Genomic DNA, 113,231 nt, shown 5'->3' on the forward strand with positions numbered 1-113,231 from the left:
CATCGGCATCGCGCTGCTGATCTCGGGCGTGGTCATCACGGAGACGGTGTTCAACATCCCGGGGCTCGGCCGGCTCACCGTCGACGCCGTCCTGAAGCGCGACTATCCGGTGGTGCAGGGGCTGATCCTGGTGTTCGCCGGCGCCAAGGTGCTGGTGAACCTGTTCATCGACATCTCCTACGCCTTCCTCGATCCGCGGATCCGGTACTGACATGGCCATCGTTGCAGACGACCTCGCCTTGCCGCCGGCCCGCCGCTTCTCGCTATGGACGGCGATCCGGCGCAATCCGACGATCGCCATCGGCTCCGTCCTTCTGACGGCACTGGTCGTGATCGCGATCTTCGCGCCCCTCATCGCCACCAACGATCCCTTCAAGATCGCGCCGGTCAACCGCCTGCGGCCGCCCTCCGAACGCTGGTGGTTCGGCACGGATCAATTCGGCCGCGACATCTTCTCGCGCACCGTCTATGGCGCACGCGTGTCGCTGGTCGTCGGCCTGTCGGTCGCGGCCTTCTCGAGCATCCTCGGGCTCGCGCTCGGCCTGGCCTGCGGCTACTTCCGCCGCGTCGACGGCTTCGTCATGCGCATCATGGACGGGTTGATGGCGATCCCGTCGATCCTGCTCGCCATCGCGCTGATCACCCTGTCGCGGCCGGGCCTCGGCATCGTCATCGTGGCCATCGTGATCCCCGAAGTGCCGCGCATCGTGCGCGTGGTGCGGGCGGTCGTGCTGTCGATCCGCGCCCAGCCCTATATCGAGAGCGCCATCGCGGGCGGCACGAAGAACTGGAAGCTGCTGTCGCGCCACATTCTGCCCAACACGCTGGCGCCGCTGATCGTGCAGTCGACCTATGTCTGCGCCTCGGCGATGTTGATCGAGGCGAGCCTCAGCTTCCTGGGCGCCGGCGTGCCGCCGGAGGTGCCGAGCTGGGGCAACATCATCGCCCAGGGCCGCACGTTCTTCCAGATCGCGCCGTGGACCATCATGATCCCCGGTGCCTTCCTCGCCGTCACCGTGCTGGCGGTGAACCTGCTGGGCGACGGGCTGCGCGACCGGCTCGACCCGCGGCTGGCGAGGCGCCTGTGAGCGGCACCCCGGGCGCGATCCTCGAAGTCCGCGACCTGCACACGCAGTTCAGCACCCTGGACGGTGTCGTGCGCGCCGTCGACGGCGTGTCGTTCGATGTGGCGCGCGGCGAGACCTTGGGCATCGTGGGCGAATCGGGCTGCGGCAAGTCCGTGACGGCGATGTCGATCCTTCGCCTGATCCCGCCCGAGACCGGCCGCATTGCCGCCGGTTCGATCAAGTTCGAGGGCGAGGAACTCACGACGCTTTCCGAGGAGGAGATGAAGCGCCTGCGCGGTCATCGCATCTCGATGATCTTCCAGGAGCCGATGACCAGCCTCAACCCGGTCCTGACCGTCGGCACCCAGATCGCCGAGAACGTGGTGCGTCACCTCGGTGTTTCATGGAAGCAGGGGCGGGAGCGGGCCTTCGAGATGCTCGACCTGGTGCGCATCGCCGATGCGCGTCGCCGGCTCGACGAATATCCCCACCAGCTCTCCGGCGGCATGCGCCAGAGGGTCATGATCGCGATGGCGCTGTCCTGCGACCCGCAGGTGCTGATCGCCGACGAGCCGACGACGGCGCTCGACGTCACCATCCAGGCGCAGATCCTCGATCTGATGATCGAGCTCAAGGAGAAGACCGGCACCGCCATCGTCCTGATCACCCACGATCTCGGCGTGGTGGCCGAGACGACCGAGCGGGTGGTGGTCATGTATGCCGGCCGCAAGGTCGAGCAGGCGACCGTCGAGCAGCTGTTCGAGGAACCGCTGCATCCCTACACGCGCGGCCTCATGCGGGCGATCCCGCGGCTCGACGTCGAAGCCGATGCCGCCGGCACGCGCCCGCGCCTGCAGGAAATTCCCGGCCTCGTGCCGATCCTGACGCAGCCGATCGTGGGCTGCGCCTTCGCGCCACGCTGCGGCTTCGCGACCGATCGCTGCCGCAGCGAGAGGCCGCCGCTTGTCGATGCCGGCGCCGGCCATCTCGTAGCCTGCTGGGAGCTCGACCGCGTCAGGAGGACGGCATGAGCGACGCGCCGGTCCTGCAGGTCGAAGGACTCGTAAAGCACTTCCCGATCCATGGCGGCCTGTTGCAGCGTCAGGTCGGCGCGGTGAGGGCCGTCGACGGTGTCACCTTCTCGATCCGCCGCGGCGAGACGCTGGGCCTGGTGGGCGAATCGGGCTGCGGCAAGTCGACGATCGGCAAGGTCGTGCTGAAGCTGATCGAGCCGACCGCGGGCAAGATCGTGCTGGCGGGCGAGGACGTGACGGCGCTCAAGCCCGGCACCATGTGGACCCATCGCCGGCGCATCCAGACGATCTTCCAGGACCCGTACTCCTCGATGAACCCGCGCCTGCCCTCGGGCACGATCGTGGGCGAGCCGCTGGAGAATTTCGGCATCGCCAAGGGGGCGGCGCGCGACGACCGGGTGGCGCAGCTCTTCCGCCGCGTCGGCCTGCGCCCCGAGGCGATGCGCAAGTACGCCCATGAGTTCTCCGGAGGCCAGCGCCAGCGGCTGGGTATCGCCAAGGCGTTGTCGGTCAATCCCGACGTCATCGTCGCCGACGAGCCGGTGTCGGCGCTCGACGTGTCGGTGCAGGCGCAGGTGCTGAACCTGCTGATCGACCTCCAGGAGGAATACGGGCTCGCCTATCTGTTCATCAGCCACGACCTCGCGGTCATGCGGCACATCAGCCATCGCATCGCGGTGATGTATCTCGGCCGCATCGTCGAGCTGACCGACAAGCGCACGCTCTTCACCCAGCCGCTGCACCCCTACACCGAGGCGCTGCTGTCGGCCGCGACCGCGCCCGACCCGAAGCGTCGCCGGCAGCGGAAGCGGATCGTGCAGGGCGACGTGCCGAGCCCGGCCAAGCCGCCGCCCGGCTGCCACTTCCATACCCGCTGCCTCTATGCGACGGCGGAATGCAAGGTTACGGCGCCACCGTTGCTTGAAGTCGCGCCGGGCCATCACGTCGCCTGCCTGCGCCGGCCGGTGGGTGGCGATCCCGGCCTGCTTTCGATCCCGGGCTGAGGTTCTTTTTCCTCCCCATTCAAATGGGGAGGTGCCCCGAAGGGGCGGAGGGGGCATGACCCCATCGCCCTCGTAAGACGAGGGCACTTCCCCTTTGCGGACCCCGCAAAGGGGAAGGAAATGACTCCAGGTTAGCGCTGCGGCGTCTCGGCCGGTTCGGTCGCCTTCATCGAGGGGCGCTGTGCGACGGTGTCGTACCAGGTGGCGAGCGTCGGCGCCGCCTCGCGCCAGCCCGGCCCGTAGCGCCATTCGTCGTAGCCGCAGGCGACGGCGGTCGTGATCTGCGCCAGGTCGAAGGCATCGCCGAACGACGGCACCTTCTTTTCCAGGGCCGCGAAGCAGCGCAGGCCGCGGTCGCGCATCTTGGCGATGAAGTCGTCGGAGCGGTCGGCACCGGTACGCAGCAGTTCGGCGCGGCGCATGATCTGCGCCTCGAGGATGGCGCAGGCGAGCGCGTTGATCTCCAGCGCGTGCCACCGCTCGGGCCCGTCCGCCGCGAGCAGGCGATGGTTGCCGAACTTGCCGTCGAGATAGTCGATGATCGAATGGGAGTCGGTCAGCGTGACGTCGCCGGCGACGAGCGCGGGGATGCGCACGACCGGCGTCGCGGCCACGAAGTCTGCGGGCATCTCGACGGTCCGCGTACCCCAGGCATGCGGCCACTTCGTCTGCACATAGTCGAAGCGGTCGCCGATCCCGAGTTCGTCGATGCAGATCCGGACGCGCCGGACCCAGGGCGAGGCCGGCGTGACGTAGAGGCGCATCCTGTCAGGCATTACGGGCGCCCGGCGCGGTGTCGCGCAGATAGGTGAGAGCTGCCTGGGCGCCGCCCGCCTTGTGCGGCACCTTGGCGAGGCCGAGCGCCATCTCGACGCCGGAGAGGGTGCCCATCAGCATCAGGTCGTTGAAGTCGCCGAGATGGCCGATGCGGAAGACCTTGCCCGCGACCTTGGTGAGGCCCTGGCCGAGCGACATGTTGAAGTTCTCCAGCACGACCTTGCGGAAAGCGTCGGCGTCATGGCCTTCGGGCATCACGATCGCGGTCAGCGAACCCGAATAGGCCTTGGGATCGCTGCACAGGATTTCCAGGCCCCAGGCATTCACGGCCGTGCGCGTCGCCTCGGCGTGACGGGCGTGGCGGGCGAACACCGCGTCCAGCCCTTCCTCCAGCAGCATGTCGCAGGCCTCGTTGAGGCCGTAGAGCAGGTTGGTGGCGGGCGTGTAGGGGAACCAGCCGTTGGCGTTGGCCGCCAGCATCTCGTCCCAGTTCCAGAACGCCTTGACCATCTTCGAGGCCTTGGAGGCTTCGATCGCCTTCTCGCTCAGCGCGTTGAAGGACAGGCCGGGCGGCAGCATCAGGCCCTTCTGCGAGCCGGCCACCGTTACGTCGACGCCCCAGGCGTCATGACGATAGTCGATAGACCCCAGCGAGGAGATCGTGTCGACGAGGAGGAGGGCCGGGTGCTTCGCCGCGTCGATGGCGCGCCGGACGGCTGAGATATCGCTCACCACGCCCGTGGAGGTCTCGTTGTGGACGATGCAGACCGCCTTGATGGTGTGGCCGGTATCCTCCTTCAGGCGCTTCTCGATGGCCGCGGGATCGGCGGGCTTGCGCCAGTCGCCGCCCATGAATTCCGATTTGATTCCAAGCTTGTCAGCCATCTTCTTCCAGAGAGAGGCGAAGTGGCCGGTTTCCCACATCAGCACCAGGTCGCCAGGCGAGAGGGTGTTCACGAGGGCCGCTTCCCAGGCTCCGGTTCCGGATGCGGGATAGACGATAACCGGTTGTTTCGTCTGGAAAACCTGCCTCACGGAGCGGAGGACCTTCTTGGCCAGCGCGTTGAATTCGGGACCCCGGTGATCGATCGTCGGATAATCCATCGCGCGAAGAACGCGGTCCGGCACGTTGGTCGGACCGGGAATTTGCAGGAAATGGCGTCCGGCGGGATGTGAGTTCAGGCGCATGACAGAGGCCCCTTTCGGCTTTGCTCTTGCATTTTGTATACAATATGCCAGAGTGAGTCCAGAGACATGGATGGTTCGACCTTCCCGATCGCACGTTCGACGCTGCCCGAGGCGGCGGCCGAGCGTCTGCGCACCCTCATCATCGAGGGCGAGCTGGCGCCCGGCGCCAAGCTGAACGAGCGCGAGCTCAGCGAACGGCTGGGCGTCTCGCGCACTCCGTTGCGGGAGGCCTTCCGCATGCTCGCCGCCGACGGCCTGCTGGTGCAATTGCCCAACCGGGGCGCCCAGGTCGTGGCGCTGTCGCGCGAGGACGTGCGCGGTGCCTTCGAGGTGATGGGCGCACTCGAAGGGCTGGCGGGTGAACTGGCGGTGAAGCGGGTGACCGATGCCGATGTCGCCGATCTGCGCGCACTGCAGGTCCAGATGGAGGCCGCCCATGCCACCCACGACCTGCCAGCCTATTACCGCATCAACCGCCTGATCCACGACCGGCTGAACACCCTCGCGGGCAACGCGGTGCTCGAACAGACCTACCGCACGCTCAACGCAAGGCTGCATGCCCTCAGGTTCCGATCCAACCTCAATCCGGCCAAGTGGGATCAGGCCGTCTCCGAACATCGTTCCATGATCGAAGCGCTTGCCGCCCGGGACGGCGCTGCGCTACGTGACCTGCTCGTGGGGCACCTGCGAGCCAAACAGCAGGCTGTCCTCGATTCAATGGACAACCGAGACGACAAGAACCTTCTGGGAGGAAGACAGCCATGACTTCGAATTTCTCGACCTCGCGCCGCAAGGCCCTGAAGCTCGGCCTCGCCGCCACCCTGGCCGCGCCGGCCGTGGCCCGTGCCCAGCAGGGCTGGCCGAACGGCCCGATCACCTGGGTCAACCCGTTCCCGGCCGGCGGCGGCACCGACGTCTTCGCCCGTCCGCTGGCGGCGCAGGTGGGCGAGCAGCTCGGTGTGCAGATCCTGATCGACAACAAGGGCGGCGCGGGCGGCACGGTCGGCGCCTCGCAGGCGGCCAAGATGAAGCCCGACGGCCAGACCTTCTTCGTGGGCGCGATCCATCACACGATCGCCCCGTCGGTCTACAAGAACCTCGACTACGACCTCGAGAAGAACTTCGAGCCGATCACCATGATCGCGCTGGTGCCGCAGGTCATCTCGATCAATCCGAACAAGATCCCGGCCAAGACCGCGGCCGAGTTCATCGCCTATCTGAAGGCCAATCCCAACAAGGTGAACTATGCCTCGGCCGGCGCCGGTACGGCTCACCACCTGGCAGGCGAGCTGTTCAAGCTCGAAACCAAGACCGAGATCGTCCACGTGCCCTATCGCGGCGCGGGCCCCGCGATGCAAGACCTGCTCGCCGGCAACGCCGACATGATGTTCGACGGCATGGGCACGTCGGCGCAGCAGATCAAGGCGGGCAAGCTGCGCGGCCTGGCGGTGGCGACCACCGAGCGCGTGCCGGAGTTCCCCGACATGCCGACCGCGGCCGAGATCGGCGTGCCGGCCTGGATCGTCTCTACCTGGTACGGGCTGTGGGCCATCAAGGGCACGCCGGAGCCCATCGTAAAGCGCATGTACGACGAGGTCGTTAAGGCGCTCAAGTCGCCCAAGCTGCAGGCCATCTGGAAGGAACAGCTGGCCCAGACCGGCGGCGAGTCGCAGGCGGAGTTCGCCAAGCGCATCCGCACCGAGATCGAGAAGTGGCAGAAGGTCGTCAACGCGGCCGGGGTCAAGCTCGACTGAGGATGGGGATGGTTCGCCGATGAGCCCGCTTTCATTCACAACGTTCTCTTTGTCTGCGTATCGCAGAGAGGCGCTTTAGGGTTCATCGGACATGAGCAAGCTCGAACAGAATCTGCGGCGCAGCCTCAAGGGCGAGGTCCTGTTCGACAGGCCCTCGCGCGGGCGATACTCGACCGATGCCTCGATCTACCAGATCGAGCCGGTGGGTGTGGTGGTGCCGCGGGACGAGGCCGACCTGGCGCTCGCGGTGGACGTGGCGCGCGATGCCAAGGCGGCGATCCTGCCGCGCGGGGCCGGCACGTCGCAGTGCGGCCAGACCGTGGGCGAGGCGCTGGTCATCGACTGTTCGAAGCACCTGCGCGACGTGGTGGGCTTCGACAAGACCAAGCGGCAGGTGACGGTCCAGCCCGGCATCGTGCTCGACCATCTCAACGCCTGGCTGAAGCCGCACGGGCTCTGGTATCCGGTCGACGTTTCGACGTCCGCGCAATGCACCCTCGGCGGCATGGCCGGCAACAATTCCTGCGGCTCGCGCTCGATCCGATACGGCAACATGGTGCACAACGTCGCCTCGATCGATGCGCTGCTGGCCAACGGCCAGCGGGCGCGTTTCGGGTCGACGCGGCCGGAGGACATGCCCGCCGGCGTGCGCGCCATCGCCGACAAGGTGGCGGAACTGGCCTTCGCCGAGCGCGCCGAGATCGAGCGCATGTATCCGCACGTGTTGCGCCGGGTCGGCGGGTACAATCTCGATATCTTCTTCCCGCAGTCGGAGCGGCCCTACACGACCGACAATTCGGTCAACCTCGCGCATCTGCTGGTCGGCAGCGAGGGAACGCTCGCGGTGACGGAGCGCCTCACGCTCAACCTGGCGCCGCTGCCCAAGCACAAGACGCTGGGTGTCGTGAACTTCCCCAGTTTCTACAAGGCGATGGACAGCGCCCAGCACATCGTGAAGCTGAAGCCGGCCGCCGTGGAGCTGGTCGACCGCACGATGATCGAGCTGGCGCGCGCCAATCCCGCCTTCCGGCCGGTGATCGAGCGGGCGCTGATCGGCCGGCCCGAGGCGATCCTGCTGGTCGAGTTCGCGGGCGAGGAGCGCGAGGACCAGCTGCGCGACCTCGCGCGCCTCGTCGAGCTGATGGCCGATCTCGGCATGCCGGACAGCGTCGTGGAGATGCCGGAGCCGAAACCGCAGTCGGAACTGTGGGAGGTCCGCAAGGCCGGCCTCAACATCATGATGTCGATGAAGGGCGACGGTAAGCCCGTCTCCTTCATCGAGGATTGCGCCGTGCCGCTCGAGCATCTCGCCGACTACACGCAGCGCCTGACCGACGTGTTCGGCAAGCACGGCACGCGCGGCACCTGGTACGCGCACGCCTCGGTCGGCACGCTGCATGTGCGGCCGATCCTCGACATGCGCCGCGACGGCGCGGAGAAGATGCGGGCGATCGCCGAGGAGGCCTCGGCGCTGGTGCGCGAATACAAGGGCGCCTTCTCGGGTGAGCATGGCGACGGACTCGTGCGCTCGGAGTGGGTGGCGTGGCAGTTCGGGCCGCGCCTGACCAAGGCGTTCGAGACGGTGAAGGACCTGTTCGACCCCGAGAACATGCTGAACCCGGGCAAGATCGTGCGGCCTTCGCGTATGGACGACCGCTCGCTGTTCCGCTTCAAGCCGGGCTACGAATCGATCAAGTACGAGCCGGCCCTCGACTGGTCGGCCTGGAACGTCCAGACCGACCCGGTCACCGAGATCTCGACCGCTCCCGGCTCCGGCGGCGACCTCGCCGGCGGCTTCGCGAAGGCCGCGGAGATGTGCAACAACAACGGGCACTGCCGGAAGTTCGATGCCGGCACGATGTGCCCGTCCTTCCGCGTGACGCGCGACGAGAAGCACCTGACGCGTGGCCGCGCCAATACGCTTCGCCTGGCGCTGTCCGGCCAGCTTGGATCCGAAGGGTTGCGTTCCGACGCGGTCGCGGCGGCGATGGACCTTTGTGTCAGCTGCAAGGGCTGCAAGCGCGACTGTCCGACCGGTGTCGACATGGCGCGCATGAAGATCGAGGTGAAGTCGGCGCGCCGCATGGCCAAGGGCCTGAGCTGGCGCGACCGGCTGATCGGTGCCACGCCGTCGATGGCGCCGTGGGCCCGCCGCATGCCCTGGCTGTTCAATGCCGCCTGGTTCGTGCAGTCCTACCTGGGCTTCGCCAAGCAGCGCCGTCTGCCGCAGTGGCGTGGCGACACGTTCCTCTCGACCACCGAGGTCGACGATGCCGACGCCACGGTGGTGATCTTCGCCGACACCTTCTCGAACAATTTCGAGCCCGGGATCCTGCACGCCGCCCGGCGGGTGCTGACCGCGGCCGGCCACCGCGTGGCAGTGGCCTGGCCGACCCTGGGCGCACCGGCGCTGTGCTGCGGCCGAACCTATCTGGCGACCGGCCAGGTGGAGCGGGCGAGGGGCGAGGCGCTGCGCACCCTGAACGCATTGCGGCCGTTCGCGCAGAAGGGCGTGCCCATCATCGGCCTCGAACCGTCCTGCCTGTTCACCCTGCGCGACGAGTTCCTGGCATTGGGCCTCGGCGAAGGTGCCGAGGAAGTCGCGGCCCATGCCATGCTGTTCGAGGAATTCCTCGCGCGGGAGAAGAAGGCGGGACGTCTCGACCTGCAGCTCAGGCCGCTGTCGGAGAAGAAGGCGCTGCTGCACGGTCACTGCCATCAGAAGGCCTTCGGCGCGATGAGCGCGGTCCAGGAAGTGCTCGCGCTCGTTCCCGACCTCGCCGTGACGCCGATCGAATCGAGCTGCTGCGGCATGGCCGGCAGCTTCGGCTATGAGGCCGAGCACTACGAGACGTCGATCGCCATGGCCGAGCTCTCGCTGCTGCCGGCGGTGCGCAAGGCCGACGCCGCAACGCTGGTCGTGGCCGACGGTACCTCCTGCCGGCATCAGATCGCCGACGGGACCGACCGACAGGCGATACACGTGGCGCAGGTGCTGGAGCGCGCGCTCGTGTGAGCCAATTGCGGTGGCGGCGGCCCTGTGGCACGGTCCGCGGCCTATGAGAAATCCAAGAAATCCCTATTCCAGCGCCGAAATCGACCGCGCCAGCCATGAGCGCGAGGACGACGAACGGATGATCGAACTGGCCTCCTCGGGGGCCGCCCGCTTCGTGCCGATCGACACCGAAAAGAACCTGGTGAAAACCGGCGGCAACCCGGAGGCCGTGTTCCTGCAGGGCATGATGGGGCGCGCGGTCGCCAATTCGAGCGACGTCCAGATTTTCCTCGGCTATGTCGAGGGCACGCCCTACTTCGCCGTCGACGTCACCGGCAAGGATGTGCCGCTCAAGGATCTGGGCGAGTTCGTCGACCTGCGCCAGGTGGGTCCGCTGCTGTTCGCGCGCGAGGGCTCCATCCTCGCCTATGCGCGCGGCATGACCTATTGGCATCGCCGCCATCGCTATTGCGGCGTCTGCGGTGCCACCACCAAGGTGACGCGCGGCGGACACGTGCGCATGTGCACCAACGAGAACTGCAAGACCGAGACCTTCCCGCGCACCGATCCGGCGGTGATCATGCTGGTCCATCACGGCGACAAGTGCCTGCTGGGCCGCGGCAAGCATTTCCCGCGTGGCATGCATTCGACCCTGGCGGGCTTCGTCGAGCCGGGCGAGAGCTTCGAGGATGCGGTCGCCCGCGAGGTCTACGAGGAAGTGAAGGTCAAGGTGAAGGACGTCATCTATCGCTCGTCCCAGCCCTGGCCGTTCCCCGCGTCGGTGATGATCGGCTTTCATGCCGAGGCCGAATCGATGGACTTCAGCGTCAACGAATCCGAGCTCGAGAGCGCGCGCTGGATGAGCCGCGAGGAGTTGCGGACCGAAAATCTCCCGAAGGACGGTTCCTTCTTCATGCCGCGTCGCGATTCGATCGCCCGCCGCCTGATCGAGGAATGGCTGGGCCACGAGGCCGGACCTTCGATCAACGGCTGATTATTCCAGGAGCCCCATGACCGCCCAACTCTTCACCCCTGTCGAGCTCGGCGGCGTAACGCTGCCCAACCGGATCGTCGTTTCGCCGATGTGCCAGTACTCGGCTGTCGACGGCAGCGCCCAGCCCTGGCATCAGGTCCACTACGGAATGCTCGCCATGTCCGGCGCGGGGCTGCTCTGCCTCGAGGCCACCCATGTCGAGCGCGAAGGCCGCATCACGCAGGGCTGCCTCGGCCTCTACAGCGACGAGAACGAGGCGGCGCTGAAGCCCGTCATCGACTGGGTCCGCGGCTGGATGCCGGGCGTCAAGCTCGGCGTGCAGCTCGCCCATGCCGGCCGCAAGGCGTCGGCTCAGCGTCCGTGGAAGGGCGGTGGGCCGCTGACGCAGGCCGATGCGCCGGATCTTCCCTGGACGACCTATGGTCCCTCGGCGCTGCCTTACGATGCGGAGAAGAATTGGCACACGCCGGTGGCGCTCGACGCGGTCGGCCTGAAGCGCGTGAAGCAGGCCTTCGTCTCCGCTGCCGAGCGCAGCCTTCGGCTGGGTTTCGACGTTGTCGAACTGCACGGCGCGCACGGCTACTGTCTCAACCAGTTCCTGTCGCCGGTCAGCAATCATCGCACCGACGAATACGGCGGGACCGCCGAGAAGCGCCGCCGCTTTCCTCTCGAAGTGTTCGAAGCCGTACGCAAGATGTGGCCCGCCGAGAAGGCGCTGGGCATGCGGCTGTCGGCAGTCGAGTGGGTCGATGGCGGGATCACCATCGAGGACACGGTCGAGACCGCCCGCCAGCTCAAGGCGCTCGGGTGCGACTTCGTCGATGTCAGCTCCGGCGGCAATGCGCCGGGCCAGAAGATCGCGGTCGCGCCCGGCTATCACGTGGGTTTCTCCGCTCGTGTGCGGAAGGAAGCCGGCATCAAGACCTGGGCGGTCGGTCTCATCACCGAGCCGGAGCAGGCGGAAAAGATCATCGCGTCGGGCGAGGCCGACTGCACGGCACATGCCCGACCGTTCCTGCTCGACCCGCGCTGGGCGTGGAATGCGGCGCGGACGCTGGGCGTGGAAACCCCACCCTTGCCGTTGCCCGTGGCGCGCGCGACAACCATCCTGCCGTTCAAGCCTCAGGCCGCCATGGTCAGGGCGGCAGAATAGGGCTGTGCATGCCGAGCGTGTTACTGGCTGAAGACGAGTTCCTGATCCGCGCCGTCCTGGTCGACGCACTAGGCGATGTCGGCGTCGAGTGCATCGAGGCGTCCACCGGCCGCGAAGCTCTCGAGGTCATCGAAGGCGACAGGCCGATCGGGGCGATCATCGTTGATATCGGCCTGCCCGACATGTCGGGCGAGAAGGTGATCGAGGCTGCCGCGCGTCACCGGCCGGACGTTCCGATCATCCGATGCTCCGGCGCGTCTGAGCCGAACGCATTGTCGGCCAGCATCAAGACGCACTCGTTTCCCAAGCCCTACAGTGCGGCGGAGCTATCGAACTTCGTGGTCTCGCTCATCCGGAAAGGTCCCTAGGCGCACGTGCGGCGGCTCCTGAAACTCCAGACCTGGACGCTTCGCGGCACGACGGCGGCGGATGCGTCGTTCGTTCTTCTGGCTGCAACCGTCATCGTGCCGGTCCTGCTGTTCATCGGGGCGAGCTGGCTGGCGTACGGCGAGACGCAAAGGCAATTCGAGCAACGGCTGGCCCGCACTCTCGATCTTCTCTATGTCGGTGCCCGCGCCACCTTCGAGACGCAGCAGCTCGTCGTGAGCAACGCGCTCGGCCTCATCGACGATTTCAACGACTCCGAGATTCGGCAACACGAGGCTAGGCTGCACGAGCAGCTCCAGTACCTCGTTCGCAAGCTTCCGCAGGTCGAGGACGTGTTCATTCTCGACAAGGAGGGCCGTCCACTCGTCGCCGCAAACGTTTTTCCCATGCCGGCCAACGTCTCGGCCGCAGACCGGCCCTACTTCATCGCCCATCGTGACGGCCGGGAGCTGCATTACGTCAGTGAGACCTTCCGCAGCCGGATCAAGGGCTCCGACATATTTCAATACAGCGAGCCGCGACAGCGGGCGGATGGCAGCTTCGATGGCGTCGTCCTCGTGGCCATACCGCCAACCTATTTCAACAAGCTGTTCGAACAGGCGGCGGGAACGGACAATTACACGACGTCGCTCCTGCGGGCCGATGGCGAGCTGCTGGCCCGGTACCCCGCTTCCCCCGGCACGAACACGCGGCTCGATCGCGAGTCCAGTTTCATGCAGGCGATCGCCGCGCATCCGGAGGCCGGGTCTTACAGCACATCCAGGGGCAGCTTCGATGGCGTCGCCCGGACGGTCGCGTACCGCAAGTTGCCCGACCTGCCCATTTATGTAGCCGTGGGCGTCGCCAGCGACTCGGTGCGTGAGGCCTGGATGCATCGAATGGCAACGCATCTGCTGTTCGGCCTGCCGGCCACCCTGGCGCTGTTCGCGCTGGCGCTGCTCGCTTCTCGCCGGGCCGCGAGCCAGGCCGAGACGCTCGACCGGCTGCGCGAGGAACAGATCCGGCGCGCGACCGTGGAAGAGAGCCTCCGCCAGTCGCAGAAGATGACCGCGGTCGGCCAGCTCACGGCCGGCATCGCCCACGATTTCAACAATCTGCTCACCGGCATCGGCGGCGCGATCGAGATGGTCGGCCGCCGCGTGCCGCAGCCGGCGCCCGATGTCGTGCGCTTCCTCGAACTCGCCCGGACCGGCGTGTCGCGGGCGGCAACTCTCACGCAGAGGATGCTGGCCTTCGCTCGCCAGCAGCCCCTGCAGATCGAGGCGGTCGACGCCAACCGGCTTGTTTCCGGCATGTCGGAACTGCTGCGCCGCACCCTGGGCGAGACTGTGCAGATCGAAACGGTGTTGAGCGGTGGCCTGTGGCGGGCGACGGCGGACCCGGCGCAGCTCGAGGCGGCGATCCTCAATCTGGCGATCAACGCGCGCGATGCCATGCCGGGCGGCGGGACGCTCACGATCGAAACGGCCAATGCCCATCTCGACGATGCCTATGCCGCGGCCAACGCCGAGGTCACGCCGGGCCAGTTCGTGATGATCGCGGTGTCCGACACCGGCACGGGCATGGACCAGCAGACGATCGCGCGCGCCTTCGAGCCGTTCTTCACGACCAAGGAGCGCGGCCAGGGCACCGGGCTTGGCCTCAGCATGACCTACGGCTACGTCAAGCAGATCGGCGGCCATCTCAAGATCTACAGCGAGCTGGGCCACGGCTCGACGGTGAAGATCTATCTGCCGCGTGCCCACGCGGAGGCCGCCACCGCGCCTGAGCTGGCCCCCATGGTCGGCGTCGCGGCGGGCGCGGGGCCGGTTGTGCTGGTGGTCGAGGATGACCCGGTCGTGCGTGAATTTGCGGTGGCGGCCTGCCGCGAATGCGGCTGCACGGTCCATCAGGCGGGCGATGGTGAGCAGGCGCTGCGCCTGCTGGAGAAGCAGGGCGACATCCAGCTGCTGTTCACCGACGTCGGCCTGCCCGGCGGCATGAACGGCCGTCAGCTCGCAGCCGCCGCCCAGGCGCGCCGGCCCGACCTCAAGGTCCTCTACACGACGGGCTATACCGCCAATGCGATTGTCCATCATGGCGTCATCGACGCCGGTGTGAATTTCCTCGGCAAGCCCTTCTCGGTGTCGGCCCTTGCAGCCAAGATCAAGGGCATGGGCTTCTAGCCCGGCGCAGGGTAATTTCGGCGCATGCCGCCCGACGTGACCCAGCCCTCGCAGACGCCGCCGGAATCTGTGCCTGCGGCGGCCGCGCCCGTACCCGTGCCCTCGCCGGCGGCTGCGACCGCCCCATCCGCGCGGCCGGCCCGGGAGACCAGCCGGCTTCATCGCCTGCTCACGGTCGGTGGCACGATCCTCGGCCTGTTCCTCCTCTACGAGGTCGTCACCTATTTCGTTGCCTTTACCGACGACGCCTATGTCCGCTCCGACCTGGTGGCGGTGGCGCCCCAGGTGACGGGGCAGATCATCGAAGTCCACGTCGTCGACAACCAGGACGTCAAGATCGGCGACAAGCTGTACACCATCGATCCGGAGCCGTTCCAACTGGTGGTCAATCAGTGGAAGGCGCAGATCGATCGTGCCGCGGCCCAGCTCAAGGTCGCGCAGGAGGAACTGGCGCTGGCCCAGGCGGCCCTGCAGGTCTCGACGTCGGCCCATACCTACGCCGTCCAGGAGCAGAGCCGGTTTTCCGATCTCGCCAAGCGTGAATTTGCCCCGATCGCAGAACTCGACAGGGCCAACGACGAACTGCGCCGGTCGCAGGCGGAGATGAAGATCTCGACGGTCGCGATCGCCAAGGCAGAGACCGACATCGGCGCTCATCAGGCGGCGCTGGAACTTGCGAAGGCGCAGCTGGCATCTGCGCAGTGGAACCTCGATCGCACGGTGGTTCACGCGCCCAACAACGGGGCGATCACCAACCTCACCATCCGAATGGGCGACATGGCCACGACCGGCGTGCCGAACGTCGGAATCGTCGATTCCGATGCATGGCGCATCATGGCCAACTACAAGCAATACTACATTCGCGACTTGAAGGTCGGCGACACTGCCTGGGTCTGGCTCGACAGCGCGCCGTGGCGCTTCCACAAGGGCAGGATCACCGGTATCGCCCGTGGCTTCAGCCGCAATCCCGGTATCGACAAGCTCCTGCCCTATGTCGCGCCGACGACGGACTGGATCCGCCTTCAGCGCCGCATCCCGGTGACGATCGTGCTGGAGGACCTGCCGCCCGGCTTCAAGCTCTATATGGGCGCCGATGCGCGCACCGTGATCTTCCCGTGAGCTGGGCTCCGGGGATCGGGCGCTATGGCCGGGCGGTCGTCGAGGATGTCCTTGAAGGTGCGCGGCTTTTCGACCGGACGCTGACCGGCTTCTGGCGCGAGCTGGCCGACATCGGCAGCCGGCCGGCGCAGTCACGGATGGGGACCGTCGCAGCCGTCTCTGTGGTTCTCACGACCGTGGTGGCGTTGGCGATGCAGCTTGATGCGCCGTGGTGGGCGGCAATCAGCGGCTACATGTCCCTGATGTCGACCGGTGCCGGCTCGGTGCGACGCGGCCTGTTGCGGCTCAGCGGCACGATCGTGGGCGCCGTGCTGGGCTTCATCATGGCGCGCTGGCTGCCCTACGACCAGGTGGCGCTGTGCCTGTTCCTGGGCTGCGCGACCATGGCCGGAGTCATCGCGGTGCAGGTGAGCCCGCATGGGCTCGCCTGGCTCTTCATGGCGATTACCTCCAGCCTCGTGCTGCTGATGAGCCTGAACGACCCGACCCAGGCGTTCGAGATCGCCTGTTACCGCACGCTCGACGTGGCGGTCGGGGTATCGTGTGCGATGGTGACGGCCAAGCTGCTGCAGGAATGGCATGCCGAGCCGCCGCCGACGGCGCCGGGCTGGCGGCATCTGCTGGGCGCGCAATGGCCGTCGGTGCTGCACGGGTTTCGCGCCGCGATCTCCGTGGTGACGGTGATGATCGTCTGGGTGATGGCGGACTTGCCGGACGTGGGCGAGATGGCGGTCACGATCGCCGTCGTAATGGCCGCGCCGCTGATCGCCGACGGCGGCACCACGACACGCCACCTCGTGGCGGAGAAGTCGTTCCATCGTTTCATGGGCTGCCTGCTGGGCGGCATCGTCGCACTGGCCTGCCTCGCGCTCCAGGTCGAATCGTTCGTCTGGTGGCTCGCCATGATCGGCGGCGTCGTCTGGGTGGGCATGCACATTCAGATGGGTCGGCACGGTATCCCCTATGTCGGCACGCAGTTCGCGTTCGTCTTCGTCGTCACGATGGTGCAGGGGCTGGCGCCCCCCGACAGCATCATGCCGGGCGTCGACCGCTTCGCCGGCATCACCGGTGGTTTGGGTATTCTGATGATCGTGTCGCTGCTGCTGTGGCCCAGCGACGAGGAACTGAAGGCGGAGCAGCAGGCCTGACAGGCAGCCGTGAAATCTTCATGGCCCATGCCATCTGCCGGAACGGACCCATGCATCCACCGGGACAGGGCTGTCCGCCCCACGCGCTTGCTCGATGGAAGCAGAACGCTAGTTTGACCCTCGATGAAAGCTGACGCGCCCCCGCCGACCGACCGGATCCTGCGGGCCATTCTCTCGATCATTTTCTCGGTCCTGTGCTTCTCCGTCCTGAACGCCATGTCCAAGACGCTGAGCCAGACCTATCCGGTCATCGAAGTGATCTGGGGCCGCTACGTCTTCGCCTTCGTCTTCATGATGGCGATCTTCCTGCCACGGGCCGGACTGGCGCTGTTCCGGTGGCATAACGTGCCGAGCCAGATCGTGCGCGGCCTGCTGCTGTTCCTGTCCTCGTATCTCTACTTTCACGGCATCGTCGACATGCCGCTGGCGTCGGCCGCCTCGATCTCGCTCACCAGCCCGCTGATCGTCACGGCGCTGTCGTCGAAGTTCCTGGGCGAGCCGGTCGGTCCCAGGCGCTGGGTGGCCGTGGTGGTCGGCTTCGTGGGTGCCCTCATCGTGGTGCGGCCGGGCTCCGCCCACTTCGAATGGCATTCGCTGTGGATCGTCGGCAGCACGATCTCGAGTTCGCTCTATCAGCTCTTCTCGCGGCGCTACGGGCAGGCCGAGCGGCCCGATGCCTCCGCCACCATGGCAACGATCGTGGGCACTGCGGTGGCTCTGCCGCTGCTGCCGTTCGAATGGGTGACGCCGGCCTTCGGCTGGCACTGGGCGCTGTTCGCCGGCATGGGCATCATGGCAGGCGTCGGTCACTACTTCCTGACCATCGCCTACAGCCAGGCGCCGGCCGCCGTCGTGGCGCCCTTCAACTACGTGCAGCTCCTGGGAGCCGCCTTGCTGGGCTATCTCGTGTTTGGCGATTTTCCCGACTTCTGGACCTGGGTCGGTGCGGGCGTGATCATCTGCTCGGGCCTCTATCTCGGTCACATCGAACGCCAGCGACATCGGGCGCTGATCAAGAAATAGCGCGCCTGATCAGGAATTGACCTGAGGCCGCGTCGCTGCGCGGCGAGCACACGCCATCGCCGCTGCTTCTCCGCGCTGGCATATCCCTTGCTTGAAATATGGCAGCGCAGAATCGCGCTAGCGCGATTCTTCTCGGTTGGCGTGCCGGCACCTTTGAGGACGGTCGCGCTGAGAGGCGACCGACAAGGAGTTGTCAGTCGCAGACTCGCCAGAACCCAGCAGTTCCAATTCAAAAATCTCGGCTGCCCGAGGAGGCTCTCCATGTGTGATCGCATCGGCTGTAATCATTTTCCGACCCTGTCCCAGATGAATTTCGCCGGCGCCGTCGCGCCGTCGCGCCGTGGTTTCCTGAAGGGTGCCGCGGCCATCAGCACCATCACCATGGCGGCCGGTCCGGGCATGCTGATGGGCGGACCGGCCCATGCCGCGGCCGGGATCAAGTCGACCCATGGCAGCGGCTTCTGCAACCTCAACCTCTTCCTTGCCCATTCGCGGCAATACGCCAAGGCGGCGGGCACCGAGCTGGTCTTCATCAACACGCCGACCTCGGCCGAGATGGTGACGTTCCTCGGCATGGGCCAGGTCGATATCGGCCTGATGCCCTACACCAGCTTCATGGCGCTCCACGACAAGGGCGCGCCGGTCAAGATCGTGGCCGGCGGCGGCGTCGAAGGCTGCGCCATCGTGGCGAGGCCCGGCCTCGACTCGCCGGAGAAGCTCAAGGGCAAGACGCTTGGTACCTTCCAGATGGATACGCTGGAGGTCATGCCCTACGACTACCTGAAGAAGCACAACATCTCCTTCAAGGACGTGAAGGTCCGCTACATGGGCAACACACCCGAGGCCGTCGAGGCCTTCAAGGCGGGTGCCCTCGACTGGATCTGCACCATCGAACCCTACGCCTCGGCACTGGTGGCCGACGTCAAGGGCGCGGTCATGTTGACCAACGGCGTCGACCTCTACGGCAAGGGCTACACCGATTGCGTGCTCGCGGCACGAGCGAGCCTGATCAAGGACAACCCGGCCGGGCTGAAGGCGATCATCAAGAGCATGATGCAGGCCCAGCTCGACGCCGAGACCCAGACCGAGGCCGTGCTGAAGGAACTGGTCGGTAAGTACTACAAGACGTCCATGGAGAACGCGAAGATCGCCCAGGGCAAGCAGCCCGCGGTGGTCGACGCGCGCAGCCAGACCGACTTCATCCTGAAGCGCACCGACAGCGTGATGGAGATGGGCTACATCAAGAAGAAGCCCGGCCGCGACGCCATCGACTGGACCATGCTGGAGGAGGTGATCAAGGAGAATCCCGACCTCTACGGCAAGCTCAAGTACAAGTCCGCCTGATGGCTGTCGTCACGCGCGACAGCGATTCCTCGGGCACCGCCGGCGGAGCATCCCGCCCGCCGGCGGCCTCGCGGCTGCTGGCCTCGATGGCCGGGCTCGACTGGCTGGCCAGGATCTGGTGGACCTGCCTCTCGATCAGCCTGTTCGCCGGCCTGTGGGAACTGTGCTGGGCGATGGGGTGGGCGGACGAGAAGCTGCTGCCGCCGCCGCATATCTTCCTCGACAACATCGGCGAGCAGGGTCGTTACTTCAACACCGCCACGCGCTGGCAGGTCGGCCAGTCGATGGCCGAAGGCCCGTCGGCCTTCGAATCGGTGCTGATCACCGGGGCCGCCACCACGGCGCGCGTGTTCGTGGGCCTCATCATCGCCTCGGTGCTGGCGATCGGTGTCGGTGTGCTGATCCGCTACTACCGCTTCTTCGACCGGCTGGTGCTGCCCACCATCACGCTGCTGTCGCCGGTCTCGCCGATCGCCTGGCTGCCGGTTGCGATTTTCCTGTTCGGCATCGGCAATGCGCCGGCGATCTTCATGGTGGTGGTGGCGCTGTTCTTCCATATGGTGCTGGCGACCATCAACCAGATCGACACGGTCAACACCAATCTCATCAACGTGGCGCGCACCATGGGGGCGTCCAAGGCGCAGATCTACACGCGCGTCATCGTGCCCGCCATCCTGCCCGGCATGCTCCAGGTGCTGCGCATGAACCTGTTCGGCGCGTGGATGGTGGTGCTGGTCGCGGAATCGACGGGCGTCGGCTACGGCATGGGCCAGGTGATCATGCTGGCGCGCAACACCTTCAACCCCTCCCTGGTGTTCTTCACCATCGCCGTGATCGGCGTGCTGGGCTTCACCTTCGACTGGCTGCTGCGGCTGGCTCAGCGCCGGATCCTGTACTGGCTGCCCGATACCGTGGAGAGACTGCGTGTCCTCTGAAGACGCCCCGCACTTTTCTTCCAAGGATGCCGTGGTGTGCCGCGGCGTCGGCAAGACCTGGGCGGCCGGGACCAGGCGCGCCCACAACGCCCTGACCGGCATCGACCTCGATGTCGCGCCGGGCGAGTTCGTGGTCTTCCTCGGTCCCTCCGGCTGCGGCAAGAGCACCTTGCTCTACCTGATCGCCGGCCTCGAGGACGCGACGGAGGGCAAGCTCTGGTCGTTCGGCGACCTCGTGGACATGCCGTCGCCGGAGCGCAGCCTGATCTTTCAGGAGACCTCGCTCTTCCCGTGGCTGACCGTGTGGGAAAATGTGAGCTTCGGCCTGTCGATCCGCGGCGCCAGCAAGGAGGAGCGCCGCACTGTCGCCGCCGAGGCGTTGCAGCGGGTCGGCCTCAAGGCCGCGATGGACAAGCGGCCCGACGAGCTGTCCGGCGGCATGCGCCAGCGGGTCGCCGTGGCTCGCGCACTTGCCATGCGCCCCAAGGTTCTGCTGATGGACGAGCCGTTCGCCGCGCTGGACGTCCAGACGCGGGCCCGCATGCAGGACTTCCTGCTCGACGTCTGGCGCGATTCCGGCGCATCGGTCCTGTTCGTCACCCACCATATCGACGAGGCGGTGGCTCTGGCCGACCGGGTCGTCGTCTTCACTTCGCGGCCGGGACGCATCAAGACCATCGTGCCGATCGACATGCCGCGTCCGCGTAACCTGTTCTCGCGCGAGGCGGAGGATCTGCGCATCAGGCTCACCGACCTGCTGCGCGACGAGGTCGACCGCGCCTTCGCCGAACAGGAAGCGCTCGCCGCCACCGCTTGATCTCTTGACCCACAGACAAAGGAGAAGCCGACCATGGCCACCAGCCTGATCCGCAGCCGCGCCGCCATCACGGGCACCAAGGATCGTTTCACCTGGAACGAGATCAAGGACGGGGCCGTGCTGCAGGAGGACGGTGTCATCGTCGCCGTCGGCGCCTACGACGACCTGCACGCCAAGCACCCGACGGTGCCGGTGATCGGCACGGGCAAGGAGATCCTGTTGCCCGGCTTTGTGAACGGCCATCACCATGTCGGCCTGACACCTGTCCAGCTCGGCTCGCCCGACATGCCGTTGGAACTCTGGTTCATCACCCGCATGGTGATCCGCAACCTCGACCTCTATCTCGACACGCTTTACTCGGCCTTCGAGATGATCGGTTCCGGAATCACCACGGTGCAGCACATCCAGGGCTGGATGCCCGGCACTTTGCCCGACGTCGAGAAGCGCGCGACAGAGACCATCAAGGCCTATGAAGATGTCGGCATGCGGGTCAGCTACTGCTACGCCGTGCGCGACCAGAACCGACTCGTCTACCAGGCCGACGAGGAGTTCGTCAGGAGCCTGCCGAGTGAACTGCAGGGGCCGATGCAGCGCTGGTTCGACCGGTTCAAGATGGGCCTGGACGATGCGATGGACATGTTCAAGTCCTTCCACTCGCAGCACCACAACAAGCGCCGGGTGAAGATCCAGCTGGCGCCGGCCAACCTGCACTGGTGCTCCGATCCGGCGCTGACGAAGCTCAGCGAAGCGTCGGCCAAGTACAACGTGCCGATGCACATGCACCTGCTCGAGACGGCCTACCAGAAGGAATATGCCTGGCGGCGCGGCAACTGCACGGCGCTGGAATACATCGACCGCTTCGGCATGGTGAACGAACGGCTGACCTTGGGCCACGGCGTGTGGCTGAACGAGAAGGATATCGACCGCTTGGCCGAGGCCAAGGGCTGCGTCTGCCACAACTGCTCGTCCAACTTCCGCCTGCGTTCGGGCGTGGCGGCGCTCAATCATTTCGAGAAGAAGGGCATCAACACCGCGATCGGCCTCGACGAGGCCGGCATCAACGACGACCGCGACATGTTGCAGGAGCTGAAGCTGGTCCTGCGCGCCCATCGGGTGCCGGGCATGGTCGAGGCCGACGTGCCGACCATGGCGCAGGTGCTACGCATGGCGACGGTCGGCGGCGCGAAGACGACGCCGTTCGGCGACAGCATCGGCACACTGGAGGTCGGCAGGGCCGCCGACATGGTGCTGATCGACTGGGAGAGCGTGGCCTATCCCTATCTCGACGAGATGACGCCGACTCTCGACGCGGTGGTGCAGCGCGCCAAGCAGCAGGCTGTCACCATGACGATGTGCGACGGCGAGGTGATCTACAAGGACGGCACCTTCACCAAGGTCGACCGGACGGCGGCGCTGAAGGCGCTGCACGACGATCTCGGCAAGGCCCTGGCCGACGACGAGGTCGAGCGCCGCAAGCTCTCGGTCGCGCTGCTGCCGCACGCCCGCAGGTTCTATGAGAACTACATGGATCCCTCGAAGCACCAGCCGTTCTACAGCCCGAGCTCGAGGGTTTAAGGAGGCGTAACCCCAAGGGAGCGCGCCACTCCAGTGGCGCTCATGATCATGATGCGCCACTGGAGTGGCGCGCTCCTATAAGATCAGGCGTGCGATATAGAACCCGTCGAGGCCGCCGCGGTCGGCCCACATGAAGGGCAGGGTACGGACGTCGCCTCGCGGGGTGATGGCGTCCTCGAGGCCCGGGAGTTCCGCGGCCGTCACGCGCACGCGTTTTACCTGAGGGTTGCGGACGAGGATGCCGTTGATGCGTTCGACTCCTTCGTCTTCCTGCAGCGAGCAGACCGCATAGACGAGGGTGCCGCCGGGCTTCAGCATATCGAGGGCGCGCACCAGCAGGCGGTCCTGCGTGACCGTCAGCCGGGCGACGTCCTCCTCGTCCTTCAGCCAGGCGATGTCGGGATGGCGGCGCAGCGTGCCGGTGCCGGAGCAGGGCGCATCGAGCAGGATGGCGTCGAATTTCTCCGCAGGCGTCCACTTGCTGGCATCGGCGGTCACGAGTTCGGCAGAGAGGCCGGCGCGCGCGAGGTTTTCGCCGAGGCGCGTCATGCGGCGGGCGGAAATATCGACCGCCGTCACCTGCGCGCCCGCGGCGCAGAGCTGCATCGTCTTGCCGCCCGGAGCGGCGCAAAGGTCGGCGACGCGCTTGTCGGTGACGTCGCCCAGCAGCCGCGCGGGCAGGGCGGCGGCGGCATCCTGCACCCACCATGTCCCCTCGGCGAAGCCCGGCAGCTCGGCGATGTGCCCGCCGCTCTTGCGCCGCAGCGTCCCGGTCGGCAGCGTCTCGGCCTCGAGCTGGGCCGCCCAGTGATCGGCATCGCGGCGGACGGTGATGTCCAGCGGCGCTTCGCTCAGGTGCGCCGAAGCGATGGCTCGGGTCGCATCCTCGCCATAGGCGTGGATCCAGCTCTCCCACAGCCAGCGCGGCGTGTTGAGGCGGGCCGGGTCGCGGTCCACCAGCAGCTCGTCACCGTCGCGCGAGATGCGGCGCAGCACGGCGTTGGTCAGGCCCTTCAGATGATGAAGCCCGGCATCCTCGACCAGGCGCACCGAGGTATCGACGGCGGCGTGAGGCGGCGTGCCGAGGAACATCAGCTGGGCGGCGCCCAGGCGCAGGACCTGGCGGCCGACCGCGTTGGCGCCCTCCAGCGGCTTGGTGATCAGGCCGGACAGCACGCCTTCGATTTCGCCCAGGTGGCGCAGGGTCGTGGCAAGCAGCAAGCGCACGAAGGCGCGGTCGCGCGGGTCGAGGGCGGCAAAGCCGCGATGCTGGCTCAGCGCATCGTCGAGCGGCTGGCCCTTGTCGAGGCAGGCCATCAGCACATCGACTGCGGCGCGGCGGGAAGCGAGAGGGGTGGCGTCCATCGTGCGGCGCTATAGCCGCCGCACGCGCCGTTGTCATCGTCGCCCTGTCTCGGCAGTGTGCCGCCCGAAAGGATTTCCTGCATGAAGAGCGTGAGTTCCTACCTGGGCGACTGGTGGCGGCTGGTCATTCCCTATTTCCGCTCCGAGGAGCGCTGGATCGCCATCGTCCTGCTGGTGGGCGCGATCGGGCTCACCCTGGCGAGCGTGACGGTCAACGTCGCCTTCAGCGAATGGAACCGGCGCTTCTACGACAGCCTGCAGAACAAGGACGAGGCGGCGTTCTGGACCGAGATGGGCAATTTCGGTTGGATCGCGGCGCTCGCCATCGCCTTCGGCGTGGCGCGCGGGCTGGTCAGTCCCTACCTGCGCCTGCGGTGGCGTCGGTGGCTCACCGGTCACTATCTCGACCACTGGCTCGACGGCCGCGGCTACTACCGGATCGAGCTGGAGCGCAAGGTCGACAATGCCGACCAGCGTATCTCCGAGGATCTGCGGCTGCTGGGCTTCTACACGATGACGCTGCTGCTGGGCCTGATCAGCGCGGTGGCGACGCTGATTTCGTTCCTGTTCATCCTGTGGCAGCTCTCGGGGCCGATGTCGTTGGCCTTCATCGGCCTCGACATGGTGATCCCAGGCTACATGGTCTGGGCGGCGCTGATCTACGCCTTCCTCGGCACCTGGCTGGCCAACCTGGTCGGCCGGCGATTGATCCCGCTCAACTTCCTGCAGCAGCGCTACGAAGCGAACTTCCGCTTCGGCCTGATGCGGGTGCGCGAGAATGCCGAGGGCATCGCGCTCTATCGCGGCGAGCCGCGCGAGAACGCGGTGCTCGAGGAACGATTCACCGACGTCTTCAACAATGCCTGGCGCGTGCTGGTGACCGAGATGCAGCTCGTGTTCTACCAGATCGGCTACGGCCAGCTCGCGATCATCTTCCCCTATCTCGTGACGGCGCCGCGCTTCTTCGCCGGCGCGATCACCCTGGGCGTCGTGATGCAGACGGCCCAGGCCTTCGGTCAGGTGCAGACGGCGCTGTCCTTCTTCATCGACAACTACACCAATGTGGCCGAGCTGCGGGCGGTGATGGACCGCTTGAGGGGCCTGCAGACCGCGATCGACGAGAAGCCGGCCGAGAACATTGCCGTTACGCCCGAGGCGGGTCGGGCCGATGTCGGCACGAGCGGGCTCGATCTCGCTTTGCCTACCGGCCAGATCCTGCTCAAGGACCTCGATCTCACCCTGCCGAAGGGGGCCTGGACGCTGATCTCCGGGTCGAGCGGTTCGGGCAAGAGCACGCTGTTCCGGGCGCTGGCCGGCATCTGGCCGTTCGGGCACGGGCGTGTACTGATCCCGGCCGGCGCGCGCGTCCTGTTCCTGCCGCAGAAGCCCTACATTCCGATCGCCACCCTGCGCGATGCCGTGAAGTATCCCGACGAAACCTCGACCGCCAACGATGCCGAGATCGTCCAGGCGCTGCAGGCGGCACGGCTCGGCCACCTCACGGGGCGTCTCGACGAGGAGGCGCACTGGAGCAACATCCTGTCGGGCGGCGAGCAGCAGCGGTTGGCCATCGCGCGGGCGCTGGTCTTCAAGCCCGACTGGCTGTTCCTCGACGAGGCCACGGCCTCGCTCGACGAGGCCAACGAGGCGGCGGTGTACGGCGTGCTGAAGGAGCGGTTGCCGCAGGCGACCGTCGTCTCGATCGGCCACCGCCCGTCGCTGCGCGAGTGGCATGCGAGACGCCTCGACCTGAAGCGGGCGCCGGGCGAGACGGGAACGCTAGACGTCGTGACCTGACGAGCGCTCGATCGTGAGGCCCGGCACGCGCTCCAGGGCGCGGACGGCCTCCTCGATCGCGCGCGATCTCCAAGCGTCGCGCGCCCACCAGCCGCCGATGTCTATGGACGAGAAGCCGCCGCCGCGCGCCGGTTCGACGCTGGCGACCCGCACAAGCGAGGTCCCGGGCTGGCCGAGCACGATCGTGCAGGCGGAGGTCGAGAGGTGCCAGCGCGTGCCCGTCCCGTCGCTCCACAAGGCGAAGCCCCGGGCGCCCAGACCGTGCGCGATCGGGCGCGGCGTATCGAGCAGCTCCGGCGCGTTCAGGCAGCGATTGGCGATACGAAGCGGGTCGTGCGCGTCGCTTGCCCGCACGTCGTAGCCGACGTTGAACCGCTCGATCCTGCCGGGCGACTGGGCCGCGCGCGCGACCTCGTCGTTGGCGGCATGCCACTCGTCCATCCATGGCGCGGCGGCCGCTTCGAGATCGCCCCAGCTCAGGTAGAGCGAGCCGGCGCTGTCGCCGAACGGGGTGGCCCTCGGCGCACCGTAGAGCGAGAGGCCGATAGGGATGCCGTCGGCCGTCTTCCAGGTGGCGTAGAGGACTACGTGGTCGGGCGAGCTTGCATGAGGCGAAAGCTCGTCGCGCCGGATCGTCTGCGGGGCGCCGAGGCGCATCACGAGCGGGGCAAAGAGGTTCCGGGCGGGATTGACGGTGGCAGCCAGCTCATAGGTCACGGTGAGGACCGGCCGGTCGGGCCGCGGTGCCGAAGCCTCCGCCGAGCAGGTCATGAAGCCATAGGCCTCGCCGCAGGGCAGGGCCCGGCTTGCGTAACTGGTCCCCTCGAAGTCGCGCACCACGGCATCGAAGCGCGTGCCCCAGGGGAAGAAGGCGGCCTTGCCAAGGCGGAAGCCTGTCGCGGTGTCGTCCATGGCCAAGAGCCTACGTCATTTCCGCGCGTGCCAGGAGAGAAAGATTACTTGCCTTATATGAAAGTCCAGTCCATCTGGTACGAATGAGCAGATCATCCGAGCGAATCGCCGAGACGACCCGCGACATCGGCCGACGCCTGCGGGCCGCGCGGACCGGGGCGAGCCTTACCTTGGCGCACGTGGCCGGCCGGGCGGGGGTTTCCGAGGGCTTCCTGTCGAAGCTCGAGCGCGGTCAGGCGGCGGCCTCGATCGCCAACCTGATCCAGCTTGCCGACGCCCTGGGGCTGGGATTGCACGAGCTCTTCCCCAGCGAGGCGGCACCGGCCAAGACGATGGTCGCCGTGCACCGGGGCGGCGAGGGCGGGCTGCAGGAGGTGGCGGCGACGGGCTACCGCTGGCGCCATCTGGGCGGCGGCGCCCCGCTCGATCGCATGGAAGTCTTCCATCTTGTCTTCCCGCGCGCCAAGGGCATGGAGGCGACCGTCTCCCATCCCGGACAGGAGCACTGCTACGTGCTCTCGGGCGAGGTGCTGTTCCATGTCGGCGACGAACGGCACCTGCTGAAAGCGGGGGACGGCATCCTGATCGATTCGCAGCAGCCGCATCGCGCCGAGAATGCCGGGCGCGGCCAGGCGCAGGTGCTGATGTCGGTGGCAAAGCCCGCCGATGCGGCCGAGGTGCCGGACTGGTGGCGCCTCTCGTCTCCGAAACTGAAGGAAGAAAAGCCGAAGGAGGAAAGCAAGCCATGAGCAAACACGTTCCCGACACGGCGGCGGCCAACGCGGCGCTCGGTACCACGCGCGAGGCGTCGCGGCGCGATCACAAGCCCTACCAGGTGCGCCATCTCGACGAGATCGAGTGGGAGACGATCCGCTGGCCGGGCGAGACCGGCAAGATGCTGTTCCATCCGCGGCCCGACGACCCGACGCAGCCCAATGCCGGTATCCTGAGACTGGAGCCGGGCGCCTGGCATCCCGAGCACTATCACGGTTTCGCGCAGGTCTGGCTGGTACTGAAGGGCGACTTCACGATCGACGGCCGCATCTGCACGCCGGGCACGATGCTCTATCACCCCGATCCGCATTTCGAGGGGGAGTTCAGGACCGAGACCGGCGGCGAGATCCTGATCGTGCAGTATCCCGGCCCGACGACTGGCGAACGGCCGATCTACGCCGGCCGCTTCAACATGGAACAGCGCAGGTCAGTCGCCGAGGAGCGGGTCGACCTGTAGAAATGGAGTGGCGCGCTCCATTGATACTCAGTGCCTCAACGCAGGCTGGCGTTGATCTTGTCGAGCGCCGAGGTGCCCGGGCAGAGCTCCGGAGCGTTCAGCGTGTTCAGGGGTACGTCGACCGTGTTCAGGTTGGCGTGCAGGTCGCTCGGGGTCGGATCGACGTAGAGCAGGCCGGTCACGACCTCGCCGGCATGCAGCCCCTCCTGGACGCGCTTGACGGCGGCGACTTTGTCGGACGGATCGTAGTCCTCGCCGAGCTTGCGCAGGCGCAGGATCGAGCCGTCATGCTGCTGCACGGTCTTCGTGGTGCCTGGATCGTAGGAGGTGGTGATCTCCTCTCGGGTCTCGATGAAGTCGATGCGGTTCAGCGCCTCGTTATGCTCGCGCACATAGTCGTAGCTCTTGGTTGAGCCCGAATGGTTGTTGAAGGCGACGCAGGGGCTGATCACGTCCAGGAAGGCCGCGCCCTTGTGCGCCATGGCGGCCTTGATCAGCGGCACGAGCTGATGCTTGTCGCCCGAGAAGGAGCGGCCGACGAAGGTGGCGCCCATGAGGATGGCGAGCGAAACCATGTCGATGGAGGAATCGGGATTGGAAACGCCCTTCTTGCTGATCGAGCCCTTGTCTGCGGTCGCCGAGAACTGACCCTTGGTGAGGCCGTACACGCCGTTGTTCATGACGATGTAGGTCATGTTGACGCCGCGCCGCATGACGTGGGCGAACTGGCCAAGGCCGATCGAGGCCGAATCGCCGTCTCCCGACACGCCCATGTAGATCAGGTCCCGGTTGGCCAGGTTGGCGCCGGTCATCACCGACGGCATGCGGCCGTGGACGGTGTTGAAGCCGTGGCTCGCACCCACGAAGTAGGTCGGCGCCTTGGACGAGCAGCCGATGCCCGAGAGCTTGGCGACCTGGTGAGGCAGGATGTCGAGCTCGTAGCAGGCCTGGATGATCGCGGCACTGATCGAGTCGTGGCCGCAGCCGGCGCACAGCGTCGAGACGGCGCCCTCGTAATCGCGGCGCGTGAAGCCGGCCTTGTTCTTGACCAGCGAGGGATGGTGGAGGCGGGGCTTGGCGATGTAGGTCATGACGCGGCCTTGTCGAACGAGACAACCTTGAACTGACCGAGCTTGGTGGCGATGTCGGTCGCGATGAAGCGCGCCGTGATCGGCGTACCGTCATAGTGCAGGACGGGCACGATCTTGCGCGCGTCGAGCGTGTGTTCGCTGAGCAGCATGGTGCGCAGCTGCGCGTCGCGGTTCTGCTCGACGACGAAGACGCGGTCGTGCTCGTGGATGAAATCCTCGACGCTTTGCGCGAAGGGGAAGGAGCGCACGCGCAGCGCGTTGACGTGATGGCCCTCGGCCTCGAGATGGTCGAGCGCCTCGTCCATCGCCGGGCTGGTCGAGCCGAAATAGATCACGCCGAAGCGGGTCGGCTTGGGTGAGGAATAGCGCAGCGGCTGCGGCGCGATCTTCTTCGCAGTCTCCCACTTCTTCTGCAGCCGCTCCATGTTGCGCACATAGACCGGGCCTTCCTCCGAGTAGCGCGCGAACTCGTCCTTGGTCGTGCCGCGCGTGAAGTAGGAGCCCTTGGTCGGATGCGTGCCCGGATAGGTGCGGAACGGGATGCCGTCGCCGTCGACGTCGAGGTAGCGGCCGAAGGTCTTGCCCGCGTCGAGATCCGCGGCGGTCATCACCTTGCCGCGGTCCAGCACGCGGTTCTCGTCCCAGGCGAACGGCTTGCACAGGCGGTGGTTCATGCCGATGTCGAGATCGGTCATCACGAACACCGGGGTCTGCAGCCGGTCAGCGAGGTCGAGCGCGTCGGCGGTGAACTCGAAGCACTCGCGCGGATCCTCGGGGAACAGCAGCACGTGCTTGGTGTCGCCGTTGGAAGCGTAGGCGCAGCCCAGCAGGTCCGACTGCTGCGTGCGCGTCGGCATGCCGGTCGAAGGGCCGCCGCGCTGCACGTTGACCAGCACCGCCGGGACCTCGGCGAAATAGGCGAGGCCGATGAACTCGGTCATCAGGGAGATGCCCGGGCCGGACGTGGCGGTGAAGGAGCGCGCTCCGTTCCAGGCGGCGCCGATCACCATGCCGATCGAGGCGAGCTCGTCCTCGGCCTGCACGATCGCGTACTTGGCCTTGCCGGTCTCCTTGTCGTGCCGGAACTTCTTGCAATGGCTCTGGAAGGCCTCGGCCAGCGACGAGGACGGCGTGATCGGATACCAGGCACAGACCGTGGCCCCGCCATAGACGGCGCCCAGCGCGGCCGCGCTGTTGCCCTCGACGAAGATGCGGTCGCCGACATTGTCGGCATGCTGCACCTTGAGCTTCACCAGGTCCGGGTCGACATGCTGCTTCACCCAGTCACGGCCGAGATTCATCGCCTTGACGTTGGAGTCGATCAGCTTCTCCTTGCCCTTGAACTGTTCGCTGAACAGCCGCTGGATCTGTTTCTCGTCGATGTCGAGCAGCACCGAAAGGGCGCCGACATAGATGATGTTCTTGAAGAGCTGGCGCTGGCGGGCGTCGGTGTAGGTGGCATTGGTGATCGCCGTCAGCGGTACGCCGATCACGTTGATGTCCTCGCGGAACATCGACGACGGCATCGGCTTGGTCGAATCGTAGAACAGGTAGCCGCCGGGCGTGATCTCCTTCACGTCCTCGGCCCAGGTCTGCGGGTTCATGGCGACCATCATGTCGACGCCGCCGCGCCGGCCGAGATAACCCTTCTCGGTAACGCGCACCTCGTACCAGGTCGGCAGGCCCTGGATGTTCGAGGGGAAGATGTTGCGCGGGCTGACGGGCACGCCCATGCGCAGGATCGACCGGGCGAAGAGTTCGTTGGCCGAGGCCGATCCGGATCCGTTGACGTTCGCGAACTTGACGACGAAGTCGTTAACGGCGGCTATTGCTTGTGGCATGCGTGTCCCGCGTGAGTCATTTCAGTGTAGTACTTGCGCATGTCCCATGCGCCGGTCGGGCAGCGTTCGGCGCACAGCCCGCAATGCAGGCAGACATCCTCGTCCTTGACCATGACCCTCTGGGTCTTGAGGCCGGCGCCGATATAGAGGTCCTGCGTCGGGTTCATCGCCGGCGCCGTCAGATGCAGGCGCAGCTCCTTCTCCTCGGCGTTCTCGGTGAAGGTGATGCAGTCCATCGGGCAGATGTCGACGCAGGCGTCGCACTCGATGCAGAGCTGCCCGCTGAACACCGTCTGGACGTCGCAGTTCAGGCAGCGCTGCGCCTCCTTGAAGGCGAGCTGCGGATCGAAGCCCAGCTCGACCTCGGCCATGATGTCCTTCAGCGCCTCCTGCTTGGGGCGATGCGGGACCTTGAAGCGATGGTCGATCGTGGGTGCGTTGTCGTAGCTCCACTCGTGGATGCCCATCTTCTGGCTGGCGACGTTGACGCCGGGCGCGGGGCGCTCCTCGGGGTTCTCGCCGATCAGCATCTTGTGGATGGAGATCGCCGCCTCATGGCCGTGCGCGGCCGCCCAGATGATGTTCTTCGGGCCGAACGCCGCGTCGCCGCCGAAGAACACCTTCGGATGCGTGCTGGCGAAGGTCTTCTCGTTGAGCTGGGGCAGGCCCCACTTGTCGAACGCGATGCCGGCGTCTTCCTCGATCCACGGGAAGGCGTTCTCCTGGCCGATCGCCACCAGCACGTCGTCGCACTCGTGGAACTCGTCGGGCTCGCCCGACGGGACCAGCGAGCGGCGGCCCTTGTCGTCGTACTTCGCGACCACCTTCTCGAACAGCACGCCCTGGATCTTGCCGCCCTCGTGGCGGACTTCCTTCGGCACGAGCATGTTGAGGATGGGAATGTCCTCGCCGATCGCGTCTTCCTTCTCCCACGGCGACGCCTTCATCTCGTCGAAGCCGGAGCGGACGATCACCTTCACGTCCTCACCGCCGAGGCGGCGGGCGGTGCGGCAGCAGTCCATCGCCGTGTTGCCGCCGCCCAGCACGATCACGCGCTTGCCGACCTTGTCGATGTGGCCGAACGAGACCGACGACAGCCAGTCGAGGCCGATATGGATGTTGGCGGCGGCTTCCTTGCGGCCGGGTACATCGAGATCGCGGCCGCGTGGCGCGCCGGAGCCGACGAACACCGCGTCGTAGCCCTCGGCGAGCACGGCCTTCAGCGAATCGACACGCTGATGGCGGAACTCGACGTTGCCGATGCCGGTGATGTAGCCGACTTCCTCGTCGATCACCGACTCCGGCAGGCGGAAGTGCGGGATCTGCGTGCGAATGAAGCCGCCGAGCTTGGGATCCTGGTCGTAGATGACGATCTCGTAGCCCAGCACCGCGAGGTCGCGCGCCACGGTGAGCGAGGAGGGGCCGCCACCGATGCAGGCCACGCGCCTGCCGTTCTTCTCCGGCGCCTTCGGCATCTTGGAATTGATGTCTTCGTCGTCTTTATAGTCGGCGGCGACGCGCTTCAGGCGGCAGATCGCGACCGGTTCCTTCTTGCCCTTCACCAGGTTCTCGTCCTCGACGCGGCTGCGGCGGCAGGCCGGCTCGCACGGACGGTCGCAGGTGCGGCCGAGGATTCCGGGGAACACGTTGGACTTCCAGTTGATCATGTAGGCGTCGGAATAACGTCCGTGCGCGATCAAGCGGATGTACTCGGGGACAGGCGTATGGGCAGGACATGCCCACTGGCAATCGACGACCTTATGGAAGTAGTCGGGATTGGCGATATCAGTCGGCTTCACACAAAACTCCAAGCGGCGGCGGGGAGCAGCGACACACTCCGGTAAACGACGATTTAGATTACCCCAAACAGGGGGCGCATTGGGGGATTATTACCATTCAGCGTCAAGCAATCTTCTTTGCTAACCATTTGCAATGGTGTGCAAATTCCCTCACAGCACACAGGGCTTTTAGCGGGCCGGGCGATAGGCGCTGGGTGAAACTCCCGACGCTCTGCGAAACATGGCGCTGAAGGCGCTCACGCTGTCATAGCCCAGGTCGAGCGCGACGTCGGTGACGGCCTGGCCGCCGCCCAGCCGGCCCATGGCCTCCAGCACGCGCGCCTGCTGACGCCACGCGCCAAACGTCAGGCCGGTTTCAGTCATGAACAATCGGGCGAGAGTGCGCGGGCTGGCATTGGCCCAGCCGGCCCATCCTTCCAGCGTGCGCGGGTCGCCCGGATTCGCGAGCAGGGCGGAGCACAGCCGTTGCAGTCGCTTGTCGCGCGGCATCGGCAGGTGGAGCGGCAGCGAAGGCTCGTGATGCAGTTCGTCGAGGATCAGCGCCACGACATGACCCGCGGCACCGCGCTCGTCGTAGTGCACCGGCAGCTCGGTCGCCCGCACGATCAGCTCGCGCAGCAGCGGGGAAATGTGCAGTACGCGACAGACCTCGGGCATGCCGGCCGCCGCGTCCTGGCGCAGATAGAGCGTGCGCATCGTCACGTCGCCGGACATCACGATGGAATGGCGGACGCCCGGCGGCATCCACAAAGCCCGCTGCGGCGGCACCACCCAGACGGCGTGTTCCGTGGAAATCCGCATCGTGCCGGCCGTCGCATAGATGAGCTGGGCGCGGCGATGGCGATGCGGCGAGATCTCGAACCCGTCGGCGAAGTCCTTGGGCATGGCCGCGACGGCCCGCGGCACCCGCTGGTAGTCCTCGGGGTTCGTCGAGCGCAGGACGGCTTGGCGGTTTTGCGACATTGGTTGGCATTCTAGCGCGAGACAGACAGGCCGGTCACGCCTACTCTGGCCGCCCTGGAGGAACCAACAAGATGAGCCACGGCAGTCCCACCTCTATCCTGCTCAACATCGGCCATGCCATGGATCACTGGATCCTGGTGGTCTTCGCCTATTCCTGGGGCGTCATCGCCGGGGTGTGGGGCGTCGAGTGGACCGAACTCACGCCGTTCAACTACGGCGCGCTCTTCATGTTCGGCGCCGGCTCGATCGTGAGCGGCCGCCTTGGCGACCACTGGGGCCGCTGGATCATGATGGTGATCTTCTTCGTCGGCATGGGCATTTCGGCGCTGATCATCGCGCTCTGTACCAACAAGTGGCAGATCGGTGCGGCGTTGACCCTCATGGGTGCCTTCGCCTCGATCTATCACCCGGTCGGCATCCCCATGCTGGTCCAGAAGGCCAAGAATCCCGGCTTCACGATCGGCGTGAACGGCCTGGCGGGCAACATGGGCATCGCGATCGCCGCCGGCCTCTCCGTCTACATCGCGCAACGCTTCGGCTGGCAGGCGGCCTTCATCATCCCCGGCGCCATCTGCCTGGTCTGCGCCGTCGCCTTCGTGGCCCTGGTGCCGCGCGAGGAAATGGCGCCGGCCAAGCGCAAGGCCAAGATGCTCGACCTGCCGCCGTCGGTCATGGCGCGCGTGTTCGCCATCATGACCTTCACCGCGGTGACCGGCAGCATCATCTTCAACTTCACGACCAACGGAAACGGCGAGCTGCTGGCCAACCGCGCCAGGAGCATCGCGCAGGATCCGGCGATGCTGGCCACGATGCTGTTCATCATCTTCTCGCTCGCCTCACTCGCTCAGCTTGTGGTCGGCAAGCTGATCGATCGTTATCCGCTGAAGAACATCTACCTGCCGATCGTGCTGCTGCAGGTGCCGCTGTTCCTGATCGCCTCGCAGGTCGAGGGCTGGGCGCTGTTCCTCACGGCCATCGCCTTCATGCTGCTGGTGTTCGGCGCCATTCCGTTCACCGACGCCATGATCGTGCGCTACATCGACGACCGCATGCGCAGCAGGGTCACCGGCGTTCGCCTGGCGATCGGCTTCGGCGTCAGCTCCTTCGTCGTGGCGCTGATCGGTCCGGCGGTGAGGGACGCGGGCTTCCCCGTGCTGCTGTCGGTGCTGGCGGGAGTGGCTTTCTGTTCGTTCCTGGCCTTGTCGATGCTGCCCAGCGAAAAGGACGTGCACGCCATCGCGGCGGCGCCCAAGCCGGCCGAATAGAACCTCTTCCTGCAAGACGACGGCCGCGCCCGCATTGCGCGGCCGGCGCGCGTTTGCGATCCTGCGCCCAAACCAAACATCTGAGGGCAGGATCATGATCAAGAGACGTGGCGTACTGGCGGGAGCCGCCGGCTGGACGATCGTCGGAACTTCATCGGTGCGGGCGCAGGCCTGGCCCAGCCAACCGATCCGGCTGGTGGTGCCTTACGTTGCCGGTGGTTCGACAGACACGGCCGCCCGCATTGTCGCCGAGAAGCTGTCGGGCATGCTCGGGCAGCAGGTGATCGTCGAAAACAAGGGCGGCGGCAACACCATCATCGGCATGGACTTGGTGGCCAAGGCCAAGCCGGACGGCAACACGCTGCTGCTGGGCGCCGCGACGATGGCGACCAATGTCGCCCTCGGCCTGAAGCAGCCGTTCGATCCGCTCAAGGATTTTCAGATGATCTCGACCCTGGTCGACATCCCCGATCTCCTGGCGATCGACGGCAAGGCGTTGCCGGCAAAGAACTACGCGGAGTTCGCCGGATGGGTGAACAAGCAGCCGCAGCGGGTGCGCTACGCCACGTCGGGCATGGGTAACCAGCCTCACCTCTGGGGTGAACTCTTCCGCACCCGCAACAAGCTCAATCTCGAGAGCGTCAGCTACAAGGGCGCGGCCGATGCATTGCGCGACGTCATGGGCGGCCACCTGCCGATCATGATCGACGTCGTGCTGCCGACCGGCACGCACGTGGCCGCGGGCCGCCTGACCGGCATCGCCGTCGCGTCGCCTGAGCGCTCCACCGTCTGTCCCGACGTTCCGACCGTGGCCGAACTCGGCATGAAGGACCTGGAAAGCGCGGCCTTCTTCGGGCTCGTGGGTCCTGCGGGATTGCCGGCGCCGATCGTCGAGAAGCTGAACGCGCTGTGTCTCGACACGCTCAAGGATCCGGCGGTCAAGAAGCGGTTCGCCGAGCTGGGTTTCTTCACGACGGGCAGCACGCCGCAGGCCTATCTCGATCGCGTGAGATCCGAGACCGAGCGCTGGAGCAAGGTCGTCAAGGAAAACAACATCAAGGTCGAGGGCTGACAGTCATGGCGTCCGCGTCGTCCGTTCCGGTTCCTTCCTCCCATCTCGACGCCGCGCGCGACGCCGAACCTGCAACCAAAGCCGCCAATGCGGCCATGGCGGCGAAACTTCCCTTCGCCGACACGGCCGACTTCGCAGCCGCGAAGCGCGGCCTGGTCGCGACCGTACCCGAGGGGATCGTGCGCACCGGTGGAGGCACGGTGCTCTGGAACCTGGGCGAATACGCCTTCATCGAAGGCGAGCTGGCGCCGGACACGGTCAATCCCAGCTTGTGGCGGATCGCGCGCCTCAATCTCGCCAACGGTCTGTTCAAGGTCACGGACCGGCTCTACCAGCTGCGCGGCTTCGACATCGCCAACATGACGGTGATCGAGGGCGACAGCGGCCTGATCCTGATCGACCCGCTGACCACCGCCGAGGTTTCGCGCGCCGCACTGGATCTCTACTACGCGCACCGGCCCCGCAAGCCGGTGGTCACCGTGATCTACACCCACAGCCATGTCGACCATTACGGCGGCGTGCGCGGGGTGGTCGACGAGGCCGACGTGAAGGCAGGGAAGGTGCGGGTGATCGCGCCGGCCGGCTTCATGGAGGCGGTGTCGGGTGAGAACGTGCTGGCCGGCCCGCCGATGGCCCGTCGCGCTCAGTTCCAGTTCGGCACCATGCTGCCGCGCGGTCCGCGCGGCCAGGTCGATGCCGGCCTCGGCAAGAGCGTCGCGCGCGGCACACCCGGGCTGATCGCGCCGACTCAGTCGATCGTGAAGCCGGTCGAGACGCATGTGATCGACGGGGTCGAGATCGTGTTCCAGCTGGCGCCGGAGACCGAGGCGCCAGCCGAGATGCACATGTTCTATCCGCAGTTCGGCGTGCTCAACATGGCGGAGAACGCCTGTCCGCTGCTGCACAACTTCATCCCGCTGCGTGGCGCCGTGGCGCGCGATCCGCGCATCTGGGCGAAGTACATTGGCGATGCCATCGCGATGTACGGACCGAAGACGATGGTGCTGATCGGCCAGCACCACTGGCCGACCTGGGGCAACAGCAAGATCATCGACTACCTCGAGGCGCAGCGCGATCTCTACAAGCACATTCACGACCAGACCCTGCGCTACATGAACCGCGGCTGGCGGCCGGCCGAGATCGCCGAGGCGATCGACCTGCCGCCCGGACTCGCCGAGCGCTGGACCGTCCGCGGCTATTACGGGTCGGTCAGCCACAATGTGAAGGCCGTCTATCAGCGCTATCTGTCCTGGTACGACGCCAATCCCTGCAACCTGCACCCGCTGCCGCCGGCCCCGGCGGCGCGAAAGTTCGTCGAATACATGGGCGGCGCGGCGGCGGTGATCGAGCGCGCGCGGGCAGACTTCGCCAGGGGCGAATACCGCTGGGTGGCGCAGGTCATGAAGGAGGTCGTCTACGCCGAGCCGGACAACAAGGAGGCCTGCGCACTGTGCGCCGATGCGCTGGAGCAGATGGGCTACCAGGCCGAGTCCGCCACGTGGCGCAACGCCTTCCTCTACGGCGCGCAGGAACTGCGCCATGGCGTCTTCCAGATGCCGGTGCGGCCCGGCATGGGAGCCGACACGCTGGCCGGGCTGACCAGCGACGTCTTCTTCGACCTCATGGCGATCCGCCTCGATGCAAAGAAGGCGGCAGGGCAGTCGCTGGTCGTCAACTGGCGCTTCACCGATCGCAGCGAGACGCTGGTGCTCACCTTGAAGCACAGCACGCTCACGCATCGCATGGGTGAGGTCGCGGCCAACGCCGACGTATCGGTGACGACGACGCGCGCCACGATGGACCATATCGTGATGCGCAAGCTCACCATTCCCGACGCGCTGGCGAGCGGTGCGTTGAAGCTCGAAGGCGAGATCCCGAAGCTCGGTGCGCTGTTTGCAATGATGGACCCGCCGGCGGGAATGATGTTCGAGATCCTCACGCCAGGAGAGGGACGCTAGCGCGAAACGCTTGACAGAACCTCCCGTGTTCCCTGTGATGGGGACAACGAATATCAAAAGTCTATGGGAGGAGTTCATGCTCATGCGTAGGGCTGTCCGCATTCTGGGTGGGGCGCTTGCCGCCGTGACGGCGTTGGGCATGGCGGTCTCCGCCCAGGCCCAGGAAAAGAAAATCAAGATCGGCGTCATCTACGACCTGACCGGCCCGCTGGCCGGCGGCGGCTCGGAGCTGAACTACACCGGCGCCAAGATCATGATCGACAACTTCATCAAGCAGGGTGGAGTCGAGGGCTACAAGATCGAAGCGATCTACGCCGACGCGCAGAGCAAGCCGGACGTCGCCATCAACGAAGCCGTTCGCCTGATCGAGCAGGAGAAGGTCAACCTCGTGATGGGGTTCTTTTCCTCGGCGCAATGCGTGCCCGTCGCGGCGCGCGTCGAGCAGCTAAAGAGCTTCATGTGGATCACGACCTGCATTTCGACGGGTGTGGTCGAGAACAAGAACCTGAAGTACGTGTTCCGCCCGCAGGCGAGTGGCCAGCAGTTCGGCCTCATGGCCGCCGACATGATCGAGAAGAACGCAAAGGCGAAGTTCGGCAAGGAGCCGAAGGACATGCGCGTGGCGATCATCCACGAGGACGGCTCGTACGGCGTCGACGTGGCCAAGGGCAACGAAGCGGGGTCCAAGAAGGCCGGCTTCAACATCGTGATGAAGGAAGGCTATTCCGCGACGGCGCCCGACCTGTCGTCGCTGGTGACCAAGCTGAAGCGGGCCCGTCCCGACGTGATCTTCCATACCGGCTACAACCCCGACATCACGCTGTTCGCCCGCCAGGCACGCGAGCAGGGACTGAAGTTCGGTGCGCTGGTCGGCCATGGCGCGGGCTACGGCGTCTACGAGAAGCTCAAGGACGGCATGGGCAACGATGTGAACTATGTGTTCAATATCGATCCGATCTCGATCTGGCTGGCCAACCAGGCGACGCTCGATCCCAAGCTGCCGCCGATGATCAAGATGGTCGGGGAGGAATTCGACAAGATCAAGCCGGGCGTCGCGATCCGTTCGGCGCATGTGGGTATCGCCGCTTCCAACGCCTACGTGTTCTTCTCCGAGGTGTTGCCGCGCGCCATCAAGAAGTATGGCGGCGTCGATCCCGACGCGCTGCGCAAGGCGGCTCTCGAGGTCGACCTGCCGGAGGGCGGCACGATGCTGGGCTTCGGCGTGAAGTTCGCGGGCGAGGGCTCGCCGATCGCCGGACAGAACGAGCGCTCCTTCCCCGTCATCATCCAGTATGTCGACGACAAGTCGTACGTGGTGTGGCCGAAGAGCCAGCAGCAGCGCGAGCCGGTGCTGCCCCTGCCCAAGACCTCGGGATTCAGCAACCAGTAGGCCGCGGCCGCAAAGAACGAGGGCACGCCGTGTTGGTCGTCGAGGGTTTGGTAAAGCGTTTCGGCGGGTTCACGGCCGTAAACAACGTATCGTTCAAGGTCGATCAGGGCGAGATTCTCGGCCTGATCGGCCCCAACGGCTCGGGCAAGAGCACGATCTTCAATATGCTGTCGGGAACGTTCGCGCCGACTTCCGGGTCGATCCGGTTCGACGGCCGGGAAATCGCGGGCCTGCCGTCGCATCGCATCATCAACAGCGGCGTCGGGCGAACCTTCCAGATTCCGCGGCCCTTTCGCCGCCTGAGCATCTTCGAGAACGTGGTGCTGGCCGGCTATTACGGGCAGGGCCGCCACAGCCTGATACGGGCGGAGGAGGCGGCCGAGCGCGCACTCGCCATGGTCGGCCTGCCGACCGATCGCGGTGCCAACGTCGACGGGCTGGGGGCGGCAGGCCTCAAGAAACTGGAACTGGCCAAGGCGATCGCGACGGGGCCGAAGCTGCTGCTGGCCGACGAGAGCCTCGGCGGCCTCGACGAGACCGAGATGGACCAGGCCGCCGACATGCTGCGCAAGATCCGCAGCGAACTCGGCATCACCATCATCTGGGTCGAGCACATCATGGGCGTGCTGATGAAGGTCGTGGACCGCGTCATGGTGCTCGACCACGGCGAAAAGATCTCCGAGGGCCTGCCGAGCGCGGTGTCGCACGATCCCCGTGTGATCGAGGTCTATCTCGGTACCGATGCCCACGCCACGCAGGCCACCGCCGCCGCCGCCGCCGCGGCGGGCGGCAGCCCGGCCACCCGCTGACGGGGGGGGCGCACAATGCTCGAACTCAGATCGATCGACGCCGGCTACGGCAGGTTCCAGGCGCTGTTCGGCATCGACCTCGACGTCAAGGCCGGCGAGGCGGTGGGTGTCATCGGCCCCAACGGCGCCGGCAAGACCACGCTGATGCGCGTCATCTCCGGCCTGATCCGCCCGACAAAGGGCTCGATCCGCATGCAGGACACCGACGTGCTCGCGACCCCGGCGCATCGCATCGTGAGCCTCGGCATCGCCCATGTGCCGGAGAACCGGCGGCTGTTCCCGCGGCTCAGTGTCGAGGACAACCTGCGGATGGGCGCCTTCATGCCGGAGGCGCGGGCGCGCTATCGCGAGCGCATGGACTTCGTCTTCGACCTGTTTCCACGCATGAAGGAGCGGCGCCACCAGCTGGCCGGGACCATGTCGGGCGGCGAGCAGCAGATGTGCGCCATCGGGCGCGCGCTGATGAGCGATCCCAAGCTGCTGCTGCTTGACGAGCCGTCGGCCGGCCTAGCGCCCGTCGTGGTGCAGCAGGTGTTCGAGCTGGTGAAGCGCATCCGGGCCGGCGGCCTCACGGTGCTCATCGTCGAGCAGAACGTGCAGCAGGTGCTGCAGGTCGTCGATCGCGCCTACCTGCTGGAGGCCGGTTCGATCCGGGCCTCCGGCGCGTCGGCCGATCTGCTGGCCGACGATTCCATCCGGCAGGCGTATCTCGGCGTTTAGGTGAAACGATGATGGAAATTTTCGACATCTACCTGCTCGAGGCGCTGGTCAACGGCATCCTGCTGGGCGGCGTGCTGGCGCTGCTCGCGCTCGGCCTCAACCTGATCTTCGGCGTCATCGACGTGACGTGGATCTGCTACGCCGAGCTGGTGATGATCGGCATGTACGGCATGTACTACCTGTTTTCGGTGTACGGCCTGCCCTACTGGGTCGCCGCGCCGATCTGCATCCTGCTGGTCGCGGCCCTGGGTGCCGCCCTGCACTTCCTGGTGATCTCGCCGCTCTTGGGCGCGCCGCCGATCAACCAGCTGCTGGCTACAGGCGGTGTCCTGTTCGTGCTGCAGAGCTTCGCCACGGTGGCCTTCGGCATCGACTTCCGCAATCTCGGCATCCGTCTGCCGGTGCTGGCGCTGGGCGAGATGCATTTCAGCTACGCCCGCCTGCTGGCCTTCATCGCCGCGCTGATCGGCATGGTCGCGGTCTATCTCTTCATGACGCGCACCTACACCGGCACAGCCATCCGCGCCATTGCCCAGGACCGCCAGATCATGGCGCTGATGGGCGTCGACACGAAGAAGATCTACCTCGTCACGTCGGCGCTCGGCGGCGGACTGGCCGGGCTCGCGGCCTGCCTGCTGGTACTGCAGTACGACGTCCATCCCTTCGTCGGGCTGTCGTTCGGCCCGATCACCTTCCTGATCTGCGTACTGGGCGGATTGGGCAACTTCGTGGGCGGCTTCGTGGCGGCCTTCCTGTTCGCCGAGATCATCTCGCTCGGCGGCCTCTTCTCCGACCTCGAATGGGGTTACGTGCTGGCCTTCGCCTTCTTCATCGTCATGATGTTCATCCGGCCCGCGGGCCTCCTGGCGAAGCGCTCATGAACAAGCAGCTCGCCTGGGGCATCGGCCTGGCCGCGCTGGTCGCGCTGCCCTTCGTCTACCGCGACCCCTACCATCTGCACATACTGGTGCTGATCCTCATCTGGTCCTTCGCCTACACGTCGTGGTCGATGATGGGGCGCTTCGGACTTGTGTCGCTGGGCCATGGCGGCTTCATGGGCGTCGGCGCCTACGTGACGGCGCTGCTGTGGAACCATCTCGGGATCTCGCCCTGGATCGGCATTCCGGCGGCCATGCTCTGCGCCGGGGCGCTGGCGCTGGTTGTGGCCTATCCCTGCTTCCGCTTCCGCATCACCGGCCACTATTTTGCGCTGGTGACGCTCGCGCTGTCGGGCATCGTCCTGCAGATCATCATCGCGACCCGCGACTATACCGGCGGCTCGCTCGGCTACACGCCCGAGCGCACCAAGGGCAGCCATCTCCTGGCCCTGCAATTCGACGACAAGGTCGTCTGGTACCTGATTGCGCTCGGCGTGTGGGCCGGCGGCCTGGCGGTCTGGTACTGGATCGACCGCAGCATGAGCCGCTACGCGATGGAAGCGATCTCCGAGGATGAGGACGCGGCGGCGGCGGCGGGCGTCAACGTGACGGCCGAGAAGCTGCGCATCACCGTGATCAGCGCCGTCATGACGGCGATGGCGGGAGCCCTGTACGGCCAGTACCAGATGTTCATTTCGCCCGATACGGTGAGCGGCATAGCGGTCTCCCTGCAGATGGTGTTCGCGGCCGTGGTGGGCGGCATCTACGTGGCCCTCGGGCCCACCGTGGGCGCCATCATCACCATCCTGCTGGCCGAGGTCCTGCGCATCGGCTTCGGGACCAAGGCCGTCGGCTGGGACAATCTGGTCTACGGCGTCCTGCTGGTCCTGTTCATCATCTTCCTCCCCAAGGGCATCCTGGGAAGCCTGCTCGCCCGGCTGAAGTCGTCCGGCAAGCCTCAGCCCTGATCCCGGTCGGCGCGCAGCGATAGCGCGGCGATCTCCAGCGGCGCGTCGCGGCCGCGGATCGTGAGTGTCGGCAGCGGCTCGACCTGCAGATCATGCGGAAGGTGGGACTGCTCCAGCAATTCGGCAGAGACGAGCACGTCGCGACCGAGAGTCTTGGACGATTCGAGCAGTCGCGCCGCCACGTTCAGCGTGTCTCCGACATAGGCGATCTCTCTGCGCACGTCGCCGATTTCGCCGGCGACGATCTCTCCGCAATGCAGTGCCGCGCGAAACTCGGGGACGGCACCGAATCGGTCGCGGTAGCGCGCAGCGTTGCGGGCGATGTTCCGGCGGGCGAGGAACGCGCAGCCGAGGCAGTCGCCTCCACTGAGCGCGAGACCCTCCGGCCAAGTCAGGATCACCTCGTCTCCCACGTATTTGTGGATTTCCGCATCGCACTCCAGCGCGGCGTCGGCGATGTCACGGAAGAAGGCATTGAGCAACTCGTGGAACTGGATCGCGCCAAGCTTCTCCGCGAGCCCGGTCGAATCCTTCATGTCGATCAGCAGAAACGCTCTTTGCTCGCTTCGGGGCCGGGCATAGCGCCCGAGCAGCAGGTTCTTCAGGGTGCCGAAACCCAGCAGGCGGCCCGTCTCGATGATGAGGTTGCCGACCACCGACATGCCGACGGAGAAGAGAACGGAATTCCGGAAGATCGGATCGAAGATGACGAACTGCCGGGTTCCGATCGACATCAGCAGGCGCGAAAGGACCAGGCCGACGAGGATGACGACGCAATAGAACACGACCTTGACGAGGAAGTAGCTGGCGAGAGGCAGCCGGCGCATCCAGACAAGCGAATTGATGCGCGCGCGCCGCACTTCGAAGAAGGCGACCGGCGTGGCGATCAGCAGGGACGTGAGGATGCCCTGCACGGCGCCCCACAGTGGCGCCTGGTCGGCCGGAGCCACCGCGTAGCCGAAATAGCCGCTGATCACGGCGCTGGTCAGGCAGATCCAGAGGATGATCCGCCATTCGCGCCGGTTGCGCCTCGACATCGTCATGCGAGGCCGTTGCCCGACCGGTCCAGCGCCCGCTTGAACGTGGCGTGATCGACATTGCCGCCCGAGCAGACGACGGCCACGGTGCGTCCCTGCACGGGCAGTTTGCCGGTGAGGGCAGCGGCCAGCGCCACGGCGCCCCCCGGTTCGACCACCAGCTTGAACTCGCGGAAGGCCAGTTCCATCGCGTCAAGCACTTCTTCGTCCGTGACGACCAGGCCCGGCCCCAACACCTGCTGCGCCAGCGGGAAGGTGACGTCGCCCGGCGTCGGCGCCAGAAGCGCATCGCAGATCGAGCCGGAGAGCTTCTCGTTCTTCTGCTTGGTACCCGACGCGAGGGAGCGGGCGAGATCGTCGAAGCCGGCGGGCTCGCCGGCATGCACCGTGGTCGTCGGATTGATGCCCTTGACACCCAGCGCCACGCCGGTCGCCAGGCCGCCGCCGGAGCAGGGCGCGGCGACCGCATCGAGGGTCACGCCCAGAGCCTTCGCCTGCTCGGCGATCTCGAGGCCGGCGGTGCCCTGGCCGGTCAGGATCCAGGGATGATCGTAGGGCGGCACGATGGTGGCTCCGGTCCTGGCGGCGATGCCCTGGCCGATCTCCTCGCGGCTGTCCTTCACGCGGTCGTAGAGCACGACCTCCGCACCGCTGGCCCGCGTGTTGGCGACCTTGAGTGCCGGCGCATCGGCCGGCATCACGATGGTGGCCTTGGTGCCGAGCAGGCGGGCCGCCTCGGCCAGGCCCTGCGCATGATTGCCCGATGACCAGCCGACCACGCCCTTGGCGCGGTCGGCCGCGGCCATCGAGGCAAGGAAATTGTAGGCGCCGCGCAGCTTGAACGAGCCGGTACGTTGCAGGCACTCGGCCTTCAGGAACAGGCGGCCACCGAGCTGCCGATTGACCCTCTCGTTCTCGAGCAGCGGTGTGCGGATCGTTACGCCCTCCAGGCGGCGGGCAGCGGCCTGGACGTCCGCGAATGTGGGAGTAGCAAAAGTCGGAAGCGAACTCATCGTGGAACACCAATCAGGTCGGGTAGGTCGGAAAGATCGCGGATTCTGGCCGAGAGTGTGCCGGGGAGGTTGTCGTCCGGCGCGCCGGTGCGGTTCACCCAGACCGTGCGGAAGCCGAACTGCGCGGCACCGTGCGCGTCCCAGCAGTTCGACGAGAGGAAACACACCTTGTCGGGCGTCACGCCGCATCGCGCCTCGACCAGGCGATAGACGCGTGGATCGGGCTTGAAGACGCCCGCTTCGTCGACGCTCAGCACCGCCTCGAAATGGTTGGCGAGACCCGATGCCGTCACCATCGGATCGAGCATGCCGGGATTGCCATTGGACAGGATGGCGGTCCGCATGCCGGCGCGCGACAGGCAGGCCAGCATGCCCGGTGCCTCGGGAAACGGATCGAGGGCCATGTAGGCGCCCATCAGTCGCTCTCGCGCGGCGGGATCGGCGATGCGATGGGCCGCCAGACAATGGTCGAGGGCTTCACCCGTCACCTGCCAGAACGGCGCGTAGGCGCCCATGGCGTTGCGCAGCCACGTATACTGGATCTGCTTGGTACGCCACAGCTCGGACAGGGCATCCGCCGCGGGTCCGAGCGTCCGGCGATGGCGCGCTACCGCCGAATTGAAGTCGAACAGCGTACCGTAGGCGTCGAAGACGCACATCTCGACGCCTGGCAGGATGACGGCCATTCAATTGCTCCGCAGCGGCCCAGACCGTAGGCTAACAAGCATGTTCATCGCCATCGTTCAAATCCCCATGTCGAAGCGTCCACGGGACGCTGCCGTCGAAGCTGCCACCAAATCGGCGCCGACCTATACCGCGCTCGGCGCGAAGGGCCTCCTGAAGAAATATTATCTCAACGGCGAGGCGGGCGGCGGCGGCGTCTATCTCTGGGCCTCGGAGGCGGCGGCTCGAGCCTGGTACACGCCGGAGTGGGAAGCGCGCATGGAAGCAGCCTTCGGCGCCCGGCCGGTCGTCACCTACTATGACAATCACGTCGTGGTGGACAACGAAGCGGGCCAGGTCCGCGTCGACAATTCTTGAGGACGCAGCCGAGGGTGCGCGCTCCGATTACATGACGGGAAGGAAAACAATGCAGAAGCGCAAGCTTGGCCGGACCGGCCTCGAGGTTTCGGTGCTGGGCTACGGAGCCGGCGCCGTCGGCGGATTGTTCACGAGGGGCGCCGCGCAGGACCAGGAACGCGCCGTCGCGCGTGCGATCGAGGCTGGCATCAACTACTTCGACACGGCCGCCCGCTATGGCGACGGCGAGTCGGAGCGCAATCTCGGCCGCGTCCTGAAGGCGCTGAAGGCCGACGTCGTGGTCGGCACCAAGTTCCGCCTGACCGCCGCAGACCGCGCCGACGTGGCGGGCCTCGTCATCCGGTCGACCGAGGAGAGCCTGAAGCGGATGGGCCGGGATCATGTCGATCTGCTGCAGCTCCACAATCCGCTGGCAGCCACGGACGGCGGGGACAATCTGGATGTCGAGATCGCCCTGAACGAGGTGGTGCCGGCGCTCGAGAAGCTGCGGAAGGAGGGTAAGACCCGTTTCATCGGCTTCAGCGGCGTGGGCGAGCCCGCCGCGCTGCTGAAGGCCGTCGATTCAAAGCTCTTCGACACGGTGCAGGTCGTCTACAACGCCCTGAACCCCAGTGCCGGCGGGCCGATGCCCAAGGGCGTCCCCGGCCTCGACTATGGCCGCCTGCTCGACCGGGCGCAGGCCGCCGGCATGGGCACGATCGTCATCCGCGCATTGGCGGGCGGAGCCCTCGCCGGCACGACCGACCGCCATCCGCTGGCCCAACAACAGGTCCCGCCGATCGGCTCGGCCCCGGACTTCGCGGGCGACGTCGAGCGCGCCAAGCAACTGGAGCCCCTGGTTGAGGAAGCAGGTGCCGCCAGCCTCACCGAACTGGGCGAGCGCTTCGTGATCTCGCATCCGAACGTCTCGACGATGCTGGTCGGCTACTCGACGCTGCAGCACCTCGAGGAAGCAATCTCCGCGGTGAACAAGGGCCCGCTGCCGGCGGCGGCCGTGCAGCGGATCGGCGGCTAGCACAAGATCTGACGGAAGCATCGGCGATGGCGAAGCGTGCGACCCAACCTCGTTTCGACGTCGCAGTCTTGCGCGAACAGGCCGGCCCCAAGGTGTTCGCGCGGGGCGAGGAATATCAGCGCGACGGCCAGGTCGATCTCCTGTCCGTGGAGCGGGACCGGGTGCTCGCCCGGGTCCTAGGTTCGGAAGACTACCGCACCGTGCTGACGGGGCGGGGAAAGAAGATCCGTGGCGAATGCTCGTGCCCGGCCTTCCGCGATTGGGGCTTCTGCAAGCACATGGTGGCGACCGGCCTTGCTGCCAACGAGGTCGCCGACGACGGCGGGGAGGGCGGACCTTCGGTCCTCGACCGCATCCGCGCTCATCTGAAACAGAAGGGCGTCGATGCCCTGGTCGAGATGGTCGTCGAGATCGCCGAGCGCGACACGGCTCTCTTCCGAAAGCTCGATATCGCCGCCACAGCCTCTTCCACCCGCGACGTCAAGCGTCTGGAAAAGGAGCTGCGTCGGGCGATCGATGTCGCTACCCGCACGGGAGGCTCCGTCGGCTACGACGGAGCCCACGACTGGGCCGACAATGTCGATGCCGCTCTCGATGCCGTGTCTCAACTTGTCCAGGGACGGCATGCCGCTCTGGCCATGAAGCTCGTCCTGCACACCATCGACCGCATCGAAGATGCGGTCGACGACATCGGCGATTCCGACGGCGAAGGACATGCTCTGCTGGAGCAGGCCGGCGACATCCATCTCGCCGCGTGTCTGGCGGCGAAGCCCGACCCTGTCATGCTCGCGCGTGATCTCTTCCCGCGCCAAATCTATGGCCAGTACGATACTTTCTATCGGGCCGTGGTGCGGTACGACGAGGCGTTGGGCGAAGCGGGGCTCGCCGAATATCGACGCCTTGCCGTCGAAGCCTGGGAAAAGCTGCCGCCGCCGACGCGAAAGCCCGAGAAGAACGAGAACGACGCTTCCGTCCTTATCGACATCCTCGACTTCTTCGCCGAGCGCGATGGCGATGTCGAGGCGCGCATCGCGTTGCGATCCCGGAACCTGTCGACGTCATCCGACTATCTGACGTTGGCGAAGTTCTGCCTCGCCGAGGGCCGCAAGGAAGAGGCGTTGCGGCACGCGGAGGAGGGGCTGTGGATGTTCGAGGACGAGCGGCCGGATGGAAGGCTGGTGCTCTTCGTCGTCGACCTCCTGGCAAAGGCCGGGCGGAAGGAAGATGCCGCCTCAACTCTGTGGAAAGCCTTCGAAAAGGCTCCAAGCCTGGATCTCTATCGGCAGCTTCGAAAGCTGGGCGGGAAGGCTGCAGGCGAACGCGCGTTGACATACATGGAGGCGAAGGCAGCGGCCAGCCGACCCATGACCGGGGATATGGCCGTCAGCACGTTCATCCTAATCCTCATGGAAGAGAAGATGTACGATGCGGCGTGGACCGCCCTGCGTGGTCACCCTGAGATGGGGCCGTATCTCACGGGGCCGCTGGCCGAGGCGAGTGAGAAGACTCATCCGCAGGAGGTGCTCGCGGCCCATGCCCGGAATGTCGAATTCCACATCAGCACTGGCGGCCGCACGGGCGCCAAAGAGGCTTGCCGGCTGATCGCCCGCATGGCGCGATTGCGCGATCCGGCTGCCCAGGCTCAATATATCGCGACGCTCAAGCAGCGTCACAGGCTCAAGCGCAGCTTCATGGAGTTTCTGGGGTGAAGCCATGCGTCGGTCCGAGATAGAGCGACAGAATCAGTATCTAATTCGCCAACAGCGGGAATTCCGCATGGCTGCCGATGTGGTGGCGGACGCATTCGCCGCGTTTCCGGAGGTGCAGGCCGTGGCCGTCATCGGCTCCGTCGCCAAGCGCCTGTGGAAGGAGGTGCCACGCTTTTCGGAGTACCGCCGCGCGCGCATCGAAGTCTGGCACGAATGTAGTGATCTCGATCTGGCGGTCTGGCTTCACTCCCAGGACCGCCTGGAGGAGATGCGCCGAGCCCTGGCGCGATCTCTGACCACCGCCTTTGAGGCGGGCACGGGAATCAGCACGCCCAGCAACCGTGTCGACGTGTTTCTGTTCGAGCCGGGCAGCGACCGCTATCTCGGCCGGCTCTGCCGCTACAGTACGTGCCCCAAGGGCAAGCTCGACTGCCTCGTTCCTGGCTGCGGGACGATCCCTTTCAACAAGGTCATCGACGGTTTCAGGCCGTACGCTGATATCGTCGCCTCGGCAGCCGACACCATGCTCTACGAACGCGGCAGAGGACGGCTACGCTCGGCCCTCGATCTGCCGTCCGTGGACGACTGAACTCAGCGCGCCAGCGCGTCGCGCGTCCAACGCTCGATGGCACTGGCGTCCATGGCGCCGGATTGGCGGGCGATCGGCTTGCCATGGTGAAACAGGATCATCGTCGGAATCCCCTGGATGCCGAACCGTTGCGCGAGTTCCTGCTCCTCGTCCGTGTTGATCTTGGCCAGCCGCACGGCGGGTTCCAGCCGGGCTGCCGCGCGCTCGAATTGCGGCGCCATGGCCTTGCAGGGGCCGCACCAGGGGGCCCAGAAGTCCACCAGCACCGGGAGGTCGCTCTTGCCGGCATGGGCTTCGAAGCTGCGACCGTCGAGGGCGACGGGATGGCCGTCGAACAGCGGCGAGCCGCACTGGCCGCACTTGCCCTTGTTGCCCGCAGCCAGTCTCTCCCGCGGGAAGCGGTTCAGGGTGTTGCAGCGCGGACAGGCGAGGAGCAGGGCATCGGTCATGGCGTACCTCGAAGCAGTTGGACCACGGTGCGACCTACGACCGGCCGACTGCCGGCGGCACGGTCTGGTGGGGGCCGTTGAGACGGCTGCGATAGACGGTCACGCCCTCCATGATGCGTTGCACGTAGTTGCGCGTCTCCCGGAAGGGGATCATCTCGATCCAGTCGACCATGTCGATCCTGGCGGTGCGCGGGTCGCCGCCGGCCTCGATCCAGCGCGCGACCCTGTTGGGCCCGGCATTGTAGGCCGCCAGCGCCAGCTCGTAGGAACCGCCGAAGCGCTGCAGCATCTCCGCGAGATACTGGCTGCCGAGCTGGACGTTGTAGGCGGGATCGCGAGTCAGCTTGTCCTGGATGAAGGGGACGCTGAGGCGGCCCGCGACGTCACGCGCCGTACCGGGCAGGAGCTGCATGAGGCCCAGCGCACCGGACGTTGAAACCGCGCCGGCATTGAACGAGCTCTCCTGCTTGGTGAGCGCCAGGGCCAGGGCGCGCTCGATCGGCCCGGTCGCGCCGAGATCGACGATGGGGAAGGCCGCATCGAACAGCACCACGCCGTTCTCCGCGCCGCGGCGGGCCACGGTAAGGCCGACATCGGGACGCTTCAGGTCGAGGGAGAGCTGGGCCAGCAGCGCCACTTCGCCTGGCGTCGTGATCGAGCGGGCGAGGCGCAGCAGGAACGGGCGAGCCCGGTCGTACTCCTCGACCTGGCCGAGATAACGCGCCATCGTCGCGAGCTCGCGCCCGGCCAGCGCCTGTTTCTCGGCGGGGGTGGGTACCGGATCGACCGGCAGCTTCGGGTTGACGCCCTGGAGTTTCTTGGCGGCGAGCTGGCCATAGAAGGTCTGGCCGTAGCCGGCGGCGCGCCCATACCAGTCGCTGGCGTCCTTGGTCTGCCTGGCCGCCTCATAGGTGCGGGCGAGCCAGTAGGCGCCGCGGCTCTTCGAGATGTCGGTCGAGACACCGTCGTACAGCGTCGAGAAATGCTTCAGCGCGACGGCCGGCTTCTTGAGCTGGCGCAGGGCGATCCAGCCCGCAAGGAACTCCGCTTCTGCGAAGGAAACGCCCTTGGTGAGCCCGTGCCCGATGGCGACGGCATAGGCGTCGGCGGGGCGGTTGGCGTCCAGCAGGCCGCGCACGACGAGATTGCGCTCGGTCCACCACGCGTCGGTCTGGTTGGGGATCGAGCCGGAAAGAGCGGCCTTCGCCTCGTCGAGCGTTCCCGTGCGCCGTATCCACTGCACGCGCTCCAGGCGAAGCGGCGCTTCCGCAAGACGCGCCGGCGCAACTGCCTTCAAGAGCGTGCCGGCGTCGGCCGCGCGCGTCGCCATGGCGAGGCGGGCATTGGCGATCGGTTGATAGTCGGGCGGCAGCTTCGGCACGAGATCGCGGGCCACCTGGTGGCGGCCCTCGCGGAGGATGCGGTCGAAGCGGGCGATCTGGTCCGGCCCGGTCAGGAGCTGGGCGTAGCGATTGAGGAAATCGTTCTCGTCGGAATTGCGCAGCGTGGCGTTCTGCCAGGTGTCACGGGCGAAGCGGGCGACGTCGTTGGGCGCCGCCGTGCTGGCCGCCTCGAGCCTGCGCATGTGGCCGGTGCTGGTGAGCGGCGGAAAGGCGGTGAAATAGCGGACGACGTCCGTGGCGGGTGTCTCGGGTCCGATCCGCTCCTCCGCCTGGCGGCGCAGCACCTCGGGCTCGGGCCAGTCGGGTTGCTCGCGCAGGAAGCGCCAGGTCGCCGTGAAGTTCGCCTCCGTTCGGGGGGCAAGCCGCAGGATGCTCCAGGCGACGTAGCGGTCGAGCAGCGTATTGCGGAAATTGGCGACCGCGGCCCGCGCATCGGCCCAACGACCATCGTCGATTGCCTTCAGGGCAGCGGTGAAGGCTGCAATCTCCGCGGCGCTGAGCGGATCCGCGGCGACGGGCTGCGGCGCTGCGGCCGGCGCGCCGCGTCCCTGCACGGCGGGTGCAGGAGAAGCCTCCGAGGGCGCCGGCGGGCTCGGCTTTTCGACGTCGCCCGGCAGCCGCCGCACGCCGGTGGTCGGCGCCGCGATCTGGGCCAGGGCCGGCGCGGCGGCAAGCAGGGCCGCCAACAGGATGAAGGGGGATTTCTTGTGTTTCACGCCAAGAATCGTAGGCAGGGAGTTGCGGCATCACAATGGCATGTTGCTCACCTTGCAGCGTCAAACCCCGGGGCCTAGAGTGGATCGCTAAGGGAAAAGTCGGAGGAAGGCCATGTTCACCGGATCGCTCGTTGCGCTGATTACGCCGTTCAAGAACGGATCGGTGGACGAGAAGGGATTCGAGAAGTTCGTGGCCTGGCAGATCGAGGAGGGTACCGACGGGCTGGTCCCGTGCGGCACCACCGGCGAATCGCCGACCCTCTCGATGGAGGAGCACAAGCGCGTCATCGACCTCTGTATCGGCGCGGCCAAGGGGTCGGGCGTGCCGGTGATCGCCGGCACCGGATCGAATTCGACCGCCGAGGCGATCGAACTCACCCAGCATGCCAAGAAGGCCGGTGCGGACGCCGCCATGCTGGTCGTGCCCTACTACAACAAGCCAACCCAGGAAGGCCTGTTCCAGCACTTCAAGGCGGTGGCCGATGCCGTCGACATCCCCATCCTGCTCTATAACGTGCCGCCGCGCACCGGCGGCGACCTGCAGGTCGAGACGGTGATCCGGCTCTCCCAGGTCAGGAACATCGTCGGCATCAAGGATGCGAGCTACGATATGGCGCGCCCGACCCTGACGCGCCTCAAGGCGAAGAAGGGCTTCGTGCAGCTCTCGGGCGAGGATGCGAGCGCGCTCGGCTTCCTGGCGCAGGGCGGCGACGGCTGCATCTCGGTGACGGCCAACGTGGCGCCGCGCCTCTGTGGCGACATGCACGATGCGTGGAAGAAGCGCGATCTGGACAAGGCGTTCGAGTTGCAGGACCGGCTTATGCCGCTGCACAAGGCGATGTTCTGCGAGACCAGCCCCGGGCCGGTGAAGTACGCCGCCGAGTTGATCGGGCAGTGCAGCGCCGAGATGCGCCTGCCGATGGTGCCAATCGCCGAAAGCAGCAAGAAGGCCGTGCGCGAGGCCATGGTCCACGCCGGCCTGATCAACTAGAAATCGGGTTCTTCCAACTCACGAGTGTCCTGTGGCCAATAAACCGGAACTGGACCGCACCGTTGTGGCCCAGAACCGCAAGGCGCGGCACAACTACTTCATCGAGGAGACCTTCGAGGCCGGCCTTTCGCTGACCGGCACCGAGGTGAAGTCCCTGCGCGGCGGGCGCAGCACGATCGCCGAATCCTATGTGACGGAAGAGGGCGGCGAGGCGTGGCTGGTCAATGCCAACATCCCGATCTACGCCTCGGGCAACCGCAACAACCACGAACCGCGCCGGGCGCGAAAGCTGCTGCTGCACCGGGGCCAGATCAACAAGCTGATCGGCGCCATCCAGCGCGAAGGCCGCACGGTCGTGCCGCTGCAGGTCTATTTCAATCCGCGCGGCCGCGCCAAGATCGAGATCGCCCTGGCCACCGGCAAGCAGGCGCACGACAAGCGCCAGTCGATCAAGGACCGCGACTGGCAGCGCCAGCGCGCCCGCATGATGTCGACCCGCCGGTAAGGCCGAGAAGGGGCGGGCGAGAGCCATGCTGCTCAGCGAAGAACAGACACTCATCCGCGACACCGCCCGCGCCTTTGCGCAGGAGCAGGTGCTGCCGCATGTCCGGGCCTGGGAGGCCGCCGGCGAGATTCCCCGGTCGCTGCTGGCCGAGATGGGACGTCTCGGCTTCATGGGCATGACGGTGCCCACCGAATGGGGCGGGGCCGGCGCCGACATGGTGTCCTACGTGCTGGCGCTGGAGGAGATCGCAGCGGCCGATGGCGGCCTGTCGACGGTGATGAGCGTCAACAACTCGCCCGACTGTGCGGCGCTGCTGGCCTACGGGTCGGAAGAGCAGAAGGAAAGGTGGCTGAAGCCGCTGGCGCGTGGCGAGATGCTGGGCGCCTTCTGCCTCACCGAGCCGCATGCTGGCTCCGATGCCTCCAACCTGAAGACGCGGGCCGAACGGCGCGGCAACGGCTGGGTGCTGAACGGGGTGAAGCAGTTCATTACCTCGGGCCGCACTGCCGACATGGCGCTGGTCTTCGCCGTCACCGATCCGTCTTCGCCCAAGCGCGGCATTTCCTGCTTCATCGTGCCGACCGACACGCCGGGCTATCGCGTTGCCTCGGTCGAAAAGAAGCTCGGCCAGAAGTCTTCCGACACCTGCCAGATCGCCTTCGAGGACTGCGTCGTCGGCGCGGACGCGATGCTGGGCGGAGAGGGCGAGGGCTATCGGGTGGCGCTTGCCAACCTGTCGGTCGGGCGCATCGGCATCGCGGCGCAGTCGGTGGGCATGGCGCGCGCCGCCTTCGAGGCCGCACGCAGCTACGCCCAGGAGCGCGAAGCCTTCGGCACGAAGATCGTGAACCACCAGGCGATCCTGTTCCGGCTCGCCGACATGGCCACGAAGATCACGGTCGCCCGGCAGATGGTGCTGCATGCGGCAACATTGCGCGACGCCGGTCGTCCATGCCTCACCGAGGCCGCAATGGCGAAGCTATATGCGTCCGAGATGGCCGAGGAAGTGTGCTCGGCCGCAATTCAGATCCATGGCGGTTACGGGTACGTTTCCGACTATCTGGTGGAGAAGATCTGGAGGGATGTCCGCGTCTGCCAGATCTACGAGGGCACCAGCGACGTGCAACGCATCCTGATCGGCCGTGGCTTGGCTGCCTTATAGAGGCTCGCCTTTCGCTTGTTCCCGGGCACGCAGCGTGCGAACATCACGGCGTGTGAAGGCCGCTGAAAGCGGTTTTGGGGAGCTGGGGGGAGCCGGGCGACGGATGGTGTCGGTCGTGCGCCGTAACTTTGTGAAACTGATTGCACTCGCCGCGGCGCTGCTGCCGGTGACTGGTACCGTTTTCGCTCAGGATACCAAGGCGGTTCCGAAGAACGTGGCCGCGCCGTCGACCACACGGGTCATCCAGATGCAGACGGCCTTCAATCCAGCCTTGCCGGGCTCCGGCGAAGGCGTCCGCGTCTTCACCCGGTCTGTGAAGCACATGACGGCCGGTGCCGTCGCCATCAAGATCCTGGAGCCGGGCCGGATCGCGCCGACGGCCGAGATGCTCGACGCCATCGTCGCGGGCGATCTTGAGGCAGCTTTCACCTGGTCGGGCTACGCTGCCAGCAAGGCGCCCGTATTCAACATCTTCGCCACGGTGCCCTTCGGGCTCGGGCCGGAGGATATGATCTCCTGGATGCTGGAGGGCGACGGTGCCCGCATCCACCGCGACGCCTACGACAAACTGGGCGTGACCGGCATCCCCTGCGGCATCCAGGGTCCCAAGGGAGGCGGCTGGTTCCGCGGCGAGGTCAACACGGTGGCCGACTTCAAGGGCCTGAGGCTGCGCTACGGTAAGCTTGCGGCAGAAGTGATCGCGCGCCTGGGCGCGGTTGCCGTGCCGCTGCCGCCGGGTGAGTTCTTCTACAAGCTGCAGCAGGGCAACGTGGATGGCGGCGAGATGTCGACGCCGGCCATGGATGCCGCTCTGGGCTTCGACAAGCTCGGCCTTCCTTACTACCTGCCGGGCTGGCAGCAGCCCTCTGCCGTGCTCGACTTCCTGATGCGCAAGGACAAGTGGGCGGCTCTGCCGGCCTCCCTACGCGCACAGATCCAGACGGCCTGTCAGGCCAACATCGCCTGGATGCTCGGCCGCTCTCCCAATGTGCAGGGGGTCGCGCTGGAGAAGCTGAAGGCGTCGGGCGTCGAAGTCCGGGAATGGGCGCCGGACGTCCTGGCCGCCTTCCGCAAGAACAGCGAGATCGTGGTCAAGGACCTGGCCGAGCGGGACGCCGACTTCGCGGCGGCGCTCGCCAATCAACAGGCTTTCATTGCGCAGGGAGCGCACTGGCGCGCCCTCTCCCGACTGCCGTAACCGCCGGCTTGCACGCGGTCCCCGGTCCGGGCAGGTTGGCCCGGCATGACCGTAGTTTCCTCCCAGATCGACACCCGTTCCGATACCTTCAAGCGCAACGCCGAAGCCATGCGGGCGCAGGTCGAGGATTTGCGCCGCCGCACCGACACGGTCCGCCTGGGCGGCGGCGAGGAATCGCGCAAGCGTCACGTCTCCCGCGGCAAGCTGCTGCCGCGCGAGCGTGTGCGGGCGCTGCTCGATCCGGGCTCGCCCTTTCTCGAACTGTCGCCGCTGGCGGCGCTCGACATGTACGACAACGAGGCGCCGGGCTCCGGAGTGATCACCGGCATCGGCCGCGTGAGCGGCGTCGAATGCGTGATCGTATGCAACGACGCCACCGTGAAGGGCGGCACCTACTATCCGATGACGGTGAAGAAGCACCTCCGCGCCCAGGAAGTGGCGATGGAAAACCGGCTTCCCTGCATCTACCTCGTGGATTCCGGCGGTGCCAACCTGCCGCAATGGCCGGAAGTGTTTCCCGACAAGAACCATTTCGGCCGCATCTTCTACAACCAGGCCAACATGTCGGCGCAGGGCATCCCGCAGGTCGCGGTGGTGATGGGCTCCTGCACGGCGGGAGGCGCCTACGTGCCGGCGATGAGCGACGAGACGGTGATCGTCCGCAAGCAGGGCACGATCTTCCTCGCCGGCCCGCCGCTGGTGAAGGCCGCGATCGGCGAGGTGGTGAGCGCCGAGGATCTGGGCGGCGCCGACGTCCACGCCCGCACCTCGGGTGTCGCCGACCATTATGCGCAGAACGACAGTCATGCGCTGGGCATCGCCCGGCGCATCGTGGCCAATCTGAACTGGAAGAAGCAGCCGTCGGCGTCGCTGCTGCCGCCGCGCGATCCGAAATACGCCGCCGAGGAACTGTACGGCGTGGTGCCGATGGACACTCGCACGCCCTACGACATCCGCGAGATCATCGCGCGCCTTGTCGACGGCAGCGAGCTCGATGAGTTCAAGCATCTCTACGGCACGACCATCGTCACCGGCTTCGCGCGCATCTGGGGCTACCCGGTGGGGATCGTCGCCAACAACGGCATCCTGTTCAACGAATCGGCGCTGAAGGCGGCGCACTTCATCGAACTGTGCGGCCAGCGCGGCATCCCGCTGCTGTTCCTGCAGAACATCACCGGCTTCATGGTCGGCCGGAAGTACGAGGCGGGCGGCATCGCGCGCGACGGCGCCAAGCTGGTGACCGCGGTGTCGACCGTGAACGTGCCGAAGTTCACCGTGATCGTCGGCGGCAGCTACGGCGCGGGCAATTACGGCATGTGCGGCCGCGCCTACAGCCCGCGCTTTCTGTGGATGTGGCCGTCGGCGCGCATCTCGGTGATGGGCGGCGAGCAGGCGGCGAGCGTGCTGGCCACTGTGCGGCGCGACAATATCGAGGGCAAGGGCGGCACCTGGCCAAAGGACGAGGAAGAGAAGTTCAAGCAGCCGATCCGCGAGGCCTACGAGCGCGAGGGTCATCCCTATCATGCGACGGCACGTCTGTGGGACGACGGCATCCTCGATCCGCTCGACACGCGCATGACGTTGGGGCTGGCCTTGTCGGCCTCGATGAACCAGCCGATCGGACCGACGAAGTTCGGCGTCTTCCGGATGTGATCCGGACATGACCGACACGATCCTGACGAAGGTCGAGGGCGGCGTGGCCAAGCTCACGCTCAACCGGCCCAAGGCGATGAATTCCTTCGACGGCGACACCGCGCGCGCCATCATCGACGCAGTGGAGGCCTTCGCGACCGACGAGGCCGTGCGTATCCTCGTCCTGGCGAGCGAGGGCCCTGTCTTCTGCGCCGGCGGCGACTTCAACTGGGTGCTCACCTGGCCCGAACTCGACGCCATCACCCGCAAGGTCGGCGCCGATTCCATGATGGCGGCGGTTCAGGCGGTCTACGATTTTCCCAAACCCTCGATCGCGCGGGTCCAGGGCGCGGCGGTGGGCGGTGGGATCGGCCTGATGCTGGCCTGCGATTTCGCGGTCGCCGTCTCCTCGGCGCGCTTCGGCCTCACCTCGGCCCGCAACGGGCTGCTGGCGGGCATCGCCATCCCGGTGCTGATCCAGGCGGTCGGCCCGCGCATGGCGCGGCAGCTCCTGATGCACGGCGGCATGTTCGACTCAGCGACCGCGCTGCGCATCGGCCTTGTGGACCAGGTGGTCGAGGACGATGCGCTCGACGCGACGGTCGCGGCCCTGGCCGACGAGCTGCGCCGCGGGGCGCCCTCCGTCCAGACATTGATCAAGAAGCTGGTCACCGAGATCGACGCCATGCCGCACGACGGCGCGGTCGCCGACCTGATCGGCGAACATGTCGCCGTCCAGTGCACGACCGACGACGCGATCGAGGGCATGAGCGCCTTCCTCGCCAAGCGCAAACCGAAATGGGCCGTCTGATGTTCACCAAGATCCTGATCGCCAATCGCGGCGAGATCGCCTGCCGGGTCATCAAGACGGCGAAGCGGCTCGGCATCAAGACGGTGGCGGTCTATTCCGACGCCGACCGCAACGCGCGGCACGTCGCAATGGCCGACGAGGCCGTCCATATCGGGCCGCCGGCCGCGCGCGAGAGCTATCTCGTGGCCGACCGGATCATCGACGCGGCCAAGCGGACGGGCGCGCAGGCGGTCCATCCGGGCTACGGGTTTCTGTCGGAGAATGCCGGCTTCGCGGATGCCTGTGCCGCGGCGGGCATCGTGTTCATCGGACCGCCGGCGGCTTCGATCCGCGCCATGGGCTCCAAGAGCGAAGCCAAGAAGATCATGGAGAAGGCGGGTGTGCCACTGGTGCCGGGCTACCACGGCGACGACCAGTCGCCGGAGCTGCTGGCGCGCGAGGCCGCGAAGATCTGCTTCCCGGTGCTGATCAAGGCCTCGGCCGGCGGCGGCGGCAAGGGCATGCGGGTGGTCGAGAGTGCGGAGAAATTCGCCGACGCGCTGGCCGGCGCCAAGCGTGAGGCCAAGGCCTCGTTCGCGGACGACCATGTGCTGGTCGAGAAGTACCTGACGCGGCCGCGGCACATCGAGATCCAGGTCTTTGCCGACGCAAGCGACTGCCTCTATCTGTTCGAGCGCGACTGCTCGCTCCAGCGCCGGCACCAGAAGGTGATCGAGGAGGCGCCGGCGCCCAACATGGATCCGGCGCGGCGCAGGGCGATGGGCGAGGCGGCAGTCGCGGCGGCCAAGGCCATCGGCTACCGGGGCGCGGGCACGGTCGAGTTCATCGCTGACCAGGACGGCACGTTCTTCTTCATGGAGATGAACACCCGCCTGCAGGTCGAGCATCCGGTGACCGAGGCCATCACCGGCCAGGACCTGGTCGAATGGCAGCTCATCGTGGCGGCCGGCGGGAAGATGCCGCTCACCCAGGACGAGCTGCGCATCGACGGGCACGCGGTCGAGGTCCGGCTTTATGCCGAGGATCCGGCGCGGAACTTCCTGCCCTCGACGGGCACGCTGGTGCACCTGAAGCTGCCGGAGGAGGGCGCGCATGTCCGCGTCGATACCGGCGTGCGGCAGGGCGATACGGTGACGCCATTCTATGATCCCATGATCGCCAAGGTGATCGTACACGACCGCGACCGGATCTCGGCGCTGCGGCGCATGGCGGCGCTGATGGGCGAGACCGAGGTGGTGGGCGTCACGACCAACGCAGGTCTGCTCAAGGCGCTGTGCTCGCATCCCGCCTTCGTCAGTGGCGAAGTCGATACCGGCTTCATCGAGCGTCATCGGGCGACCCTGTTCGCGAAGCCGGCGCCGGCCGGCGATCGTGCCTTTGCCGTCGCCACCCTGGCGCGCCTCCTCGAATGGCAGGACGCGGCCAAGCCCGCGGCAGGCGATCCGTGGTCGCCGTGGAACGAACAGAGCGGCTTCCGCCTGCTCGACGACGGCCACGAGGAGGTCCGCTGGAAGGACGGCGAGCGTGAGGTCGTCGTGCTCGCGCGGCGTCTGCGCAGCGGCGGCCTGCGGCTGGAACTTCCGGGCGGCCCGCGCGAGGCACGCGTACAGCGCCTCGAAGACGGACGACTGTCGATCGGGCTGGGCGAGGATACGTTTCTGGCAACGGTCGTGCGGCGGACCGCGCTCGACGGCGGCGCCGACTACACGCTGTTCACGGACAGGGGGAGCCTCCGCCTGCGGCTGGTCGATCCGCTCGACGTCATGCAATACGAGGCGACGGCGTCGGCCGATGCGATGGTCCGCGCCCCGCTGCCGGGCAAGATCATCGACCTCAGGGTCAAGGCCGGCGACACGGTGAGCAAGGGCCAGGCGCTGCTGGTCCTCGAAGCCATGAAGATGGAGCACACGCTCGCGGCGCCGGCCGACGGCACGGTGAAGAACCTGCGCTATGCCGTGGGCGAGCAGGTTCCGGAGGGTGCGGAGCTGGTCGAGTTCGAGTGAGCGTCCCATGAGAACTCGCTCGGCGCGGCAGTCATTGCAATGATGACGATCACTTTTGCCCTGCTGTTGGCGGCATTTGTGTTCAATCTTTCGGATCTGCCGCGAACGGCGATGGCCTGTCTCTTCCTGTGCTTCGCCCTGGTCACCGGCATTTTCCTCTGGGAGATCTATAGCCCCGACTATGGCTTCCGCATGCCCTGGCTGCAGGTCGACCTGAGGCACGTCGTCACCGCGGAAAGCGCCTGAATGCCCGGGCTGCGCCTCGCGCCTTCCACCGTGTTCGTGCTGGACCGGCTTGTCCTGCTGCTCCTGACGGCGATTCTGTCGGCCATCCTTACCGCCGCGATGGTCATGCAGTTCGCGTTTGCGGAGATCCCCTGTCCGCTCTGCCTGCTCCAGCGGGTCGCCATGTTCGGCTGCTGCTTCGGGCTGCTTCATCAACTCCGCACGCATGAGTCGGAGAGAGGAGGCGGCATAGCCCTGCTCTTTGCCCTCCTGCTGCTGGTCATTGCGGCAAGGCAGACCTTGCTCGATATCGTGCCGCGCCCCGGTCACACCTACATCGGCACCGCGGTCCTCGGCGTCCACATGCCGGTCTGGTCGGCCGTGACCGGCGTGGCGCTGCTGCTGGCTCTGGCGCTTCGGCTAACGCTCTTCGGAGGTCCGCCCCTTCTGTCGCAAGCCGAACGGCCACCGCTCGCCAAGGTGACGCGCCTGCTGGAATTCTACGTCGTACTGATCTGTGCCCTCAACCTTGCGGCGGTGGTGCTCCAGTGTGGCCTCGGCGAATGCCACACGGTCGGATATCGGCTCTTCCGATAGATTGCGGCTTTGGGCGCGCCGCGCCGAGGCTATCCGGGATGTTCATGCATTGATTGTGCGCATTTCCAGGCCACCCCAACCCCGAAAATCGGCTTTTTTCCTTTCGTTCGTTTCGGATATTTCATTTGTTTCGTTTACGACCCCTGACGATGTCGTGACCTCGCTTCGCTCGGGGTGACGATGGTCGCTAGGCGACGACCTTTCTATAGAGATGCCACGTCGCATGGCCCAGCACCGGCAATGCGATGGCGAGCCCGATCAGCAGCGGCAAGGCGCCGATCGCGAGGCTTGCCGCCACGATCAGGCCCCACATCGCCATCGGTCCCGGGTTCATCCGCACGGCGCGCACCGACGTCGCGATCGCGGTGCCGACGCCGACATTGCGATCGAGCAGCATCGGGAAGGACACGACGCCGATCACCAGGACGACGAGGGCGAAGAGGAAGCCCACACCGATGCCGACGACAGTCATCGTCCAGCCTTGCGGCGTGGTCAGGGCATCTCGCACGAAGGCCTGGGCTGAGACGGGGGCATCCGGCCCGAGGGTGACGGTGTAGAGGAGGTTTGCCGCGAACAGCCACAGGCAGAAGATCGCGAGCAACAGCAGGCTCATGACCATGATCGGGCCGATGTTCGGCGAGCGGGCGACCGCGAAGGCATCCGTCCACCGGGTCTCGAGCCCATGCTCCCGCCGGCGGCTGATCTCGTAGAGGCCGAGCCCGAATATCGGGGCGATCAGGGCGAAGCCGGCGATCAGCGGGAAGACCAGCGCCAGCATTCCGTAGTCGAAGGCCATGCGCGAGATCGCGAGGCCCGCGATGGGATACAGGAGACAGAGCATGATGACGTCTGTCCGGCAGGCGCCGAAGTCACGCACGCCCTTGGCCAGCGCATCGCCGACATCGGTGGCGGTGATGCGTCGGACCGTGGGCGGCGCCGCAGCACGATCCTCCCAGGCGCCGTCCATGGTGATGGCCGCCGATCCGACGGCCTGGCTTGTCTGCTTGAGATGGTCCCATCCCCATTCTAGGGGATTGCGGATGTGGTTCTGGGTCGCCATGACTGCCTCCTTGCGAACGGAAGTCCGAAGGTCGCGGTCCGTCGTGATCACGACAGAGCGCGATCCACCACAAGGGCAAGTCTACGCCCGGCGGAGGGGGAAGTCTCCCCCTCTCCGTGCGCTGCGAAGAAAGCCGTTCGCTACTGCGAAAACTTCAGGTACTGGGCCACGAAATCGCAGCCGACGCTCTTGGAGTAGGCGTCGATCAGTTTCTTGGTGATCGGGCCCGGCGCCTTGCCATCGCCGACCGGTGCGCCGTTGAAGCTCTTCACCGGCAGGATGCAGAGGCTCGTCGAGGTGAGGAACATCTCCTCGGCATTGGCGGCGTCGAACAGGTCGATGTCGCCCGGCGTGCAGGCGACGCCGATCTGCTTGGCCATGTCCATGGTCATCTGGCGGCTGACACCCGGCAGGACGTAGCGCTCGGACGGCGTGAAGAGCTGGCCCTCGCGCACGATGAAGATGTTGCTGCCGAGCCCCTCGGCGAGGTTGCCGTTCTCGTCGAGCAGGATCGGCCAGGCGTCGGGATTGAGCGCCTTGATCGGCTTCTCGGCCATGATCATGTTGAGATAGTTGTGCGTCTTGGCGCGGGGCGAGAGCATCGACGGGGCGATACGGCGCGCCGTCGTGGTCATCGCCTCGGCGCCCTCGCGGTAGAGCTTGCCGCGCTTGGCGAGCGGCAGGGGTGTCATCTCGATCACGACCTGTGGGCCGACATTCTCCCAGCCCTCGTCGCCCACGGCGTCGACGCCGCGGCTGACCCGCTGGCCCAGCCACCAGTCGCCGACCTCGGCGCGCAGATGCTCGTTGCGCGCCACGACCTCCTCGCTGTGCGCGATCATCTCCTTCGGCGACAGGCCCGGATCGATCTGCAGGTAGCGCAGCGAGCGGTAGAAGCGGTCGATATGCTCCTTCAGGCGGAACGGGACTCCGTTGAAAGTGCGGGTCATGTCGAAGGCGCCGTCGCCGTATTTCCAGCTGCGGTCGCGGAACGGGATCATCACCTCGTTCTCGGGCACGAACTTGCCATTGAACCAGGCGATGCGTTGATTGCTGAGCTGTGTGGCCATGATGTCCTCCTGATCAGTTGACTCGAAGTTCGAAGATCGCGTCGCCGGCCGACGGGCTGCGTCGCTTCCGGGCGGTCGCCGGGACCGCCGGCGCGATGTTGCCGTTTTCGTCGGCGAGGCCCGCCACATAGGAAAGGGCTCGGCGGATGTCGTTCTCCATTTCCCGGCGGGCGGCCGCGGCATCGCCGGCCTGCAACGCGTCGATGAGGCGTTGCCGGCCCGCCGGTCCGCGCGGAGAGGAGATGAAGTCGGGATAGAGGAGGTTCATGTAGGGACCGGTCTGCAGCCACAGCCCTTCGATCAGGCGCAGCAGGGTGGGCTGCCCTGCCGCGGCATAGACGGCGAAATGGAACTCGCGCACCTTCTGGCGGTCGGTCGCACCGTCGCCGCGACTGCGCGCGACGATGATTTCCCGGGCGGCGCGACGGACTTCGGCAATCTGGTTGCGCGTCGCGGCGAGGGCCGCCTTGGCGGCCGCGAGGCCTTCCAGCTCCATGCGGATGTCGCGCAGTTCGAGGACCTTGTCGCGGGTCATCAGCGGCACGCGGACCGACCGGTTGGGGTTCATCTCGAACGCGCCTTCGGCGACCAGGCGGCGCATCGCCTCGCGCACCGGCGTGAGGCTGACGCCCAGGACGCCGGCAACGTAACGGAAGGTGACCTTCTGGCCCGGCGCGAAACGTCCGGACGTCAGCGCCTCGCGCAGCGAGGCGTACACCTGCTGGCGGAGAGAGGTGTCGGCGGCGTCCGGAGGGGTCGCAATGCGGGGCATCGGTAATCGAGCTTAACCCACCGCTGTGGAATTTGTGATCACAAAAGTGCATTGCTGGGGTGAAAGGCGGCGGTTAGGCTCCTCGGGATTTGTGATCACATTATTTTGCCGCGCACCTCTGTTGCGGGCATCGTTCTTGCTGGGTGAGGGACATGCGCTCCTACGCGAACTCGATCGCACTCTACGAAAAGACCCGAAAGCACCTGGCCGGCGGCGTCAGCAGCAACGTGCGCTACGCCAGCGTGCCCGTGCCGCTGTTCTTCGCGCGCGGCGAGGGCGCCCGGCTCCATGACGTCGACGGTAACGTGCACATCGATTACGTGCTGGGCAACGGGCCGGCCATTCTGGGGCATGCGCCGAAGCCGGTGATCGAGGCCGTGGCCGCCTCCCTGGGCGAGGGCCAGCTCTTTGCGGCGCAGAACCCGCGCGAGACCGAGCTGGCGGAACGACTGTGCGGGCTGTTGCCCGGCGCCGAGGTGGTACGCTTCACGACCTCGGGCACCGAGGCGGTGCTGATGGCCTTCCGCCTGGCACGGGCCTTCACCGGCCGCGAAAAGATCCTGAAGTTCGAGGGCCATTATCACGGCTGGAGCGACCAGGCCTATATCAGCGCCCGGCCGCCGCTGAACGAGGCCGGGCCTGCCGACGCGCCGGTGCCTGTCGCCGGTTCGCCCGGCATGCCGGCCAGCGTGCTGGGCGACGTCGCCGTCTGCACCTGGAACGACCTCGACCTGCTGGAGCAGACGCTGGAGCGCCATCGCGGCGAGATCGCGGGCGTGATCATGGAGCCCGTGATGGTGAATGGCGGGGCGATTCCGCCGGCGCCTGGCTATCTCGAGGGCGTGCGCGCCCTTTGCGACAAGCATGGTGCGTTGTTCATCTGCGACGAGGTCATCACCGGCTTCCGCGTCGGCCTGCGCGGTGCCCAGGGCAAGTTCGGCGTGAAGGCCGACCTCAGCATCTATGCGAAGGCTGTGGCGGCAGGGTTCCCGCTGGCCATGGTCGCCGGCCGCCGCGACATCATGGACACCCTGCTCGACAAGGGCGTGATGCATGGCGGCACCTACAATGGCAATGTCCAGAGCATGGCGGCAGCGCTGGCAGCCCTGGACGTACTCGAAGCCGACGATGGCAAGGTCTATCGCGATCTTGAAGCGCGGGGCACCGAGCTGATGCAGGGCCTCTCGTCGCTGGCCGCGAAGCACAAGCTGCCGATCCGCGTGCAGGGCATGCCGGCGATCTTCCAGACTTTCTTCACCACGGCCCCGGCGCCACGCAACTATCGCGAATCGGCGGCCTGCGACCGCGATGCCATGCTGGCCTTCCACGCGGCCCTGCAGGAAGAGGGCGTCCGGGCGCAGCAGGCCGGCAAATGGTTCCTCTCCACGGCGCATGACAAGCCGGTCATCGAGGAGACGCTGGCCGCTGCCGATCGCGCCATGGCCAAAATGGCCCGCGTCTAGATGTCGGATATCCGTCTCGAAGGGGTGACCAGGCGCTACGGCACGTTTGCCGCGGCCGACCAGGTCGACCTCTCGGTGACGCAGGGTGAGTTCGTCACGATCCTGGGGCCGAGCGGATCGGGCAAGACGACTCTCCTGTCGCTGATCGCCGGACTCAACCGGCCGACCTCGGGCCGGATTTTCATCGGCGGCCGCGACGTCACCAACGCTACGGCACAGGAACGCAACATCGGGCTGGTCTTCCAGTCCTATGCGCTGTTCCCGCACATGACCGTGCTGCAGAACGTCCTGTTCCCGCTGGGCGTCCGCAGGATCGGCGGCGCCGAGGCGGACAGGCTGGCGCGTGATGCGCTGAAGCTGGTGCGTCTCGACGGCTTGGAGAATCGCCGTCCGTCGCAGCTTTCGGGCGGTCAGCAGCAGCGTGTGGCGCTGGCGCGGGCGGTGGTCTTCAAGCCCGACATCCTGCTGCTCGACGAGCCGCTGGGCGCGCTCGACCGCAAGCTGCGCGAGGAACTGCAGGTCGAGCTCAAGCAACTGCAACGCACGCTGGGCGTCACGACCCTGCTGGTGACGCACGACCAGGAAGAGGCGCTGTCGCTCTCCGACCGGATCATGGTGCTGGACAAGGGGCGTACGCAGCAGGTCGCGGCGCCGACGGAGGCCTATCTCAAGCCTGCCAACCGTTTCGTGGCGGAGTTTTTAGGCATCGCCAACTTCGTCAGTCTGCCCGACGGCCGCCAGGGCGTGGTGCGGCCCGAGCGTGTGCGGCTGTCGGCCGGCGAGCAAGGCAAGTCTGCGCGCGTCGTCGAGGCGATCTATCTCGGGCAGATGGTGCGCTATCACTTGGCCCTCGACGGCAATCAAACGGTGGTGGCCGCCGTGCCGTTCCTGGGCACGGCGCATGCGCCGGGAGAGCGTGTCAGCGTTTCGTGGGAGTCGGCCGATGTCTGGCCGGTAACATAGAGGGGATCGAGATGAAGAGACGTACTTTCGTCGGCGGCGCCGCCGCCCTGCCGGCCATGAGCCTCCTGTCCGGGACCGCGCGGGCGCAGTCCAAGGAAATCCGCATGATCGAATCGGGCGGCGCCTCCGGCGAGTCGATCCAGAAGGGCTATATCGACCCGCTGTTCCAGAAGACCGGCATCAAGGTCGTGCGCGAGAGCCCGAGTTCGCTCGGCAAGTTGCGCGCCCTGGTCGAGAGCGGCCAGACCAGCACGACCTTGTTCGAGCTGGGCTCGGGTGTCGTCCTGCAGGCCAAGAAGCTCGGTCTGATCGAAAAGGTCGACTGGGCCGCCGTAAGTCCCGCCGCGATGTTCCCTGAGGCCAAGGACGAGTACGGCTTCGGCTACCAGTATTTCTCGACCATCATGGCGTGGCGCAAGGGCGTGAAGGAGCCGAAGAACTTCACCGAGTTCTTCGATACCAAGGCTTTCCCCGGCAAGCGCTGCCTGCCGGATTATCCGCACTACTGCCTGCCGTTCGCGCTCCAGGCCGCGGGCGTGCCGATCGACAAGCTGTTCCCGCTCGACGTCGACACGGCCTTCAAGAAGCTGAACGAGATCAAGAAGGACGTCGCGGTCTGGTGGAAGGCCGGCGCCCAGCCGCCGCAGCTCATGAAGGACAACGAGGTCCAGTACTCGATCTGCTGGTCGGGCCGTGTCGTGGGCGATCCGGCGTTCGGCCTGAGCTTTGCGGGCGGCAAGGCCGATCTTTCCTTCATCTGTGTGGTCAAGGGCTCCAAACCGGATGACAAGGCCGCCGCCTGGAAGCTGATGCATGAGATGTCGCTGCCGGAAAATCAGGCCAAGGCGGCGGAAGTCATCTCCTATACCGGCCCCAGCCCCGATCTCGACGCGCTGTTGCCCAAGGACAAGCTCTGGCAGTTCCCGACCAGCAAGCAGAACAAGGATGTGCAGTATTTCGAGAACGCCCAGTGGTGGGCCGACAACGGCGAGGCCGTGAACAAGAAGTGGGAAGCCTTCAAGCTCAGCCTGTGATGCAAATGGCGGTGTTCCGTGCTCCTCCCCATTCAGATGGGGAGGTGTCGGCGTCCTACGCCGACGGAGGGGTCATGCGTGCCCATCGTGGCGCCGTACTTGACCCCTCCATCGCGGGTTACCGCGCCACCTCCCCATTTGAATGGGGAGGCACGGAATGACGCGCTCAAGCGGCTTCTCCTTCATCGCACCGCTGCTGGTGCTGATGGTCGTCGCCTTCAACGCGCCCATCGTCTACATGCTGGGCCTCGCCTTCTGGGAGAAGGGGCGGGGGTTCACGCTCGAGCACTATGAAGGCCTGGCGGAAGCCCCTGTCTATCTGCGCGTGCTGGGCAACACGATGCGCATCGCGCTGATCGCGACCCTGGCCAACATCGTCATCGGCTATCCGCTGGCGCACTGGATGCGCGGTCTCGGCAGCCGCGGCCGCATGATCGCGATCGCCCTGGTCGTGCTGCCCTTCTGGGTCTCGATCCTCGTGCGGACGTACGCCTGGATCGTCGTGCTGGGCAATGGCGGGATCGTGAACCGCGCATTGCAATGGAGCGGCCTCACCGACGCGCCGGTCTCCTTCCTCTACAACGAGCTGGGCGTCACGATCGGCATGGCCAACGTCCTGCTGCCGTTCCTGGTGCTGCCACTGTTCGCCGCCATGATCCGCATCGACGACCGGCTGCTGCAGGCCGCCGCCTCGCTGGGGGCACCGCCGCGAACCATCTTCTGGAAGGTGTATTTCCCGCTCACCCTGCCGGCACTGGCCGCGGGCGCACTCCTGGTCTTCATCCTCTGCCTCGGCTTCTACGTGACGCCCGCGATCCTGGGCGGCGGCCGGGTGCCGATGATCTCCAACCTGCTCGATACGCTGATCAACCAGATCCCGCGCTGGGAGCAGGCTTCGGCCATCTCGACGATCCTGCTGATCGTCACGCTGCTGATCTTCGCCGCCTATCGCCGGCTCGACCGCAAGGCTTCGGCATGAGGGACGGGGCATGAGCCGCGAAGCGATCGGCGGGTCGGTCTGGACGCGGCGCGGGCTGGCGGCCATGGGCGTCTTCGGCCTGGTCTTCCTCACCGTGCCGCTGGTCATCGTGATCCCGATGTCCTTCTCCTCGGCGCGGGCGCTCACCTTTCCGCCGCCCAGCCTGTCGCTGCGCTGGTACGAGACCTTCTTCGGGGATCCGCGCTGGATGGAGGCGATGTGGACCTCGACCTTCGTCGCTGCGATCTCGTCACTTGCCGCGCTGGTCCTGGGCGGACTTGCGGCCTACGGCTTGCGGCGCGGCACCTTCAAGGGCCGCGACTGGGCCGAGGGCAACTTCATGGCGCCGCTGATCGTGCCGACCATCATCGTGGCGATTGCGCTCTATCTCGCCCTGGCCAAGGTCGGCCTGCTGGGCTCGCTCCTGGGCCTGGTGGTCGCCCACACCTTGCTCAACGTGCCGCTGGTGATGATGGTTCTGGGCGTCGCGATCCGCGAGTTCGACCAGCGGATCGAGCAGGTCGCCTGGAGCCTCGGCGCCTCCTGGAGCTACGCGATGCGCAAGGTCGTGCTGCCGAACCTGGCGCCCAGCGTGTTCGCCGCCTGGATCTTCGCCTTCATCGGCAGTTTCGACGAGGTCATCGTGACCTCGTTCATCGCCGGCAAGTACGAGACCGTGCCGAAGAAGATGTTCAACGAGCTGGTTCTCGAGGTGAATCCGACGATCACCGCCGTTGCGACGTTGCTGATCGCCTTCACCGTGCTGGCGCTTGCCGCTGTGGCGTTCGTTCTTGGCCGTGCGGGGAAGCTCAAAGAGACCGTGGTCTGAGAGATCCGTATTCCTTCGTGGATTTGAAATACGACGGCGCTACAAGACTGCTCCGGTCCCGAGCGGACCGAATCCTACGTGGATTCCAGACGAGGAGGTCTTCATGCCTGGCAGCGAGAGTTTTCCCAACGGCACCCTGCTGACGAGCGACGCACAGTACTTCGACTACAGTTCGGCAGCGAACCCGATCCGGCAGGGCATCATCCCGCCGGTGCCGTACCGGGCCTTCTCGCCGTCCTTTTTCGACGAGGGGCCGACGCGCGTGCAGCCGCTCGACGTCAGCGAGGAGCTGGGGATCGTTGGCCCGGCGACGAGCCCGGCCCTCTGCGCCAACTTCATCCGCATCGATCGCGGCTCGGTCATGACCTCGGCCGAGGCGACCAGCCAGGTGTTCTTCGTGTTCCGGGGTAACGGGCGCACGGATGCGTGTGGCGAGACGATCCAGTGGTCGCAGGGCGACTACATCGTGCTGCCGGCGCACGGCCATGCCATGCATCATTCGGACGGCGAGGCGGGCCTCTACTGGGTGCACGATGCACCCTTGCTGCGCTACCTTGGCGCGGCACCGTCGGTCGCGCGCTTCAAGCCCACCTTCTATCAGCACAGCAAGGCCCAGCAGAAACTCGCGGAGATCGCGTCCGATCCGAAGACCGCGCAGGCGAACCGGGTCAGTGTCCTGCTGGCCAACAGGAACTTCCCTGCCACGCGCACCATCACCCACACGATGTGGACGATGTTCGGCCTCCTGCCGAAGGACAAGATCCAGTATCCGCACCGCCACGAATCGGTGGCGCTGGATTTCGTCATCGACTGCAAGCCCGGCTGCTACACGATGATCGGCACGGAACTCGACGAGTCCGGCATGATCAGGAACGGCCGTCGCGAGGATTGGGCGCCCGGCGCCAGCTTCATCACGCCGCCCGGTTACTGGCATTCGCACCACAATGAATCGGGAGCGGATGCCCACGTCCTGCCCATCCAGGATGCCGGTCTGCACACCTACCTGCGGACCCTGGAGATCATGTTCAGCCATCCCGGACACGATCGCACCGCGCATATTTCGCAGACGCCATAGCGGCGAAAATACTGACTGGCGGCCTTCCCACTGGTGCAGTATGTGGCGCCAGTAACGGGAGGTAACCATGAATCACCCCAAGCGCGTGCGGCTGGTCGAAGTCGGGCCGCGCGATGGGCTGCAGAACGAGGCAAAGCCGGTTTCGGTCGACGCCAAGGTGGCGCTGATCGACGCGCTGTCGGCCGCCGGCCATTCGGCGGTCGAGGCCGGCAGCTTCGTGTCGCCCAAGTGGGTGCCGCAGATGGCCAATACCGACCAGGTCATGGCGCGCATCCAGCGCAAGCCGGGCGTGAGCTATCCGGTCCTCGTACCCAACAAGCAGGGCATGAACGGCGCGGTCGAGGCCGGCGTCGGCGAGATCGCGATCTTCACGGCGGCGTCGGAAGCCTTCTGCCGCAAGAACACCAACTGTTCGATCGACGAGAGCTTCGAGCGTTTCGCGCCTGTGATGGAAGCCGCGCAGAAGCACGGCATGAAGGTGCGCGGCTACGTCTCGACGGTGATCGCCTGCCCGTATGACGGCAAGGTCTCGCCCGCCAAGGTGGCCGAAGTGTCGGAGCGGCTGTTCCGCATGGGCTGCTATGAAGTGTCACTCGGCGACACGATCGGCGTCGGCACGCCCGGCGAATGCGTTGCCATGATCGATGCCGTCGCCGAGAAGATGCCGCGTGAAAAGATCGCCGCGCACTTCCACGACACCTACGGCCAGTCGCTGGCCAACATCCTGGCGGTCATGGAGCGCGGTATCGCCGTGTTCGATACCGCGGTCGCGGGCCTCGGCGGCTGCCCCTACGCCAAGGGCGCCTCGGGCAATGTCGGCACCGAGGACGTGATCTACCTGATGAACGGCCTCGGCATCGAGCACGGCGTCGACCTCGACGCCATCGCCAAAGCCGGCCGCGAGATCTGCGCCGCGCTCGGTCGCGAGCCGGCGTCCAAGGTGGCCCAGGCGCTCAAGGCGAAGGCAGCGGCCTAAGCCTCACGAACGTTCAAGACGGAAGTCCATGGCCGGCGTCAAATCGCCGGCATGGACGCTCTTTCCGGATTCCTGATCGCCGCGATCGCGCTGGCCGGCAGCCCTGGCCCGGCGACGCTGAGCCTGGCCGCCGCCGGTGCGGCGTTCGGCGCGCGCCGGGGCATCGGCTATCTGGCGGGCATTGTGGTGGGCATGGTCGCGGTGATGGCGGTCGTGGCCAGCGGCATGGTCGGCCTGCTGCTCGCCGTGCCGGGCGTGGCGTCTGTCGTGGCGGCGCTGGCCGCGCTCTATTTCCTGTGGCTGGCCTGGCGCATCGCGACCGCGCCGCCTTTGTCCGAAGAGGGTGCGCGCGGGGAACCGCCGACCGTTACGGCAGGGCTGCTGCTGTCGCTGGTCAATCCCAAGGGCTATGTCGCGATGGGCGCGCTCTATTCCGGCTTCACCTTGTTGCCGGACCGGCTGGGGGCAGACGTGGCGTTGAAGCTCGTCGTGCTGACCTTGGTCATCACCGCGGTGAACGTCGTGTGGCTGGTCGCCGGTGCGGCGCTCACGCGCTTCTTCCGCGATCCGCGCACCAACCTGATCATCAACGTGGCGTTTGCCTTGTCGCTCGTCGGATCGGTCGCGCTGGCCTTCGTCGTCTGAATACGGCTATTGCCGTTGAACGATCCTGACGGTGATGGAACTCGAGCGGCCTGCTTCGTCGACGACGGCGAGACGCGCCGTGCCGGCGCCGTCGGGCACCCACTGAGTTCCCTCCAATGGGCGGCCGTCGACCAGCCAGCGCAGGCGGCCCTGGCCGCCCATGGCATTCAAGACGACGGTCTCGCGCGCGGCCAGTTCGATGCGGGCATCGGCCGGCGGATAGGCGATGCGCGGGCCGCCGCTGGTTTCGGCATAGGGGGCAAGCGTGCGCATGCGCGGCGGCAGCTCGCGATGGGATGCGACCCTGATGGCATCGGCCGGCGGCCGGATCGAGCGGTTGTCCTCACCGGGGAGCCGGCCATACGCCTTGAACAGGATGGGCAGCGCCGAGAGCCGGCCGAGCTGGCCGGGGCGCGGCGTGCCGTCGGCATGGCCGACCCACACGACGACGGTCCAGTTGGCGCTGTAGCCGGCGGCCCAGGCATCGCGATAGCCGGCCGAGGTGCCGGTCTTGAAGGCGATGCGGCGCTCGCGCAGCGCGACCGGCAGGGAGGCGAAGCCCTCGGGCAGCGGCGCCTCTGCCAGCACGTCGGAGACATACCAGGCGGCGGTTGGTCCGAGGAGGCGGAGCGGCTCGGATCGCGGCCGGTCACGGCGGACCTGGGGCGGCGCGAAGCGGCCGCCATTGGCCAGCCCGGCATAGAGCCCCGCCATCTCGAGCGGCGAGATCGTGGCGCTGCCGAGCGCGACGCCCAATGAGTTTCCGTTGTCGCCAGGCGGCAGGCCGGGCGACGCGCCGGCGGTGCGCAGGGTGGAGAGGAAGCGCTGCGGGCCGACCTTTTCCAGTGCCAGCACCGCCGGCACGTTCAGGGATTGTTGTAGCGCGCGCCGCACCGTCACCGCGCCCTGATGGTCGCGGTCGAAATTGCGCGGCAGCCAGTCGCGGAAACGAACTGGCACATCCTCGACCAGCGTCTCGGGATGCAGCGTCCGGTCGTCGAACGCCATGGCGTAGATCAACGGCTTCAGCGCCGAGCCGGGCGAACGGCGGGCGCGCACCAGGTCGACCTGGCCGGCGCGTCCGAAAAAATTGTCGCCCCCCAGCCAGGCGACGACTCCGCCGGTGCGGTTGTCGAGCACGACCATGGCGATCTCGGCGCCATCGCCCAACTGGCGGCGCTCCTCGTGCACCAGCTGGGCCATCGACTGCTGCAGTTCGTAGCGCACCGTGGTCGGCACGGCGGTGCCGGGCGATTGGCCCGCCAGCCAGGTCGAGAGATGCGGCGCCTGCATCGGCAGCGCGAGCCGGCGATCGGGCGCGAGACGGCTTCGCGCCATCTCGAACTGGGGTGCATCAATCACGCCATGTTCGACGCCGCGTTCCAGAACACGGTCGCGCGCCTTCTGCGCCACGAGCGAGGCTCTGTCCGGGCGTCGTCGTTCCGGCGACTGGGGGATGGCGACCAGCAGCGCGGCCTCGGCGGCGCTGAGCTGGCGCGGCTCCTTGCCGAAATAGGCCAGCGACGCGGCGCGCACGCCTTCCAGATTGCCGCCCATCGGGGCCAGCGTCAGATAGATCGCCAGTACGTCGCGCTTGGAGTAGCGCCATTCGAGCTGCAGCGCGCGGGCCGACTGGAGGAGCTTGGTGGTGAAGCTGCGCTGCCGGGGATCGAGCAGGCGGGCGGCCTGCATCGACAGTGTCGAGGCGCCGGATACGATGCGGCCCCGCTCGGCGAGCTGGCCGGCCGCGCGTAGTGCCGCGAGCGGATCGACTCCCCAGTGCGAATCGAACCGGCGATCCTCATAGGCCTTGAGCAGCCCGAGATAGAGCGGATCGACATCGTCGACCGACGTCTTGAGGCGCCACTTGCCGTCGGCCGTCGTGAAGGCGCGCAGCAGTCGGCCGTTGGCGTCGACCACCTCGGTCGACCGGTCATGATAGCGCGACAGGTCGGGCGGGAAGAGACGGTCGATCGTCAGCGCCGTCGCCACCAGGGTCGTGGCGGCGACGGCGAGGCCGGCCAGCAGGGGCCTGAGCCGCATGCGGGCTACTTCGTTCCCGCGGGAACGATCGTCAGCGCGCGCATCGCCGTCCGGCCATAGACCCGCGGCGCATACATGTCGGAGACGTTCGTTGCCGGGACGGCATAGGTGCCGGGCGTCACGGCGCGGACGATGTAGGCGACGTGATAGGAGTTCGGGTTCTTGGCCGAGGAATCCCACCAGGTCTGGTAGGGCCGAGTGCCCATGTTGAAGGACGCGAAGAAGCGGTCGTCGCGCGCCTCGGCAATGCGGGTCTCGGTGAGGTCGGACAGGAACGGGAAGGACTTCGCCGTCTCGTCGTTCAGCACCGCTTCGATCTCGAAGCCGGCCGGCAGCAGGTCGAGCAGCGCCACCTCGTGGTAGCCACCTTCCAGGTTGCGGCCGGAGATCGAGACGATGAACCGCTCGTTCTGTACGACGTGGCCCAGCGAACTGGGCTCGCCGTCGAACTTCAGGAATTCACGCTCGACGCTGATACCGGCCGTCGCCGCGGGCTGCGGATCGACCGGCACACCACGCGCCGTCACCTGCATCCAGATCGGCCGGTCGGTGTCGTTGCGCAGCTTGAGGCCGCGGGCCAGCGCCGCCGCGTCCGGGTTGAAGGTCACCGGTTCCGTAGCCGACTGGCGTTGCTGGCCATCCACTGAATAGGCGAGCTGGCTGCTGCCGCTCATGGCACGCGCCGCCATGACCAGCCACGCCTGCTCCTGGGTCGTGGTGAGATTGACGGACGACGTGAGGCGTTCGCCCACCAGGCTCGTCACTTCGGTCAGGGCATCGCGTCCACCGGCCTCGACGGCGAGCGTGACGAGCGCCGCGCGGTTGCGCAGCGGCGAGCCGTAGTAATCGGACGGGTCCCGCTCGTCGATGCGCTGGCGCGCCGTGGCGAAGGCGAGGCGTCCGCGCCCCGGTTCGCCCACCTGGTTCAGCGCCGCCGCCAGCATGGCCCAGGCGATGCCGCCCTTCATCTCTGCCGCCTTCGTGTCCTGGAAGTAGCGGACCCGGCCAGGATCGGCGTAGCCCGACTTCGCCAGCACGTACCAGGCATAGGCCTGGGCATTGGGCGAGAGCTTCTCGGCGGTCTTGTTGAGCCAGTTCAACGCCCGCTGCAGCGAGGCGGAGGGTACCGTCATCTGCTGCTGGTTCGCGCGGACCAGGAAGTCGAGCACGTAGGTCTGCAGCCATTCTGCCGCAGGCGTGGAGAAGGGCCCCCACATGCCGAACGATCCGTCGGGCAGCTGCATGTCGACGATGCGATAGACGGCATCCTGCACGCGCTCGTTGATGCGCGGATCGGCCGGGCCGTAGCCCAGCAGCGCCACGTCATTGTAGTAGAGCAGCGGCATCGCACGGCTGGTCGTTTGCTCGATGCAGCCGAACGGATACTTGTCGAGCTGGCGCAGCAGTCCCGCGACGTCGATCCCCGGAATGCGGGTCAGCGAGGCGCTGACCTGCGCGGTCCCGGGCGCGAAGGCGGCGATCACGTTGCGGTCGACCGTGGCCTCGTTGCCGGGCGCGAGGCGCGCCGCCGTGTCGACGGCGCTGGGCGTCTGTGCCGGCCGCACCTGGATGTCCCATTCGCGCTGGACGGCGAAGTTGCCTGGTCCCTGGACGGCGACCGTGACCTTGCCGAAGCCCGCCTCGCCGGCGCGCAGCGGCCAGGTCAGCAGCTCGCGCTGGTTGGCGGCGAGGCGCTTCGTCTCGCTTACCGGCCGTTCGAGCGAGACCGAGCCGTTCGCGGTGAGGGTCACTCGGTAGTCGCCCGCTTGGCCGTCGACATTGTGCAGCGACAACGCCACTCGCCCGAGATCCTTGGGCGCGAGGAAGCGCGGCAGCACGACGTCGGCCGTGACGGCATCGCGCACGAACAGACGCTGCTCGCCCGAGCCGACGCGAGTCTTGTCGTAGGCCACCGCCATCAGCCGGAGCTGGCCGATGAAGTCGGGGATGTCGAAGGCGATCCTTGCTTCGCCCTTGTCGTCGAGCTTCACCGGACCGCTGAACAGCGAGACGGTGCGCGTCGGCACGATGTCGAGGCCGCCAATTTCGCCGGCATCGCCGCCGGCCCGGATGCGGCCGAGCTCGTCGGCGCGCGTATCGAGCAGGCGGCCGTAATCGTCGCGCATCGAGACGCCGAGGCGACGCTTGCCGAAATAGTGGTCGGCGGGATTGGGCGTCTTGTAGCGGGTGAGCTGAAGGATGCCCTCATCCACCGCAGCCAGGGTGACGAAGGCTTCCTGTCCGGCCTGCAGGTTCGAGACTTTCACCGGCACTTCGATGCGCTGGCGCGGCGTGATCTTTTCCGGCGTGCCGATCTGGATGCCCAGCGTCCGCAGGGTCGGGTTGAGACCCAGCCACGTGGCGCCGATGGCCCGCGTGGGGGTGCGTTCGGCCGGCGCCGCCAGCGGCCGCCAGGCCGTGACCAGCGCATAGGCGCCGGCACCCCATTCACCCTTCACCGGGATGTCGACCGTCGTGCCGCCGGCCGGCACCTGGACCGATTGTGTGGAGACGATGCGGTCGGTCGCGATGGCGATCAGCGCCTCGCCGGCGAACGGCGCCTCGATGCGCAGGCGGGCCGTGTCGCCCGGCGCATAATTCTGCTTGTCGCTGGCGACGCGCAGCGTGTCGGGTGCCTCCTCGGTCCCCGTGCCGCCGTACCAGCCTACGTAGAAGGTGAGGCTGGTCGAGGTGTTCTTCTCGTTGTCGATGACGGTGAGCCTGTGCTGGCCCCAGTCCAGCCGCTGCGAGAGACGGGTCGGCGTGTCGGCCTTCAGGGTCACCTTGTCGGCCGTGATCAGACGGGTGTTCGTGACCGACTGCCAGCGCCAGCGGCCGTCCACCTGGAACCATTGATAGGCGTTGGTGATGCGTTCGATCCGGTACTCGACCGAGGGGCGGGCGATCTGGGTACCGGCCGCGTCGACTGCCACCACGTCGAACTCGGTATCGATGCCTTCGCGGGAATAGCGGCCCTCGAAGGTCGGACGGACACCGATATAGGTGTTTCGGGTGCGCACGGGCATGACTTTCTCGGTCTTGGTGGCGCGGCCGCCGCCCGGTTCGAAGACGCGCGCCTGGATCTGGGCACGCAGCGGGAGAACGGTTTCCCTGGCGAGGTCGCCGGCCCATTCGAGGCTCGATTTGCCGGCCTGGTCGGTATTCTCGCCCTTCAGTTCGATGAAGGGCGGTTCGAACTTCTCGCGATCGTCCTCGGGGCCGAAGCGGTATTTGGCGAAGGCCGGGAACGGGTTGTCGTCGACCGTGATGCGCATGTCGCCTTCGACGGCGAGATCCGAGGCCGACGCGCCATAGAGGAAGTCGGCCGAGAGGACGAAGCGGTTCACGCTGCCGGGCCGGATGATCGGCTCGTCGGGCGTGAGCTCGACCTTGAGTTTCTCGGGTACAAAATCCTCGACCGAGAATTCGGCCCGGCCGACCGGTGCGCCCTTGGGATCGATATGGGCGGCAACCGACCAGCGGCCACGCCGCGAGGACTTCGGCAGGTCGATCGCCTGGGCAACTGCGCCGGAGCCGTGCAGGGCGTGGGTGAAGCGCGTGAACTCGCTGCCGTCCGGCCGCTTGACGATCAGGGTGACCGGCAGGTTCGACAGGGCGTTGGCCGCGTCGTCGCGCATCAGCGCCATGAGCTGCACGGTCTCGCCGGGCCGGTAGATGCCGCGCTCGGTATAAAGGAAGGCGTCGACCGGGCCGGGCTGCGGCCGGCCATCGACGCCGCGGTCGGACAGGTCGAAGGCCGACTTGGTGAGTTCGAGGCGCGAGAATTCCTTCTTCGCCGGATCCTGCGCCATGACGGCGACGGGTTCGGCGGCGCCGGTGCCCCTGAGCAGGCCGGCCGCGAAGGAGGCGCGGCCGTCGGCGCCCGTCACCACCTTACCGATCGGCTCGTTGCCGCGCGACAGGACCGTGACCTCGATGCCGGCCAGCGGCTGCGCGGTCTGCAGCGAGCGCGCGAAGACGTTGAGCCCGTCGTCGCCGCTGAAGGAGGTGAGGCCGATGTCGGTGTCGATCACCCACAGGCCGGCGGCGGCGCCGTTGGTCGACTCGTCGTCGTCATAGTCGCGCGACGGCGGCTTGGCGGCATTCCACACCACGACGAAATAGGCACCGGGCTTCCAGTCCTGGATCGTCTCGCGGATCGGGAAGGCGGTGACGACGGCCTGGTTGGGCACGTTCCGCACCTCCATCGTCCCGGTCCACTGCTCGGCGCCGTTGCTGCCGTTCAGCCAGCTGCGCAGCGACCAGGATTCGGTGATCGGCTCGGAGCCGGGGAAAGCCACATCGTAGTAGCGGTCGGCGGAAAAGCGATCGATGCCGCGCTCGTTCACGCGATAGACCGAGATTCCGACCTTGGAGACGTTGATGGTCGTGACAGGCAGGCCGGCGGCGCTGCCACGCGGCAGGATGAAGCCCTTGCCTGGAAGGTTCACGACGGCGGGACGGGCGCCCAGCGCCACGCTCACGCTCTGCTCGTCGCGCAGCTTCTCGCCGTCGCGTCCCGGAAAGCCCGCCAGCAGCTTCACGGTATAGTCCTGGCCGTAGGTGAGGCCCGCGATGCACAGCCGGTCGTCGACGGTACGGAGCGCGGTCTTGGCTTCAGGCTCTATGCGGATGAAGTCGCCGTACTTCACGTCGCCGGTGGCGAGCGGCTTGTTGAAGGCGAGGCAGGCTTCAGCCTCGCTGCGGCTGGAATCGACCGCGACGCGACGGAAGGAGAAGGGGGCGGAGGGCGATGCCGGCGGTTGCACGATGGCGGCCGGCGCGGAGGACTGGGCCGTCTGCGCCGGCGGGTTCGCCGGCGGAGTTGGCGTGGCCGGTGCCGTGGCGGGAGGTGCCGCGACAGTCGCAGGTGCCGGTGGGGGGCGGTCGAGCGAATCGCCCGGTCTCCCGATCAGGTAACCCGCAATGCCGGAGCCCAGCATGAGGGCCACAATCAGGGCGGCCAGCGTCGATCGATTCATGGGAACCCTCGCAAAATGCGACCGGACAATAGAGCGTGGATTGTGCAGACAGTGTGGAGTCCGAAGTCCGAACTGTAATTCTCGCAGCCTGTGGCGCGAAGGTCACGCTGTGGATAGGCGGCGCTTGAGCAGGCGACCGGTCACGTACTAAGCGCAGGCGATGGCGTTGCATCTCATCAAGCTGGCGGTCGGCGTCGACGACCTTGCCCACATGAAGAAGGTCCAGGCGGCACGACGCCGGGAGCGGGGGCAGTCGGCACGCTCGCCACACTGGATCTACACCCGCAACTCGCCGCGGCGGGCCGAGGATCTGCTGGGTGGCTCGCTCTACTGGGTGGTGCGCGGCGTCATCCGATGCCGGCAGGAACTGATTGGCTTCGAGGATGATTTCGACGAGGAGAGCGGCAAGAAGTTCTGCCGCATCAAGCTCAAGCGCCCGCTGATCGAAACCGCGCCCCGTGCCTGCAAACCCTTCCAGGGATGGCGCTACCTCGAGCCCGAGCGTGCGCCCCCCGACCTGTCGAGCGGCGATACGGCCGACATGCCGGCCGAAATGGCGGCCGAGCTGAAGAGACTCGGGCTTCTCTAAGAATTTCGTCGCCTCGCCGAGTGACTGGCTGGCTCTACCGATTGGTGAGCTTGAGCTCGATGCGGCGGTTGCGAGCGGCGTCGGTCGACGACAGCGGCTGGTATTGGCCGTATCCAGCCGCCACCAAGCGATCGTTCGGGATGCCTTCGCTGTGCAGGAACTTGACCACGGCGATGGCGCGGGCAGCCGACAGCTCCCAGTTCGACGGGTACTGCGCACTGGCGATCGGCTTGTTGTCGGTGTGGCCGTCCACCTGGATGACCCAGTTGATGTCTTTGGGAATGCTGGTGGAGAGCTCGACGAGGCGCTGGGCGACGCTGGCGAGCTGCTTCTCGCCGCTCTCTTGGAGTTTGGCTGAGCCGGAGGCGAAGAGCACTTCCGACTGGAACACGAAACGGTCCCCCACGACCTGGATGTCCTGCTGGCCACGCAGCGCCTCGCGCAGCTTGCCGAAGAACTCGGAGCGGTAGCGCGCCAGCTCCTCGACCTTGCTGGCCAGCGCGCGGTTGAGCTTCTGGCCGAGATCGACGATCTGCGCCTGCTGTTCCTTGGCCTTGGCATCGGCGGCGTCGAGGACGGTGCTGAGGCGGGCGAGCTCGCTCTTGAGGGCCGCCAGCTCGGCGGTGAGCCGCACCACTGCGGACTTCTGCTCGGCACTGAGCTTCTGCTCCTCCGTGAGATCGCCGAACAGCTTGCCCTTTTCCTGATTGGCGGCGGCCAGCGAGGCCGCGAGCCGCGTGAGCTCCAGCCGCTGGCGTTCGACCTCCTTTTGCAGGTCGCCGGCCTGGGAGGCGGTGGATTTGGCCTCCCTGTTGGCGGTTTCGAGCGAGGCGGCGAGCCGGTCGCGTTCCACCATCATCGAGGTCAGGCGCTCGGTGAGCTGGTCCCGCTCGATCTTCAGGGCGTCCGACGAGCTGCGCTGGCTGGAAAGATCGGCGGTGAGACGATCGCGCTCGCTTTTCAGCGCATCGGTAGCGCCGCGCTGGGCCGCCAGATCGGCGCCCAGCCGGTCGCGCTCGGCCTGATTCTCGCGGAGCTGGAGGGTGAGTTTCTCGAGATCCTGCTTCAGGTTCTCGCTCGCGGCCTTCTCCAGCGACAGCACGCTGGCCAGGCTGCCGAGCTGCTTGTTCAGGGCGTCGATCGCGCTGTCGCGGGAGCTGAGCGTGTCGGTCAGGGTGAACTGCGCGACGCTGAACAGCGACAGCAGGAAGATCAGCACCATCAGCAGGGTCGTCAGCGCGTCGACGTAACCCGGCCAAGTGTAGTCGGCGCCTCCTCCTCCTCGACGGCGGGATGCGGCTGCCATGGTGGTCAGTCGCCCGGCGTCGCGTTGCGCATCGAGGCGATGGTGCGGGCGAGCAGGCGGAACTCACCGCGCAGCTCATCGGCCAGCGCGGTGCGGCTGCGCACGCTTTCCTCGATCAGGCGGGCAAGGCCGGCCTCGATGTTGCGCTGATGGGCCAGCAAGGCCTCGCTGCCGGTTTCCGGCTTGCGCTCGGTCAGCCGCCCGACGGCGCCGCGCAGTTCGATCGATTGTTCGGCGAGGCGCGCCAGCAGCGCCTGCTGCGAGCGCATGCTCTCGGTCAGCGACGACAGGCGCTCGACCAGCGCGGCGTTGGCGGCCGCCGCCTGCTCGCGACCCTCTTCGCTGCGGCGGAGCGTGCGCGTGAGATCGTCGAGACCGTCGGCCGTGCGCTCCAGCAGGGCCTCGACATAGGCCGAGACGCCCTGCTCGCCTTCGGTCTGGAGCGTGCCGCTCGAGAGCCGCGTGGCGCCTGCCAGCCATTCCTCGAGCTCGGTGTGGAAGCGGCCCTGAGCCTGGCTCGCCTGCAGTTCGAGGAAGCCCAGCACGAGCGAGCCGGAGAGGCCGAACAGCGAGGCGCCAAAGGCCGTGGACATGCCCTTGAGCGGTCCCTCGATACCCTGCTTCAGCTTGGCGAAGATCTGCACCGCATCGCCGCCGGTGACCTGCATGCCGACGATGGCGTCGGCGACGGCGCCGATGGTCTCCAGCAGGCCCCAGAAGGTGCCGAGCAGGCCGAGGAAGATCAGCAGGCCGATCATGTAGCGGCTGAGTTCGCGCCGCTCGTCGAGGCGGCTGGCGATGCCGTCGAGCATGGCCCGCGTCGCCGTGGGCGACAGGCGGAAATTGTCCTGCCGGTCGCCCATCATGGCGGCCATCGGGGCCATCAGGTCGATGGAGTCGGTTTCGAGCGGCGGTGCGCCGGGCTCGCGATGCTGGAAGCGCCGCAGCCAGCGCACTTCGGGCCACAGGGACAGGACCTGGCGCATCACGAAGAAGATGCCGATGGCGAGCACGCCCAGGATGACGCTGTTGAGGATTGGCGTGTTCAGGAACACGCGCAGCAGATCGTGGTGGAGGAGGTAGGCGATGCAGGCCACGATCGCGAGGAACAGCAGCATGCGAACGAGATACGGAATCGGATTACTCATACTGTCTCCCGATGCCTGCGGACGCTTGGGGGATCATGTGCTCGGCACCAGGATTTCCACCCGCTCGCCGCCATCGCCCACGATGGAGGCGATCTCGATCCTCGATCGAACGCCCTTGTCGATCAGGTAATTCCGCACGATCAGCGCCCGGGCCAGCGAGATCTTGCGGCTGTCCGGATCGCCGTTTTCGGCGACGCTGCGCAGTTCGACCTGTCGCAGCGCACGGTCGGTCAGGTCCTTGGCGAGGCGATCGAGCTCGGCCTTGGCGGCATCCGACAGTTCGGTCGACCGGGCGGCGAAGGCCAGAGTGACCGCGACGCCGCTGCGCGCCGGCGGAACGGGCGGCGGCGAAGGCGCGGGCGCGACGGCAGCCATCTGGCGCTGCGGGGCCACAGGAGGTTGAGGTGGGGGCGCCGCAGCCACGGGCGGCGCCGGCGCGGTCAGGCCAGGGGCGGTCGGTGCGTTTGTCGGCGCAGGCGCGGACCGAACCGAGGCGGGCGCAGCGGCGACCGGCGAAGGTGCAGCCGGTGTTGCCGCAGCCGCCGGCGGCGTTGCCGGCACGGGGGTGGCAGGCACGGCGGCTGCCGGCACCGGAGCCTGAGCCTGAGCCGGTGGTACGGCGACAGGCGCGGCAACCACCGGCGGGACGGTCGGCGTGGAAGCGGGCTTGACCGCCGGCTCGACGTAAGCGGCGCTGGCCTTCGCGATATCGCGCGGCTTGCTGCGGCTCGTCGTCAGCTCGGGGACGGCGACGACACGACTCCTGATCGGACCGGGCGGGGGCGGCGGCAGGGAGGCACCTGCCTTGGTCTGTGGTGCCGGGCGATGGGTTTGCGGAGGAGCGGCCTCGCGTGACGCCAGCGCCGGGGCGGGAGATGACCATGGATTGAAAGCCGGACCGGCGACCGGACCGGGGGGACCAGCGGCATCAACGGCCGGGCCGCCCGGCGGCGATGTGTATTGCGGCAGTGGTCCGCCCGTCAGGCCGGCGCCGGAGTACGGGTTGAAGGCGGTGACGTTCTGCCCATGGGCCGCGAACGACGCCGCGCCGACGCCGACCACGGCGAGGGCGAAGCTGCGTGCAACGGCCGAAGAGGGGGGCATAACCGATTGCCTTTCCAAGGGATTTGGCGGGTCGACCATAACGAATGGTCGCTCAGCGCTCAACCGCTCGCGGCAACGCAGTAGAGGATGAACGGACCTGACGGTGATGCGGCCGTCAGGCCTTGGACAGGATCTCGACCATCGAATCGCGCAGGCCGAAGTTGCTGGCGAGGAGGGACGGTCCGCCGAGTTCGTAGGGCTGCCCCGCGACGTCGCCGACGAGGCCGCCGGCCTCGCGCACCATCAGGATCCCGGCCGCGACGTCCCAGGGCGCCAGGCCAAACTCGAAGAAGGCGTCGTAGCGGCCGGCTGCCACGAAGGCGAGGTCGAGCGCTGCGGCGCCCCAGCGGCGGACGCCGGCCGTACGTTCGGTGACCGCCGCCAGCTTGGCGTGATAGGCGGCGTGGTTGCCCTTGCCGATATGGGGAATGCCGGTGCCGATCAGGCCGCGTGCCGGGTCCTTGCGACCCGAGACGCGCAGGCGGCGCGACCGGGCGTTCGGCGTGTCGATATAGGCGCCGTTGCCCTTCTCGGCCCAGAACAGCTCGTCGGAGATCGGCTGGTAGATGACGCCCGCGATGATCTCCTTCTCGCGCTCCAGCGCGATGGAGATGGCGAAGTGGGGGACGCCGTGCAGGAAGTTGGTCGTGCCGTCGAGCGGATCGACGATCCAGCGGTTGCGCCCATCGCCCTTGGTCTCGCCGCCTTCCTCGCCGAGGAAACCGTAGTCGGGACGGACACGCGACAGCTCGGCACGCAGCGTGCGCTCGGCCTTGATGTCCGCGTGGCTCACGAAGTCGCCGGGACCCTTCTCCGAGATCTGCAGATGCTCGACCTCGCCGAAGTCGCGCTTGAGATTCTTGGCCGCGGCAAAGGCGGCGCGGATCATGACGGTGATCGTGGCCGAGCGCTGGGCCAGCGACTTGCGCTCGGGCGGACCCGAACGCTCGCGTGCTTCGCCCATCGGGGCGCGGCCGACACGGGCGACCGGGGTCTCTCGCGGGGGACGGTTGGTGGGAAGGGCCACGGTGCGCGCCTAATCCTTGGCGCGTTCCATGTAGGTGCCTTCCTCGGTATTGATCACCAGGCGCGTGCCCACGCCGATATGCGGTGGCACCATCACGCGGATGCCGCCCTCGACGATCGCGGGCTTGTAGGAAGAGGAAGCGGTCTGGCCCTTCACGACGGCGTCGGCCTCGGTAACGGCCAGAACCACGGTCTTGGGCAACTCGGCGCCCACCGGGGTGCCTTCATAGAGCGACACCGTCACTTCCATGCCGTCCTGCAGCCATCGCGACTGATCCTCGTCGAGGACGTCGGCGCCAACCACGAGCTGCTCGAAGGTTTCCTTGTCCATGAACGTGAAGCCGTTCTCGTCCTTGAACAGGTAGGTGCACTCGCGCTCGTCGATATGGACGCGCTCGATGGTCTCGCCCGAACGGAAGCGTTCCTGCAGCTTGTTGCCCTCGCGCAGCGCCTTGGCCTCGATGGCGACGAAGGCGCCACCCTTGCCGGGGCTGATGTGCTGGACCTTCGAGGCCACCCAGAGCTTGCCGTTGTACTCGATGACGTTGCCGGCTCGGATCGAATTGACTTGGACTTTCATGGAGTTACCCGGCCCTACCGCTGTCTCGGATGAATGGAATTCGGCCTCGCCCGCAGAAGCGGTTCGAGGCCGGCGCGGGCCTTCTATCAAAGGCGGCCCGGGGTCGCAACCGGGCCCGCCGGGGCCTTTCGGGGCTATTTCAGGCCCAGTTCGACCTGTTTCTTCTTTGGCAGGGCCGCCGCGATGACGGCATGCGCCTGTTTCAGGTACGCCCGCGTCTCGGCCGGCGTCAGGACCGACGGGTCCTCGAGGGCCACCCATTTCGCACGGGCGAGATAGGGCGCGGGCCTGAACCCCTCGGCATGCGAGAGGGCGTCGAAATGCTCGGGTGGACACTTGAAGCAGAGACGCGCAACGGAATGGCCCGGTGGACCGATCAGGCAGAACATCTTGCCGCCCACCTTGAAGACGGTGACACCTTCCCATTGCACGGTCCGCGTCGCGGCCGGCAGCGTGCGGCAGAAGGCGTCGATCTGCTTGGGCGTCATGACGACACCCTACACGCCGCGCCGTTCGCATGCGATGGTGGGGCATGAACGAGTGGCGTCCCGACAGGCTCGAGCGGCGCCTGCCGCATCTTCAGGCGCGTGCCCGCGTCCAGGCCGCGATGCGGCAGTGGTTCGCAGCCGAAGGCTTCGTCGAGGTCGAGACGCCGATCCTGCAGGCTGCCCCCGGCGCCGAGGTCCATCTCGCGGGCTTCGCGACGGAATGGGAGCTACCCAACGGCGAAAGCCGGGAGCGTTGGCTGCACAGCTCGCCCGAATTCGCGATGAAGAAGCTGCTGGCGGGCGGAATGCCGAAGATCTTCCAGTTCGCGCACGTCTTCCGCAACGCCGAAGGCTCGGCCCTGCATCATCCCGAGTTCACGATGCTGGAATGGTATCGCGCCGGCACGGGCTACGAGACGATCATGGCCGACTGCAGGGCGCTGCTCGCCTCGACCGGCGTCGACGAACTGCGCTGGGGCGGCCATGCCTGCGATCCCAGGGCCGAACCGGAGCGACTCACCGTGGCGGAGGCCTTCGTACGCCATGCCGGGGTCGATCTGTTCGCGACACTCGGCAATGCCGAAGCGCTGTCGGGTGCCTCGGGCATTGCCATGCATGCCGGTGACAGCTGGGAGGACGTATTCTTCCGCATCATGTTCGAGAAAGTCGAGTCGCGCCTCGGCATGGGCCGGGCGACCATCCTCTGCGAATACCCGATCTCGATGGCGGCACTCGCCCGTGCCAAGCCCGGCGATCCCCGCGTGGCGGAACGCTTCGAACTCTATGTCTGCGGTGTCGAGCTTGCCAATGCCTTCGGCGAGCTGACCGATCCGAGCATCCAGCGCGAGCGGCTGGTGGCGGACATGGACCTCAAGGAGGAACTCTACGGCGTGCGCTGGCCGGTCGACGAGGATTTCCTGGCGGCGCTCGACCATGGCCTGCCGGATTGTTCCGGAATCGCGCTCGGGTTCGATCGGCTGGTCATGCTGGCGAGCGGGGCCTCGCACATCGAAGAGGTGCTATGGCTCCCCGTCCGATGATCCGTGCGCGGCGAAGAGTTCGTTGAAGGCGCGGACTGCCGCTTCCGGACCGTCCTTGTAGCTCCACACGCCGTCGGCGACGGCCAGGAAATCGGCGCCCGCTTCGATCAGGGGCCTGCAATTCTCGACGGTGATGCCGCCGATCGCCACGCAGGGCACCTCCATCAGGCTGCTCCACCATTCGACGATCTCGAGGTCGGCCGGCGTCGTCACCGGCTTGGTGGCGGAGGAGAAGAACGCACCGAAGGCCACATAATCGGCGCCGGCTTCGGCTGCCTCCATCGCGAGATGGCGCGAGGCCTTGCAGGTGACGCCGATCTGGCGGTCGGGCCCGACGATCCGCCGTGCCTCGGCGCAGGGCATGTCGTCCTGGCCGACATGGACGCCGTCGCAGTCGAGCTTCACGGCGAGATCGGGTCGGTCGTTCATGATGAGCGCCACGCCGCGTTGCTGGCAGATCGGCCGCAGCGTGTCGGCGGCGCGAGCGATCGCCTCGTCGGGCACGTCCTTCAGCCGCAGCTGGAAGGCCGCGACGTCGCCGCCGTCGAGGGCGGCGCGCAGTTCGTCGGCGAAGATCGAGGGATGCTCGATGTGGGGCGGGGAGATGAGATAGAGACGGGTCACGGGCTGCCTGATTTTGCCCGTGATGTATGCGGAAGCCGGCGCCCCGTCGAGGGCCCATGGCGAAAATGCCGCCATTGTTTTCGTGCGGCGGCCGGGGCTAACTGGTGGAAGCCTTCTCGCCAGGATTCATGAGCAAAGTCAGGAAAACCGTCGCCCTCTTACTGGCGTCGACCGTCGTCAGCCTCCTGGCGGGCATAGCCATCGCCAGCTACCTCACCGTTCCGCATATTCCGCTGCTGTCGGAAGGGGACCTTCTGCTGGTCTTCGACCCGGAGATCGGCGCGCGCGCCAATCCCAGCTCCCATGCCCGCCGCATCTATCCGGCGGTCCGTGACCGGAAGACCTTCGCCTTCGACATCTACACCGACGATCGCGGCGCGCGGGTCGACGGGCCGGGGCAGCGCAGCCCCGAACAGGTCGACATCATGGTGGTCGGCGACTCGTTCACCTGGGGCTATGCGCTGGCCAACGAGGATACCTGGGCGCGCCACCTCTCGCGCGAGCTCGACGCCAGCGTTTCCAACTTCGCGATGGCCGCCTACGGCACGACCCAGTCGCTGCAGGTCCTGCAGCGCCACGGCGATCTCGCGCCGAAGCTCGTCGTGTACGGGATCATTGCACACCATTTCGAGCGCAACCTCATGCCGTGTCTCCCGTCCTACTACCCGTTCTGCTTCAATGCCTCGCATGTCACATGGAACGAGGCGGGCGAGCCGCGGATCGGACGGCCGGAAAGCAACGGCGTGCGCCGGTTCCAGCGGCACCTGGCGGGCGACTTCATCGATCCGATCGGCTGGCTGGACCATGGCATCGACGTGATTCGCGGACGGATCGAATACGCAAGGGCTACCTACAACACGCCGAGCGACGAGAAGAAGGAGGAGGCGCTGGCCTTCCTGCTGCGCGAGATGGAACGGTCGGCGTCCGCGATCGGGGCCAAGCTGCTCGTGGTTTACCTGCCGACGAACTACTACTCGGCGCCCCAGGGACTGCAGCGCGTCATCGGCGACGTCCGGCTGCTCGACCTCACCGAGGCCTTCCAGCGCGAGCGCGACAAGGGCACGAATCTCTACATCGTGGGCGACGGGCACCCGAACCAGGCCGCCCACGAGCTGATATCGCGGGAGATCGCGAAGTACGTCCGTGAGAACGGCCTGCTCGAGGTCACGGCCTCGCGCTGACGGCCCGGTCGAAGCTCAGCGGCTCCGCTGCCGAGGGAGCAAGCCGGGTGCGCAGGCCGTGGATGTCGCCGAGCACCCACAGGTCGCGCACGAGCGGGCCCTCGAAGGTGAAGATGGGAGCACCGTACCACCACACCCGCGCGTTGGTCGGTGGTTCGCCGAACAGCGACCGGCGGTGGATGCCATGGAAGCGGAGCTTGCCGGAGACGCGATTTCCTTCTTCGATGAGTTCGAGGATGTCGGAGGTATAATCCTCAAGCGTGTTCGTCAGCCAGCTCACGTAGTCGCCGAATTGTCGGTGGCCTACCAGTACGGGACCGAGCGAGCCGCGAAAAGTGAAGTCGGGATGGAAGATCCGGGGAACGATCGTCAGGTCGGCCTTGTCCCAAAGGTCCTTGTAGAACATCCGCACGAGGTTCTTCTGCGCGCTGAGTCGGGCCGGCGTCAGATCGACTTCAACTTCCTTGGGTAACTCTGTACGCATCCGCCAACTCCTGGAACTTCGACCGAGCCCAGCAAAGAAAAGGCCGCGACGCAAGCTGCCGTGGCCGTGGTCAATCGATCAGTCGTCCGCCCTCGCCATGACGTTCAGCGGTATCGGAATCCCGATCTCGTTGGCTGTCCGGTTGTTGATGACGGTCTCGATGACCGTGGGCCATTCGACCGGGATGTCGCCAGGGGAGACTCCGGCGGCGATCCGTTCGATGAACCGGGCCAGCTGCGAGATCAAGGCGGGAACATTCGGGCCGTAACTCACCAGGCCGCCGGCCACGCAATACTCGCGTCGGGGAAACACCGCCGGAATGCGCAATCGCCGGGCATGATCCGCGATGATGCGCCTGTTGGCGATCGTCACCGAGTCGGTGAAGCACAGCATCGAGTCGCAACCACTGGCCGCACTCTCGCCGAGGGCCGCTTCCAGCGTCGCTCGATCCCGGACGGGCCGTACCATGAGTTCCAGTCCGAGCTGGCTTGCAGCGCTTTGCGTGCGTGTGCGCTCCTCGGATTCCCCGGGATGGTCGGGGCTCTGGACCACGAGCGTGTTTTTTGCACCTGGGGCAATTTCACGGAGAAGCTGGATGCGCTTTCCGACCAGCTCCCACATGAGCTGTGAGTTGCCGGTCGCATTGATCCCGGGCCTAGCCATGCTGCGCACATATCCGGCCGCGACCGGATCGCCGCTGAACGAAAATACGACAGGGACGGATCGTTGGGCCGCGGGAACGACCCTTGTGGCGGCACCATATGCCACGAGAACGTCGATCCCCTCCTGCAGCAGCTGGTCGAGCAGCGCGGAAAGAGCCTGAGTGTCGAGATTCGCGAAACGCGCGGCAATCCGCACACCATTGTCGTTTTTGCTTCTACGACAGTTGCTTTAGGCGCCGCACGATAACGGCCAGCGCTCCTGTGGAAGCGATCGCCAGGCTCAGGACGGCGCACGGGTAGGCAAACCGCCAGGTCGTATAGACCGTGCTGGCACCCTCCTGGCCGTAGTGAATCTGACCGACGAACTCCGACAGCACGCTCGTCATCAGGGCGATGAAGAAAACGAGTAGCGCGGCCGTGATTGGCCAGCTCCGAAAACCGAGCGCAATCTTGTCGATGCCGGTCGCTCTGTCGACGGGCAATGGCTGATCTTGCACGAGCTTCAGCTGATATCGAATGCGCGCGGTGGAGATCTTGAACCACCAGACCGCGCCGAAGATGCCGACAAGCCAGGCCGCAGGTAGCGCGATCATCCCGAAGATCAGATCGCGGCACTCGCCGGTGCAGTAGAGTAACGAAAAGTTCGACGTGCCCGGTCGCAGTCTCCAGGTCGCTCGTGCAGCGTCCATCGCCCAAGCCTCGGGCAAAGTCCGCATGAGCGCCCAGAGTGCGAAAGGCCAAGCCATCAGCAGGACCAGGAGCCAAAAGCTCGACCTGGCCCAACCGGGGGGGCGGCCCGCGACAAGCTCGGGATCGACAACGAGCCCGTCGCGCTTCTGAGCCCATATCGTGATGCGGCTCAGGAACCATCCGAGTGGCCCCATCAGCCAGCAAGCATCCGCGGCAAAACCGCATCGACGCGAGCGGCATCAGGACGCACGAGTGACCGCCTCACGGCAGCGACCCGCCGAGTGGCACGACACAGGTCCGTCTGGCAGTGGGACCGATCGGGAAAGGAGCGAGATAGCCGACAAACACGCAGCGCCCTCATCAAGATTGCGGAGTTTGCAGCAGCCCGCGACAGGCTGCAACCAGCGGTCGTACCCTTGAAGCTCGACAGGGAGTGCGCTTCGAGGCGGCGGCAATCCGTCGGGCTTGAGTCCGGCGAGGTGGATGTCATCGGCAGCGACGCCACCTGACCTCTCCGGGAGCGATACGCCGCCGCCAACCTTTGCCGCTCTCGACGTGAGGGTTGACGCTCCGCCAACAAAGCAAAAAAGGGCGCTGAGTTACCCTGAGGTTACCCAACGCCCCTTGAGGGTCTCTATTTCAGCTTGTTCTACATCTTGCCCTGATAGATCGCGATGATCTTGTCGAGCATGTCGAGCGCGTCGGCGCGGGGGCGCTGGAAGGTGTTGCGGCCGATGATCGAGCCGTTGGCGCCGCCGTCGCGCAGGCCGCGGATCTCGGTGAAGAGGCCCTCGAGATCCTTCGCCTCGCCGCCGGAGAAGACGACGATGCGGCGGTTGTTGAAGGTCGCCTGCATCACATGCTTGATGCGCGCGGCCAGGGTCGACGTGTCGACGTTGGCTTTCTCGTAAGCGGCCTTGGCCTCGGGCTGCCACAGCACGTTGGTCGGCGGCTTCACCTTGATGATGTGCGCGCCGAGCAGGGCGGCGATGTGGGCAGCGTAGGCGCAGACGTCCAGCGCCGTCTCGCCGGCCTTGTCGAGCTTGCCGCCGCGCGGATAGGACCACATGACGACGGCGAGGCCGACCGACTTGGCCTCTTCCGACATCTCGCGGATCTCTTCCATCATCTCGTACTGGTCTTCCGAGCCCGGATAGATCGTGAAGCCGATCGCCGAGCAGCCCAGACGCAGCGCGTCGGACACGGTGGCCGTCACGGCCTGGTCCTTGTTGGTCGACAGCGAGTTGGCCGAGTTGACTTTGAGGATGGTCGGGATGGCGCCCGCGAAGGTGTCGGCACCGGCCTCGAGCGGGCCGAGCGGAGCGGCGTAGGCGTTCAGGCCGGCGTCGATGGCCAGCTGGTAGTGGTAGTGCGGGTCGTAGGCGTCCGGGTTCGGCGCGAAGGAGCGGGCCGGGCCGTGTTCGAAGCCCTGGTCGACGGGGAGGATCACCATCTTGCCCGTGCCGCCCAGGCGGCCGTGCATCAGGATGCGGGCCAGGTTGGCCTTGGTGCCGGGGCAATCGCTCTCGTAGTTGTCGAGGATCTTCTTGACGGTGCGGGTGATCTTCACGTCCGGACTCCCATTTTGTGCGGTCCGCGCGGTGATAGCGGCGCGGAAGGAGCGGTTCAAGCCCCGGCGGGGCCGCGGGAGGCCCGACTACCTGCCACGTCATTGACCTCGGGCCGGGGGTAGGGACAGGCTGTCACCCCCTCCGGGCCACGATGCGTCTGGCGAAACGCAGAAAAAAGGATAAGTCGGTGCCGTCTCCCCCGTTGCCCGCGCGACGCGCGTCTTTCGCGGCGCGCCTGCCGTTCTTCTTCGGCTGGGTGATCATCGCGATCGCCTTCCTGACCGTGGCGGTCAGCGTGACCACCCGCACGGCCTTTTCGCTGATGTTCCCGCCGATCGTCGACGAATTCGGCTGGGATCGCGGCCTGGCGGCGGGCGCCTTTTCCTTCGGCTTTCTGGTGTCCGCAGTGATCAGCCCCGTCGTCGGCCGGACCATGGACCGGCGCGGGCCGCGCATCGTGATCGAAATTGGCGTCCTGCTGACGGCAGCGGGGTTGCTCAGCGCCACGATGATCAGCGAACCGTGGCAGCTCTACGCGACCCTGGGCGTGCTGGTCGGTGCGGGAGCGAACTGCATGAGCTTCTCTGTGCAGTCACAGTACCTGCCTAACTGGTTCGTGCGCCGCCGGGCGCTAGCGACCGGTCTGGCTTTCTCCGGCGTCGGAGTGGGCGCGATCCTGATCCTCCCGTGGCTGCAGACCGTCATCCTGAAGGACGGCTGGCGGGGCGCCTGCTGGGCACTCGGATTGATGACCCTGTTCGTTCTGCTGCCGATCAACCTGTTCGTCACCAAGCGGCCGCAGGATCTCGGGCTTCTGCCTGACGGCGCAAAAGAAGCCGGAACCGCCGCGGCGCGGCGGGCGGCCGCCATCGTCGATCCGCGCTGGACCGCCATCGAATGGACGATTGGCCGGGCCGTCCGCACGCACCGCTTCTGGTGGCTCTGCATCGGCTTCTTCAGCACCGGCTACGCCTGGTACGCGGTGCAGGTGCACCAGACCAAGTACCTGGTGGAAATCGGCTTCGGTCCCATGGAGGCGGCCTGGGCGCTGGGCCTCGTGGCGATGGTGGGGATCCCGGGCCAGATCCTGCTCGGCGCGCTGTCGGACCGGATCGGCCGCGAGATCGTCTGGACGATCGCCGGCGCAGGCTTCGTGATCTGCTACGCGGCGCTCCTGGCGCTGGCCGCGGTCCCGTCGCAGCCACTGCTCTACCTCATGGTCCTGTCGCAGGGCGTTCTGGGCTACTCCTTCACCAGCCTCATGGGCTCGGTGGTGGCGGAGATCTTCGAAGGCCCGCACTTCGGCTCGATCTTCAGCATCATCATGGTCTCGCTGCTGGCAGGCGGCGCCGCCGGCCCCTGGATCACCGGCGTGCTGTACGATTACGAAGGCGCCTATCGCCTGGCCTTCATCGTGGCGCTTGGCTTCAGCGTGCTGGGCGCCACCTCGATCTGGTTCGCCTCGCCCGGCAAGGTCCGCATGGTTGCCGGGCGCGCAAAGGTCTGAGGGCTATTCATTCAGACCTTTGCCCGGATAGGGATGAGTGGCGAGCCAGTGCCTGGCGATGTCGAGGCGCTTGGTGACCCAGACGCCCTGATGCTTCTGGACATAGTCGAGGAAGCGCCAGAGGCCCGCCATGCGGGCGGGATGGCCGATCAGGCGCTGGTGCAGGCCGACCGACATCATCTTGGGCTGCGTCGAACCCTCCTTGTAGAGGACGTCGAACGCGTCCTTCACCAGGCCGAACCATTGTTCCGAGTGGACCATGCCGGCGGCATACTTGCCGTCGTTGTTGGTCAGCGAATAGGGGACGATGAGGTGCGGCTTGCCCTCGACGGTCTGCCAAAAGGGCAGCTCCTCGCCGTAATAGTCGCTGTCGTAGGTGAAGCCGCCTTCCTCGATCAGCAGCCGGCGCGTGTTCACGCTGGGTCCATAGCGGCAGTACCAGCCGGCCGGCCGCTCGCCGACCGTCTGCTCCAGCGACTTGATCGCCTTCCGGATATGGTCGCGCTCCTCCTCTTCGGAAAGCTGGAAGTGGCGCACCCAACGCCAGCCATGACAGCAGACGTCCCAGCCGGCGGCCCTGATCGCCTGTGCGGCCAGCGGATTGCGCTCCAGCGCCAGGGCGCACCCGAACACGGTGAGCGGCAAGCCACGCTCCTGGAAGGCGCGATGTATGCGCCAGAAGCCGACCCGGCTGCCGAACTCGAACATGCCTTCGCCGGCGAGGTCGCGGCCCTTCAGCCCCTGCGAGGAGGTGCTCGATTCGGTGAGGCCGGTCTCGGTGTAGCCCTCTCCGTCCTGGACCGACGGCTCCGAGCCTTCCTCGTAGTTGACGACGAAATTGATGGCGATGCGCGCGCCGCCGGGCCATTTCGGATCGGGCGGGTTGGGGCCGTAGCCGATCAGGTCTCGTGTCGGTTGCCAGCTCATGCAGGTCTCCTCACCAGTTCGGCGCCCATCTGACGGGCGATGTCGGCAATCTTGTCGTTCCAGGTGCGCATCGAGAGGGTACGAACCCCGGCGCGCAGGCAGGCGAGCGCGTAGCCCGGCGCGTCGCCGCAATCGACGATCAGCGTGAAGGCCACGTCGGGGAACTCTTCTCGCGCCCGTTCCTGCAGGGCGCCGAGATATCCCGCGCCATAGAACGAGGCGGCATCCTCAGGCGTCAGCAAGACCGGCGCCGTACCCGAGGCGCGCGCAGCGAGCAGCGCCGCCTCGGTCTGCTTCCAGTCGCGCACCACGATGATCTCGTCTGCCATGACGCGCGATATTACTCATTCAGCCCCTTCCCCGGATAGGGATGGGTCTTGATCCAGTGGCGCGCAATGTCGAGGCGGCGGGTCACCCAGACGCCCTCGTGCTTCTGGATATGGTCGAGTAGCCGCTGCAGGCCGACGGCGCGTGCGGGATGGCCTATCAGGCGCATGTGCAGGCCGATCGACATCATCTTTGGCTGCGTGGCGCCTTCGCGGTAGAGCATGTCGAAGGCGTCGCGCACGAAGGAGAACCACTGGTCCGAGGTGCCGATGGAGGCGGCGAACTGGCCGTCATTGTTGGTGACGGAGTAGGGCACGACGAGTTGTGGCTTGCCTTCGACAGTCACCCAAAAGGGCAGCTCCTCGCCGTAATAGTCGCTGTCGTAGAGGAAGCCGCCTTCCTCGACCACGTGGCGGCGCGTGTTCACGCCGGGTCCATAGCGGCAGTACCAGCCGAGCGGCCGCTCTCCGGTCATCTTCTGGATGGCCGCGATCGCCTTGCGGATGTGCTCGCGCTCGGTCGCCTCGTCGAGCTCGTAGTGCTTGATCCAGCGCCAGCCGTGCGAACAGACGTCGAAGCCCGACTTGGCGATGGCCGCCGAGGCTTCGGGATTGCGTTCCATGGCAAGCCCGCAGCCGAAGATCGTCATCGGCAGGCCGCGTTCCTGGAAGAGCCGCATCAGCCGCCAGAAGCCGACCCGGCTGCCATATTCGAACAGGCTTTCGGCGGCGAGATCGCGGCCCTGGATCGACTGGCCCATGCGTGCCGCATCACTGAGGCCGATCTCGGTATGCCCCTCGCCGTCCTGGATCGAGGGCTCCGAGCCCTCCTCATAGTTCATGACGAAGTTCACGGCGATGCGCGCACCGCCGGGCCATTTCGGATCGGGTGGATTGGCGCCGTAGCCGATGAAATCGCGGCGGACCTCGTAAGGCATCGTCATTGGCTCAGGATCAGGGAATGCGGACGGTGAAGGGCGGCACCGGCACGAATTCCTCGTCGCCCTTGCCGCCGTCGCGCCACATGAAGACGGCGAAACGGCCCGGCCGGTCGAGCACGGTCAGGCCGTGATGCCAGGTGTCGGGCCGGTAGGTGACGCCCTGCTTGCCGGTGGCGATGAAGGCTTTCATGCCGCTCACGTCGGGACCGCCCGCGGCGGCATGCGGCGCCACGACGATCAGCCAACGCTCGACATCGAGGGGAACGAAGGTCTGGGAGGAAAATTCGTGGCGCTCCAGATAGTCGCTGCGCAGCGGCCGGTCGGCCGTCTCGGCTTTCAGGCTGACCGACAGGCTGGCATGGGCGGTCGGGCGCAGGTTGCCCAGCGCGTCCTCGTAATAGGTGCGGCCCGGAGAGTCGGGCACGTCGATCACGTCACCGAACGGGGCGAAGGCTTCCCCGGTGAGGGGCTGGGGGATCAGTTCCATTGGCGGGTCCTCGTCAGTCGCGCATGCGGCGGGTCAGTCCCACCGTCCATTCCATCACCAGCATCAGCAGGAAGGCGGCGGCGATCAATACTCCCGACACGGCGGCGATGCGCGGGTCGAGCGTGGACTCCATCATGCCCCACATGCGGATGGGCAGCATGTCGGTGCGCGCCGTCGACAGGAACAGCGACACGGGCACGTTGTCGATCGACGCCATGAAGGCCAGGAACGCCCCGGCGAAGATGCCGGGCGCGATCAGCGGCAGGGTCACGCGGCGCATCGTGTAGAGCCAGCTCGCGCCCAGGCTCTGCGAGGAATCGTTCAGCGCCGGGTCGAGCTGCGAGATGCTGGCGGACGTCGTGCGAATGATGAACGGCACGGTCACGATCATGTGGCCGGCGATGATCAGGTTCAGCGACGGCCGGAAGCCGATCAGGGTGAAGTACATCAGCGCCGCCAGGCCGAAGGTGAGGCCGGGCAGCACCAGCGGCGACATGAAGAGCCCGTCGGCGACGCGCGCCAGCCTGTGGCGGTTCCGCGCCAGCCCAAGCGACGCCATGCTGCCGAACAGGATGCCGAAGCCGGTCGACCAGGCGGCTACTTCGAGCGAGTTATAGACGGCGCGATGGATCTGCCTCGACTGGGAGGCGTCGAACAGGGCTTCGTACCATTGCAGGGAGAAGCCGGTCGGCGGGAACTTGAGCGAGCGGCCTTCGGTGAAGGATGTGGTCAGTACGATCACCACCGGTGACACGATGATCAGCAGCGCCAGCGTGGCCAGGGTGCCGATCACGAGACTGTACGAAAGATCGCCGAGGCTGCGACGCCTACCCATGGACATAGCCTCCGGAACGGCGGCCCAGGTAGGAGAGCGCGCTCACCACGGTCAGCACCGAGACCAGCAGCGTGAGCGACACCACGGCGGCGAAGGGCCAGTTGAAGACGACCAGCGACTGTTGCCAGATCAGCAGCGGCAGATAGATCAGGCGGACGCCGCCAATCACGGTCTGCGAGATGAAAGCGGTCGTCGAGCTTGCGAACACCAGCAGGCAGCCCGCGACCAGGCCGGGCATGCTGAGCGGCACAATCACCTTGAACAGGGTGCGCCAGCGCGAGGCGCCGAGGGCGGACGAGGCGTCGCGCAGATTGGGGTCGAGCCGCGACATCACGCTGATCAGCGGCAACAGCATCAGCGGCATCTCGATCTGGGTGAGCGAGATCACGAGGCCGAGCTCGGTCTGCAGCAGGCGCAGCGGCTCGGAGATGATGCCGAGCTGCAGCAGCAGCGTGTTCACGACGCCCTCGCGGCCCAGCACGACGATCCAGGCGAAGGTGCGGACCACCACCGAGAGCAGCAGCGGCATTACGATGATGAAGATCAGCACCTTCTGCAGGCGTGGCGAGGCATCGAGGTAGATCAGCGCCAGCGGATAGCCGATTACTATGGTGGCGCAGACGGTCTTGATACCCAGCAGCATCGTGTCGGCGATCACCTTGTAGCTGAAGGGATCGCCCAGGAATTTCACCCACTGGCCGATGCCGGGCTGGGTGATCTTGTCGTCATTGAAGAAGCTCACTCCGACCAGCATCACTAGCGGTGCGAGGAAGATCGACGCAAAGGCCAGCGCGAGCGGCAGCGCGAGCTGCCACTCGGCCAGCGGCAGTTTTCGCCGGGGGCGCGCCACTCCCGTGGCGCGTTCAGGAGTCATGAGAAGACGCGCCACGGGAGTGGCGCGCCCCCAGCAACGAAGATCACTTCGCCATTTCCTTGTTGAACTTCTCGATCCAGCCGGCGCGCAGCGGATTGATCTTCGCCCAGTCGTGGCGGACGTAGCTCGACATCTCGTCGAGGCTCTTCATCGGCAGGTAGGACGGGACCGGGACGTCCTTGTTGACCGGGATGAAGTTGTACGGCGGCTTGGTCAGCGCCTCCTGCACTTCCTTGCCGGCGACGATGTCGAGATACTTGTAGGCGTTCTCGACTTCCGCGGCGCCCTTGGCGATGTGCAGGGTCGTGAGGAAGGTGATGGCGCCTGTCTCCGGCTTCACGAACTCGATGTCGACGCCGCGGCCCTTGAGCGTCGCGACGGTCTGGGTGTTGGTGTAGATCACATCGCACTGGCCCTGCTGGAACAGGCCGGGCATGGCGGCGGGCTGCCCGACCGCGGCAATCTTCGGCAGGACCTTCTTCAGCTCGACGAGCGCCGGCTCGATGTTGGTCTCCGAACCGCCGAATACCTTGGCGATCTCGATCAGCGACACCGTGCCGAACGTGGTCTGGAAGCCGGTGATGCCCAGCCGCGAGACCCAGGGATCGGTGAACAGGTCCTTCCAGCCCTTGGGCGCCGGCAGCTTCTTGGGATTGTAGGCGATGCCCACGACCTGCGCGTTGACGCCGATGCCCCACTCGTCGACCAGGCCGGCCGGCAGCTTTGAGGCGTTGCTGATCTTCTTGACGTCGATCTTGTCGAACAGCCCGTCCTGGATCGCGGTGATGCGCGGTCCTGGATCGAGCACAAAGGCATCGAACGGCGGCGCGCCGCGCGCGGCCTTGGCCTTGGCGACCTGGTCGACGGCGAAAAGTGGCTGGAGCTCGAGGTCGACGCTGTCCTTCTTCTTCAGCGCCGGCACCACGATGGCGCGGAAGGCCTCTTCCCAGGTGCCGGGATAGATGGCGGCGGCGACGCTGCCCTTGGCATGGGCGATCGAGGGAAGGAGCGAGGCGCCGCCGAGGGCGGTGGCCCCGGCGAGCAGGCGTCTGCGGCTGAACATGGAAATCTCTCCGTGGTTGTCAGGTGGAACGCGGGAACAGCGTGGGACGCGCATCGGCGGCCAGCGAGCAGTAGGTGCGGTCCGCATCGGCCGCGGCCGCGCGGCGTGGCTCGATGATCTTCAGAACCGTGCCGTCGATCGCACGGGCCTCGTGGACGAGCTGCGCGCCAATCGGCAGAGCCAATCCCGGTTCGATCTTCCAGGCCTCGGGGCCGGGAACTGCGCAGAGCGCGAGTTGCTCGGGTCGCACCGACATCAGCACGGCCGTTCCGACACCAAGGCCGGCAGGCGCGGGCAGGGTGAGCGTGGCCCCGGCATCCAGGGCGACGGTTGCCGTGCCGTTTTGGCGGGAGGTGACCCTGCCGTTCATCAGGTTGGTGGTCCCGATGAAGCCGTTGACGAACAGCGTCTGCGGCTTGTCGTAGATCGACACCGGCGTATCGAACTGCTCGACCTTGCCCCTGTTCATGACGGCGATGCGGTCGGCGACGCTCATCGCCTCGTCCTGGTCGTGCGTCACGAGGATGGTCGTGAGGCCGAGCGTCCGCTGCAGGCGCTTGATCTCGATCTGCATGTCGAGGCGCAGGTTGCGATCGAGCGCGGCGAACGGCTCGTCGAGCAGCAGGATCGAGGGTTCGATGGCGAGCGCACGCGCCAGCGCCACCCTCTGCTGCTGGCCTCCCGAGAGCTGGCGTGGCAGGCGCTCCTTGAAGCCGCCGAGCTGGACGGTCTCGAGGAAGCGCGAGACCCTGGCCTGGATTTCCGGACCCCTGACGCCGCGGGCACGTAGGCCGTAGGCGACGTTCTCCGCCACCGTCATGTGCGGGAAGAGCGCGTAGTTCTGGAAGACGATGCCGATGTTGCGCTGGTTGGACGGCAGGTGGTCGATGGTGGCGCCGTCGACGCGCACGCGGCCCGCTGCCTGCCGCACGAAGCCGGCGATGACCCTGAGCAGGGTGGTCTTGCCGCAGCCCGAGGGCCCGAGCAGCGCCACGACCTCACCAGGCTCGATGGCAAGCGTCACACCGTCCACGGCGGTCGACGTTCCATAGCGGACGCTCAGATCCTCGACGTCCAGCGAGCGCGCTGCGTTGACTTTCAATGCTTCGGGCAACTGTTGCGCCTCCCGCGAAGGACAAACGCAAGGGGCATGCCAACCATCGGCGAGGCACTCATGCCGGAAACTGCTCGCGCCACGATTGCGCAATGTCATCGCGCCGCGCGATCCACACTTTGCTGCCGTAGGATTCGAGCAGCGTGAGCACGCGCTTGAAGGCGGCGAAGCGGCCGGGACGGCCGGCGATGCGCAGGTGCCAGCCGATGTTCAGCAGCTTGGGATGGCCGGCTTCGCCTTCCTCCATCAGCGTCTCGATGGCGTCGCGCACGTAGTCGACCATCTCGTCCGCGCGCACGAAACCGTTGGGATGGAAGAACTTCATATCGTTGCTGTCGAGCGCATAGGGAACGACGAGGAGAGGGCGCCGCGCATCCGTCCGGTCCCAGTAGGGCAGGTCGTCGTCGAAGCCGTTGCTGGCATAGAAGAAGCCCAGTTCGCGCAGGATCGATCGCGTCTCGCGGCTTTCGCTGCCGCGGCAGAAAAACCCGGCAGGACGCTGGCCTGTCGCGCTTTTCATGACGTCGACGCAGCGCCTGAGATCGGCCAGTTCGCTTTCTCTGTCCGCGTATTCTGCATGCGCACGCCACAGCCAGCCATGGCACGCCGCCTCGTGTCCGGCCTCGACAATCCGACGGGCGAGGTGGGGCAGGCGCTCGACAGCACGACCGCACATGTAGAAGGTCGCGGGCATCCGGTGCTTATCGAGCGCGGCCAGCATGCGCCAGATACCGGCACGCATGCCGTAGGCGAAGATCTGCTCGTTGCCCTGGTCCCAGCGTCCGGGCGGCACCACGCTCACCACCTCGGAGATCTTCTCGGCCTGCGGATCGCCGTCGCTGACGGCGAGCTCCGCGCCTTCCTCGAAATTGACCACCATCGAGACGGCGAGGCGGGCCCCGCCGGGCAGCTTCCAGGCCGGCGGTGTCCCGCCATAGCCCACCAGGTCGCGCTTCTGGCTCACGCCTTGCATGTCGTCCTCCAACAGGATGTGCACATTTCTTGACGTTATGTGCACATAATTTTACCAACCACCGGCAGACCCATGACCGAACTCCACCGCGACCTCGATCCTGAAACGGCCCTGGCAGGCCGGTGGTTCGAGCATCTGCGCTCGCATTCCGGGGGCCGCCTCGGCGTCACCCGCGCGTCCTACGGCGAGGGCGAGCAGATGGCGCATGACCTGATGCAAGGCATTGGCCAGACGCTGGGACTGGAGGTGCGCACCGATGCCGCCGGCAACCTCTACGTGACCTTGCCGGGGCGGGACCGTTCCTTGCCTGCCATCATGACGGGGTCGCATCTCGATTCGGTACCGGAGGGCGGCAACTACGACGGCGCGGCGGGTGTGGTCGCCGGCATGGCGATGCTGGCGCGCTGGCATCGCGCCGGCCGCCGCCCGAAGCGCGACATCACCGTGATGGGCGTGCGCGCGGAGGAGCTGTCGTGGTTTCCCGCGCCCTACATCGGCAGTCGCGCCGCTTTCGCCCTGCTGGAACCCGAGGCACTCGATCGCTGCCGGCGTCCCGACACCGGGCGGACGCTGGCGGAGCACATGGACGAGGCGGGCTTTGCACCCGACCGCATTCGCGCCCGCGAGCGCCAGCTCGATCCGGCGCGCATCGCCTGCTTCCTCGAACTCCACATCGAGCAGGGACCGGTGCTGGTGCAGCGCGGGCTGCCGGTCGGGATCGTCACGGGAATCCGCGGCAACCTCCGCTATCGCGATCCGCACATCGTCGGCCGCTACGGTCATGCCGGCGCCGAGCCGCGCCTCTCGCGCAACGACGCGGTGATGGCCGGCGTCGAATTCGTGTCGCGACTGGAGGCGCTGTGGCTCGAGCACGAGGCGGCGGGAAAGGATCTCGTCTGCACGGTCGGCCAATTCCACACCGACACCGCCGTGCACACGATGACCAAGATTCCGGGCGAACTCTGGTTTTCGATGGATATTCGCAGCGAGGACAACGAAGTGCTGCTCGCGATCGACCGGCGGCTACGCGAAATCGCGGCAGAGATCGGCGCACGGCGCGGCGTCGCGATCGATCTCGGCGCCTTCACCAACGCGAAGCCGGGCCCGATCGACCCCGGTCACCGCGCGCGGCTCGAACGGCTGGCGAAGGAACTGGGCATTGAGGCGCTGCCGATGGCGAGCGGGGCGGGCCACGATGCGGCAGTCTTTGGTATCATGGGGGTACCGACGGCAATGATCTTCATCCGCAACGACCACGGCAGCCACAATCCCGACGAGGCGATGGACCTCGCCGATTTCGCGCAGGGCCTGCGGTTGCTGGTGGCTACCGTGGAGGAGATGGATGCCGCGTAAGCCGAGGAAGGGCGACGTCGCCGCCGACGAGGCGGTCTATGGTGCGATCCGGCGCGCGATGCACATGGGCCGCCTCACGCCCGGCACCAAGCTGCAGGAGCCGGCACTGGCACGCGTGCTCGGCGTCAGCCGCGAGCGCGTGCGCAAGGCGCTGCACCGGCTGGTGCACGAGGGCTGGCTGACCGCGATCCCCAACCGAGGCACCTTCGTGCCGTCGCTCACGGTCGAGGAGATGCGCGAGATCTATGACGTGCGCTCGATGCTGGAGGCGGCGATCGTGCGACGGCTCAGCGAGGGCCATACCACGGCCGCGGCGAAGCGCCTCAAGGCGCATGTCGCCGAAGAGAAAGCGGCCACCCGCCGAGACGATCGCGGCCGTCTTTTCGAGCTGTCGGGTGAGTTCCACGTCCTGCTGGCCGAACTCTGCGGCAACGAGGAGCTGACGCGCCTGCTGCGTGGCCTGCTGACGCGCTCCACCATGCACTTCTCGCTGGCTGCGCCGCGCCAGCTCACCAATTGCGCCGGCCCGCACGACCATGGCGACATCGCCGAGGCGATCCTGGGCGGCAGAGCGGACAGGGCCGCGAAGCTGATGCTCGGTCACCTGGCGGGCCTGGTGACGATGCAGGCGGCGCGCCCGCCCCAGCATGAACCAATCGATCTTCCGCAAGCCTTCCGCGGGATCAAGGCGCGGCGACCGGAGCGCGACTGAACGGCGCGACGCCCCCGCTCAAACGAAAACGGGCGCCCCGAGGGACGCCCGTCGATTCCCCGCAGGAAGGCTGGATCAGCCGAGCTTGCCCATCGCGACGGCGGTGTCGGCCATGCGGTTGGAGAAGCCCCACTCGTTGTCGTACCAGCTCATGACACGTACCAGCGTGCCTTCCATGACCTTGGTCTGGTCCATGTGGAAGGTCGACGAGTGGCTGTCATGGTTGAAGTCGATCGAGACGTTCGGCTGGTCGGTCCAGCCCAGGATGCCCTTGAGCTGGTTGGCGGCGGCCAGTTTCACGGCCTTGTTGATCTCGTCCTTGTCCGTCTTGCGCTTGGCGACGAACTTGAAATCGATGCACGAGACGTTCGGCGTCGGCACGCGGATCGAGACGCCGTCGAGCTTGCCGTTCAGTTCCGGCAGCACGAGGCCGACGGCCTTGGCGGCGCCGGTCGAGGTCGGGATCATCGACAGCGCCGCGGCGCGGCCGCGGTACATGTCCTTGTGCATCGTGTCGAGTGTCGGCTGGTCGCCCGTATAGGCATGGATCGTCGTCATGAAGCCGTGGTCGATGCCGACCGCGTCGTTCAGGACCTTGGCCACCGGAGCCAGGCAGTTCGTCGTGCACGACGCGTTCGAGACGACGATATGATCCTTGGTGAGCTTGTCGTGGTTCACACCGTAGACGACCGTGAGATCGGCGCCGTCGGCCGGGGCCGAGACCAGCACGCGTCTGGCGCCGGCATCGAGATGGGCCGAGGCCGCCTTCTTCGACGTGAAGAAGCCGGTGCACTCGAGGGCGATGTCCACGCCCATTTCCTTGTGCGGCAGCTTGGAGGGATCGCGCTCGGCGGTGACCTTCATCTTGCCGCGGCCCACGTCGATCGTGTCGCCGTCGACCTTCACCTCGCCGTTGAAGCGGCCATGGACCGAGTCGAAGCGGAAGAGGTGGGCGTTGGTCTCGACCGGGCCGAGATCGTTGATCGACACGACCTCGATGTCCTTGCGGCCCGATTCCATGATGGCGCGCATGACATTGCGGCCGATGCGGCCGAAGCCGTTGATTGCAACACGAACAGCCATTTTCTTCCCTCCGTTATTGCGCCAGCCGGCGCGCCGCTTCCGCAATCGCTTCGGCCGTAATGCCGAAATGCTTGTAGAGTTCCGCAGCCTTGGCCGAGGCGCCGAAGCCCTTCATGCCAACGAACGCGCCCTTCGATCCGAGCCAGCGCTCCCAGCCGAAACCGGTCGCCGCCTCGCAGGCGACGCGGATGGTGCCGTCGCCGCCCATTACCTTGTTGCGATATGTGTCGTCCTGCGCCGCAAACAACTCCCACGACGGCATGGAGACGACCGCAGCGGTCAGCCCGTCCTTTGCGAGCAAATCGCGCGCGGCGAGGGCGAGCTGCACCTCCGAGCCCGACGCGATCAGGCGGATCGTCGCCGACTCCTCGCCGGCCAGGATGTAGGCGCCCTTGATGCTCAGATTTCCGTCGCCGGCCTCGCGCACCGTTGGCACGTTCTGACGCGTGAGCGCGATGACGCTCGGCGTATGCTTGGATTCCAGCGCGATCTGCCAGCATTCCGCCGTCTCGATGGCGTCGGCGGGGCGCAGCACCTGAAGATTGGGGATGGCGCGCAGCGCCGCGAGATGCTCGACCGGCTGGTGCGTCGGGCCGTCTTCGCCGAGGCCGATCGAATCGTGGGTCATTACGTAGATGACCCGCACGCCCATAAGCGCGGAGAGGCGGATCGAGGGGCGGCAGTAGTCGGTGAACACCATGAAGGTGCCGCCATAGGGAATGACGCCGCCATGCAGCGCCATGCCGTTCATGGCCGCGGCCATCGCATGCTCGCGGATGCCGTAATAGATGTAGCGGCCTGCGGTATCGCTGCGCGAGGCACTCTTCAGCGTGGCGGTCTTGGTGTTGTTCGAACCCGTCAGGTCAGCCGAGCCGCCGACCGTGTCGGGCAGCACCGGGTTGATGACCTCGAGCGCCTCCTGGCTGGACTTGCGCGTGGCCCAGGACGGCTTCTCGGCCGCGATCTTCGCCTTGAACGCGGCAATCGCCTCGCCGACGGCGGACGGGATGTCGCCCTTCTGGCGGCGGTCGAACTCGGCGCGATCCTCGGGCGCCAGGGCGGCGAGGTTCTTGTTCCACTTGCGACGGGCCGACTTGCCGCGGGCGCCGATCTTGCGCCAGGCGGAAAAGATCGCCTCGGGAATGTCGAACGGGCCGTGGTTCCAGCCGAGCTTGGCGCGGGCGCCGGCAATCTCGTCCTTGCCGAGCGGCGAGCCGTGGGTGGCGGCGGTGCCGGCCTTGGTCGGCGCGCCGTAGCCGATCACCGTCTTGCAGGCGATCAGCGAGGGCTTGTCGGTGACGTTGCGGGCCTTGCGGATGGCGCGCGTAACGGCCTCGGCGTCGTGGCCGTCGACCGCCTGCACGTGCCAGCCGGCGGCGGCGAAGCGCTTCTTGTGATCCTCCGAGGTCGACAGTGAGGTCGGACCGTCGATTGAGATGCCGTTGTCGTCGAACAGCACGATCAGGCGGCCCAGGCCGAGATGGCCGGCCAGCGTGATCGCTTCCTGACCGACACCTTCCATCAGGCAGCCGTCGCCGGCGATCACGTAGGTGTAGTGGTCGACGACGTCGCGGCCGAACCGCTCGGCGAGGATGCGCTCGGCTAGCGCGAAGCCCACCGAGTTGCCGAGACCCTGGCCCAGCGGACCGGTGGTCGTCTCGATACCACTCGCGTGGCCGTATTCGGGGTGGCCCGCGGTGCGAGCGCCGAGCTGGCGGAACTTCTTCAGCTCGTCGAGGGTCATGTCGGCATAGCCGGTGAGATGCAGCAGCGAATAGAGCAGCATCGAGCCGTGGCCGGCCGACAGGATGAAGCGGTCGCGATCGGGCCAGTTGGGCTCCGAGGCGTCGAACTTCAGGAATTTCGAGAACAGGACGGTGGCCACGTCGGCCATGCCCATCGGCATGCCGGGATGACCCGAATCCGCCAGCTGCACGGCGTCCATGGCCAAGGCCCTGATGGCGTTCGCCATGTCGCGTGGGGCAGCGGTTTGGTCGGTCATTTTGTGCTTGTGCCGTATGGTTTTTCGAATGGCGCGCAACATGACGACCACCCCTTGGCGCGTCAATGCGCAAAAACTCGGGCAAAGCCAAGATATTGCGGGCCTTTCCCCTCCACAGGGTCAAGATGTTGACCGCTCACAGGCACACCACCTATCCTTTCACCATGGAGCAGATTCAGCCGGGTGACCAACGGCGATCCGCTGTCGGGGGAGCGATGTCCAAGGCAGCCAGCGTAACGGACCGAGTCGACAGCGCGCTCAGCCGGCTCGAGTCGATGGTCGACGAGCGTCTGCGCGTCGAACGGGCGCATTCCGATGAGCTGGCCGCCCGTCTCGCCAAGGTCGAAAGCGAGCATGAAGAGCTGAAGCGGGTGGCGACCGAGGTCGAAGCGCGCCTCGAACGCGCCATGGAATATATCCGGTCACTTCTGGCTGCCGATCAATCGTAGCCAGCCCTCTTTCTCCCCAGCCCGGGAGTGCGTCGCCGGGTGCGACGTGTCAGACTGCAAATCCCCTCAAACGCCGAATAAGGCGCAAAAACAGGAGACGCGGAAAATGCCGCAGGTTTCGGTTCAGATCGCCGGTCGTACCTATGATCTCGCTTGTGGCGAAGGCGAGGAAGCGCGCGTCCAGGAACTGGCCGCCTATGTCGAGGAGAAGGTGACCGATCTGCGTCGCCAGCTTCCCGGCACGCCCGAGTTCAAGCTCCTGGTGTTCGCCTCGCTGCTGCTGGCCGAGGAGAGCCGCGAGGCGCGCGGTGTCGCCAAGGCGGCCGAGAGTGCTCGCGCGACCGCGTCGGATAGCGCCGAGACGCTGGCCACGGCGCTCGAGGAGCTGATCACGGCCCGCGTCGACAAGATGTCGAAGAAGGTGTCAGGGGCCGCGTAGGCGGCGCCTGACATCCCGAGCAACGCGAGGGATCTGCATCAGTACGGCTCCCTCTCATTGCGACGACCGCCCCGAGTCCCTACATTGGATGCGGGGCGGATTTCTGCGCGGCGCGTGGTTCGCTAAAAACCCCGGGGCCAATAAGAACTCCTGGGAGTTGTTCCTGGCCTTGACCCTGGTCTTGGCTACACGACGCCCACCTGCTTTTGCAGGCCTTGGAGGTTCTTCGAGCCACGGCCCATCGTGGAGCCGCCCCACCTTGCTTCCCTTGCCGCAATGACACTGATCGAACGCAAACGGGCGCTTCGCGGCGCGATGATGATCCGCCGCCAAGGACTCGGCGAGGACGATCGCCGCGCCGCAGCCGCGGGCCTTCTCGAAATCTACCAACTCGAACGCCCCGCTGAGTTGCCCGCCGTGGTCGCGGGCTTTTGGCCGATCAAGGACGAGATCGATATCCGCCCCCTGATGGCTCATCTTCACGGCGAGGGATGCCGGTTGGCCCTGCCGGTCGTGCACGGCCGTGGACAACGGCTGTCGTTCCGGGCCTGGCAACCGGGCGATCCACTGGAAGCGGGCGTGTTCGGCACGCTGCAGCCGTCGGCCGGCTGCGAGACGCTGGAGCCCGACGTCCTGCTGGTGCCGTTGCTGGCCTGCGATCCGGAGGGCTGGCGGCTGGGCTATGGCGGTGGCTTCTACGACCGCACGCTCGACGACCTGCGCGAGCGGCGCAAGGTGACGGCGATCGGCGTCGGCTTCGACCTGCAGCTCGTGGAGGAGGTGCCGCACGGTGCCGGCGACCAGCGGCTCGATTGGCTGTTGACCGACCGGCGTGCTTGCGCCTTTGTCTGATACATGAAGATCATGTTCTGCGGCGACATCGTCGGCCGCGCCGGCCGCGACGCGGTCGTCAAGGAAGTGCCGCGGCTCCGTCGCGAACTGGGGCTCGATTTCGTCGTGGTGAACGGCGAGAACGCCGCCGCCGGTTTCGGCATCACCGCCAAGATCTGTGCCGAGTTGCACGAGGCCGGCGTCGACTGCATCACCACCGGCAATCATGCCTGGGACCAGCGCGAGATCATCCCCTACATCGCACAGGACAAGCGCCTGCTGCGGCCGGTGAACTTTCCTCCCGGCACGCCGGGATGGGGCGCCAACCTGTTCCAGACGCCGCGCGGCCAGAAGGTCGTGGTGATCAACGTCATGTGCCGGCTGTTCATGGACGCGCTCGACGACCCGTTCCGCGCGCTCGATGCCGAACTCTCGAAGTATGCGCTGGGCCGGGGCGCGCAGGCGATCCTGATCGACGTGCATGGCGAGGCGACCAGCGAGAAGCAGTCGATCGGGCACTTCTGCGACGGCCGCGCCTCGGCAGTCCTCGGCAGTCACAGCCATGTCCCGACCGCCGATGGCTGGGTGTTGCCCGGCGGCACGGCATACCAGACCGATGTCGGCATGTGCGGCGACTATGACAGCGTGATCGGCATGAAGAAGGAGGTCGCGATGCAGCGATTCATCCGGAAAATGCCCGGTGAGCGCCTGTCGCCGGCCGAGGGCGAGGGGACTTTGTGCGCGGCGGTTGTCGAAACCGACGACCGGACGGGTCTCGCCCGGTCGATCCGGCCGGTCAGGGTCGGGGGGCGGCTGGCTCCAGCCGCCTGACTTTCCCGCATCTTGTGTCTGATGGGCGTCGTGCCCATCTATTAGCGGTGCTCGAAGAGGGTCGTTGACGGCCTGGGGAAAAACCGGCATCCTTTTGAAGTTAAACGGTTTTTCGCCGGATCGGCGAACTGTCTTCAAGGTTAGAGGGGGCGTCGGAATCAAGGTTCCGACGTTTTTTAGCGGGGGCTTCGGCCCCCGCCTTTTTTTGTCCCAAAGGCCTGTTGGGCCGTCTCCAGCCTGCCAAAACCCACGAGAAGTGGTATAGCCGGCTCATCTCGTTACCTAATCTGGTTGTCTGCGATGGCGGGGCATTCCCAATTCAAGAACATCATGCACCGCAAAGGGCGTCAGGACGCCGTGCGGGCCAAGATCTTTACCAAGCTGATCCGCGAAATCACGACGGCGGCGCGGCTGGGGGCGGCCGATCCGGCGTCGAACCCGCGCCTGCGGGCCGCCGTGATCGCCGCGCGCGACGCCAACATGACCCGCGACACGATCGATCGCGCCATCAAGCGCGGCTCGGGTCCCGATGCCGACGCGAACTACGACGAGGTGCGCTACGAGGGTTACGGCCCGGCCGGCGTCGCCGTGATCGTCGAGGCGCTGACCAACAACCGCAATCGCACCGCCGGCGAGGTCCGCTCGATCTTCTCCAAGCACGGCGGCAACCTGGGTGAATCCAACAGCGTGTCGTTCATGTTCGACCGGCTGGGCGAATTCCGCTTCCCGCTGTCCGTCGGCAGCGCAGACGAGGTGATGGAGAAGGCGATCGAGGCCGGCGCCGAGGACGTGGTGAGCGGCGAGGGCGAAGAGGGTGTCCACGAAATCTACTGCGCGCAGGAGGATTTCAACCTGGTGCGCGAGGCGCTGGAGAAGTCGCTGGGCCAGCCCAGCGTCGCCAAGCTGACCTGGCGTCCCAAGACCGGTGCGCCGATCGAGGGCGAGACCGTGCAGACGCTGCTGGATCTCATCTCGGCCCTGGAAGACAACGACGACGTCCAGAACGTCTACGCCAACTTCGAGGTGTCGGACGACGCCCTGGCGAAGTTCGCGGCCTGAGCCGGGTGGAATGAGACTGATCGGCCTCGATCCCGGCCTGCGGCTGACCGGCTGGGGCGTGATCGAGGTCGAAGGCAACCGGCTGCGCCACGTGGCGCACGGTGTCGTCAGGGTCGCGACGGCGGGCACGCTGGCCGAGCGGCTGAGGGAACTGTTCGAGGGCGTCGCCGGCGTCGTCGAAGCGCAGCGGCCGGTCGAGGCCGCGGTCGAGGAGACCTTCGTGAACGTCAATCCGGGGTCAACCCTGAAGCTCGGCCAGGCGCGCGGCGTCGTCATGCTGGCGCCTGCCCGGGCCGGCCTGCCCGTGTTCGAATACTCGACGAATCTGGTGAAGAAGTCAGTGGTCGGGGCCGGGCACGCCGACAAGAGCCAGATCGCCATGATGGTCGGACGGCTGCTGCCGGGCGTCGATGCCAAACAAGACGCCGCCGATGCGCTGGCGGTCGCGATCTGCCACGCCCACCACCGCGCCACCGCGCGACGCATCGAGGCCGCACTGTGATCGCCAAGCTGAAGGGCCTCGTCGACTCGGTCGACACCGACAGCGCCGTCATCGACGTGGGCGGCGTCGGTTATCTCGTCTCTGCCTCGGCGCGCACCTTGCGCGACCTCTCCGTCGGCGCAGCAGCGACCATGCTGGTCGAGACGATCGTGCGCGAGGATGCCATCGCGCTCTACGGCTTCCTCGAGACGGGTGAACGCGACTGGTTCCGCATCCTGACGACCGTGCAGGGTGTGGGCGCGCGCGTGGCGCTGTCGATCCTGTCGACCCTGTCGCCCGACGAGATCGCCCGTGCGATCGCGGCGCAGGATCGCGCGACCCTGAGTCGACCGCCCGGCGTCGGGCCGAAGCTCGCGGCGCGCCTCGCCACCGAATTGAAGGACAAGGCGGCCGCGTTCGGTGTGGCCACCGTTCCCGCGGCAGCAAGCAAGCCCGGCGCGGCGGTTAGCGCGCCCGGCTCGATCAACGAGGATGCGATCTCCGCCCTGGTCAACCTGGGCTACAAGCGCGTCGAGGCCTTCGGCGCCGTCGCGCGCGTCACCCAGCGGTTGGGTGCTGAGGCCCAGCTGGATGCCGTGATCCGTGCCGGCCTTCAGGAGCTTGCACGATGAGCGCCGCGCCCGAACGCCTGGTGACGGCCAAGCGGTCCGAGGAAGACGCCGCCGAGCTGGCGTTGCGCCCGCAGACGCTCGACGATTTCATCGGCCAGAAGCAGGTCCGCGAGAACCTGAAGATCTTCATCGCTGCCGCCAAGGGCCGCGGCGAGGCGCTGGACCACGTCCTGCTGCACGGACCTCCGGGCCTCGGCAAGACGACGATGGCGCAGATCGTGGCGCGCGAGATGGGCGTGGGTTTTCGCGCGACATCCGGGCCCGTCATCCAGAAGGCGGGCGACCTCGCGGCGCAGCTCACCAATCTACAGCCACACGATGTGCTGTTCATCGACGAGATCCACCGTCTCAATCCTGCAATCGAGGAGGTCCTCTATCCCGCAATGGAGGATTTCCAGCTCGACCTGATGATCGGCGAGGGGCCGGCTGCGCGCTCGGTTCGCATCGAGCTGCCGCCGTTCACGCTGGTGGGCGCCACCACCAGGTCCGGCCTCATGACGCGGCCGCTGCGCGAGCGCTTCGGTATCCCGCTGCGCATGGTGTTCTACGAGCCGGCCGAACTCGAGACCATCGTGCAGCGCGCTGCCCGCGTCCTCAGGATGCCGCTCGCGCCCGATGGCAGCGCGGAGATCGCCAAGAGGTCACGGGGCACCCCGCGCGTCGCCAACCGCCTGCTGCGCCGGGTTCGCGACTTCGCGGCGGTCGCGGGAGATGCCGGCGTCGATGCGCAAGTGGCCGATGCAGCGCTGACGCGCCTCGAAGTCGACGGGCGCGGCCTCGACGCCATGGATCGCAAATATCTCGCCTGCATCGCCGAGAATTACGGCGGCGGCCCGGTGGGCGCTGAGACGCTCGCGGCGGCACTGGCGGAACAGCGCGACGTCATCGAGGACGTGATCGAACCCTATCTGATGCAGCTCGGCCTGTTGATGCGCACACCGCGCGGCCGCCTCCTGTCCGAGGCCGGGTACCGGCATCTCGGGCTGGCGATGCCCAAGGGGCAGAAGCAGCAGCTCGACCTTCTGGCCGCGGGTAGCCCGACGGAGGATGCGTGAACGCGTTCCCGACCTCCGGGTGCATCCACGAGGGCAGCCACGTGCTGCCGCTGCGCGTCTACTACGAGGACACCGATGCCGCGGGCATCGTCTACTATGCCAACTGGTTGCGCTTCCTCGAACGGGGCCGCACGGAACTGCTGCGGCTGCTGGGAGAGCAGCACACGGCGCTCCGCGAGGAGCGTGGCATCCACTGGGTCGTGCGTCGCTGCGCCATCGATTACCTCAAGCCGGCGCGGCTGGACGATGCGATCGAGATCGTCACCGGCTGCGGTGAGTTGCGTGGCGCATCGCTCGACATGATTCAGCATGCGCGCCGCAATGGAGAGATCCTGGTTCGAGCCGAACTCGTCGTCGCCTGCATGGGCGAGGGCGGTCGGCCTGTCCGATTGCCGCCGCTCGTGCGGACTGCCCTGGCCCAGGTAGCGCTGAGCGGATCGCCCCGCTCACGCCATATTCGGATACAACCCTCTTGAACCAACGGAGAACATAAATGGACGCGTTTGCGCAGGTCGCCGGAGCCCCCCTCGGCGGCGGCACTGGGACAATGGATTTGTCCGTGTACGGCCTGTTCATGCAGGCCGATTGGGTGGTGAAGGCCATCATGATCCTGCTCCTGCTGGCCTCGTTCTGGTCATGGGCGATCATCTTCGAGAAGGTTCTCCGCCTGCGTTCGCTGAAGCGCAGCGCCCAGGCCTTCGAGGACACGTTCTGGTCCGGCGTCTCGCTCGAAGATCTCTATGACCGCGTCGGCGCCAAGCCCGACGACCCGATGTCGAGCATCTTTTCGGCGGCCATGCGCGAATGGCGCCGGTCCGTATCCAAGGGCCTCGCCTCCAGCGCCACGGCGCGTGCGGCCTTGCGCCAGCGCATCGAGCAGGTGATGGGTGTCACCATCCAGCGCGAGATGGAGGCGATCGAGAAGCGACTGGGCTTCCTCGCAACGGTCGGCGCCAACGCCACGTTCGTTGGCCTGTTCGGCACCGTCTGGGGCATCATGAACAGCTTCAGCCACATTGCTCAGTCGAAGAACACCTCGCTCGCGGTCGTGGCGCCCGGCATCTCGGAGGCGCTGTTCGCCACCGCCATCGGCCTGGTCGCCGCCATTCCCGCGGCCGGCGCCTACAACATCCTGTCGGGCCAGGTCTCGCGCTACGCCCAGCAGCTCGAGGCCTTTGCCGGTGAGTTCATCACCATCCTGTCGCGTCAGCTCGAGGAACAGGTCTGATGTCGGGCGTCATTCCGGCACCCGGCGCCAATTCGTCGGGCGGCAAGTTCAAGCGGCGAAGCTATACGCCCATCGCCGACATCAACGTGACGCCCCTGGTCGACGTCATGCTGGTGTTGCTGATCATCTTCATGGTGACGGCGCCGCTGCTCCAGGTCGGCGTGCCGGTCGACCTGCCGAAGACCAGCGCCCAGCAGGTCGGCGGCAAGGATGAACCGATGGTTGTGTCGGTGAACTCTCAGGGTGAGGTGTTCCTGGGCGAGACCAAGTACGACATCGCGGAACTCGGCGCGAAGCTGAAGGCCGTGCATGAGGAGAAACCCGACCAGCGTGTCTTCATGCGCGGCGACAAGAGCGTCGACTACGGAAAGATGATGGAGGTCATGGGCGTCGTGATCGACAGCGGCTTCCGCCAGCTTGGCCTGCTCGGTGAACAAGCGCAGGCGCTCGGACGGGGCGGCGGCACCGTCACGCCGGCCACGCCCGGCCAGCCCGCTCCCCGCGCTCCGCAACCTCAACAGCAACCCCAGGCGCCAACGCCCCGGCGCTGAGAGCAACGGACACGAAGAGGACGATGGTTCGGCGTCACCCTGACAGCATCGAGATGCGCACACCGGCCATCGCGTCGGCGATGGTGCACGTCTTCGTGTTGGGAGCGGCGGTGCTCAATCTCGACTTCTTCGGCCGCACGCCGCCGATGGAGCCCGAGCCCGTGATGGTCGAGTTCGAGGCGATCGACAAGAAGGCGGGTGCACCCACGGTGGCCAACCTGCCGCCGCAGCCGAAGGACGCGCCCATCGCGCAGGAGACGACCAAGGCGCCGCCGGTGAAGTCGGCGGAGCCGCCGCCGTCGCCGCCGACTCCCAAGCCGCCCGAAGTCGTCGAGCCCCCGAAGCCGCCGACCCCGCCCAAGCCGGAGGAGAAGCCCAAGACGGAGGCCGCCAAGCCGGTCGAGGATCTCGTGGCGATGAAGCCCAAGGAGCCCGAGAAGCCGAAGGTCGAGAAGCCGCC

The 113,231-nt window shown here is 66.7% G+C and carries 107 protein-coding genes, 1 other RNA gene and 1 pseudogene (2 of these 109 cut by a window edge); 69 read left to right on the forward strand and 40 right to left on the reverse strand.

What is annotated here, in order from left to right; translation table 11 throughout:
• From EPO41_RS19020 to EPO41_RS19035, 4 genes and pseudogenes are all read left to right on the forward strand, one after another.
• Positions 1-211: pseudogene (locus tag EPO41_RS19020) on the forward strand (ABC transporter permease); it begins 731 nt to the left of the window's first position.
• A 1-nt stretch (position 212) separates the two neighbouring features.
• On the forward strand, positions 213-1,088 hold the full coding sequence (locus EPO41_RS19025) for an ABC transporter permease (protein ID WP_296328207.1): 876 nt from the start codon (positions 213-215) through the stop codon (positions 1,086-1,088).
• Positions 1,085-2,098, forward strand: a complete 1,014-nt coding sequence (locus EPO41_RS19030) for an ABC transporter ATP-binding protein (RefSeq protein WP_296328209.1) — start codon at positions 1,085-1,087, stop codon at positions 2,096-2,098. Before EPO41_RS19025 ends, EPO41_RS19030 begins: the two co-directional genes overlap by 4 nt.
• On the forward strand, positions 2,095-3,105 hold the full coding sequence (locus EPO41_RS19035) for an oligopeptide/dipeptide ABC transporter ATP-binding protein (RefSeq protein WP_296328211.1): 1,011 nt from the start codon (positions 2,095-2,097) through the stop codon (positions 3,103-3,105). The genes EPO41_RS19030 and EPO41_RS19035 overlap by 4 nt, the downstream gene beginning before the upstream one ends.
• Before the next feature lie 131 nt (positions 3,106-3,236).
• On the opposite strand, the gene EPO41_RS19040 is transcribed toward EPO41_RS19035, so the two are convergent.
• The gene (locus EPO41_RS19040; RefSeq protein WP_296328214.1) at positions 3,237-3,881 is read right to left on the reverse strand and encodes a glutathione S-transferase family protein; all 645 of its coding nucleotides are present in this window, start codon (positions 3,879-3,881) and stop codon (positions 3,237-3,239) included.
• Entirely contained in the window at positions 3,874-5,070 is a 1,197-nt protein-coding gene (locus EPO41_RS19045) for an aminotransferase class V-fold PLP-dependent enzyme (protein WP_296328217.1), read from the reverse strand. The genes EPO41_RS19040 and EPO41_RS19045 overlap by 8 nt, the downstream gene beginning before the upstream one ends.
• A 66-nt stretch (positions 5,071-5,136) precedes the next feature.
• On the opposite strand from EPO41_RS19045, the gene EPO41_RS19050 reads away from it, so the two are divergent.
• The 14 genes from EPO41_RS19050 to EPO41_RS19115 all read left to right on the forward strand — a co-directional run bounded on the left by EPO41_RS19050 (position 5,137) and on the right by EPO41_RS19115 (position 22,479).
• Positions 5,137-5,835 carry a GntR family transcriptional regulator gene (locus EPO41_RS19050; RefSeq protein ID WP_296328221.1) on the forward strand — a complete coding sequence of 233 codons (699 nt, stop codon included), beginning with the start codon at positions 5,137-5,139 and terminating at the stop codon, positions 5,833-5,835.
• On the forward strand, positions 5,832-6,824 hold the full coding sequence (locus EPO41_RS19055) for a tripartite tricarboxylate transporter substrate binding protein (protein ID WP_296328223.1): 993 nt from the start codon (positions 5,832-5,834) through the stop codon (positions 6,822-6,824). The genes EPO41_RS19050 and EPO41_RS19055 overlap by 4 nt, the downstream gene beginning before the upstream one ends.
• Positions 6,825-6,915: 91 nt before the next feature.
• Positions 6,916-9,840, forward strand: coding sequence for an FAD-binding and (Fe-S)-binding domain-containing protein (locus EPO41_RS19060; protein ID WP_296328225.1), 2,925 nt, complete (start codon positions 6,916-6,918; stop codon positions 9,838-9,840).
• Between the two features lie 43 nt (positions 9,841-9,883).
• Entirely contained in the window at positions 9,884-10,813 is a 930-nt protein-coding gene (gene nudC, locus EPO41_RS19065; protein WP_295142526.1) for an NAD(+) diphosphatase, read from the forward strand.
• A gap of 16 nt (positions 10,814-10,829) precedes the next feature.
• A complete protein-coding gene (locus EPO41_RS19070; RefSeq protein WP_296328228.1) occupies positions 10,830-11,966 on the forward strand; it encodes an NADH:flavin oxidoreductase/NADH oxidase in 1,137 nt (378 codons plus the stop codon).
• Between the two features lie 8 nt (positions 11,967-11,974).
• Complete coding sequence (locus EPO41_RS19075; RefSeq protein ID WP_296328230.1) at positions 11,975-12,334, forward strand: response regulator; 360 nt, start codon at positions 11,975-11,977, stop codon at positions 12,332-12,334.
• Positions 12,335-12,340: 6 nt separating this feature from the next.
• Positions 12,341-14,518, forward strand: a complete 2,178-nt coding sequence (locus tag EPO41_RS19080) for a hybrid sensor histidine kinase/response regulator (RefSeq protein ID WP_296328233.1) — start codon at positions 12,341-12,343, stop codon at positions 14,516-14,518.
• Positions 14,519-14,542: 24 nt separating this feature from the next.
• Positions 14,543-15,637, forward strand: coding sequence for an HlyD family secretion protein (locus EPO41_RS19085; RefSeq protein ID WP_296328235.1), 1,095 nt, complete (start codon positions 14,543-14,545; stop codon positions 15,635-15,637).
• A complete protein-coding gene (locus tag EPO41_RS19090; protein ID WP_296328237.1) occupies positions 15,634-16,785 on the forward strand; it encodes an FUSC family protein in 1,152 nt (383 codons plus the stop codon). The genes EPO41_RS19085 and EPO41_RS19090 overlap by 4 nt, the downstream gene beginning before the upstream one ends.
• Positions 16,786-16,908: 123 nt before the next feature.
• On the forward strand, positions 16,909-17,808 hold the full coding sequence (locus EPO41_RS19095) for a DMT family transporter (RefSeq protein ID WP_296328239.1): 900 nt from the start codon (positions 16,909-16,911) through the stop codon (positions 17,806-17,808).
• Between the two features lie 261 nt (positions 17,809-18,069).
• On the forward strand, positions 18,070-19,152 hold the full coding sequence (locus EPO41_RS19100) for an ABC transporter substrate-binding protein (protein ID WP_296328243.1): 1,083 nt from the start codon (positions 18,070-18,072) through the stop codon (positions 19,150-19,152).
• Entirely contained in the window at positions 19,152-20,087 is a 936-nt protein-coding gene (locus EPO41_RS19105; protein ID WP_296328245.1) for an ABC transporter permease, read from the forward strand. Before EPO41_RS19100 ends, EPO41_RS19105 begins: the two co-directional genes overlap by 1 nt.
• Positions 20,077-20,904 (forward strand): ABC transporter ATP-binding protein, encoded by an 828-nt coding sequence (locus EPO41_RS19110; protein ID WP_296328247.1) that lies wholly within the window; start codon positions 20,077-20,079, stop codon positions 20,902-20,904. The genes EPO41_RS19105 and EPO41_RS19110 overlap by 11 nt, the downstream gene beginning before the upstream one ends.
• Before the next feature lie 33 nt (positions 20,905-20,937).
• On the forward strand, positions 20,938-22,479 hold the full coding sequence (locus EPO41_RS19115; protein ID WP_296328250.1) for an amidohydrolase family protein: 1,542 nt from the start codon (positions 20,938-20,940) through the stop codon (positions 22,477-22,479).
• 75 nt (positions 22,480-22,554) lie between these two features.
• On the opposite strand, the gene EPO41_RS19120 is transcribed toward EPO41_RS19115, so the two are convergent.
• A complete protein-coding gene (locus EPO41_RS19120; RefSeq protein WP_296328253.1) occupies positions 22,555-23,844 on the reverse strand; it encodes a transcription antitermination factor NusB in 1,290 nt (429 codons plus the stop codon).
• 81 nt (positions 23,845-23,925) lie between these two features.
• On the opposite strand from EPO41_RS19120, the gene EPO41_RS19125 reads away from it, so the two are divergent.
• Positions 23,926-25,641, forward strand: a complete 1,716-nt coding sequence (locus EPO41_RS19125; protein WP_296328256.1) for an ABC transporter ATP-binding protein/permease — start codon at positions 23,926-23,928, stop codon at positions 25,639-25,641.
• On the opposite strand, the gene EPO41_RS19130 is transcribed toward EPO41_RS19125, so the two are convergent.
• Positions 25,624-26,553, reverse strand: a complete 930-nt coding sequence (locus tag EPO41_RS19130) for a hypothetical protein (protein ID WP_296328259.1) — start codon at positions 26,551-26,553, stop codon at positions 25,624-25,626. The genes EPO41_RS19125 and EPO41_RS19130 overlap by 18 nt on opposite strands.
• 83 nt (positions 26,554-26,636) lie before the next feature.
• Between EPO41_RS19130 and EPO41_RS19135 the strand changes: the two genes are divergently transcribed.
• Both EPO41_RS19135 and EPO41_RS19140 read left to right on the forward strand, forming a co-directional pair.
• A complete protein-coding gene (locus EPO41_RS19135; protein WP_296328261.1) occupies positions 26,637-27,302 on the forward strand; it encodes an XRE family transcriptional regulator in 666 nt (221 codons plus the stop codon).
• On the forward strand, positions 27,299-27,784 hold the full coding sequence (locus tag EPO41_RS19140; RefSeq protein WP_296328262.1) for a hypothetical protein: 486 nt from the start codon (positions 27,299-27,301) through the stop codon (positions 27,782-27,784). The genes EPO41_RS19135 and EPO41_RS19140 overlap by 4 nt, the downstream gene beginning before the upstream one ends.
• A 35-nt stretch (positions 27,785-27,819) precedes the next feature.
• On the opposite strand, the gene EPO41_RS19145 is transcribed toward EPO41_RS19140, so the two are convergent.
• The 4 genes from EPO41_RS19145 to EPO41_RS19160 all read right to left on the reverse strand — a co-directional run bounded on the left by EPO41_RS19145 (position 27,820) and on the right by EPO41_RS19160 (position 33,478).
• Positions 27,820-28,875: a 2-oxoacid:ferredoxin oxidoreductase subunit beta gene (locus EPO41_RS19145; protein WP_296328264.1), complete on the reverse strand. Its 1,056-nt coding sequence runs from the start codon at positions 28,873-28,875 to the stop codon at positions 27,820-27,822.
• The gene (locus tag EPO41_RS19150) at positions 28,872-30,716 is read right to left on the reverse strand and encodes a 2-oxoacid:acceptor oxidoreductase subunit alpha (RefSeq protein WP_296328266.1); all 1,845 of its coding nucleotides are present in this window, start codon (positions 30,714-30,716) and stop codon (positions 28,872-28,874) included. Before EPO41_RS19150 ends, EPO41_RS19145 begins: the two co-directional genes overlap by 4 nt.
• Complete coding sequence (locus EPO41_RS19155) at positions 30,701-32,515, reverse strand: FAD-dependent oxidoreductase (protein ID WP_296328267.1); 1,815 nt, start codon at positions 32,513-32,515, stop codon at positions 30,701-30,703. The genes EPO41_RS19150 and EPO41_RS19155 overlap by 16 nt, the downstream gene beginning before the upstream one ends.
• A gap of 168 nt (positions 32,516-32,683) precedes the next feature.
• Positions 32,684-33,478 (reverse strand): helix-turn-helix transcriptional regulator, encoded by a 795-nt coding sequence (locus EPO41_RS19160; RefSeq protein ID WP_296328270.1) that lies wholly within the window; start codon positions 33,476-33,478, stop codon positions 32,684-32,686.
• 71 nt (positions 33,479-33,549) lie between these two features.
• Between EPO41_RS19160 and EPO41_RS19165 the strand changes: the two genes are divergently transcribed.
• The 8 genes from EPO41_RS19165 (at position 33,550) to EPO41_RS19200 (ending at position 42,538) form a co-directional block, all read left to right on the forward strand.
• Positions 33,550-34,743, forward strand: coding sequence for an MFS transporter (locus EPO41_RS19165; protein ID WP_296328272.1), 1,194 nt, complete (start codon positions 33,550-33,552; stop codon positions 34,741-34,743).
• Positions 34,744-34,837: 94 nt separating this feature from the next.
• On the forward strand, positions 34,838-35,815 hold the full coding sequence (locus EPO41_RS19170) for a tripartite tricarboxylate transporter substrate binding protein (protein WP_296328274.1): 978 nt from the start codon (positions 34,838-34,840) through the stop codon (positions 35,813-35,815).
• Positions 35,816-35,910: 95 nt separating this feature from the next.
• Complete coding sequence (locus EPO41_RS19175) at positions 35,911-37,773, forward strand: alkyl sulfatase dimerization domain-containing protein (protein ID WP_296328276.1); 1,863 nt, start codon at positions 35,911-35,913, stop codon at positions 37,771-37,773.
• A 76-nt stretch (positions 37,774-37,849) separates the two neighbouring features.
• The gene (locus EPO41_RS19180) at positions 37,850-39,163 is read left to right on the forward strand and encodes an ABC transporter substrate-binding protein (protein ID WP_363247145.1); all 1,314 of its coding nucleotides are present in this window, start codon (positions 37,850-37,852) and stop codon (positions 39,161-39,163) included.
• 29 nt (positions 39,164-39,192) lie between these two features.
• Positions 39,193-39,972 carry an ABC transporter ATP-binding protein gene (locus tag EPO41_RS19185; protein WP_296328279.1) on the forward strand — a complete coding sequence of 260 codons (780 nt, stop codon included), beginning with the start codon at positions 39,193-39,195 and terminating at the stop codon, positions 39,970-39,972.
• A 15-nt stretch (positions 39,973-39,987) separates the two neighbouring features.
• Complete coding sequence (locus tag EPO41_RS19190; RefSeq protein WP_296328283.1) at positions 39,988-40,692, forward strand: ABC transporter ATP-binding protein; 705 nt, start codon at positions 39,988-39,990, stop codon at positions 40,690-40,692.
• An 8-nt stretch (positions 40,693-40,700) separates the two neighbouring features.
• Positions 40,701-41,573, forward strand: coding sequence for a branched-chain amino acid ABC transporter permease (locus EPO41_RS19195; protein ID WP_296328285.1), 873 nt, complete (start codon positions 40,701-40,703; stop codon positions 41,571-41,573).
• Positions 41,570-42,538: a branched-chain amino acid ABC transporter permease gene (locus tag EPO41_RS19200; RefSeq protein ID WP_296328286.1), complete on the forward strand. Its 969-nt coding sequence runs from the start codon at positions 41,570-41,572 to the stop codon at positions 42,536-42,538. Before EPO41_RS19195 ends, EPO41_RS19200 begins: the two co-directional genes overlap by 4 nt.
• Here EPO41_RS19200 and EPO41_RS19205 read toward each other — a convergent pair.
• From EPO41_RS19205 to EPO41_RS19215, 3 genes are read right to left on the reverse strand one after another with little or no spacing between them, the layout of a single operon-like run.
• Positions 42,529-43,581, reverse strand: coding sequence for an adenylate/guanylate cyclase domain-containing protein (locus EPO41_RS19205; protein WP_296328288.1), 1,053 nt, complete (start codon positions 43,579-43,581; stop codon positions 42,529-42,531). The two genes, EPO41_RS19200 and EPO41_RS19205, sit on opposite strands and share 10 nt — an antisense overlap.
• Positions 43,578-44,588 (reverse strand): threonine/serine dehydratase, encoded by a 1,011-nt coding sequence (locus EPO41_RS19210; protein WP_296328290.1) that lies wholly within the window; start codon positions 44,586-44,588, stop codon positions 43,578-43,580. The genes EPO41_RS19205 and EPO41_RS19210 overlap by 4 nt, the downstream gene beginning before the upstream one ends.
• Positions 44,585-45,274, reverse strand: coding sequence for a haloacid dehalogenase type II (locus EPO41_RS19215; protein WP_296328292.1), 690 nt, complete (start codon positions 45,272-45,274; stop codon positions 44,585-44,587). The genes EPO41_RS19210 and EPO41_RS19215 overlap by 4 nt, the downstream gene beginning before the upstream one ends.
• A 40-nt stretch (positions 45,275-45,314) precedes the next feature.
• On the opposite strand from EPO41_RS19215, the gene EPO41_RS19220 reads away from it, so the two are divergent.
• The 4 genes from EPO41_RS19220 (at position 45,315) to EPO41_RS19235 (ending at position 48,942) form a co-directional block, all read left to right on the forward strand.
• Entirely contained in the window at positions 45,315-45,629 is a 315-nt protein-coding gene (locus tag EPO41_RS19220; protein WP_296328295.1) for a monooxygenase, read from the forward strand.
• 49 nt (positions 45,630-45,678) lie between these two features.
• A complete protein-coding gene (locus EPO41_RS19225; protein ID WP_296328297.1) occupies positions 45,679-46,644 on the forward strand; it encodes an aldo/keto reductase in 966 nt (321 codons plus the stop codon).
• 278 nt (positions 46,645-46,922) lie between these two features.
• Positions 46,923-48,353, forward strand: coding sequence for a DUF6880 family protein (locus tag EPO41_RS19230; RefSeq protein ID WP_363247199.1), 1,431 nt, complete (start codon positions 46,923-46,925; stop codon positions 48,351-48,353).
• A 4-nt stretch (positions 48,354-48,357) separates the two neighbouring features.
• Positions 48,358-48,942 carry a hypothetical protein gene (locus tag EPO41_RS19235; RefSeq protein ID WP_363247150.1) on the forward strand — a complete coding sequence of 195 codons (585 nt, stop codon included), beginning with the start codon at positions 48,358-48,360 and terminating at the stop codon, positions 48,940-48,942.
• Positions 48,943-48,944: 2 nt separating this feature from the next.
• Here EPO41_RS19235 and trxC read toward each other — a convergent pair whose 3' ends face one another.
• Both trxC and EPO41_RS19245 read right to left on the reverse strand, forming a co-directional pair.
• Positions 48,945-49,391 (reverse strand): thioredoxin TrxC, encoded by a 447-nt coding sequence (gene trxC / locus EPO41_RS19240; protein ID WP_296328304.1) that lies wholly within the window; start codon positions 49,389-49,391, stop codon positions 48,945-48,947.
• Between the two features lie 34 nt (positions 49,392-49,425).
• A complete protein-coding gene (locus EPO41_RS19245) occupies positions 49,426-51,510 on the reverse strand; it encodes a lytic transglycosylase domain-containing protein (protein ID WP_296328307.1) in 2,085 nt (694 codons plus the stop codon).
• A gap of 112 nt (positions 51,511-51,622) precedes the next feature.
• Here EPO41_RS19245 and dapA point away from each other — a divergent pair, with 112 nt between their 5' ends.
• The 9 genes from dapA (at position 51,623) to EPO41_RS19290 (ending at position 60,634) form a co-directional block, all read left to right on the forward strand.
• Entirely contained in the window at positions 51,623-52,501 is an 879-nt protein-coding gene (dapA, locus tag EPO41_RS19250; protein WP_296328310.1) for a 4-hydroxy-tetrahydrodipicolinate synthase, read from the forward strand.
• A 31-nt stretch (positions 52,502-52,532) separates the two neighbouring features.
• On the forward strand, positions 52,533-53,006 hold the full coding sequence (gene smpB / locus EPO41_RS19255; protein WP_296328312.1) for an SsrA-binding protein SmpB: 474 nt from the start codon (positions 52,533-52,535) through the stop codon (positions 53,004-53,006).
• Positions 53,007-53,031: 25 nt separating this feature from the next.
• Positions 53,032-54,168, forward strand: a complete 1,137-nt coding sequence (locus tag EPO41_RS19260; RefSeq protein ID WP_296328314.1) for an acyl-CoA dehydrogenase family protein — start codon at positions 53,032-53,034, stop codon at positions 54,166-54,168.
• Positions 54,169-54,283: 115 nt separating this feature from the next.
• A complete protein-coding gene (locus EPO41_RS19265) occupies positions 54,284-55,366 on the forward strand; it encodes a TRAP transporter substrate-binding protein (RefSeq protein WP_296328317.1) in 1,083 nt (360 codons plus the stop codon).
• A 108-nt stretch (positions 55,367-55,474) separates the two neighbouring features.
• On the forward strand, positions 55,475-57,019 hold the full coding sequence (locus tag EPO41_RS19270; protein ID WP_296328703.1) for a carboxyl transferase domain-containing protein: 1,545 nt from the start codon (positions 55,475-55,477) through the stop codon (positions 57,017-57,019).
• Positions 57,020-57,026: 7 nt separating this feature from the next.
• The gene (locus tag EPO41_RS19275; protein WP_296328318.1) at positions 57,027-57,809 is read left to right on the forward strand and encodes an enoyl-CoA hydratase-related protein; all 783 of its coding nucleotides are present in this window, start codon (positions 57,027-57,029) and stop codon (positions 57,807-57,809) included.
• The gene (locus tag EPO41_RS19280; protein WP_296328320.1) at positions 57,809-59,812 is read left to right on the forward strand and encodes an acetyl/propionyl/methylcrotonyl-CoA carboxylase subunit alpha; all 2,004 of its coding nucleotides are present in this window, start codon (positions 57,809-57,811) and stop codon (positions 59,810-59,812) included. The genes EPO41_RS19275 and EPO41_RS19280 overlap by 1 nt, the downstream gene beginning before the upstream one ends.
• 39 nt (positions 59,813-59,851) lie before the next feature.
• Positions 59,852-60,058 (forward strand): hypothetical protein, encoded by a 207-nt coding sequence (locus tag EPO41_RS19285; RefSeq protein WP_296328714.1) that lies wholly within the window; start codon positions 59,852-59,854, stop codon positions 60,056-60,058.
• The gene (locus EPO41_RS19290) at positions 60,059-60,634 is read left to right on the forward strand and encodes a disulfide bond formation protein B (protein ID WP_296328321.1); all 576 of its coding nucleotides are present in this window, start codon (positions 60,059-60,061) and stop codon (positions 60,632-60,634) included.
• 187 nt (positions 60,635-60,821) lie between these two features.
• Here the strand turns inward: EPO41_RS19290 and EPO41_RS19295 are convergent, their stop codons facing one another.
• From EPO41_RS19295 to EPO41_RS19305, 3 genes are all read right to left on the reverse strand, one after another.
• Complete coding sequence (locus EPO41_RS19295; protein WP_296328323.1) at positions 60,822-61,694, reverse strand: DUF2189 domain-containing protein; 873 nt, start codon at positions 61,692-61,694, stop codon at positions 60,822-60,824.
• A gap of 140 nt (positions 61,695-61,834) precedes the next feature.
• On the reverse strand, positions 61,835-62,764 hold the full coding sequence (locus EPO41_RS19300; protein WP_296328324.1) for an aminotransferase class IV: 930 nt from the start codon (positions 62,762-62,764) through the stop codon (positions 61,835-61,837).
• Positions 62,765-62,777: 13 nt separating this feature from the next.
• Complete coding sequence (locus EPO41_RS19305; protein WP_296328327.1) at positions 62,778-63,536, reverse strand: GntR family transcriptional regulator; 759 nt, start codon at positions 63,534-63,536, stop codon at positions 62,778-62,780.
• A 152-nt stretch (positions 63,537-63,688) separates the two neighbouring features.
• Here EPO41_RS19305 and EPO41_RS19310 point away from each other — a divergent pair, with 152 nt between their 5' ends.
• From EPO41_RS19310 to EPO41_RS19345, 8 genes are all read left to right on the forward strand, one after another.
• Positions 63,689-64,999 (forward strand): aspartate aminotransferase family protein, encoded by a 1,311-nt coding sequence (locus EPO41_RS19310; protein WP_296328330.1) that lies wholly within the window; start codon positions 63,689-63,691, stop codon positions 64,997-64,999.
• Positions 65,000-65,962, forward strand: a complete 963-nt coding sequence (locus EPO41_RS19315) for an ABC transporter ATP-binding protein (protein WP_296328332.1) — start codon at positions 65,000-65,002, stop codon at positions 65,960-65,962.
• Positions 65,963-65,973: 11 nt separating this feature from the next.
• The gene (locus EPO41_RS19320; RefSeq protein WP_296328335.1) at positions 65,974-66,996 is read left to right on the forward strand and encodes an extracellular solute-binding protein; all 1,023 of its coding nucleotides are present in this window, start codon (positions 65,974-65,976) and stop codon (positions 66,994-66,996) included.
• Positions 66,997-67,153: 157 nt separating this feature from the next.
• Complete coding sequence (locus EPO41_RS19325; RefSeq protein ID WP_296328342.1) at positions 67,154-67,975, forward strand: ABC transporter permease; 822 nt, start codon at positions 67,154-67,156, stop codon at positions 67,973-67,975.
• Between the two features lie 10 nt (positions 67,976-67,985).
• Positions 67,986-68,804, forward strand: coding sequence for an ABC transporter permease (locus EPO41_RS19330; RefSeq protein WP_296328345.1), 819 nt, complete (start codon positions 67,986-67,988; stop codon positions 68,802-68,804).
• 103 nt (positions 68,805-68,907) lie between these two features.
• On the forward strand, positions 68,908-69,879 hold the full coding sequence (locus EPO41_RS19335; RefSeq protein WP_296328348.1) for a cupin domain-containing protein: 972 nt from the start codon (positions 68,908-68,910) through the stop codon (positions 69,877-69,879).
• Between the two features lie 67 nt (positions 69,880-69,946).
• Positions 69,947-70,855 (forward strand): hydroxymethylglutaryl-CoA lyase, encoded by a 909-nt coding sequence (locus tag EPO41_RS19340; protein ID WP_296328349.1) that lies wholly within the window; start codon positions 69,947-69,949, stop codon positions 70,853-70,855.
• Positions 70,856-70,906: 51 nt separating this feature from the next.
• On the forward strand, positions 70,907-71,500 hold the full coding sequence (locus tag EPO41_RS19345) for a LysE family transporter (protein WP_296328353.1): 594 nt from the start codon (positions 70,907-70,909) through the stop codon (positions 71,498-71,500).
• A 6-nt stretch (positions 71,501-71,506) separates the two neighbouring features.
• Here the strand turns inward: EPO41_RS19345 and pbpC are convergent, their stop codons facing one another.
• Positions 71,507-73,543, reverse strand: coding sequence for a penicillin-binding protein 1C (pbpC, locus tag EPO41_RS19350; protein WP_296328356.1), 2,037 nt, complete (start codon positions 73,541-73,543; stop codon positions 71,507-71,509).
• A gap of 5 nt (positions 73,544-73,548) precedes the next feature.
• Positions 73,549-78,525, reverse strand: coding sequence for an alpha-2-macroglobulin (locus EPO41_RS19355; protein ID WP_296328359.1), 4,977 nt, complete (start codon positions 78,523-78,525; stop codon positions 73,549-73,551).
• Positions 78,526-78,685: 160 nt separating this feature from the next.
• Between EPO41_RS19355 and EPO41_RS19360 the strand changes: the two genes are divergently transcribed.
• Entirely contained in the window at positions 78,686-79,114 is a 429-nt protein-coding gene (locus EPO41_RS19360; protein WP_296328363.1) for a DUF1489 domain-containing protein, read from the forward strand.
• 34 nt (positions 79,115-79,148) lie between these two features.
• Here EPO41_RS19360 and EPO41_RS19365 read toward each other — a convergent pair whose 3' ends face one another.
• The 6 genes from EPO41_RS19365 to EPO41_RS19390 form a co-directional block, all read right to left on the reverse strand.
• Positions 79,149-80,420 (reverse strand): peptidoglycan -binding protein, encoded by a 1,272-nt coding sequence (locus tag EPO41_RS19365; protein WP_296328365.1) that lies wholly within the window; start codon positions 80,418-80,420, stop codon positions 79,149-79,151.
• Positions 80,421-80,425: 5 nt separating this feature from the next.
• The gene (locus EPO41_RS19370; protein WP_296328367.1) at positions 80,426-81,568 is read right to left on the reverse strand and encodes a flagellar motor protein MotA; all 1,143 of its coding nucleotides are present in this window, start codon (positions 81,566-81,568) and stop codon (positions 80,426-80,428) included.
• A gap of 33 nt (positions 81,569-81,601) precedes the next feature.
• Positions 81,602-82,672, reverse strand: coding sequence for an OmpA family protein (locus EPO41_RS19375; RefSeq protein WP_296328370.1), 1,071 nt, complete (start codon positions 82,670-82,672; stop codon positions 81,602-81,604).
• Positions 82,673-82,787: 115 nt separating this feature from the next.
• Entirely contained in the window at positions 82,788-83,636 is an 849-nt protein-coding gene (locus EPO41_RS19380; RefSeq protein WP_296328706.1) for an inositol monophosphatase family protein, read from the reverse strand.
• A 72-nt stretch (positions 83,637-83,708) separates the two neighbouring features.
• Complete coding sequence (gene efp / locus EPO41_RS19385; protein ID WP_230549376.1) at positions 83,709-84,278, reverse strand: elongation factor P; 570 nt, start codon at positions 84,276-84,278, stop codon at positions 83,709-83,711.
• 134 nt (positions 84,279-84,412) lie between these two features.
• Positions 84,413-84,766 (reverse strand): MmcQ/YjbR family DNA-binding protein, encoded by a 354-nt coding sequence (locus EPO41_RS19390; protein ID WP_296328373.1) that lies wholly within the window; start codon positions 84,764-84,766, stop codon positions 84,413-84,415.
• A gap of 44 nt (positions 84,767-84,810) precedes the next feature.
• On the opposite strand from EPO41_RS19390, the gene epmA reads away from it, so the two are divergent.
• Entirely contained in the window at positions 84,811-85,806 is a 996-nt protein-coding gene (epmA, locus tag EPO41_RS19395; protein WP_296328375.1) for an EF-P lysine aminoacylase EpmA, read from the forward strand.
• On the opposite strand, the gene thiE is transcribed toward epmA, so the two are convergent.
• A complete protein-coding gene (gene thiE, locus EPO41_RS19400) occupies positions 85,786-86,430 on the reverse strand; it encodes a thiamine phosphate synthase (protein ID WP_296328379.1) in 645 nt (214 codons plus the stop codon). The genes epmA and thiE overlap by 21 nt on opposite strands.
• 128 nt (positions 86,431-86,558) lie before the next feature.
• Between thiE and EPO41_RS19405 the strand changes: the two genes are divergently transcribed.
• Positions 86,559-87,611, forward strand: coding sequence for an SGNH/GDSL hydrolase family protein (locus tag EPO41_RS19405; RefSeq protein WP_296328381.1), 1,053 nt, complete (start codon positions 86,559-86,561; stop codon positions 87,609-87,611).
• On the opposite strand, the gene EPO41_RS19410 is transcribed toward EPO41_RS19405, so the two are convergent.
• From EPO41_RS19410 to EPO41_RS19425, 4 genes are all read right to left on the reverse strand, one after another.
• A complete protein-coding gene (locus EPO41_RS19410) occupies positions 87,595-88,095 on the reverse strand; it encodes an ester cyclase (RefSeq protein ID WP_296328382.1) in 501 nt (166 codons plus the stop codon). The genes EPO41_RS19405 and EPO41_RS19410 overlap by 17 nt on opposite strands.
• 78 nt (positions 88,096-88,173) lie before the next feature.
• Complete coding sequence (locus EPO41_RS19415) at positions 88,174-88,953, reverse strand: ABC transporter substrate-binding protein (protein ID WP_296328386.1); 780 nt, start codon at positions 88,951-88,953, stop codon at positions 88,174-88,176.
• Between the two features lie 19 nt (positions 88,954-88,972).
• A complete protein-coding gene (locus EPO41_RS19420; RefSeq protein WP_296328389.1) occupies positions 88,973-89,446 on the reverse strand; it encodes a hypothetical protein in 474 nt (157 codons plus the stop codon).
• A 650-nt stretch (positions 89,447-90,096) separates the two neighbouring features.
• The gene (locus tag EPO41_RS19425; protein WP_296328391.1) at positions 90,097-91,017 is read right to left on the reverse strand and encodes a class I fructose-bisphosphate aldolase; all 921 of its coding nucleotides are present in this window, start codon (positions 91,015-91,017) and stop codon (positions 90,097-90,099) included.
• Positions 91,018-91,205: 188 nt separating this feature from the next.
• On the opposite strand from EPO41_RS19425, the gene EPO41_RS19430 reads away from it, so the two are divergent.
• Positions 91,206-92,525, forward strand: a complete 1,320-nt coding sequence (locus EPO41_RS19430; protein WP_296328395.1) for an MFS transporter — start codon at positions 91,206-91,208, stop codon at positions 92,523-92,525.
• Between the two features lie 3 nt (positions 92,526-92,528).
• On the opposite strand, the gene EPO41_RS19435 is transcribed toward EPO41_RS19430, so the two are convergent.
• Genes EPO41_RS19435 through EPO41_RS19475 form a run of 9 tightly spaced genes read right to left on the reverse strand, consistent with a single transcriptional unit; the run spans position 92,529 to position 100,065 of the window.
• Entirely contained in the window at positions 92,529-93,452 is a 924-nt protein-coding gene (locus EPO41_RS19435; protein ID WP_296328398.1) for an allantoinase PuuE, read from the reverse strand.
• The gene (locus EPO41_RS19440) at positions 93,449-93,781 is read right to left on the reverse strand and encodes a hypothetical protein (RefSeq protein WP_296328404.1); all 333 of its coding nucleotides are present in this window, start codon (positions 93,779-93,781) and stop codon (positions 93,449-93,451) included. The genes EPO41_RS19435 and EPO41_RS19440 overlap by 4 nt, the downstream gene beginning before the upstream one ends.
• Positions 93,782-93,792: 11 nt before the next feature.
• The gene (locus tag EPO41_RS19445; protein ID WP_296328406.1) at positions 93,793-94,722 is read right to left on the reverse strand and encodes a polysaccharide deacetylase family protein; all 930 of its coding nucleotides are present in this window, start codon (positions 94,720-94,722) and stop codon (positions 93,793-93,795) included.
• 10 nt (positions 94,723-94,732) lie between these two features.
• Positions 94,733-95,206: an ureidoglycolate lyase gene (locus EPO41_RS19450; RefSeq protein WP_296328409.1), complete on the reverse strand. Its 474-nt coding sequence runs from the start codon at positions 95,204-95,206 to the stop codon at positions 94,733-94,735.
• Positions 95,207-95,219: 13 nt separating this feature from the next.
• Positions 95,220-96,041, reverse strand: a complete 822-nt coding sequence (locus EPO41_RS19455) for an ABC transporter permease (protein WP_296328412.1) — start codon at positions 96,039-96,041, stop codon at positions 95,220-95,222.
• Positions 96,034-96,915, reverse strand: coding sequence for an ABC transporter permease (locus EPO41_RS19460; RefSeq protein WP_296328415.1), 882 nt, complete (start codon positions 96,913-96,915; stop codon positions 96,034-96,036). Before EPO41_RS19460 ends, EPO41_RS19455 begins: the two co-directional genes overlap by 8 nt.
• Positions 96,916-96,958: 43 nt before the next feature.
• The gene (locus EPO41_RS19465; protein WP_296328419.1) at positions 96,959-97,978 is read right to left on the reverse strand and encodes an extracellular solute-binding protein; all 1,020 of its coding nucleotides are present in this window, start codon (positions 97,976-97,978) and stop codon (positions 96,959-96,961) included.
• Positions 97,979-97,997: 19 nt separating this feature from the next.
• Complete coding sequence (locus EPO41_RS19470) at positions 97,998-99,092, reverse strand: ABC transporter ATP-binding protein (RefSeq protein ID WP_296328421.1); 1,095 nt, start codon at positions 99,090-99,092, stop codon at positions 97,998-98,000.
• Between the two features lie 58 nt (positions 99,093-99,150).
• Positions 99,151-100,065 (reverse strand): polysaccharide deacetylase family protein, encoded by a 915-nt coding sequence (locus EPO41_RS19475; RefSeq protein ID WP_296328424.1) that lies wholly within the window; start codon positions 100,063-100,065, stop codon positions 99,151-99,153.
• A 72-nt stretch (positions 100,066-100,137) separates the two neighbouring features.
• Between EPO41_RS19475 and EPO41_RS19480 the strand changes: the two genes are divergently transcribed.
• Together EPO41_RS19480 and EPO41_RS19485 are read left to right on the forward strand one after the other, a co-directional pair.
• A complete protein-coding gene (locus EPO41_RS19480; protein WP_296328435.1) occupies positions 100,138-101,418 on the forward strand; it encodes a Zn-dependent hydrolase in 1,281 nt (426 codons plus the stop codon).
• Positions 101,408-102,130, forward strand: coding sequence for a GntR family transcriptional regulator (locus tag EPO41_RS19485; protein WP_296328436.1), 723 nt, complete (start codon positions 101,408-101,410; stop codon positions 102,128-102,130). Before EPO41_RS19480 ends, EPO41_RS19485 begins: the two co-directional genes overlap by 11 nt.
• Before the next feature lie 75 nt (positions 102,131-102,205).
• Here the strand turns inward: EPO41_RS19485 and gap are convergent, their stop codons facing one another.
• Both gap and tkt read right to left on the reverse strand, forming a co-directional pair.
• Positions 102,206-103,213: a type I glyceraldehyde-3-phosphate dehydrogenase gene (gene gap / locus EPO41_RS19490; RefSeq protein ID WP_296328438.1), complete on the reverse strand. Its 1,008-nt coding sequence runs from the start codon at positions 103,211-103,213 to the stop codon at positions 102,206-102,208.
• A 13-nt stretch (positions 103,214-103,226) separates the two neighbouring features.
• Positions 103,227-105,215: a transketolase gene (gene tkt / locus EPO41_RS19495; RefSeq protein ID WP_296328440.1), complete on the reverse strand. Its 1,989-nt coding sequence runs from the start codon at positions 105,213-105,215 to the stop codon at positions 103,227-103,229.
• Positions 105,216-105,430: 215 nt separating this feature from the next.
• Here tkt and EPO41_RS19500 point away from each other — a divergent pair, with 215 nt between their 5' ends.
• The 13 genes from EPO41_RS19500 to EPO41_RS19560 form a co-directional block, all read left to right on the forward strand.
• Positions 105,431-105,664, forward strand: a complete 234-nt coding sequence (locus EPO41_RS19500) for a DUF4164 family protein (protein WP_296328442.1) — start codon at positions 105,431-105,433, stop codon at positions 105,662-105,664.
• A 106-nt stretch (positions 105,665-105,770) separates the two neighbouring features.
• Entirely contained in the window at positions 105,771-106,103 is a 333-nt protein-coding gene (locus tag EPO41_RS19505; RefSeq protein WP_296328444.1) for a cell division protein ZapA, read from the forward strand.
• Between the two features lie 97 nt (positions 106,104-106,200).
• A non-coding RNA gene (gene ssrS, locus EPO41_RS19510) (6S RNA) lies at positions 106,201-106,357 on the forward strand.
• 22 nt (positions 106,358-106,379) lie between these two features.
• Positions 106,380-106,955 carry a 5-formyltetrahydrofolate cyclo-ligase gene (locus EPO41_RS19515; RefSeq protein WP_296328446.1) on the forward strand — a complete coding sequence of 192 codons (576 nt, stop codon included), beginning with the start codon at positions 106,380-106,382 and terminating at the stop codon, positions 106,953-106,955.
• Positions 106,956-106,958: 3 nt separating this feature from the next.
• Positions 106,959-107,765 (forward strand): TIGR00282 family metallophosphoesterase, encoded by an 807-nt coding sequence (locus EPO41_RS19520; RefSeq protein WP_296328447.1) that lies wholly within the window; start codon positions 106,959-106,961, stop codon positions 107,763-107,765.
• 300 nt (positions 107,766-108,065) lie between these two features.
• Positions 108,066-108,824 (forward strand): YebC/PmpR family DNA-binding transcriptional regulator, encoded by a 759-nt coding sequence (locus tag EPO41_RS19525; RefSeq protein ID WP_296328450.1) that lies wholly within the window; start codon positions 108,066-108,068, stop codon positions 108,822-108,824.
• Positions 108,825-108,834: 10 nt separating this feature from the next.
• Positions 108,835-109,326, forward strand: a complete 492-nt coding sequence (gene ruvC / locus EPO41_RS19530) for a crossover junction endodeoxyribonuclease RuvC (protein WP_296328452.1) — start codon at positions 108,835-108,837, stop codon at positions 109,324-109,326.
• Positions 109,323-109,937, forward strand: a complete 615-nt coding sequence (ruvA, locus tag EPO41_RS19535) for a Holliday junction branch migration protein RuvA (protein ID WP_296328454.1) — start codon at positions 109,323-109,325, stop codon at positions 109,935-109,937. The genes ruvC and ruvA overlap by 4 nt, the downstream gene beginning before the upstream one ends.
• Positions 109,934-110,992, forward strand: a complete 1,059-nt coding sequence (gene ruvB, locus EPO41_RS19540; RefSeq protein ID WP_296328456.1) for a Holliday junction branch migration DNA helicase RuvB — start codon at positions 109,934-109,936, stop codon at positions 110,990-110,992. The genes ruvA and ruvB overlap by 4 nt, the downstream gene beginning before the upstream one ends.
• A complete protein-coding gene (gene ybgC / locus EPO41_RS19545) occupies positions 110,989-111,468 on the forward strand; it encodes a tol-pal system-associated acyl-CoA thioesterase (RefSeq protein ID WP_296328458.1) in 480 nt (159 codons plus the stop codon). Before ruvB ends, ybgC begins: the two co-directional genes overlap by 4 nt.
• A 17-nt stretch (positions 111,469-111,485) precedes the next feature.
• Positions 111,486-112,220 carry a protein TolQ gene (tolQ, locus tag EPO41_RS19550; protein WP_296328460.1) on the forward strand — a complete coding sequence of 245 codons (735 nt, stop codon included), beginning with the start codon at positions 111,486-111,488 and terminating at the stop codon, positions 112,218-112,220.
• Positions 112,220-112,771, forward strand: a complete 552-nt coding sequence (tolR, locus tag EPO41_RS19555) for a protein TolR (protein WP_363247169.1) — start codon at positions 112,220-112,222, stop codon at positions 112,769-112,771. The genes tolQ and tolR overlap by 1 nt, the downstream gene beginning before the upstream one ends.
• Before the next feature lie 23 nt (positions 112,772-112,794).
• A protein-coding gene (locus EPO41_RS19560) for a hypothetical protein (protein WP_296328463.1) crosses the window boundary here: on the forward strand, positions 112,795-113,231 show its 5' end (the start). The gene runs 520 nt beyond the window's last position; the window shows 437 of its 957 coding nt (coding positions 1-437); its start codon is at positions 112,795-112,797; its stop codon lies beyond the right edge, outside the window.

It is taken from the genome of Reyranella sp. (assembly GCF_004297265.1).
Taxonomy (GTDB): domain Bacteria; phylum Pseudomonadota; class Alphaproteobacteria; order Reyranellales; family Reyranellaceae; genus Reyranella.

Bases quoted from the DNA above. Each gene is read 5' to 3' on its own strand.
- EPO41_RS19025 (WP_296328207.1), top strand. From the start codon at position 213: ATGGCCATCGTTGCAGACGACCTCGCCTTGCCGCCGGCCCGCCGCTTC.
- EPO41_RS19035 (WP_296328211.1), top strand. From the start codon at position 2,095: ATGAGCGACGCGCCGGTCCTGCAGGTCGAAGGACTCGTAAAGCACTTC.
- EPO41_RS19040 (WP_296328214.1), bottom strand. From the start codon at position 3,881: ATGCCTGACAGGATGCGCCTCTACGTCACGCCGGCCTCGCCCTGGGTC.
- EPO41_RS19045 (WP_296328217.1), bottom strand. From the start codon at position 5,070: ATGCGCCTGAACTCACATCCCGCCGGACGCCATTTCCTGCAAATTCCC.
- EPO41_RS19050 (WP_296328221.1), top strand. From the start codon at position 5,137: ATGGATGGTTCGACCTTCCCGATCGCACGTTCGACGCTGCCCGAGGCG.
- EPO41_RS19055 (WP_296328223.1), top strand. From the start codon at position 5,832: ATGACTTCGAATTTCTCGACCTCGCGCCGCAAGGCCCTGAAGCTCGGC.
- EPO41_RS19060 (WP_296328225.1), top strand. From the start codon at position 6,916: ATGAGCAAGCTCGAACAGAATCTGCGGCGCAGCCTCAAGGGCGAGGTC.
- nudC (WP_295142526.1), top strand. From the start codon at position 9,884: ATGAGAAATCCAAGAAATCCCTATTCCAGCGCCGAAATCGACCGCGCC.
- EPO41_RS19070 (WP_296328228.1), top strand. From the start codon at position 10,830: ATGACCGCCCAACTCTTCACCCCTGTCGAGCTCGGCGGCGTAACGCTG.
- EPO41_RS19075 (WP_296328230.1), top strand. From the start codon at position 11,975: ATGCCGAGCGTGTTACTGGCTGAAGACGAGTTCCTGATCCGCGCCGTC.
- EPO41_RS19085 (WP_296328235.1), top strand. From the start codon at position 14,543: ATGCCGCCCGACGTGACCCAGCCCTCGCAGACGCCGCCGGAATCTGTG.
- EPO41_RS19095 (WP_296328239.1), top strand. From the start codon at position 16,909: ATGAAAGCTGACGCGCCCCCGCCGACCGACCGGATCCTGCGGGCCATT.
- EPO41_RS19100 (WP_296328243.1), top strand. From the start codon at position 18,070: ATGTGTGATCGCATCGGCTGTAATCATTTTCCGACCCTGTCCCAGATG.
- EPO41_RS19105 (WP_296328245.1), top strand. From the start codon at position 19,152: ATGGCTGTCGTCACGCGCGACAGCGATTCCTCGGGCACCGCCGGCGGA.
- EPO41_RS19115 (WP_296328250.1), top strand. From the start codon at position 20,938: ATGGCCACCAGCCTGATCCGCAGCCGCGCCGCCATCACGGGCACCAAG.
- EPO41_RS19120 (WP_296328253.1), bottom strand. From the start codon at position 23,844: ATGGACGCCACCCCTCTCGCTTCCCGCCGCGCCGCAGTCGATGTGCTG.
- EPO41_RS19125 (WP_296328256.1), top strand. From the start codon at position 23,926: ATGAAGAGCGTGAGTTCCTACCTGGGCGACTGGTGGCGGCTGGTCATT.
- EPO41_RS19130 (WP_296328259.1), bottom strand. From the start codon at position 26,553: ATGGACGACACCGCGACAGGCTTCCGCCTTGGCAAGGCCGCCTTCTTC.
- EPO41_RS19135 (WP_296328261.1), top strand. From the start codon at position 26,637: ATGAGCAGATCATCCGAGCGAATCGCCGAGACGACCCGCGACATCGGC.
- EPO41_RS19140 (WP_296328262.1), top strand. From the start codon at position 27,299: ATGAGCAAACACGTTCCCGACACGGCGGCGGCCAACGCGGCGCTCGGT.
- EPO41_RS19145 (WP_296328264.1), bottom strand. From the start codon at position 28,875: ATGACCTACATCGCCAAGCCCCGCCTCCACCATCCCTCGCTGGTCAAG.
- EPO41_RS19150 (WP_296328266.1), bottom strand. From the start codon at position 30,716: ATGCCACAAGCAATAGCCGCCGTTAACGACTTCGTCGTCAAGTTCGCG.
- EPO41_RS19160 (WP_296328270.1), bottom strand. From the start codon at position 33,478: ATGTCGCAAAACCGCCAAGCCGTCCTGCGCTCGACGAACCCCGAGGAC.
- EPO41_RS19165 (WP_296328272.1), top strand. From the start codon at position 33,550: ATGAGCCACGGCAGTCCCACCTCTATCCTGCTCAACATCGGCCATGCC.
- EPO41_RS19170 (WP_296328274.1), top strand. From the start codon at position 34,838: ATGATCAAGAGACGTGGCGTACTGGCGGGAGCCGCCGGCTGGACGATC.
- EPO41_RS19175 (WP_296328276.1), top strand. From the start codon at position 35,911: ATGGCGGCGAAACTTCCCTTCGCCGACACGGCCGACTTCGCAGCCGCG.
- EPO41_RS19180 (WP_363247145.1), top strand. From the start codon at position 37,850: ATGCTCATGCGTAGGGCTGTCCGCATTCTGGGTGGGGCGCTTGCCGCC.
- EPO41_RS19190 (WP_296328283.1), top strand. From the start codon at position 39,988: ATGCTCGAACTCAGATCGATCGACGCCGGCTACGGCAGGTTCCAGGCG.
- EPO41_RS19195 (WP_296328285.1), top strand. From the start codon at position 40,701: ATGATGGAAATTTTCGACATCTACCTGCTCGAGGCGCTGGTCAACGGC.
- EPO41_RS19200 (WP_296328286.1), top strand. From the start codon at position 41,570: ATGAACAAGCAGCTCGCCTGGGGCATCGGCCTGGCCGCGCTGGTCGCG.
- EPO41_RS19205 (WP_296328288.1), bottom strand. From the start codon at position 43,581: ATGACGATGTCGAGGCGCAACCGGCGCGAATGGCGGATCATCCTCTGG.
- EPO41_RS19210 (WP_296328290.1), bottom strand. From the start codon at position 44,588: ATGAGTTCGCTTCCGACTTTTGCTACTCCCACATTCGCGGACGTCCAG.
- EPO41_RS19215 (WP_296328292.1), bottom strand. From the start codon at position 45,274: ATGGCCGTCATCCTGCCAGGCGTCGAGATGTGCGTCTTCGACGCCTAC.
- EPO41_RS19220 (WP_296328295.1), top strand. From the start codon at position 45,315: ATGTTCATCGCCATCGTTCAAATCCCCATGTCGAAGCGTCCACGGGAC.
- EPO41_RS19225 (WP_296328297.1), top strand. From the start codon at position 45,679: ATGCAGAAGCGCAAGCTTGGCCGGACCGGCCTCGAGGTTTCGGTGCTG.
- EPO41_RS19230 (WP_363247199.1), top strand. From the start codon at position 46,923: ATGGTGGCGACCGGCCTTGCTGCCAACGAGGTCGCCGACGACGGCGGG.
- EPO41_RS19235 (WP_363247150.1), top strand. From the start codon at position 48,358: ATGCGTCGGTCCGAGATAGAGCGACAGAATCAGTATCTAATTCGCCAA.
- trxC (WP_296328304.1), bottom strand. From the start codon at position 49,391: ATGACCGATGCCCTGCTCCTCGCCTGTCCGCGCTGCAACACCCTGAAC.
- dapA (WP_296328310.1), top strand. From the start codon at position 51,623: ATGTTCACCGGATCGCTCGTTGCGCTGATTACGCCGTTCAAGAACGGA.
- EPO41_RS19260 (WP_296328314.1), top strand. From the start codon at position 53,032: ATGCTGCTCAGCGAAGAACAGACACTCATCCGCGACACCGCCCGCGCC.
- EPO41_RS19270 (WP_296328703.1), top strand. From the start codon at position 55,475: ATGCGGGCGCAGGTCGAGGATTTGCGCCGCCGCACCGACACGGTCCGC.
- EPO41_RS19275 (WP_296328318.1), top strand. From the start codon at position 57,027: ATGACCGACACGATCCTGACGAAGGTCGAGGGCGGCGTGGCCAAGCTC.
- EPO41_RS19280 (WP_296328320.1), top strand. From the start codon at position 57,809: ATGTTCACCAAGATCCTGATCGCCAATCGCGGCGAGATCGCCTGCCGG.
- EPO41_RS19285 (WP_296328714.1), top strand. From the start codon at position 59,852: ATGATGACGATCACTTTTGCCCTGCTGTTGGCGGCATTTGTGTTCAAT.
- EPO41_RS19290 (WP_296328321.1), top strand. From the start codon at position 60,059: ATGCCCGGGCTGCGCCTCGCGCCTTCCACCGTGTTCGTGCTGGACCGG.
- EPO41_RS19295 (WP_296328323.1), bottom strand. From the start codon at position 61,694: ATGGCGACCCAGAACCACATCCGCAATCCCCTAGAATGGGGATGGGAC.
- EPO41_RS19300 (WP_296328324.1), bottom strand. From the start codon at position 62,764: ATGGCCACACAGCTCAGCAATCAACGCATCGCCTGGTTCAATGGCAAG.
- EPO41_RS19305 (WP_296328327.1), bottom strand. From the start codon at position 63,536: ATGCCCCGCATTGCGACCCCTCCGGACGCCGCCGACACCTCTCTCCGC.
- EPO41_RS19310 (WP_296328330.1), top strand. From the start codon at position 63,689: ATGCGCTCCTACGCGAACTCGATCGCACTCTACGAAAAGACCCGAAAG.
- EPO41_RS19315 (WP_296328332.1), top strand. From the start codon at position 65,000: ATGTCGGATATCCGTCTCGAAGGGGTGACCAGGCGCTACGGCACGTTT.
- EPO41_RS19320 (WP_296328335.1), top strand. From the start codon at position 65,974: ATGAAGAGACGTACTTTCGTCGGCGGCGCCGCCGCCCTGCCGGCCATG.
- EPO41_RS19325 (WP_296328342.1), top strand. From the start codon at position 67,154: ATGACGCGCTCAAGCGGCTTCTCCTTCATCGCACCGCTGCTGGTGCTG.
- EPO41_RS19330 (WP_296328345.1), top strand. From the start codon at position 67,986: ATGAGCCGCGAAGCGATCGGCGGGTCGGTCTGGACGCGGCGCGGGCTG.
- EPO41_RS19335 (WP_296328348.1), top strand. From the start codon at position 68,908: ATGCCTGGCAGCGAGAGTTTTCCCAACGGCACCCTGCTGACGAGCGAC.
- EPO41_RS19340 (WP_296328349.1), top strand. From the start codon at position 69,947: ATGAATCACCCCAAGCGCGTGCGGCTGGTCGAAGTCGGGCCGCGCGAT.
- EPO41_RS19345 (WP_296328353.1), top strand. From the start codon at position 70,907: ATGGACGCTCTTTCCGGATTCCTGATCGCCGCGATCGCGCTGGCCGGC.
- pbpC (WP_296328356.1), bottom strand. From the start codon at position 73,543: ATGCGGCTCAGGCCCCTGCTGGCCGGCCTCGCCGTCGCCGCCACGACC.
- EPO41_RS19355 (WP_296328359.1), bottom strand. From the start codon at position 78,525: ATGAATCGATCGACGCTGGCCGCCCTGATTGTGGCCCTCATGCTGGGC.
- EPO41_RS19360 (WP_296328363.1), top strand. From the start codon at position 78,686: ATGGCGTTGCATCTCATCAAGCTGGCGGTCGGCGTCGACGACCTTGCC.
- EPO41_RS19365 (WP_296328365.1), bottom strand. From the start codon at position 80,420: ATGGCAGCCGCATCCCGCCGTCGAGGAGGAGGAGGCGCCGACTACACT.
- EPO41_RS19370 (WP_296328367.1), bottom strand. From the start codon at position 81,568: ATGAGTAATCCGATTCCGTATCTCGTTCGCATGCTGCTGTTCCTCGCG.
- EPO41_RS19375 (WP_296328370.1), bottom strand. From the start codon at position 82,672: ATGCCCCCCTCTTCGGCCGTTGCACGCAGCTTCGCCCTCGCCGTGGTC.
- EPO41_RS19380 (WP_296328706.1), bottom strand. From the start codon at position 83,636: ATGGGCGAAGCACGCGAGCGTTCGGGTCCGCCCGAGCGCAAGTCGCTG.
- efp (WP_230549376.1), bottom strand. From the start codon at position 84,278: ATGAAAGTCCAAGTCAATTCGATCCGAGCCGGCAACGTCATCGAGTAC.
- EPO41_RS19390 (WP_296328373.1), bottom strand. From the start codon at position 84,766: ATGACGCCCAAGCAGATCGACGCCTTCTGCCGCACGCTGCCGGCCGCG.
- epmA (WP_296328375.1), top strand. From the start codon at position 84,811: ATGAACGAGTGGCGTCCCGACAGGCTCGAGCGGCGCCTGCCGCATCTT.
- EPO41_RS19405 (WP_296328381.1), top strand. From the start codon at position 86,559: ATGAGCAAAGTCAGGAAAACCGTCGCCCTCTTACTGGCGTCGACCGTC.
- EPO41_RS19410 (WP_296328382.1), bottom strand. From the start codon at position 88,095: ATGCGTACAGAGTTACCCAAGGAAGTTGAAGTCGATCTGACGCCGGCC.
- EPO41_RS19420 (WP_296328389.1), bottom strand. From the start codon at position 89,446: ATGGACGCTGCACGAGCGACCTGGAGACTGCGACCGGGCACGTCGAAC.
- EPO41_RS19435 (WP_296328398.1), bottom strand. From the start codon at position 93,452: ATGAGCTGGCAACCGACACGAGACCTGATCGGCTACGGCCCCAACCCG.
- EPO41_RS19440 (WP_296328404.1), bottom strand. From the start codon at position 93,781: ATGGCAGACGAGATCATCGTGGTGCGCGACTGGAAGCAGACCGAGGCG.
- EPO41_RS19445 (WP_296328406.1), bottom strand. From the start codon at position 94,722: ATGACGATGCCTTACGAGGTCCGCCGCGATTTCATCGGCTACGGCGCC.
- EPO41_RS19450 (WP_296328409.1), bottom strand. From the start codon at position 95,206: ATGGAACTGATCCCCCAGCCCCTCACCGGGGAAGCCTTCGCCCCGTTC.
- EPO41_RS19455 (WP_296328412.1), bottom strand. From the start codon at position 96,041: ATGGGTAGGCGTCGCAGCCTCGGCGATCTTTCGTACAGTCTCGTGATC.
- EPO41_RS19460 (WP_296328415.1), bottom strand. From the start codon at position 96,915: ATGACTCCTGAACGCGCCACGGGAGTGGCGCGCCCCCGGCGAAAACTG.
- EPO41_RS19465 (WP_296328419.1), bottom strand. From the start codon at position 97,978: ATGTTCAGCCGCAGACGCCTGCTCGCCGGGGCCACCGCCCTCGGCGGC.
- EPO41_RS19475 (WP_296328424.1), bottom strand. From the start codon at position 100,065: ATGCAAGGCGTGAGCCAGAAGCGCGACCTGGTGGGCTATGGCGGGACA.
- EPO41_RS19480 (WP_296328435.1), top strand. From the start codon at position 100,138: ATGACCGAACTCCACCGCGACCTCGATCCTGAAACGGCCCTGGCAGGC.
- EPO41_RS19485 (WP_296328436.1), top strand. From the start codon at position 101,408: ATGCCGCGTAAGCCGAGGAAGGGCGACGTCGCCGCCGACGAGGCGGTC.
- gap (WP_296328438.1), bottom strand. From the start codon at position 103,213: ATGGCTGTTCGTGTTGCAATCAACGGCTTCGGCCGCATCGGCCGCAAT.
- tkt (WP_296328440.1), bottom strand. From the start codon at position 105,215: ATGACCGACCAAACCGCTGCCCCACGCGACATGGCGAACGCCATCAGG.
- EPO41_RS19500 (WP_296328442.1), top strand. From the start codon at position 105,431: ATGTCCAAGGCAGCCAGCGTAACGGACCGAGTCGACAGCGCGCTCAGC.
- EPO41_RS19505 (WP_296328444.1), top strand. From the start codon at position 105,771: ATGCCGCAGGTTTCGGTTCAGATCGCCGGTCGTACCTATGATCTCGCT.
- EPO41_RS19515 (WP_296328446.1), top strand. From the start codon at position 106,380: ATGACACTGATCGAACGCAAACGGGCGCTTCGCGGCGCGATGATGATC.
- EPO41_RS19520 (WP_296328447.1), top strand. From the start codon at position 106,959: ATGAAGATCATGTTCTGCGGCGACATCGTCGGCCGCGCCGGCCGCGAC.
- EPO41_RS19525 (WP_296328450.1), top strand. From the start codon at position 108,066: ATGGCGGGGCATTCCCAATTCAAGAACATCATGCACCGCAAAGGGCGT.
- ruvC (WP_296328452.1), top strand. From the start codon at position 108,835: ATGAGACTGATCGGCCTCGATCCCGGCCTGCGGCTGACCGGCTGGGGC.
- ruvB (WP_296328456.1), top strand. From the start codon at position 109,934: ATGAGCGCCGCGCCCGAACGCCTGGTGACGGCCAAGCGGTCCGAGGAA.
- tolQ (WP_296328460.1), top strand. From the start codon at position 111,486: ATGGACGCGTTTGCGCAGGTCGCCGGAGCCCCCCTCGGCGGCGGCACT.
- tolR (WP_363247169.1), top strand. From the start codon at position 112,220: ATGTCGGGCGTCATTCCGGCACCCGGCGCCAATTCGTCGGGCGGCAAG.